The sequence below is a fragment of the Pelomonas cellulosilytica genome, from assembly GCF_021353265.1.
Taxonomy (GTDB): Bacteria; Pseudomonadota; Gammaproteobacteria; order Burkholderiales; family Burkholderiaceae_C; genus Pelomonas; species Pelomonas cellulosilytica.
The window spans coordinates 53239-168581 of the sequence record NZ_JAJTWU010000009.1 but is presented as its reverse complement, the minus strand read 5'-3'; the positions used below and the strand labels follow the sequence as shown (position 1 = coordinate 168581).

The window sequence follows — 115343 nt, the reverse complement described above, 5'->3', positions numbered from 1 at the left end:
CTGGGTCATCCTGCCCGGCAGCAAGGCCACCGCGGCGGACCTGGCCTGGCTGCGCGCGCAGGAGCTGGATGCGGCCATTCACGCCCACCCCGGCCCCGTGCTGGGCATCTGCGGCGGCCTGCAGATGCTGGGCGAAGCGCTGGTAGACACGCATGGCATCGACGGCAACGCGCCGGGTCTGGGCCTGCTGCCGCTGGTGACGGCTTTCGAGCCCGACAAGCTGCTGCGCAACACGGCGCTGCGGTTCGACGCGCTGGACGGTCCCTGGGCCGGGCTGGGCGGCGTAGAGGCCCAGGGCTACGAGATCCGCCACGGCCGCACGCAGCCCCACCCTGCGCTGGCGCCGCCGCGCGTCGCGCTGCGCAATGGTGCGGGCGAGCCCATCGGCTGGCAGGCCGGCCGCGTGCTGGGCGTCTATGCCCACGGCCTGTTCGAGCAGCCGGCCGTGCTGCAAGCGCTGTTCGGTCAGGCTGGCCGGCCGCTGGAGGCCGTGTTCGATGGCCTGGCGGATTTCGTCGACGCGCACTTCCAGCCGGGTGCACTGGCGCGGCTGATCGCATAGGTCCAGGCAACATGGCGGGCTTGACGGCCTCTGGATCGTTCCCGCGGATGCACCGACTCCTCATCACCGCCGCGCTCGCACTCATGTCCACGCTCGCCCAAGCCTGGGGAGCCGACGCGCACCAGACGGTCGCCACCGTTGCGGCCGGGCTGCTGAAGGGCAGCACCACCGAGGCCCGCGTGCGGGAGCTGCTGGACGACATCCCGCTGCCGCTGGCCGCCGTGTGGGCCGACTGCGCCAAGGGCATCGCCCCGCGTCGGGACTTCGAGTACGCGACGGCAGGCCAATATCCCGAGTGTCTGCCGCTGGAAACGCCCGAGCTCATCGCCGAGATGGCCGACTATGTGCGCCGCAACGACAGGCAGTGCACGCTGTACGGTGAAGAGCCCTGCCACAAGCAGACGCACTACACCGACGTGACGCTGCAGCGCAGCCACTACCGGCCGGGCCTCACCGGCACGCGGCCGGACGACGTCGTGGGCGCGCTGCGGCAAGCCATTCGCGTGCTGCAGCGCCGGCCTACGTCCGGCCCGCCGGACTATCGCGGTCCGCGCGAGGCGCTGCTGGTGCTGGTGCACCTGGTGGGCGACGTGCACCAGCCGCTGCATGTCGGCTCCGTCTACCTCGGCGCGGGTGGCGAGCGGCTGGACCCGGATCAGCAGGGTTTCGACCCCGCCAGCAACACCATCGGCGGCAACAGCCTCTACATCGCCGCTGCCACCGCGACGCCGGCGGCCAAGCTGCACGGCCTCTGGGATGCCGTGCCCGAATCGTTGCGGCCCGCCCATGTGGACACCGCATGGCTGGCTGAGGCGCGCCAGGTCCCCGTGGATGCCGGCGACCCGGCCGACTGGCCTGCGCTCTGGGCCACCCAGGCCCTGAGCGCGGCCGGCCCCGCCTTCGACGGGCTCGTGTTCTCGCCCCGCCAGGCTTCGCGCTGGACGGTCGCGCTGCCCGGCGGCTACGACGCCCGAATGGACGCCATCAAGCGCCAGCAGCTGACGATCGCGGGCGCGCGGCTCGCGCAGGTGTTGAGGGCGCTGCTGCGCTGAACACGGCGGCGTCTAGCAGACTAGGGCTTGCCGCCGGCTCGGCGCGGCACTCCACTTGCGAGCCGCAAACTCGCCGCACCGCCGATGCCCGCGTCGCCCATGCCTCTCCAGCCCGCGCGCCGTACGCGAGCTGCCCTGCTAGCCTGCTTGGCGGTGGCCACCACGGGCATCGCCACCGCGCAGCCGGACCGCGCACTCATCCAGGCCGCCATCTTCGTCACGACCTTCGACCGTCTCGACGATGGCTGTGCCGGCCGCTACACCGCCACGCAGCGCGAACAGGTGCAACGCTGGCAGGCCGACAACGGCGTCGACGCGATGCGCTCGCGCACGACGGCGCTGCGCGCCGACCCCAGCTTCGCCGCCCAGGTAGACCGCGCCGCCCAGCTGATCGTGCAGATGGCGCACAGCAAGGGCGCCGACGATTGCCGGGCCGCCGCCTCACTGACGCAGCTGCCGGACGCACGCTTCGGCCGCGAGCTGGCCGCCGCGCCGGCGCCGGTATCACCGCCGCCCGCCCTCGCACCAACGGCCCCACCACTCAAGTCGCCCACCACACCGTCCACCGTGCCGCCCGCGGCTCCGGTGGCTGCTGCGACGCTGGAGCAGATCGACAGCTTCGCCTTCGACACGCGCCCCAAGATGGGCATGGGCGGGTTCATCGCGCTGGACATCTTCCCGGTCGTGCTGTTCAAGTCCGGCGAGGTGCTGAAGGACGTGTCCGGCCTGCGTTATGCCGGCGGCATGAACGCCCACCGCTCCGCCCATGCCGACGACTGGAGCCGCTGGCGCCGCCAGGGCGGCAAGGTGCAGGTGCTGAAGAACGGCCAATGGGAGGACCTGCCCTTCGACAACACCTATGCCCGCCTGCCGGCAGACCTGCGGCTGGCCGGGCGTTTTCGCAGCACGAGCGGCGTCGGCAACATCGCCGTGGGCGGCCAGCAGTCGGTCACGGTGGTGGACGAATACCGCTTCGCCGCCGACGGCGGCGTCGTGCGCAGCGGCGCGGTGGGCAGCACGGCGCAGGCTGGCGACACCTCCGTCGTCACCCGCGGCGGGTCCGGTGAGCGCCGCGGCCGCTACCGCACGGACGGCCTCCTGCTGCGCATCGACTACGAGGACGGCTCGCGCGAGCAGCGCGTGCTGATCACTGACCCCAAGAAGCCAGGGGGCGTGCTGTGGCTGGACGGGGAGAGCTACGTGGAGCGACGCTGAAGCGTCGCAAAGTGCTTTGAACCCAGGTCAACGCAAGTTGATGGCCACGAGCTTGCTGACATTGCCAACGCCGTTCTGATCGCTGGAAATGAAAAGAACTCCGTTGGCGGACACCGCCATCTGACCGGACAGCGGGTACTGCCAGGCCAGTTTGTGCGTGCGCAAATCCACGGCGTAAGTCATCTGGTCAACCCCCATGAAGGCGTAGTCACCGACGACCAGCAGCGGCGCGTCCGGCCCATAACTGCCGGGGACGGACGTCGGCGCGCTGGGGTCGACGGCCGGCTTCGGCACATCCCAACGCCACAACTCCGCCCCAGTCGCAGCATCCACCGCCAAAAGCGTCCGACTATCCAGCGTCACGTACACGACGCCGCGCGCAAGAACGGGATTGGAGCGCACCGTATTCAGGCTGCTCGACCAACGAACGCTGCGCGCATTCAAGTCGAATGCGACGAGCTGCCCGGCACCGTATTGAGAGCCAAACGGGGTGTTGTAAGCCGTCGCATAAGCCAAGCCATTCGGACCGAGTGCTGGCGCGCCGTTCGCCCGCCATACGCCGGATCCAGACAAGGGCTTGGGCCCTTGGATGTCGAAGCTCTGAGTGCCGGTGGCTAAATCCGTCACATGGAGGGAGCCCAAATCGAACACCATCGCCCACCCGCCTCCGACCGTTGGCGTCCAGCGCTCGATACGATTGGAATAGGCGAAATGGAGCCACTCTGGCTTACCGTCGCTCTGGCTGCGCCGGCCGATGGAGATTCCGGTGTCCGCAGCGAAATAGACACTACCTCCATCAGGTACGGGCGCCAGGCGCGGACTTTGGAAGACATCGGAGTCAAGTGGGGCGCGAGTCAATTGCGTCCCAGTAGCCGCGTCAATGGCCCAAAACTCCCAGCCTGCACTGCCGAAGTCCGTGGGCTGCGCCAACACCCATACTTTGCCTCCAGCGCTTGCAGGGCCGCTGATCAATACCTTGGCTGTCGACAGTTGCCACAGGTCGCTTCCGTCATGCTCGCTCAATGCCCTGAGGGGAAGTGATCTGTTCTCTGGGCCACTGACGAAAACGCGACCGGAATCCGTCGACACGGCGCCCGCCATGATGTCCCGCACCCAGCGCCTGTTGAAGTTCGACGCGGAAACGCTGGCATCGACGAAGCCCGTGTGTGCCGCATTGCCCTGATAGGTGGACCACCCAGCGGCGCCTGTCAATGACGTGAGCGGCGTCAGATTGGATACCGGCTGAACAGTGATCTTGTAGGGCACCTGCCAGGGGGAACCGGCGATGGGCTGCGCGCATGTGGTGGGCACATCTCTGCAAAGCCTGACTTCGAAGCGGCCTTCATAGGTTCCCGCAGCCAACGTGGAGGCCACCTTGAGCGACGCGGTATAGGTGAGCGGCGACGGGTTGCGAACATCAAGGTCGGTGCTCACGACGCCACGGCCGTCGATGACGGCCAGGTTGAAAACACCATCAATGACTTTGCTCGACGTCGCTGTGATCGTGAACGATGTCGATTCGCCCGCGTAAGCAGTCACCTCACTGACGGTGGGCGAGAAGCTCAGCCAACTGTTGTCGACGCCACCGCTCGTGCCGCCGCCGCTCCCCCCGCCATTTGCCCCACCGCCTCCTCCGCCACCACATGCGGCAAGAAGAAGTGGACAAACCAGGGATAAGAGGCGACGCATGACGAACGCTGGCAGCAAAAAGGCCGGCAGTCTATCCGGGGGCAGCGCTTCGAGCGCCGCGCGCCGCTAGCGCACGGACGGCCTGCTGCTTTGCATCGACTACGACGCGCGTGCTGCTCACTGACTCAAAAAATGGCGGCGTGCTGTGGCTGAACGGGGAGAACTATGTAGAGCGGCGCTGAGCCGTCAGACCCAGACCGCGCGACGGCCGGCCTCGCCTGCAGCCGTGCCCGACGTCAAGACGCAGGATCGCGGCCCGCCCAGCATGCCGCGGGAGCCAATGAGCCTCGCGGCCCTGCCGAGCGGAAGGCCGAGGTCGATGTCGGTGTGTTCGGACGCGCTGCTGGCGGCCAGCGCTGGAGACAGCGCGCGCACCGGCCCGGCGACCAGACCCGTCGTCTGCAACCGGGCCGGCTCGAAGGCCGGGCGGCGGGCTTCGCCGAGCGGCATGGCGACGGCCATGGCCAGCAGCCCCCGAGCACCGGCTGCATCGATGGCGAAGCGGGCGGGAGCATCGGTCGCGCCGGACCTGACGCTGGCGTCCCACGTGGCGCCGGTGGACCGGGTCGGCGTGACGCCGCGCACGTCGCTGCGCGAGAACAGGTCGAGCAACGGTGGCTGGCCGGCGGCGGCGTTTGCCACCGCAGGTGCGGCCCGGGCGACGCTGCCGCCCTGCGGGAGCAGCGACAGGGAGCTGTCGACCAGGAGGCACCCCGGCGCGCGAACATCACTGCCGATCGTGGCTGTCTGCGCCGTACTGTGCGTCGGCAGCCACGCGCATAGCGCGAGCGCAGCGCCCAGCCGCAACATGAGCCGGTCGAATCTCCGGCACGGCTGGCAAACAAATGGCGATGGCGCAACGGGGAGCCGGCCCGTTTCCGGGCTCGCACCTTCGAGCGGCGTGCTGTGGCGGTCGTTGCTGTTGCGGTCCACGATGCCTCCTGGTCGCTCGCGACTCTAGGGAGGCACGCCGGTTGCCGGCGTTAGCAAAGGTGTGCGCTTGTTAACTCGCCGTGTCGGTCAACCGCTGGTATTTCTGCAGCAGCGTCTGCCGGTTTTCCACGTGTGCGGGGTCGACGGGGATGCAGGCAACTGGGCACAGCGAGACACATTGCGGCTCGTCGAAATGTCCGACGCATTCGGTGCACCTGGCCGGGTCGATCCTGTAGAACTCCTCGCCCATCGAGATCGCCTGGTTGGGGCAGGCGGGCTCGCACACGTCGCAGTTGATGCATTCGTCGGTGATCATCAGCGCCATCGTCAGCCCCCCTTCCGGCAGCGCTCGTTCAGCCGCGCCAGAACGCCGGGCGACACGAACTCCGACACCTCGCCGCCCAGCGTCGCGATCTCTCGGACGAAGGTGCTGGACGTGTACTGGTGATGCTCACCCGGCGTCAGGAAGATGGTCTCGACCTCCGGCATCAGCTTGCGGTTCATACCGGCCATCTGGAACTCGTATTCGAAGTCGCCGCCGGTGCGCAGGCCGCGCACGACGACGCGGCCCTGGTGGGTGCGCACGAAGTCGCGTAGCAGACCCTCGAAGGCGATGACCTCGACATTGCCCTGCGGGCAGCACTGGGCCGCAACCTCCTGTGCCATCGCCAGCCGCTCCTCCGGCGAGAACATCGTCTTCTTGTGATGGCCCACCGCCACAGCCAGCACCAGGCGCTCGAACATGCCGGCGGCTCGGCGCATCAGGTCCTCATGGCCCAACGTGATCGGGTCGAAGGTGCCTGGGTAGACGGCAGTGATCGTAGTGCGGGAGGTCATCTGAGTGCCGCCCGGGCAACGAACGAAGCGGGCGTGGGAGGCGTGATCATGAGGCCGGATTGTCCTCGCGTCGCAGCAGCTGATAGTGCACGGCGCCCGCGCGGCCCTGCCGCCAGACGGTCAATCCGGCGGGCGGCTGCATGCCGTGCGGCGACTCGACGTACAGCAGACCATCGTCGGCCAGAAGCGGCGCCGCGGCGGCAAGGGCGCGATCGAACAGGTCGTCGGCGAACGGCGGGTCCAGCAGGATCAGGTCGAAGCGCGCCGTGCAAGCGCCCATCCAGTTCAGCGCGTTCGCACGATGGATCGTGACGGCGGCCGCCTGCAGGCGCTTCTGGCTGGCCCGCAGGCCATCCACCAACACGGCCTCACGCTCGACCATCACGACGGCCTCCGCGCCACGCGAGGCGGCCTCGAAGCCCAGCGCACCACTGCCCGCGAATGCGTCCAGCACGCGCCAGCCGGCGAGCGTCTGCCCGAGCCAGTTGAACAGGGTCTCCCGCACGCGGTCCGACGTCGGACGCAGGCCGGGAACATCGGGCACCGGCAGCTTGGAGCGCTTCCACTGCCCCCCGATGATGCGCACCTCTCCCACGAACTACTGCCGGACGGGAATACCGCGCGCAGCCATCAGCGCCTTGGCCTCGCCCACCGTGTGCTGGCCGAAGTGGAAGATGCTGGCGGCGAGCACGGCGTCTGCGCCGCCTTTCGTGATGCCGTCGGCCAGATCGTCCAGGCCGCCGACGCCGCCGGATGCGATGACGGGTACGGGCACGGCGTCGGACACCGCGCGGGTGAGTTCCAGGTCGAAGCCGCTCTTCGTGCCGTCGCGGTCCATGCTGGTCAGAAGGATCTCGCCGGCGCCGAAATCGGCCATCTGCTTCGCCCAGGCCACGGCGTCCAGGCCCACGTTCTTGCGCCCGCCGTGCGTGTAGACATCCCAGCCCGGGCCGCGCGCGGCGAGGTCGTCGCCCTGCCGGCGCTTGGCGTCGATGGCGACGACGATGCACTGCGCGCCGTACCGGTCGCTCGCGGCGCGGATCAGCTCGGGGTCGGCCACGGCCGCGGAGTTGAAGCTGACCTTGTCGGCCCCGGCATTCAGCAGCCGGCGCACGTCAGCCACCGAGCGCACACCGCCCCCCACTGTCAGCGGGATGAAGACCTGGCTGGCAACGGCCTCGATGATGTGCAGGATCAGGTCGCGGCCGTCGCTGGTGGCGGTGATGTCGAGGAAGGTGATCTCGTCGGCGCCCTGCTCGTTGTAGCGGGCGGCGATGTCGACAGGGTCGCCCGCGTCGCGCAGGCCGACGAAGTTGACGCCCTTGACGACGCGGCCGGCCGTGACGTCCAGGCAGGGGATGATGCGCTTGGCCAACATCAGCCGGCCGCCGCCAGCAGCTCGTCGGCGCGCTTCTGCGCGGCAGCGAAATCGAGGGCACCGGTATAGATGGACCGGCCGCAGATGACGCCTTCCACGCCCTCGCGCTCGACGGCGCACAGCCGCTCGATGTCGGCGATGTCAGACAGACCGCCCGACGCGATGACGGGGATGGTCAGCGCCTGGGCCAGCTTGACGGTGGCGTCGATGTTGATGCCGGTCAGCATGCCGTCGCGCCCGATGTCGGTGTAGATGACGCCTTCGACGCCGTAGTCCTCGAACTTCTTGGCCAGATCGACGACCTCGTGGCCGGTCAGCTTGCTCCAGCCGTCGGTCGCGACCTTGCCATCCTTGGCGTCCAGCCCCACGATGATGTGGCCGCCGAAGGCCGTGCAGGCGTCCTTCAGGAAGCCGGGGCTCTTCACCGCAGCAGTGCCGATGATGACGAAGCTCAGGCCATCATCGAGGTAGCGCTCGATGGTGTCGAGATCTCGGATGCCGCCGCCGAGCTGGATGGGGATCTCGTCGCCCACGGCCTTGATGATGGCCTTGATGGCGGGCTCATTGACCGGCTTGCCGGCAAAGGCGCCGTTCAGGTCCACCAGATGCAGGCGGCGGGCACCGGCATCCACCCAGCGCCGGGCCATCGCGGCCGGGTCCTCGCCGAAGGTGGTGGAGTCGTTCATGTCGCCTTGCTTGAGGCGGACGCAGCGACCGTCTTTCAGGTCGATGGCAGGGATCAGCAGCATGGCCGAGGGCGGTAGGGCTGGGGGAAGGTCGGGGACGAGAAAGTGCGGATCAGCTCTTGGCGATCAGGGCTTCCAATGAAGGAAGTTGCGGTACAGGGCGAGGCCCAGCGCAGCACTTTTCTCGGGGTGGAATTGGGTCGCAAAAATGTTATCCCGCGCCACTGCACAGGTAAAGCGAAGGCCGTAGTCGGTCTCGCCGACGCTGTGTTCGGGCAACGCGGTCGTCGCGTAGAAGCTGTGCACGAAGTAGAACCAGCTCTGGTCGGGGATGCCATCCCACACCGGATGTGCCCGCGGCTGGTGCACGCGGTTCCAGCCCATCTGCGGCACCTTGAAGCGGCTGCCGTCGTCCTGCAGCCGGCCCTCCAGCCGGAAACGCTGCACGCGCCCGGGGATCAGACCCAGGCCCGGCGTGTCTTGCTCCTCGCTGTGGTCCAGCAGCATCTGCATGCCGACGCACACGCCCAGCAGCGGCTTGGCGGCTGCCGCCTCCAGCACGGCCTCCTTGGCGCCGGAAGCGGCCAGCTCGGCCATGCAGTCGCGCATGGCGCCTTGGCCGGGCAGCACGACGCGCTCGGCAGCGCGGATCACGTCGGGGTCGGCCGTGATATCGACGTCGAACCCCTGACCCGCGGCCGCGTGGATGACGGCCTGCGACACCGAGCGCAGGTTGCCCATGCCGTAGTCGACGACGGCGACGCGCCGGCTCACAGAGAACCCTTGGTAGAGGGAATGACCCCCGCCGAGCGAGGGTCGGCCGTCGTCGCCATGCGCAGCGCGCGGCCGAAGGCCTTGAACATCGTCTCGGCCTGGTGGTGGGCGTTGTGGCCCTTCAGGTTGTCGATGTGCACGGTGGCCAGCGCGTGGTTGACGAAGCCCTGGAAGAACTCGAAGGTCAGCTGCGTGTCGAAGGCGCCGATGCTGCCGGCCGTGAACGTGACGTCCATGTGCAGGCCCGGGCGGCCGGACAGGTCGATGACGACGCGCGACAGCGCCTCGTCCAGAGGCACGTAGCTGTGGCCGTAGCGCGTCAGGCCCGCCTTGTCGCCCACCGCCTGCGCGACCGCCATGCCCAGCGTGATGCCCACGTCTTCCACCGTGTGGTGGCCGTCGATGTGCAGGTCGCCCTCGCAGTGCACGTCCAGGTCGATGAGGCCGTGGCGGGCGATCTGGTCCAGCATGTGGTCGAAGAAGCCGATGCCGGTCTGCAGCTTGGACTGGCCGGTGCCGTCGAGGTTGACGCGCACGGTGATGCGGGTCTCGCGTGTGTTGCGGGTGACTTCGGCGATTCTCATGTTCAGGTCTCAGCGAAGGATGGCGTCGAGGGCGAAGATCAGCGCATCGGTCTCGGCGTCCGTGCCCACGCTGATGCGCAGGAAGGGCGCGATGCGCGTCGGGCGCTTGAAGTGGCGCACCAGCACCTTGTGTTCACGCAACGCGGCCAGCAGCGCGGCGGCGTCGCGGCCCGGGAAGCTGGCGAAGATGAAGTTGGCGGCCGACGGCAGCACCGTGGCGCCCCGCTCGCGCAGCGCCGCGCTCATGCGCTCGCGCGTGGCGATGACACGCTCGCGCGTGCGGGCCAGCCAGTCGGCGTCATCCAGCGCCGCTACGCTGCCGGCGATGGCCAAACGGTCCAGCGGATAGGAGTTGAAGCTGTCCTTGACGCGCGTGAGAGCCTCGATGAGCGCCGGCTGGCCGATGGCATAGCCCACCCGCAGGCCGGCCAGCGCATGCGACTTGGACAGCGTGCGCACGACCAGCAGCTGCTCGTGCTGCGCGACCAGCGGGATCGCACTCTCGGCACCGTACTCAGCATAGGCCTCGTCCACGACGACGACCGACGCCATGTTGGCCCGCAGCAGCCGCTCCACCTCGGCGCGCGGCATGGCGATGCCGGTCGGCGCGTTGGGGTTCGGGAAGATGATGCCGCCGTTGGGTCCGGCGGCCAGCAGGTCGTCCACACGCAGGCTGAAGTCGTCGGCCAGCGGGACCTCGCGGGGCGTGATGCCGTAGAGCTTCGCGTAGACGGGGTAGAAGCTGTAGCTGACGTCGGGGTACAGCAGCGGCGCCGGGTGGCGCAGCAGCGCATGGAAGGTGTGGGCCAGGACCTCGTCGGAACCGTTGCCGACGAAGACGTGGCTCACCGGCACGCCGTGGTGGCGGGCGATAGCCTCCTTCAGCGCACGGGCCTCCGGGTCGGGGTACAGGCGCAGGCCTTCGCCCGTCGCCGCGGCGATGGCGTGCAACGCGGCATCGCTGGGCGGATACGGGCACTCGTTCGTGTTCAGCTTGACGAGGCCCTCGATGCGGGGCTGCTCGCCGGGAACATAGGGCGTGAGGCCGTGGACGACCTCGCTCCAGAAGCGACTCATGGCGTTTCGGTGGTCGGCTCGTCCAGCAACTCAGGGCCGACGAGGAAGGGGTTGAGGACGCGCAGCTTGTCGATGCGCTGGTCATGCGGCAGGTCTTCGGTCAGCAGAAAGCTGCAGCCCATGTGCTGGGCCGCGGCCACCATCAACGCGTCCCAGTAGCTGAGCTGGTAGCGGCTCTCGGCGGCCCAAGCGGTCTCGACGGTAGGCTGGTCGATCTGCCACGGCAGCCAGACCTGGTAGCGGCGCACCTCGGCGCGGGCGTCGCCGGCGGAGATGGCGGTCGCGAAGCGCTTGCGCGCGTTGGCGTAGAACTCGTTGAGCACCGGATTGCTGAGCCGGCCGCAGCGGCGCAGCCAGCATTCGGTCAGCCACTGACGCGAGCGCTGTTGCTTGTCGAGGTCGTTGTCGTCGAACGCGTGCAGCAGCACGTTCGCATCAACGAAGACGGTGGGCGTGGCGGCCATGTCAGGAGCGCCGGCGTTCACTCACGTCGTCGGGCTTCACGCGGGGACCGCTGGACTTGCCCCAGCTGCGCCACTCCAGCGCCTCGCGCATCGCGCGCTCGTAGGCATCGTCATGCCGCATCTTCTCGGCCAACATCTCGCCGATCAGGCGCGATACGCTGGTGTTGCGCCGCGCGGCCTCGAGCCGGGCCCACTCGGCGACGTCGTCTTCCATGGAGACCGTCACGTTCTTCATGACCCGAAGGGTAACACGAAGTTCGTGTTGCACGAACTTCGTGTCTTTCGCGACAACTCAGCGCAGGCGCAATTCCGCCGCGCGTGCGTGGGCCTGCAGACCCTCGCCGTGGGCCAGTTCGCTGGCGATGCGGCCCAGCACCTGGGCACCCTCGGCGCTGACCTCGATGAGGCTGCTGCGCTTCTGGAAGTCGTACACGCCCAGCGGTGACGAAAAGCGAGCCGTGCTGGCCGTGGGCAGCACGTGGTTGGGGCCGGCGCAATAGTCACCGAGGCTCTCGCTGGTGTAGGCCCCCATGAAGATCGCACCGGCATGGCGCAGCAGCGGCTCCCAGCGGCCCGGCTCGGCGGCGCTGATCTCCAGGTGCTCGGGTGCGATGGTGTTGCTGATCTCGCAGGCCTCTTCCATGGAGCGGGTGTGGATCAACGCGCCTCGGCCCTGCAGCGACGCACGGATGGTGGCTTCGCGCGGCAGCGCCGGCAGCAGTTTCTCCATGCTGGCGCGCACGGCTTCCAGATAAGCAGCATCGGGGCTCAGCAGAATGCTCTGCGCCAGCTCGTCGTGCTCGGCCTGGCTGAAGAGGTCCATGGCCACCCAGTCAGGCGGTGTCGTGCCATCGGCAATGATCAGGATCTCGCTGGGGCCCGCAATCATGTCGATGCCGACCTGGCCGAACACATGCTTCTTGGCCGAGGCGACGTAGGCATTGCCCGGCCCGGTGATCTTGTCGACGCGCGGGATGGTCGCCGTGCCATAAGCCAGCGCGGCCACCGCCTGCGCGCCGCCGATGGTGAACGCCCGGTGCACGCCGGCGACGGCTGCAGCGGCCAGCACCAGCGGGTTGCGCACGCCGTCCGGCGTTGGCACGACCATGATGATGTCCTGCACGCCGGCCACATGCGCCGGGATGGCATTCATCAGCACGCTGCTGGGGTAGGCCGCCTTACCGCCGGGCACGTAGAGGCCCACGCGGTCCAGCGGCGTGACCTTCTGGCCCAGCAGCGTGCCGTCCTCGTCGCGGTAGCTCCAGCTCTGACCGCTGGCCTGCAGCTGACGCTCGTGATAGGCCCGCACGCGCTTCGCCGCCGCCTGCAGCGCATCGCGCTGGGCCGGCGTGATGGCGGCCAGCGCGGCCTGCAGCTCGGCCTGCGTGATCTCCAGCGTCGCCATGCCGGGGGCGTTCACGCGGTCGAAGCGTGCGGTGTAGTCCAGCACGGCCGCGTCACCGCGGGCCTGCACGTCGGCCAGGATGTCCTTCACGCGGCCCTCGATGGCCGCATCCGTCTCTGCCGACCAATGGCGCAGGCGCTCGAATTCGGCGGCGAAGTCGGCGGCGACGGTGGAGAGCTGGCGAATGAGGGTCATGCGGAGACTGCGGAGGCGAAGGCGTCGATTAGGGGGCGGAGGGTGTCGCGCTTGAGCTTGAGCGCGGCCTGGTTGACGACGAGACGGGACGAGATATCCATGATCTGCTCGACCTCCACCAGCTTGTTGGCGCGCAACGTGCCGCCGGTGGAGACGAGGTCGACGATGGCATCGGCCAGGCCCGTCAACGGCGCGAGTTCCATGGAGCCGTAGAGCTTGATGAGGTCCACATGCACGCCCTTGTCGGCGAAGTGCTGGCGCGCGATCTCGGTGTACTTGGTAGCGACGCGCAGGCGCGAACCCTGCTTCACGGCGGCGGCGTAGTCGAAGTCCGCGCGCGTTGCGACGCTCATGCGGCAGCGCGCGATATTCAGGTCCAGTGGCTGGTACAGGCCATGCGAGCCACCCTGCGCCAGCGCTTGCTCATGCAGCACGTCGCGGCCGGCCACGCCAAGGTCGGCACCGCCGTACTGCACATAGGTCGGTACGTCGCTGGCGCGGACCATGACGATGCGAACGCCGTCGCGGTTGGTCGGCAGGATCAGCTTGCGCGAGGTCTCCGGGTCCTCCAGCACCTCGATGCCCGCGGCGCGCAGCAGCGGCAGCGTCTCCTCGAAGATGCGACCCTTGGACAGCGCGAGGGTCAGCCCTGTCATGCCTGCCACTCCTCGGGCGCCAGCGTCTTCATCGACAGCGCATGGATCTGCTCGCGCATCCGCTCGCCAAGCGCCGCATAGACGCGCTGGTGCCGCTTGATGCGCGTGAGGCCGGTGAACTCGCTGGACACGATGGTGGCAAAGAAATGCCGACCGTCGCCCTCGACTTCCAGGTGCGCGCAGGGCAGGCCTGCGGCGATGAAGTCGCGCACTTCTTGCGGGGTGGGGTCGGCCATCTCGGGTCCTTCAGGAAAACCCCGGATTTTAAGAACGGATCTTGTAGCCCCTCTTCAGCAGCGACAAAGCGAGCCCCGCGGTCACGACGAAGCTGGTTGCCACGACCGACAGGCTCAGCCACGGCGACACGTCGCTGACGCCGAAGAAGCCGCGCCGGAAGCCGTCGATCATGTAGAAGAACGGATTCAAGTGGCTCAGACCTAGCCAGAAGCCCGGCAGCGAATGCACCGAGTAGAAGACGCCCGACAGGAACGTCATCGGCATGATGATGAAGTTCTGGAAGGCGGCGAGTTGGTCGAACTTCTCGGCCCACAGACCGGCGATCAGCCCGAGCGTGCCCATCAGGCCGGCACCGAGCACGGTGAACGCCAGGATCCAAAACAGGTTGTCCAGCCCCGGCGGCGCAAACCAGGCCGTGACGATCAGCACGCCCGCACCGACCGCAACGCCACGCACGACGGCCGCGCCCACATAGGCAACGAACCAGGCCAGCGGCGACAGCGGCGTCAGCAGCAGGAACACCAGGTTGCCGGTGATCTTGCTCTGGATGAGGCTCGACGAGCTGTTCGCGAACGCGTTCTGCAGCACGCTCATCATCACGAGTCCAGGGATCAGGAACTGCGTGTAGCCCACCGTGTCGTAGACCTTCACGTGGTTCTCCAGCGTGTGGCCAAAGACCAGCAGGTACATGACCGCCGTCAGCACGGGCGCCGCGACGGTCTGGAAGGCCACCTTCCAGAAGCGCAGCACCTCCTTGTAGAACAGGGTGCGGGCGCCGTTCATGGCTGACCTCCCTTCATGATCTCGAGGAAGACGTCCTCCAGGTCGGCGCGGCCGATCTCCAGGTCCTCCACCGGCACGCCCTGCTGCCGCAGCGCGGCCAGCGTGGTCTCCACCTCGGCGGCATCCTGGGCCGTGACCTGCACGATGCGGCCGGTCACTCGCGCCCGCGCGGCGATGTCGGGCGGCAGTGCCGCGTCGGTCTTGAAGCGCAGCATCGTCGAATGCGTGCGCGCCAGCAGTTGCGATGTGCGGTCCAGCGCGACGATGCGGCCGGACTTCAGCATGCCGATGCGATGGCACAGCGCCTCGGCCTCCTCGAGGTAATGCGTCGTCAGCAGCACCGTGTGACCTTCCTTGTTCAGCCTGGCGATGAACTGCCACAGCGTCTGGCGCAGCTCCACGTCGACGCCAGCGGTCGGCTCGTCGAGCACGATGACCGGCGGGCGGTGCACCAGCGCCTGCGCGACGAGCACGCGGCGCTTCATGCCGCCGGACAGCTGACGCATGTTGGCGTGGGCCTTGTCGGCCAGGCCCAGGTTGGTCAGCAACTCGTCGATCCAGACGTCGTTGTTCTTCACGCCGAAGTAGCCGCTCTGGATGCGCAGCGTCTCGCGCACACTGAAGAACGGGTCGAACACGAGCTCCTGCGGCACGACGCCCAGCGCCTTGCGCGCGGCGGCGTAGTCGTCGACGACGTCATGGCCCATGACGCGCACGCGGCCCTCGGTGGCGCGGGCGAGGCCGGCGAGCACGCTGATCAGCGTCGTCTTGCCTGCACCGTTGGGGCCGAGCAGCCCGAAGAACTCGCCACAGGGGATGTCGAACGTGACGCCATCCAGCGCCTTCAGCTGCCCGCCGCGGTAGGTTTTCTTGACATTCTGGAAGGAGATGGCGGGAGGCGCGGCGGTCGAAATCGGCATGGGCCGCGATTCTAGAAGTGGCCCCATGCCTGCTGCTGTTCGCTGCCAGAATGCCCCGAGCATGTCCCAGCCCAAAAAACCCCGCCGCACCGCTGAGCGCATCCTGGAGGTCACGCTGGACCTCTTCAACCGCTTCGGCGAGCCCAACGTCTCGACGACGCTGATCTCGGCGGAACTCAAGATCAGCCCGGGCAACCTCTACTACCACTACCCGGCCAAGGACGAGCTGGTCAATGCGCTGTTCGGCCGCTACGAGGCCGACCTGCGGGAGCTGCTGGCAGCGGCCGACAACGTGCGTCATGTCGAGGACGCGTGGCTGTTCTTCCACATGCTGTTCGAGCTGATCTGGAAGCACCGCTTCCTGTACCGTGACCTGAACGATCTGCTGTTCAAGAACCGCCGGCTCGAGACCCACTTCCAGCGCGTGCTCGCGGACAAGGAGCAGGCCATGCGGCACGTCCTGTCAGGACTGCACCTGGGTGGCGCGCTGAAGATGGACCTGCGCGACGCCGCGCCCACGGCCAACACGATGGTCGTCGTGCTGAGCTACTGGTTGAGCTACGAATTCGTGCGCGACCCGCGCCATGCTCTGGAGCCCGACCGCGCGGGCAGCGCCCTGCTGCGCGGCGCCTTCCACGCACTGAGCCTGCTGCTGCCCTACCTGGAGCCGGCCTCCAAGGATCACCTCTTCAAGCTCGCGGGCAACTACCAACCACAGCCCTGAAGGAGACAACGCGATGGCCACCTGGACCGCCTTTCCCTACGACAACGCCGCTTTCACCTACACGCCGGCCACGCTGAAGAAGCACTGGGCCCGGCTGCATGCCGGCGACGCCGAACCGTTCCCCAAGGACACCGCCGTCCAGCAGGCCTGGATCCACTTCCACGCCGGCGAGTTCCAGGCCGCTTTCGACGCCGGCGTGGCCGCGGGCGGCGCCGGCATCACCGTGGCCAACAAGGCTCAGGGCATCTACGCCAACTACCTCGAGAAGAAGGAGAAGGTGAAGCTGGAGATGTTCCTGGCCATTGCCGAGCGCGCCGAGGCGCAGCAGGCGGAGGCCCCCGGGAACGCCAATGCGTATTACTGGCAGGCCTACGCGCTGGGCCGCTACGGCCAGGGTATCAGCGTGGCCAAGGCGCTGGCCCAGGGTCTGGGCGTCAAGGTGAAGACGGCGCTGGAGACCACGATCAAGCTGGCCCCCAAGCATGCCGATGCCCACATCGCGCTGGGCGCCTTCCATGCAGAGGTCATCGACAAGGTCGGCAAGTTGCTCGGCAAGACGCAGGGCGCCGACACGGCCACAGGCCTGAAGATGTTCGAACAGGCACTCAAGCTGAATCCGACCAGCGCCATCGCGATGATCGAGCGGGCCAACGGCCTCGTCATGCTGGAGGGCGACAAGCGCCTGAAAGAAGCCGAGCAGCTGTACGCCGACGCCGCGGCCTGCGAGGCGATGGACGCGATGGAACAGCTGGACATTGAGTTGGCCCGCGAAGAACTGGAAGAGTGAATCGCCAGGCGGGACATCCGGCACAACCCGATCACTCGCTTTCGGGGGTGCACGCAGCACGACGGCGACGTAAGCTCCACGCCATCGCCTCCTACCCGACCCACGAGACAAGCACCATGAAGTACCTGATCCCCGCCCTCGCCGCCGTCGCTGCCTTCTCCGTGCAGGCTGCCGGCAAGCAGACCCCGGAGCAAGCCGAGCTGCGCGCCGAATGCGCCAAGAGCTACAGCGAGACCAGCAGCCTCACGACCCCGGTCGCCGCCAACGAGTACCAGTTCGTTTACTCCGCCGGCAAGTACAAGGGTGAGGCCCGCCCCGGCAAGCTGCTGCCCTGCACGCAGCAGCAGTACGCCGCCTATCTGGACAACAAGGCGGACCCGGCCAAGGTCATGGCCGCCTACCCCACGGCAGCCGGCCGCCCGACGGCCAAGAAGTAAGCAGCGCCCGCTCGCCCTCCCCTGGGCTGCAGGCCGAAATGAAAGCGCTCAAGGAGCGCTTTTTTTCATGCCCGGGCCAGGTGGCCTGTCACCCCTGATCCTCGCCCCACGGCAGCATCAGTGACAGCAGCAGCAGCTTCTCGAACTCGGGCGCGAAGTTAGCGACGATGGCCTCGGGGTCCGGGCACAGGGCCGCGTCCGTAATGAGGCCGAACTGCACGCGGCCGGCATAGGTCAGGATCGACAGGCCCAGGCCGATGTCGCCCGACTGCGGCACCCAGAACATCACCTTTTCGACCGTCGAGCCGCAGAACTTCAACGCCTCGGTCGGCCCGGGCACGTTGGTCATGACGGCCGTGGCCTTCTTGGCGAAGAGGTTCAGCATCGCGTGCTGAACCGGCTTGATCAGCAGGCCCGCCACTGACAGCAGACCGAAGGCCATCACCGGCTGGAAGCTGCCCTTGAGGTCGCGCATGCGCGTACGCACGGCGTACAGCCGCTCCACCGGGTTGGCGATGCCCACGGGGAGCACCAGCGGCACCAGGCCGAAGCGGTTGCCCAGTTGCCACGCCTGCTCCAGTGGCCGCAGGTTGACCGGCACCATCGCGCGGATCTCCTTGCCCGACGGATCCTCGCCCTTGTCGGCCAGGTAGCGGCCGATGGCGCCAGCCGCGCAGGCCAACAGCACGTCGTTGACCGAGGCGCCAAGCGCCTTGCCCACGGCCTTCACTTCGTCCAGCGCCAGACGGTCGTCCCATGCCACAGTCTTCTTCGGGCCGGGCTTGCCCTTGAGCCGCGTGGGCGAGTCGTCCGGCATCAGCGCAAAGGCCGCGACATCCGACACCGCCTGGTAACCCATGCGAGCCATCTCCAGCGACGAGTCCATAGGCGTCGTGCCGCTCATCGCGCGGTCCAGCCCGAAGGTCATGCCCTTGCCGGTCATGCCGATGGCCTTGACCGTCATGTTGCTCAGCGGCCGCAGGAAGGCATCGAGCAACCAGTCTGGCTCGTGCGTCTCGGCCCGCGGCGCGCGGCGCGGCGGCGCCTGGCCGCCATCGGTGATCGACAGCATCACGGCGATCAGCGCGATGCCATCGGCTATGCAGTGGTGGATGCGGGCGATCATCGCGCTGGAGCCGTCGCCCATGTCCTCGATGAGCTGGAACTGCCAGAGCGGATGCTCTGGATCCAGCGGCTGACTGCACAGCTCCGCCACGCGCTCGCGCAGCACATCGTCCAGACTCTGGCCGCGCAGCGGAAGCGGCTCCTCGCCGACGACATGCCGCGCGATGTCGAACTCACGGTCGATCACCCATTCGGCGCCGACAAAGGCGTCCTGCACGACCTTCTGACGGAAGCGCGGGTACTGCAGCAGGCGCTCGGCCACGCGCTCACGCAAGGCCGCCAGCGTGATGCCGGGGCGGATGGACCAGACCCCGACGATCATCATCAGGTTGGCCTCGGTATCCATGCGCAACCAGGCCGTGTCGACCTTGGACATGCGTTCGCTGGTGGGGCCCACGGCGTCTCCTCGAAAGTCGTTCTTGGCCGGGCCTAAACTCACGCGCCCGTCTTCGTCGGATGGCATTGTGACGAAGACCCAGCCACCGCCAGCCCTGGAGAATCCCGTGAGCCTCAAAGATCAGTTCGAAGCCGCCGTCGCCGACTCAAAGAATCTGCCTGAGCGGCCCGACAACGCCACGCTGCTGAAGATCTATGCGCTCTACAAGCAGGCCAGCAGCGGCGATGTGGACGGCTCGCGCCCCGGCTTCACCGACATGATCGGCCGCGCGAAGTGGGATGCGTGGAATGAACTCAAGGGTACGTCGGCCGACGACGCGATGCAGCAGTACGTCGACCTCATCGAGTCCCTGAAGTAGGGCCAGCTCAGCCGGGCTTCTTCTTGCCCGGCACCTTCTTCTGGGCAGCCAGCAGCGCGTCCAGCTCCTTCTCGATCTCGCTCTCGATGGTCGCCTTGAAGGCGCCCAGCAGGAACCCGAGCTGCGCGACCAGCTCGAAGCGGTTGGCCGCGACGGTCAGCTCGCCCTTCACGCCCGAACGCGTGAACTCGACGGTGTCCTCGTCCGCGCCTTCGTGCACGGTGCAGGCCATATCGAACTTCTGCTCGACCTGCTCGGCCCATTGCCAGGCGAGTTCTCGCGCACGGGCCAGGCCCAGCTCATGGTCACGGTGGATGCGGATCTCGGCCACGGCGGCCCTCCTCGTTGTGTGGCGCACCACTCTAAGTCAGAAGCGCCTCGTTACCGCCTGCAGAAGACTTTCGCCGCATACTGCCGCCCCCAAGAGCCGGACTTGAAAGCCCGCCGCACGAGGGAGGATTCATGCACCCCGACGTTACGGAACCACCACGCCTCGACCCGCTCCGCCAGGGCCTGGCGCTGTTGCGGGCGCCCGAGCCCGATGCCGAGCAGGCCGTCTACTGGTTTCAGCTCGCCGCGGAGGACGGCGATGTCGAAGGCCTGGCGCTTCTGGCCTTCTGCCAGCTCGAAGGGCTGGGCCTGCCGCGAGAGCCGGTGCAGGCCCGTGAACGACTGGAACGCGCCGCCGCCGAAGGCAGCCTGACTGCCAAGTTCAACCTGGGCCGCGCGCTGGTGGCAGGCTGGGGCGGCGAAGCCGACCCGGCGCGTGGCATTGCGCTGTATACGGCCGCCGCCGCAGCAGGCCACGCCGACGCGACCTTCAACCTCGCCGCCTGCCTGGATGCCGGCTGGGGCTGTCTGAGCGATCGGCTGGCCGCCAAGGCCTTGTTCATGCGCGCCCGTGCGCTCGGCAGCCCGTTGAAGGCACCGGGACTGCGCATCCGACAGCGTGAGCTCGATGCCGTGCGCGAGCTGGCACGCCACTTCGAGAACGGTGAGGACCTGCCCCGCCTCGTCAACGACCGACAGCACAAGGCCGCCTTGATGCAGGACCTGGTGCGCCGCCCACGAGGCCCCGGGCTGGGCCTGGCGCCCCGGCAAGGGCGGGCCACGCCGGCGCCGCTGGCGTCGATGCTGACCGGCTTGCGCAGCGCGGTGACCGGGCTGTTCGGCCCACGCAAGGGCCGCTCCCTCGCGAACTGAGCTGCCGCAGCTCAGCGCGGCGCGACCCTCAGCGCCTCGCGGCGCTGCTCGCGTGACAGCGCCCCCAGGCGCTCCACCGCCGAATGGAACCTTGGCCAGTCGCGCCCCTCGCGCTCGAACAGCCGTTCGAAGGCCGGCACGAGATCGCTGTAGGCCGACAGGATGGCGAAGCTCGCGTTATTGGCACGCTGGAACCAGCCCTCGTAACCCGGCGCTTCTCGGACCGCGCGCTCGCGCAACTCCGCCATCACGGCGGCCTTGCCGGCAGCCCGCGCCTCGGCCGCTCCTTCGTAGACCGCCTGCAGCCGATCCCGGCCCTCCCGAGCCAGCTGCAGGAAGGCCGCGCGCCGCGCACGGCCGGCCTCGAAGGCCGCCAGCGCCTCGGGCCGGCCGGCCAGCCACTCGCGCGCGCCCAGCAGCTCCACGGCGCTGGCATAGGCCTCGTTGAAGGCGGTGTCGTCGCTGAGGTAGACGCGCTGGTGGGCCAGCTCATGGAACAGCATGGCGGCCAGCTCGCCCTCGGGATAGCGGACGAAGGTGTTGAGCAGCGGGTCGCCGCCCAGCCACCGGCTCCAGCCGAGCGTTGAGTAGGCCGGGATGGCCTGGACCTGCACCTCCCAGCCCTCGGCCCCCAGCTCCGCAGCATGGGCGTCGGCCTCGGCGCGGTCGAACCAGCCCTGATAGCCCGCGCAGCCCATGATGGGATAGCACCAGGTCTTCAGCGTCAAGCCAAACTCGGGCGCCGCAACGATGTTCCACACGGCCGCCGGCCGGTGCAGATCGGCATAGCGGCGGTAGCTGTTGTTGTCGGGCAGCGCGAGCTGGCGGCTGGCGAAGTCGCGCATCTGCTGCGTGAGCTGCAGGCGCTGGGCCAGGTCAGGCGGCGTGGCGGGGTCGGCCAGCCAGTCCGCCACCGGCCGCGATGCACGCAGGATGCCCAGGTGCCCCCCGGCCGCCTGGCGCCAGTGGCCGACGGCGCTGCAGCCGGCCAGGCCCAGCGCCAGCGCGACGAACAGCAGCCGGCGGATCAAGCGGCCTGCACTTCCACTAGGCAGTCGTAGAACGCCGGCGCCTCGCCCATGTCGGTCAGCCGCTGGTGCGTGACCTCGTTGACGTTGGTGCCCTGCACGCCCAGCTTGCGCCACCAGACGCCCAGTCCATTGACGACACCAGGCCGCGCACGCGGACTGACCTTGAGCCGTGCCACGTAGCGGCCCCGGTCGTTGAACGCGGCCACCAGCGCACCGTCCGCCAGCCCACGGGCGGCGGCGTCCGTCGCGTGCATCTCGATCAGCGGCTCGCCCTCGATGTCGCGCAGGCTTTTCACGTTGACGAAGCTGCTGTTGAGGAAGTTGCGCGCCGGCGGCGAGATCATCGCCAGCGGGTAGCGCGCCGCGAGCGCCGGGTCGGTCAGCGCACACTCGTAATTGGGCACGAAGTCGGCACCGGCCGCATTCGCGCGGCCGCTGGCAGTGCGGAAGCCGCCGTCGGCGAAAGGCGCCTCGGGGATGGGCAGCGGCTGCCAGCCTTGCGTGCGCAGCAGGTCCAGATCGATGTCGGGCGTGAACGCCTGGGCCACCAGCTCCTCGTCGGTCTCGCGGAAGCACGGGTCCGTCAGGCCCAGCGCCGCAGCCAGCTCGCGGAAGATCTGCGTGTTGGGCTTGGCCTCGCCGAGCGGCTGGACCGCGGGCTGGTTCATCAGCACGTCGGTATGGCCGTAGCTGGTGTGCACGTCCAGGTGTTCCAGCTGCGTCGTCGCCGGCAGCACGTAGTCGGCCAGGTCGGCGGTGTCGGTCATGAAGTGCTCCAGCACGACCGTGAACAGGTCCTCGCGCTGGAAGCCCTTCACCACCTTGGGCGATTCCGGCGCCACCGCGACCGGGTTGCTGTTGTAGACGAAGAGCGCCTGGATCGGCGGGTCGGCCTGTAGGAGCGCATCGCCGATGGTGCTCATGTTGACCATGCGCGGCATGCGACCGGCCAGCAGGTCGGGCCGCTCCAGCGCCGGGTTCTTGTACGGCGCGAACCAGCCGGACGCCGATAGCAGCAGGCCGCCGCTCGGATGCCGCCACGCGCCGGTCAGGCAGGGCAGCATCGCGATGAGCCTCACGGCATTGCCGCCGCCGCGCACGCGCTGCAGGCCGTAGTTCATGCGGATGGCGGCCGGCGTCGTCGTGCCGTAGTCGCGCGCCAGGCCGCGCACCTCGTCGGCGCTGATGCCACACACCTCGGCGACGCGCTCCGGCGGCCAGTCCAGCGCCTTGCCGCGCAGCTCGTCCCAGCCATCGACATGGCGGGCGATGTAGTCATGGTCCAGCCAGTCGTTGACGATCAGCTCGCGCATGACACCCAATGCGAGCGCGCCATCGGTGCCAGGCAGCACGGCGATGTGCTGGTGGCATTTGTCGGCGGTCTCGGTCTTGCGCGGGTCGATGCAGATGAGCTTGGCGCCCTCTCGCTTCGCCTGATTGGCATACGTCCAGAAATGCAGGTTGGACGTGATGCTGTTGCTGCCCCAGATGACGATGAGCTTGGCGCCCGCGAAGTGGCGGGTGTGCATGCCGAGCTTGTGGCCGTATGTCATCGCCAGCGCGGCGCCGCCGGCGGAAGCGCAGATCGTGCGGTCCAGGCGCGCCGCGCCGAGCGCGTTCCACAGCCGGCCGGCCATGGCCTCACCTTGGATGAGGCCCATCGTGCCGGCATAGCTGTAGGGCTGGATGCACTGCGGGTCGGAGATGGCCTTCAGCCGCGCGGCGATGTCGGCAAGCGCTTCGGCCCAGCTGACGCGGACGAACTGCGGCGCCTCGGTCTTCTTGCTGATGCGCTTGAGCGGATGCAGCAGCCGCTCGGGGTGGTAGGTGCGTTCCGGGTAGCGCGAGACCTTGGTGCACAGCGCGCCGTGGGTGTTGGGATGGTCGGCGCGGCCCTGGACCTTGATGACGCGTTCGTTCTCGACGGTGACCTGCATGGCGCAGGTATCCGGGCAGTCATGCGGGCAGGCGCCGTGGACGGTGCGGGTGGTCATGGCAGTCGCTTCGGATGCGGAAGCGCCCATTGTCGCTAGCCCGCGCCGACCGCACCGATGCGGGGGCTGGGACGGTCGCGAGCCACAACAAACACGCGCTTGCGCGCGCAGCCTACCCCAGCCAAGGACCCGTCATTGGCGACAAAACCGGAACGATCCGTTCCATTCGTCGCGCCTTTTGATTCGGCACCGCCGCCCAACCTGCCAGACCGTGTGAGGGCGCCAGATTCGCCCCACCGCCAGGCCGCCCGTCGGCGCCTGGTCTTGAATCGAAAGAGGAATCCATGAAGTACAAGACCCTTGCTCTCTCCAGCCTGGCCCTGGCGGCCAGTTCCGCGGCCTTCGCCCAAACCTCGAGCCCGCAGCTGTCGATCTACGGCGTGCTCGACGCCAACGTGCAGGTGCTCGACGGCGCATCCAAGCAGACGCGCGTGCAATCGGGCGGCCTGTCCGGCTCGCGGATCGGGCTGCGCGGCAGCGAAGACCTGGGCGGCGGCCTGCAGGCCTTCTTCACGCTGGAGTCTGGCGTCAATCTGGACGACGGCACCAACGGCCAGAACGCCTTCTGGGGCCGCCAGGCCTACGTGGGCCTCGGCTCGCGTTACGGCAAGGTGTCTCTGGGCCGCCAGTACAGCAGCCTGTACACGTTGACCGACGAATTCAGCCAGTTCTCCAACCTCGGGACCGGCGCGAGCACCGGTGTCATCGGTGGCTTCGGCGGCTACGAGCCCGTGCGGGGCAGCAACAACTCCGCCACCGGCAACGGCGGCCCGAGCCGGGTCAACAACTCGGTGAAGCTGGAATCGGCCAACTACGGCGGCTTCAGCGCTGGCGCGCTGTGGGGCATGGGCGAGGTGGCGGGCAACACCAACGGCACGCGCATCGCCGACGTCTACGGCCGATACACCGGCCACGGGCTGGACGCCATGGTCTCCGTGCTGGAAGACAAGGCGGACGCGCTGGGCCAGAACCTGCGCACGCTGTCGGCCGCCGCGGCCTATGACTGGGGCAGCTTCCGCTTCAATGGCGGCGTCATGAAGGTGGACGACCGCAGCGCCAACAACTTCGACGGCAAGGGCTATTGGCTCGGCGCCAGCTACCGCCTCGGCCAGCACCAGTTCAAGGGCCAGTACGTCGAGAGCAAGAACGACGGCGCGCTCGCTGACGGCAAGACGCAGGCCTTCGGCGTGGGCTACCAGTACGACCTGTCCAAGCGCACGGCCCTCTACAGCTCGGTCACGCGTTTCAAGAACGATGGCGTGGGCTACACCAGCCGCGCGGCTGGCGCCATCCCGGTCGGCCTGGTGGACGCTGACCACCACAACCTGACCGAGGTCGTTGCCGGCATCCGCCACAGCTTCTGAGCCTCATCGGCCCATCCTCCCCGGCGCGCTTGCCTCCCTGGGCGCGCCTTTGGGCCCATCCTCCGGGATGGGCCTTTTTTCATGGAGGCTCCCGTCGGCGGGCTCGCGCGTCTTCCACATCGACACGAGCACGCCGCCAGCGATGAGCCCGAAGGTCACGCCCAGCGAGATCGCCGGCGGCATCTTGCCGATGAAGCCCACCAGGAAGATTTTGCAGCCGATGAACACGAGCACCAGCGCCAGCGCGTACTTCAGGTACTTGAAGCGGTGGATCATCGCGGCAAGCGCGAAGTACAGCGCCCGCAGGCCGAGGATGGCGAAGATGTTGCTCGTGTAGACGATGAACGGGTCGGTCGTTATCGCGAAGATGGCCGGTACCGAATCGACCGCGAACACGAGGTCCACCGCCTCCACCAGCACCAGCGCCATCAGCAGCGGCGTCGCGAAGCGCTCCACGCGGCCGGTGCGCGGGTCGGGCTCGCGCACCCAGAAGGCATTACCGCGCAGGCCGTCTGTCACGCGCATGTGGCGCTTGAGCAGCTTCAGCACCGGGTTGCTGGCGATGTCGGGCGTCTGGTCCGCGATGAGCCACATCTTGACGCCGGTCGCGACGAGGAAGGCGCCAAACACATAGAGCAGCCAGCTGAACTGGCTGACCAGCGTGGCACCCAGCCCGATCATCAGCGCCCGCAGCACGATGACACCCAGGATGCCCCAGAACAGCACGCGGTGCTGGTACTGACGCGGGATCGCGAAGAAGCCGAAGATCAGCGCGATGACGAAGACGTTGTCCATGGACAGCGACTTCTCGATGAGGAAGCCGGTGAAGTAGTCCATGCCGCTCTGCGCGCCGAGCATCCACCACAGCCAGGCCCCGAAGGCCAGGCCCGCGCCGATATAGCCGGCCGACAGCAGCAGGCTCTCGCGCACGCCGATCTCGTGATCGTCCTTGTGCAGCACGCCGAGGTCGAACGTGAGCAACGCGACGACGACGCCGATGAAGGCCAGCCACAGCCAGACGGGCTTGCCCATGAAGTCAGTCGTCAGCAACGGCAGCAGTGCATCCATCATCAGCTCCTCACAGCACGGCGCTCACAGCGGCACCGGCGCCCAGCAGGCCACTGACGCCCCCCAGCAGCGCGATGTCGCGCCGGTCGTTGTTCTCTCGCCAGGCGAGCCAGGTCGCGGTCGCCAGCGCGGCGGCCAGCACGGCCAGAAGCTGTGTATGAGGTTCCATGTCGGTCGTCGGTGATGAAGAAGGGGAAGTAGACGCCGGCGCCCTCAGCCGGCGGCCAGCGGTCGGACGCCCGGAGCACTGCGGCGTCCGTGCGAGATCAACAGATGCAGTCCAAGGCCCAGCAGCAGGAGCAGCACGCCGCCGGCACCCCAGACGCTCCAGGCCAGCACCGTCAATGCGCCGGCGAGCGCGGGTGCCGCCTGCAGCAGCCCCTCCACGACCGGGCCCACGCTGGTCAGCCAGGCGTTGGCGGCGGCCACCAGCTCAGGCCACAGCCAGGCCTCCACGGCCTCGGGCAGCTGCAGCAGGCCCTCGCCATCGACGCTGCCCGCCAGCGCACCGGCGCCGACGACGGCCCAATCGGCCGCGACATACGCGAGCCAGATGGCCAGCGACCACAGCGCCAGCAGCAACAGCACGACGGACCAGCTCAGCAGATGAAACATGGGCGCCACCGTCAGCAGGCGGCGGCCGACTGGGCGGCGGGGCGGCCCCACGGCCGCAGTGGTTCATCGAGCCCCCACTGGCGCGCGGCGGCCGACAGCACCAAGTCCTCGGCCTCGGCCAGGTGGCGATCCGCCTCGGCCGCCGCGGCGGCCAGTTCGAGCACGCTGCGCTGCAGCCCCGGTTCGTCCACCTCGGCCAGCAGCGAGGCCAGCAGGCCCGGGTCGAGCTGGCATATCACCGAGCCGCTGGCGTAGGCGCCCAGCAGCAAGTCCTCGCACAGCGCATGCACCACGCCGCTGAAGCTGCCCGGCGCCAGGCCCAGCTCACGTTCGACGCCGAGGCGCTGCAAGGTCTCGATCTCTGAGCGGCAGACATGGCCGTCGGAGATCAGCACGAGCGCGACGAGGCGCGCGGCGGCTTCGGGGCTGTTGCGGGGATAGCTGCGCATGAAAACCTCCTGGGACATCGCCTGCGGGCGTCGGTGCCCGCCACACCGGGCTGGGCCCCGGCGGCCTGGGCCGTGACACCGGCCCGTCGGATGGCAATGTGCATTGGCCGGTGCTGCGCGAGGAAGCAGCCATCGCATGAGCGCGACGGAGGAAAAAGCTGACGTTCAAAACAAGACGGGCGCGGAAGCGCCCGTCCATGCGGCGGCGCCTGCGCTCAGTTTTCCTTGTAGATCCGCACCCAGTCCACCTGCATGCGCGCGGGGAACACGGTGCCCGCGTCCGGCGGGCCTGGCCAGTCGCCGCCGACGGCCAGGTTCAGCAGCAGGTGCATCGGCTTCTCGAAGACCCACTTCGTACCCGCCGGCAGCGAGGCTGTTGTGATGCGGTGGTACTCGACGCCATCGACCTGCCAGATCACCTCGTGCGGGCGCTTGATCAACGTGTAGGTATGAAAGGCGTCGGCCACCGGCGCCTTCAGCGGATGCGGCTTGCTGAGACCCCCGGCACCAGAATAGCCGGGACCATGGGCTGTGCCGTAGATGGTGTCGGGCGTCTTGCCGATGAACTCCATGATGTCCAGCTCGCCGCTTGCCGGCCAGCCTGCCTCGTCGAGATCGGTGCCCAGCATCCAGAAGGCCGGCCAGATGCCCGCGCCCGCAGGCAGCTTCATGCGCGCCTCGACCTTGCCGTACGTGAAGCTGACCTTGCCATGGGTGTGGATGCGCGCCGACGTGTACGGGCAGGGAGTGCCGTTCCAACACGGGCCGGCGTTGGCGGCCCTTTCGGCCGTGATGACGAGCATGCCTTGGCCGTCGAGCTGCGCGTTGCGCGCATCGGCCGTATAGAACTCCAGCTCGTGGTTGCCCCAGCCGTTCGTGGCCGCATTGCCCAGGTCGTGGCTCCACGACGCGGCGTTGGGCCGGCTGCCGACAACGCCATCGAACTCGTCGCTCCAGACCAGCGTCCAGCGGTCAGAGGCTGGCGCCGCGGCACTGCCCCAGGCGGTCAGCAGGGCTGCAAGGGCGGGGAGCAGATGGCGCCAGCGGGCCGCCCGGCGGGGGGTGTCGTTCATGATTTCTCCAGAGGTGCGTCGTTCGTGACGCTTCGGGAGACATCCTCACCCGGCAGCGCCGACACGGCCATGAGGTATCGCCCGGGGCCGACGGTCCCCGCCCGGGCTTGAAAACCCTGACGGCCACCCGATCTTCCCGGCTGCCCCACAATACGGCCATCATGAAGCAGCACCACACGACCCAAGCCCGCCTCACCCCCTGAGCGCCCTTCGACCGTGTTCGCGGAAGGCGCCACCGCCTTCCGGTTGCAGCAAACCCCGGCAGGCCTGTCCCTTCCGGGGTTTTGTCTTTTCTGAGCTGAGTTCCGCCATGCGTACGCGCACCTTCGACAAGCTGATCGCCACGATTCCCGAGCGCCGGAGCGCGGCTCGGCTGTGCCTGTCGCGTGCGCGCTTCGGCGTCCTGCCTTCGCGCTAGTCCCGTGATTCCACGGGGCTGGCTGTCCACCCCGAATCAGGAATCACCATGAACTCGAACACCGCCTTCCGCGCCCTGCGCAACATCGGCGTCATCGCCCACGTCGACGCTGGCAAGACCACCACCACCGAACGCATCCTGTTCTACACGGGCGAGAACCACCGCATCGGCGAAGTCCACGACGGCGCCACGACGATGGACTTCGACCCGCAGGAACGCGCGCGCGGCATCACCATCCACAGCGCGGCGACCACCGTGCACTGGCAGGGCACGCAGATCAACCTGATCGACACGCCCGGGCACATCGACTTCAATATCGAGGTCAAGCGCTCGCTGCGAGTGCTGGACGGTGCCGTCGTCGTGTTCGACGGAGTGGCCGGCGTGGAGCCTCAGACCGAGACCAACTGGCGTCTAGCCGACGACTACCGCGTGCCGCGTATCGCCTTCGTCAACAAGCTGGACCGCACCGGCGCGGATTTCGGCCGCGTCGTCGCGACCATGCGCGAGCGGCTCGGTGCCCGTGCGGTGCCTGTGCAGTGGCCCATCGGCATGGAAGGCGACTTCCGCGGCGTCGTGGATCTGCTGACGATGCAGGCGATGGTGTGGGACCGTGACGACGCGTCTGCGTCGCCGCGCGTGGCCGACATCCCTGCCGAGCTGCTCGACGCAGCCCGGGATGCCCGCGCTCGCCTGGTGGAAGCCATCGTGGAACGCGACGACGCGCTGCTGGACGCCTGGCTGCGCGGCGAACAGCCGTCCGTGGACGCACTGCGCGCCGGCCTGCGGGCCGCGACGCTGGCGAGCGACCTCGTGCCCGTGCTGGCCGGCTCGGCTTTCCGCAACCGCGGCGTCGAGCCGCTGCTGGATGCCGTCGTCGCCTACCTGCCGGCCCCAGGGGAGGTGCCCGGTGCTGCGTTGACGGACGGTCCGCTGTCGGCGCTGGCCTTCAAGCTGACCGCCGACGATCACGGCGCGATGGTGTTCATCCGCATCTACAGCGGCACGCTGAAGCGCGGCGACACGGTCTGGAACGCCAGCACCGGCAAGAGCGAGCGCGTCTCGCGGCTGTACGAGATCCACGCGGATCGGCGCGTCGAGCGCAACCAGCTGGTGGCGGGCGACATCGCGGGCGTCGTGGGCCTGAAGGACGTGCTGACCGGCCACACGCTGGCGTCTGCCAAGGACGCGCCGGTGCTGGAAAGCATCGCCGTGCCGGAGGCCGTCATAGACGTCGCACTCGAAGCAAGCCGGCAGGACACGACCGCGGCCCTCGCGAAGGGCCTGGCCGTGCTCGTCCGCGAGGACCCGTCGCTGCGCCTGCGGCAGGACCCCGAGTCCGGCCAGACACTGCTCTCCGGCATGGGCGAGCTGCAGCTGGAAGTGGCGGTCGAGAAGCTGCGCTCCCGCTTCGGCGTGGACGTGGCCGTCGGTCGCCCGCAGGTGGCCTACCGCGAGACGATCACGGCACCGGCCGAGGTGCGCCATGTGCACAGGAAGCAGAGCGGTGGCCCTGGCCAGTTCGCCGAGCTGACGCTGCGCGTGGCCCCGCTGCCGCGCGGATCGGGCCTGCGCTTCGAGAGCAGCGTGGTGGGCGGCGCGATCCCGCGCGAGTTCATCCCGGCAGTGGAGGCCGGCATCCGCAAGGCGGCTCAGTCCGGTCCATTCGCGGGCTACCCGCTGGTGGACTTCGAGGCCCTGCTGGTAGATGGCAGCGCCCACGTGCGCGATTCGTCGGCGCTGGCTTTCGAGCTGGCCGCGGCAAACGCGCTGCGCGAGGCCGTGCTGAACGCCCAGCCCGTCGTGCTGGAACCGGTGATGGCCGTCGAGGTCACGACGCCCGCCGAGGCGCTGGGCGACGTCATCGGCGACCTGCTGCGTCGCCGCGGTCAGGTGCAGGGCCAGGACATGCGCGGCACGGCGGTCGTCGTGACGGCCCATGTGCCGCTCGCGCAGATGTTTGGCTACATCGGCCAGCTGCGCGCGCTGAGCGCAGGCCGCGCGCAGTTCACGATGCAGCTGGACCACTACGCGGAAGTGCCGGCCCGCGTGGCGTTGGCTGCATGAGCAGGGGTGGGGCGATCAGCCATCGGCAGGTCGCCCCGCTTCCCTTCACGCACTGAAGCCGATGCCGCGTGAGGCTCGGATGCGCATGAAGCGCGGGAATCAACCGCTCTGCGCTTTTGGACGGTAACGATTGGCGACATGAAGAGACGTTCTGTGACACCAACCTGGGCGATGTAGAGAACCAGGCGACTCGGCAGAATCGCCCCGGCCTGCGGGACCCTATCGCTGTACCGACAGAGCCATTGATAGCACTGAACACTGAATGAACGCAAACAAGTACATCCTGACGGCATTCGCGCTCGCGAGCGCGGTGCATTGCGCAAACGCTTCCACGAACAACCTCGTGGTCAACGGCGGCTTCGAGGACGGCGACAACGGCTGGTCGGTTTCCACCTCGGGCAACGGCTTCACCAGCGTGTCCAGCGTCTACATCTACGAACGCAACGAAGGGACGCTCTATGCGTCGACCTTCGGCTTCCCGGCGGGATCCGGCCTGTCTGACGACTCGCGCAACGCCGCATGGCTTGGCTGCGGCTACTCCACCGGCTGCACCCCCGGCGTCAACGAAGCCGCTTGGAGCCAGACGCTGAATACCGTCGCCGGGCAAAGCTACAGCCTGAGCTTCCTGCTAGGTGCCGCCTACGGATCGACGTCTGCCGGCACCGGCACCGTGGACGTGTTGTGGAACGGCGTGAAGGTCGGTGGTCAGTCCTTCGCTGGTACCGAAGATACGCCTTATGGCTCCAGCTACCAGGTCGGCAACCTGATCGCGCAAGGCCATGACGTGCTGCAGTTCCGCACGGTCAGCGGCACTGTCGTCGGCCTGGATGGCGTCACCGTCGCAGCAGTTCCGGAGCCGACCACGTACGCGATGCTGGCTGCCGGCCTGACCCTGTTCGGGCTCCGTCGCCGCATGGGCAAGACGCGCGACTGAGTCGTCCCGCGGGTCATTTCAGCGCACAGGTCAGGCGATTGGCCGGACGGTCCCAAACGCCTAGACTCGGTGCATGCCCGCCTACTTCAACACCTACGTCGACGAAGAGCAGCTGCTCGCCTACCAGGGGGCGGACTTCGACGAGGTCTGCCTGGCCGACCGCAAGGGTGAGCCCGGTGCGCAGGTGTGGTGCTGGACGCGGCGCGAGGGCGATCGGTCCAAGGCATCGTGGCTGCGGCTGATCGTCGCGGTGGACGACAAGGACTCGGCGACGACGGTGGAGCGCGTGCGCGCAGCGCTTCAGCCGCATCCGTCGCCGGACCCACACCGGCCGGCGTGGATGCATTGACGCGCCACACAGCGACTGCCGTCAATGCACCGTCCAGGCCTTCGCGTCCATGAAGCTCATCGGCCGCCCCAGGTGGTAGCCCTGGGCCCGGCCGATGCCTAGTGCGCGCACGGCGTCCAGCTCGGCCTGCGTCTCCACGCCCTCGGCGACGATGCCGCAACCGGTTTCGAGGGCAAAGCCACATAGCGCAGCCGCCAGCGCGCGGCGCGAGCGGTCCACGTCGATCGCGTGCGTGATGCTGATATCGAGCTTGATGATCTGCGGGTGCAGGTCCAGCACGTGGCGGAAGCTGGCATACCCAGCCCCCGCATCGTCGATGGCGATGCGCAACCCCTCGCGCTGCAGCGGCGCAATAACCTCAGCGATGGCCTCGTAGCGCTTGATGGCCTGATGCTCGGTCACTTCCACGACGATGCGCTCGAGCGGCTGGCCATGCAACGCATCGGCCAGCGCGCCCTGGACGATGACCTCGGGTGACGCGTTCACCGTGACATAGACGTCGGTCGGCAGCTCGTTCAGCCGCGCGAGCGCAAGGCGAATGGCCTTGATCTCCAGCTCGGCGGCGCGGCCGACGAGGGTGGCCTCCGAGAACCAGAGGTCGGGCGTGCGGTAAGGCTCGCCGCTGAAGCGGGCCAGCGACTCGAAGCCGACGACGCGGTTCATGTCGAGGTCGACGATGGGCTGGAACACCATGCGCAGCTGGTCGGACTGCAGGACCGCATCGATGCGCCCCTCGGCCAGGCGGCGCGCCTCGCCCTCGCTCAGGTTCAGCTGGATCTGCTCGGCAGCCAGCTCTGCGAAGACACGCATGACCTGGAGGTCGCGCGCGGTGAGCGTCAGGTCCGGTGCGTGGCTGAAGCAGCAGAACGTACCGTAAATGCGGCCGTCGGACAGGCGGATGGGCACGCTCAGGTGGGCCCCGACCGGCACCGCCCGTGTGACGGGCAGCGTGAGCGCCTCGGCGTTGACGCAGGCATCGGGAATGAGTTCAGGCAACCGACCGTCGACGACGCGGACGCAGTAGCTTTCTTCCAGCGGGTCCGAATCGCCCGGCTGGATGAGCAGCCGCGCATCGCCGATGTCGACATGCCGGAACACGCGCCGGCCATGCTCGAACTCGGAAATGAACGCCACATCCATGCCCATGTGCCGGCGGATCGCCTGGAGCAGGCGGGCAAGTGACGGGCGTTGACCGGGCGCGGAGGCAGCCAGGCCGGCCAGGCCTGCGGCGGCGTTGGCGAGAGGGGTGTTCATCGGCGATGTCTCCCTTGGCTGGACGCTGCCCGATGCGACTGCCGGGCGCGTATCTCGAACGCTAGCGCTGTTTCTACCTGCGATCAACCGGGGGTGTGGCACGCCGGCGGGTGCTGAGAGCCACGACGAGGGCGCCGGCGGCCACCACCAAAGCGTCCTCGATCAGCCCGCTGCGCGTCTGGCCGATGTGGCTCATCGCGCGCTTGCGGGCGGCCAGCGTGGCGTAGGCCAGCGGCACGGCCGTGGTGACCGCCGCCGCCGCACCCGCGCGCTCGCGTCCGGCCGGTGCCAGTGCAGCGCCGGCAATGCCGGCACTCATCACGCGGGCCAGCAGGCCCAGAAAAACTGTCCGATCCGGCGCCGTCTTCATCTTGTCACCGGCCAGTTCGCCGACGCCCATGGCCAGCGCACCGGCTCTGAACAGTGGCCGGTCGAGCAAGGCAAGGTGCCCGGGCGTGTTGCGGCCCGCCAGGCGCGCCACGGTGAGCGTGGCCATGGGCGTCATCGAACGCGAACTAGCGACGGCGCCGATGAGGATGGACGACAGCAGCTGACGCAGGCTCATGGTGAGGGCTCCCGTTGTGGGTCAGAGACCGGATGCGGCCAGGCCGCGCTGGCAGGCCGCGCGCGCCGCAGGTGTTTCTGCCGCCAGGCAGCGGGCCGCACCATCGTCAACGGCGGGACCACTGCGGACCGGTGCGGAGGCGCCCTCGTGACCCGGCGCTGTGCGGTCCTTACGAGTGAGCGGAACGGAGATCTGCGGGATTACGCGCTCCTCGGGTCGTGCCACGCCCGGCTCCTTCGCGTTCTCGGCGGCCTGCACGGCCGCATTGCGGACCGGCGCGATACGGGACGCGGCCGTCGCCGGCACGGGGGCCGACGCGGTAGACGATGCCGACGTTGCCGTCTGCGCCATAACCGGCGCTGCAACGACTATCGCCAGCGCGGCAGCGAACAGGGGAACGGTCACCAATGTCATGAGTCACCTCGCGGGCCAATCCGATGCACAGACTGTCCTGCGCGAGGTCTCGCTGCCGTGTAGGAGGCTGGCTCGCCAGCGCGGGCGACGCCTCCGATTCAGCGGCTGGGCCGAACGACTACTCGATGCGGGCGGCGCCCCAGGTCACGACGACCGGGCCCGTAGCACCGGCGCCTTGCTCGCGCGCCACCAGTTCGACGAGCCGGACGCCGCGCAGGTCGGCCACCAGTTCACGCGCGGGCTCGTTGAACGCCATCGGCGGCGTGGCGGCGAGCCGGCGGCCGTCGCCCCACACCTCGAAGCGCACGCGGCCACGGCCGCGCGTCGAGTCGTCGACACCGACCTGCGCCACAAGACGCTGCGAGCCGGCGGGCAGCTGCACCTGCAACCGCGAGTCGGCCAGTGCGCCGATGCCGTGGCGGAAGACCTGGCGCCGCACACTGAGCGTCTGGTCGTACGGCGTCGCATCGGCACGCGGTGCGCCCCAGCCGGCGTAGGCTGGGCGCGTGCCGCCGCTGTCGGTTCGCGCCCAGGAGGGCAACGAGCGGTAGACGACCGGATCGGCCTCCAGCGCGCGGATACCGTCACGCGCGACGAACACCTGCCCTGGTCGCTCGGAGACGAAGTAGCCGCGCGGCAGCATGTGTGTGCCCGTGGCGGTGAACAGCAGCGTCTCGCGCGGCTGCAGCGTGAATTCCCGGCTGCCGGTGAAGCTGCCCGCATCGGCGCGCGCCCAGGCGTCGCGCAAGACGATCGGCGACTTCACGTCCATCTTCAGGTGCTCGGCCGTCAGCGTCAGCTTGGCCGGCTGCTCGCCGCGGTTGAAAAGCAGCACCGCCTTGCGACCGTCGGCCAGCGTCTTGACGAGGATCTCGCGGTCGCTGTCCGCGTAGGCGATGACGCCCTGGTGGCCGGCCGCGTCCTGGTTGATGGCCAGCACCTCGGGCGCCTTGAGCAGATCGATCAGCGCGGGTGACGCCTTGGCGAGGTCGGTGCCGATCATCAGCGGCGCGGCGACGATGGCCCACAGGCTCAGGTGGGTGCGGGCCTCCAGCAGGTGGTCGCCGTCGAAGTCGCCGTTGCCGATCTCCAGCATGTCGGGGTCGTTCCACCGACCAGGGCCGGCGTAGAGCTCGCGCGTGGCAACGGTGTCGAAGTTATGCAGCATCTGCGAGAAGCGGGGCGCGATGTCGCGGCTGGTCCGCCACATCGTGCCGACCTCAGCGCCCCAGCTGCGCACGTTGGCCGCGCCCCACAGGCAGACCGACAGCACATAGTCGCCCTGTGGCCGAACCGCACGCAGCGACTGCGCGACGCGGGCGTAGAGAGCCCGGGCGCCTTCGACGTCGGACTGGTTGGCATTGCCTTCCACCACCGTCGGGCCGTACTCGCGGAAGCGGCCCGACGTGACCGGCAGCCGGTCCTTGCCATAGGACGACAGGCCACAGCCATCGACCTTCAGGAAATCGAAGTTCCAGTCGCCGAAGAACAGCGCGATGTCGCGCTCGGTGAAGCCCATCAGCCCCACCTCGCGCTCGGCCTGAGTGCCTTCGGGCAGGTTGGGGCTGTCGGTGTTGTAGGCCTGCGAGCAGGCGTTGCGGCCGATGTCGGAGTACAGCCCCGCCTTCAGGCCCATCGCGTGGATCTTGTCGGTGAAAGGCCGCAACGATGTGCCGGCCGCGCCGCCGGTCGCCGCGGTCGGGAACAGCTTTGTGCGCACCTGCAGGCGGCCGTCAGCCAGGCGGCGCTGCAGCCACCAGCCGTCGTCCACATTGATGTTGCGGTAGCCGGCGGCGGCCAGGCCGGAATCGACGATGACCTGCGCCGAGTCGATGACCCGCTGCTCGGTCAGGTCCATGTGGAAGGCATTCCAGCTCGACCATCCCATCGGCGGCGTCGGCGCGCTGCCGACCGGCTGGTGGGCCCAGCGGCCGGTGGGGGCCAGCGGTTGCTGCTGCGCTTGGACAGCAACGGCGGCGAGGGACAGGGTCAAGGCAATCGATAGCTTCATGCGGTGCGGATCAGCAAACGGCCAAACACGGCCGGAACGTGGAAGTCGGGCTCCGGCGTGCGCGTCGGGCTCCAGCTGGAGTAGACACGATCCGGGCCCCGCCCTTCGACGCGAAACAGGTTCAGCCGCCAGCCATCGTCGGCACCGCGCATCGGCACGGCCAGCTCGGCCATCCAGACCTTGTTCGTCACATCCACCTGCACCCGCGCGCGGCTCTCGCCGAGCAAGCGCCGCTTGCCCGACGCCTCGACGGCGACCTCTTGCAGCAGACCATTCGGCGCCACCTCGACCTCGCGATAGCTCCTGAGCCCGGCACGCTCCGGCGCTTGCAGAAAGACTTCGACCACGTCGCGGTCCCACAGCGGCCAGAGGTCGGTGGAAGAGCCCTCGCGGTCGAAGTTATCGATCGTGTCGTACTTGCAGATGAAGCGCACATACAACGTGCCAGCGCCGCGCAGCAGCTGCACCCGCGTTGACTGCGGACCGGTGAGCGAACGGCCCTGCCAGTCATGGCGGAAGAACGTGGTCGGTGCATCGGCCCACTGCGCGGCGGTCGGCAACCCGTCGACGCCGACGGCGGACGCCCGGCCGGCGAAGGCGACCGGCAGCGCGTCCGGCATCTCGGGCCGCGCCTCGACGAGCCGACTGTGTGTGAAGCGCAGCGGCAGCGTCGGGCGCGCCGCCTCGACGCTGCCGAGCGACTCGCCCGTGACCGCATCACGCAGCGTCCAGCGGCCGGAGCCCAGCCCGCGCAGCGTGACAGGCGCATCCCATGCGTCCGCGTAGAACGCGTAGTGCAGCGCCCCGCCTCGCTCGACGACATGGGTCTCAGGCTTGTCGAAGCCCAGGTCGTAAAGCTCGCCGCGGTAACGGCCTTCGGCGAGGCGCTGTCGGTTGTAGACCTGGACCCACTGGCGCCAATGCGCCTCGCGGGCCGGCGTCAGCAGGAACGAGTCCTTGGGCTTGGGGTCGACCGGCCAGGTGAACTTGGTGGCGATGACTGCGCCGATGCCGACGCTGGAAGCAAAGTCCTCGCCTCCGGTGCTCAGCTCCACATGGTCGCCGGCATAGGCGGCCCACGGGCCCATCAAGGCCTTCAGCGTCTTTCCCTTGTGGCGCACCTGCCAGCTGGACAGAGGGTCCGACGCCGGCGCCTGGTCCATGAACGGCATATTGTGGAAGGCATAGGCCGTGCCGCAGGGGCAGACTTCGACGACGGCCTCCGGGTTGACCGAATGGGCGCTGTCGTGCAGCACGCGGTAGAAGTCGGCCAGATGCTCGACCGAGTCCTCCGGGCGCGCATGCTGGTGTACCGGATTGAAGCAGGGCGCCACGCCGTTGAGGTGCTGGCCATCCACCTTCAGCCCATCGAAGCCCCAGTCGCCGATGATCTTCTGCACGGTAGCGGCCAGGCGCGCCTGCGTCTTCGCGTAGCCGGGGCACAGGTAGAAGCAGTTCCACCATGTGACGGCCTGCGGCGCGCCATCGCGGTCCAGCAGCAGCATGTCGGTATGGTCGTGCAGCTCGTCGCTGCCGGGGGCGACGGCCAGCGGTGCGATCCACAGCCGCGCCTTCATGCCGCGGGCATGGATGTCGGCGACGAGCGCCTTCATGTCGTCGTCGCCACGCGGGAACTTGGCGAGGTCGGGCCGCCAGTCACCGGTCTTGACCTGCCAGCCATCGTCCAGCACGGCCCACTTGAAGCCCAACTCTTGCACCTTGGGCAGCGTGGCACGCACGTAGTCCAGCGAGAAGTCACGCTCGTAGCCCCAGGCACACCACTGCGGCTCGTAGGCACTCGCGGGCGGCTCAGGCGCAGCCAGGCCCTGAGCGGCCATCAGGCGGCGGTAGCGATCCAACGGCACGAAGAAGTCGCCGCGGTGCACGGCGATGAAGACGGTCGGCGTGGCAAGCGTGGCGCCGGGCGCCAGCGTCTGTGGCGCATCGCTGCGCAGCGCGATCTCCACCTGATCGCCAACGGCCTTCACCGGCAGCGAGACGAGCTGCGGATGCGGCGCCAGGTGGCCGACGGCCAGGCCGACATCGCGGCGCCACACGTCGACCACCGGCGTCCCGCCGCCGTAGTCGGACGCGTTCATGCCCATGAAGTTGCGCTGCTCAAAGCCGCGCTTGACGGGCTGCACCCAGTCGCGCCGGTCTGCGTGGCTGGCACCAGAGTACGTCCACCAGCCGCCGGCATGGCGCGGCGGCGCAGCAAGGCGGTGGGCGGCATGGGCCCAGGCGTCGAGCACGATCGGTGTCGCACCGATGTTGACGTAGGCCACATCCAGCAGCGCCACGCCAGGGTGATCATCCATCAGCGTGGCGGTGACGCGCTTCTCCAGCCCCGAGGTGGCGCGACCGACCAGGGTAAGCGTCTGGCCGGCGCCGAAGGGCGTGCTCGCACGACCGGGCTCGGCGCGCTGCAGGGCGAAGCGTATGACCGGCTTACCGGCGACGACGACATGCTCGCTTGCGTCGAAACCCGTCAAGGTGACTGGCTGCGGCGCCGCGAGGCTGACGATGCGGCAGCGCATCTCGTCGTCGAACTGCAGCGACAGCGCGGCGTCCTGCACGCGCACACGCCCCTGGCCCGCAACGCGCGCCTGAGCCTGCGCGGCAGGCAGCTGCGTGGCCAGCGGCGCCGCGCCCAGCCACTGGAGGAAGGCGCGACGCGCCGTCATCGCTGTGCGCTCCATGCACCCGCGAAGGTGCGCTCGGCGTTCGTGCGGTAGAGCTTGTCGACCACCGCCTTGGGCAGCGCCAGCCCTTGCACCGGTCGATCCAAGTCGCTGACCTTGAAGGTGTCGGCCGTGTTGAAGTAGCGCCAGTGCATGCGCCACACGGCTTCGGCCTCGCGGCCTAGCGCGGCGCCATCCTGGCCGGGCTCTTGCGACATATCGCTGCCGTAGATCAGCCGATCCTGATACTTGATGAAGAACCGGCGCACGCGTTCCCGGTCGCGCTGACTCTGGTACTGCAGCTGACCGATGCGCGCTGCCACGTCCACCACCGCGTCGGGGAAGCGATCCAGGAAGGCGGCCAGCTCGTCGACATTGCGTTCCATCGACGCGAGGTGCACGCCGATGAAGTGCAGCCCAGGGTGCGCCGCCACCATGCGGTCACGCGCGTCCATCTGCTGCTCCCAGCTCGGCATCTCGGGGTGCAGGGCCATGTGGTACTGCGGGTGGGCCTTGAAGTACTCGCGGTCGTTGTTGACCGTCATCTGCTCCAGCGGCAGCCAGCAGTTGTGCGGCTCACCCTGGTGGCCGAGCAGCCGGATGCCTCGCTTCGTGAAGTCGTCGAACAACGGCGCGAAGCGGGCGTCGTCGATCATCACGAGCTGGCCGCCCGCGTTGCGCAGGCTCATGCCGATGTTCTTCCACACCTTCACGCCGACGGCGCCGGCTTTCAGCGACGCGTCCACCCGCTCCCGCGTGGCGGCCAGCCAGCCGGGCTGGTCGGAGCCGTCGACGGAAAAAGTCGCGGCCCAGGCCACATCCAGCGGGAACTGACGCTGCAGCTCAATGGCGACGCGCTGCTGTTCGTCGATGGGCGGGAAGTCAGGGTAGTCGACGTTGATCGTCAGCACCTTGAACTTCTGGCGCCGCGCGGCCTGCAGGAAGGCGGGTGCAGGGTTGTGCAGGTGCAGGTGCGCGTCGATCTTCACAACGCGGCCGTAGTCGGCCATCGTGTACGACGCGGCATCGGCGAGCGCCGAGGCGCTGAACGGGGCGCTGAACATGGCGAAAGTGGCAAGGGCCACGCCCGCCCACAACCGGCGAGTTTCAAAGTGCATAGGAGAGTCCGAGGGTGAAGCTGCGACCATAAGCCGCGTAGTTGAGCGGCGGGCCAAAGCTGATGTCGAGGTACTGCCGGTCAATGCTGTTCGTCAGGTTGCGCCCCTCCAGCGTCAGCTTGAGATGGCGGGCGATCTCGTACGACACCTGGGCCGTGACCCAATTCGTCGGCCGCGCCACGGCGCGCACGCCCAGGCCCTGCCAGTCGTTGGAGACAGTGAAGCTGCCGGTGTGGTCCCACGACAGGTTGCCACTGAAGCCGTCACGCTCGTAGAGCACGCCGAACGACGTGGTGGCTGGCGCCACGTTTTCCAGCGGGCCGGCGAAGACGCCACCCACGTAGGCCCGAGACGTGTTGTGCGTGGCCTGGCCACGCAGGCCGAAGCCATTGTCGAAAAGATGCTGCCAGCCCAACTCGAAGCCCTGCACGGAGCCACGGTCGCCGTTGACCGGGTGGGTGACGGTGAGCAGCACGGGCTGGCCGTTCTGGTCCTTCGTGCCAAGGTCCACGTCGGCCTGCGAGACGGTGGTGATGAAGCCGTTGATCTGCTTGCGGAAGGCCGCCAGCGTCAGGCCCGAGCGCGGCCGGTAGTACCACTCCAGCGACAGGTCGAACTGCCGCGCGCTGTAAGGCTTGAGCTTGGGGTCGCCGCCGATAGTCACCTGCTTGATGCCGCCGGCCAGGCCGTCGCTCTGCGTCGGCGCGAGCTGGTCCACGCCAGGGCGGGCCAGCGTCTTGGCCGCGCCGGCGCGCAGCTGCCAGTTCGGCGCAAAGCGCCACGACACGTTCAGCGACGGCAGCGCCTTCGTGTAAGACCCGCTCTCGTTCACCGACGCAAGATCGCCGTATGTGGTCAGGAAGGCGCTGGTGGGCACCGTGGGGTCGACCTGGTAGGTCTGAAGGATGCTGGCGGTGGCGCTCTCGCTGACCGTGCGCGTGCGCACGAGCCGCAGGCCCAGATCGGCACTCCAGTCGTCGGCCGAGGCGTCTAGTTGAAGGTAGGCGGCGGAGACGCGCTCCTGCACCCGGTAGCTGCGCGTGGGGTTCACCTGCGGCAGCGTGGCCTTCAGGTCGAACACGCCACCGTTCGGGTTAGGCTTGCCGTCGAGCGCCTTCAACGCGTCGAGGTAGGCCTGGTTGTCGAACGCGAGGAAGGTGCGGGGCACGTTGCCACCCGCGCCGGGCATGAAGTTCGAAAGCGTGAAGCTGTGCTGGAAGACGTTGGCGCCCATGGACGCGAACGTCAAAGCCTCGCTGCCCGAGTACTGCACGGAACCGCCAGTGAAATCGTTCTCGTACGTCACGCGAGACTTCGCGCGTTGGGTCTGGCTCAGGCCGAACGACACGCGGTCCAGGCTCAGGCCGCCCCACTGCAGGTCCGGTGCGTAGCGGCCGGCCAGCGTCACGCCGCGGATCCGGTCGCGCAGGTTGTCGCCGGACAGGCCGATGTAGTGCGGCCCGAAGGTGGCGTTGCCTTCGTGGCCCTGCGCCAGGGAGTCGGCGTAGCTGGTCCCGTCGGGCAGCGTGATCGCAAGGTCAGGCAGACTGGCCGAAGTCGTCTTCCACGTCGACGCGAGCGGGTTGACTGAGCGGTCGGCCACAACATAGCTGTCGTTGCCGCCGCTGTTGCGCCGCGAGCGGGACTCGTAAGCATCCAGCTCGAATGCCAGCCGCGTGCTGGGCTTCCACTCGGCGTTCCAGCCGAGCAGGCTGGTGATGACGCGGCGGTCCACCGTGATGTTGGCGAGCTCGGGCACCAACGGAAAGTCGGACGTGACGGTCATGCCTGTCACCAAGCCGGCGGCGTCCACCTTCACGTCCGACCAGCGGCCCGGGCCCAACTGCGGGTAGTAGGCCTGCCGGTAGCCGACCTGCGGCGAGTTCAGCCGCGTGTACAGACCGTCCACCGTCATCTTCAGTTCGGCGCTCGGCCGCCACTCGAATGTGGCGTTCGCGGCGCTGCGCTTCTTCTGCTCAAGTGTGGCGCCGAAGGTCATGCAGCAGGTGCCCAGCACGCCTTCGCCGGGGGAGACCTGGGTGCCGCTGGCGAGGTCGTTGTAGAAGTAGGTGTACTCGGCGGTATCTGTGCGCACCCTGCGATGCTGCACCACCGCGCCAACGAGAAGGCCCATCGTCCCGCCGGCAAAGGTGTTGCTCCACACGCCGCTGGCCTTGGCGCCGTCCAGGCCCGACATGGTGTTGTGGTCCGCCTCCACCTTGCCGAAGGCGTGCAGGCCCTTCTGGTCGAAAGGCCGCGCAGTGTGCAGCGCCACGAGCCCCCCGATGGCGCCATCGGTGTAGATCGCCTGCGCCGACTTGACGACGTCCGCGCCGCTGATGACCTCGGCCGGCAGCGCGTCGAAGGCGAAGTCGCGGCCGATGCCGTCGGTGGCGAGGATGCGGCCGTTGAGCGTCGTCAGCGAGTAGCCGGGCCCGAGGCCGCGCACGCTGACCGACAGGCCTTCACCGCCCGGCGCGCGCTGAATGGCCACGCCGGTGATGTGGCTCAGCGAGTCGGCCACGTTGTCGTCGGGGAAGCGGCCCAGCTCGGTGGCGCTGATGCTGTCCTGCACACCGGCGGCGTTGCGTTTCATCGTCAGCGAGCGTTGCAGGCTGGCGCGCGTGCCCACGACCTCAACACGTTGCAGCATGTCGGACTCCGGCGCCGGCGCGTCCTGCGCGTGGGCGCCGAGACACAGTGCAGAGAGCACGGACGTGGTCAGCGGAAAGGGAGGGCGTGGAATTCGACGAAGCAGGCGTGGCATCGGAGCAGGCACCGGGCGAGTGGCGTGGGGGTGGCGGGTCAATCGCAGCCGAAACGCAGGCTGTCGTCGAGCTCAGGCGGCAACACCAGCGTGCGCTGATTGACCGCCTTCAAGTCGGTGCACAGCTTGGTACGCGCGCTGCTCTGGTTCTTCACGTACTTGCTCGCGTTGACGGCCCAGCGGACCCATGACCTCTTCAACATCAGGAAATCTTTCAGGCGAACGAGAGGCGAGAGCCTCGAACCATCCCTTGGCCGCGGCCACACAGGGCACCTGCGGCCTCGGGCGCTCAGAACTTCAGGCTTGCCCCAACGGTGAACGCGCGGCCGAAGCGGTTGTAGCCCTGCGGTAGCGAGATCGCGCCGTTGCCCAGCGTGTACTGCTGGACGGCATCGGTGAGGTTGCGACCTTCGATGCTGATGCGCAGCATCTTGTTGACCTCGTAGGCCGCCTGCGCCGTCAGCCAGGTCATGGCCTTGGCGCGCTCGTTGAAGCCGGCGCCCAGCACATTGGTGGCGGTGACGAAGGTGTCCGTGTGGTCGGCCGTGGCACTCAGGCTCCAGGGACCCTTCTCGTACAGCAGGCCCAGCGACGACGTGGCCGGGGCAATGCCTTCCAGCGGGCGCTCCTCACCACCCACCCAGCTGCGCGAGTTGTTGCGCGTGTACTGCGCCCGGACACCGAAGCCGTTCTGCCACAGCTGCTGCAGGCCGATCTCGAAGCCGCGCACGCGGGCTTTGTCGCCGTTGATGGGCTTGCTGACGTTGAACGGGCGGCCGCCAGGCGCGCCAATATCCTGACCCGTCAGATAGATGCTGGTGATCTGGTTCTTAATGTTCTTTTGGAACACCGCGACGGTCAGCGCCGAGTCCTTCGCGTAGTACCACTCCAGCGACAGGTCGGCCTGCCGAGCGCTATAGGGCTTGAGCTCGGCATTGCCGCCGAATACCTGCGTGAAGTCACCCCAGGAGATGCTCTGCGTAGTGCTGGTGGGCGCAAGCTTGTCGACCGACGGGCGCGCCATCGTCTTGGCGGCGCCGATGCGCAGCTGCAGGTCGGGGCGCAGCTCGAATGTCACGTTGGCCGAGGGCAGCGCGAAGCTGTAGCTCGCGTCCTGCTGGATGTTGGACGGCGCTGCGTAGACGGCCGTGTAGTTGAACGCGCCGTTCTCGATGATGTCGAGGATCTTGGCGTCCCAGGCCTGGGCGGTCGTCTTGGTCCTCACGAAACGCAGGCCGGCGTCGGCGCTCCAGCCGTCGCCCGACAGGTCGGCCTGCACATAGGCGACCGTCGTTTTCTCGGTCACGCGGTAGCTCTGCAGCGGGTCCCACGCCGGCGCGGCAGCCGTGGAGCTGTAGACGCCGCCGCCCGGGCGCGGCTTGCCGTCGTAGGCCTTGAGCGCCTGCACGTAGCTGTCCACGTCGAACCCGAGGAAAGTGCGCGGGAAGTTACCGCTGACACCGCTGAGGAAGTCAGACGGGCTGAGCGTCTGGTTGATGACGTTGCCGCCCAGCGTGCCGACGTTGATCGCGTTGACGCCGGAGTAGTGGTCGGCGCCGGCATTGAAAGCGTTATCGACCAGGTCGCGCGACTTCTTGCGGTCAGTCTGGCTGATGCCGAACTTCAGCGCATCGACATGCCAGCTGCCGCCCAGCGTCCAGGTCGCATCGAGGTTGGCGCCGGTGATGCGGTCGTCGACGTTGTCGCCCGACAGGCTGAAGTAATGCGTGTTGAAGTCGCTCGCCTTGAACAGGCCCTGCGCCAGGCCCGTCTGCAGGTCGCGGCCATCTGCGAAGGTCGTCTTGACGTCAGGCACGGCCGAGCCCGTCAGTTGAATACGTGTGACGTTGGGCTGGTTCATCCGCAGCACGACGTAGCTGTCGTGACCGCCGGAGTGGCGCTTGGAGGTCGACTGATAGATGTCCCCCGTCAGTTTGAGGTCGGCGCTAGCCTTCCACTCGACGTTGGCGCCGTACAGCGCCGTGTCGACAACCCGGTACTCGGTCTTGTTGAGCAGTTCCGGGTTGAGGCGCAGCTCGGGATCGGCGTTGTCCAGTGTCAGGTCGGTGACGACGCCGTTGTTGATCTTCATGTTGGACCAGCGGCCAGGCGCGTAGAGCGGGTAGAACGACTGCTGGTAGCCCACCTGCGGCGAGTTCAGCCGCGTCTTGATGCCGTCGACGACGACCTTCACACCGTCGGCTGGCCGCCACTCCACCTTGCCAGACAGCGCCGTGCGCTTCTTGTCCTCGAAGATGCTGCCGAATCGGAACTGGCCCGGGCCGATGAGGCCTTCCTCGTTCTTGTCCAGCGTGCCGTTGCCGTTGGGGTCGATGGCCCCGCCCCAGGTATTGCCCCAGGGCCAGAACGCGCCCGGGTCGCTGGGCACGGCATTGCGCGACCAGCCGCCGTCGTTGCCGGCCGTGTCGGTGCGCTCCTTGCGCTTGGCGTACACGACACCCAGCAGCACGCCGACGTCGCTGCCAAAGGTGTTGCTGTAGGTGGCCGACAGCTTGCCGCCGTTCAAGCGCGTCATGGCGTTGCGGTCCGCTTCGAAGCGCACGAGCCCGTGCTGGCCGCGCTGGTCGAAGGGACTGGCCGAGCGCAGGTTGACGAGGCCACCGATGGAGCCTTCGGTCAGCGAGGCCTGCGTGCCCTTCACGACGTCGGCGCCGCTGATGACGTCGGCCGGCAGCACGTCAAACGCGAAATCACGGCCCGCGCCATCGGTGCCGAGGATGCGGTTGTTGAATGTCGTGATCGTGTATTCGGGGCCCAGGCCGCGGATGCTGACCTTCTGACCCTCGCCGCCGGCCGTGCGAGAGATGGCCACGCCGGTGATGTGGCTCAGCGAGTCGGCCACGTTGTCGTCAGGGAAGCGGCCCAGCTCGATCGCGCTGATGCTGTCTTGCACGACGGCTGCATTGCGCTTGAGCGTCAGCGAGCGTTGCAGACTGGCGCGGGTGCCGACGACCTCGACGCGCTCCAGCGTCTGATCGGCGTCTTTGGCATCGGGTGCGGTGGCATCCTGCGCTGTTGCGGCAGGCGCAGCCAGCGCGCCCAGTGCCACGAGGCCGGCCGCGGCCAACGGATGCAGCGCGAAGCGAAGAGTGGCTTGCGGCAGAGGGTGCAGTCGAGAACTCATCCAACGGTTCCTTTGTGTTTGTCGAGGCCGCAGCAGCGCGGCCCCACGCGATCGGCGGCGGCGCCCGGGCCGAATGCCCGGCAGTTGCCGCTCCACGAATCGCCCCGGAAGCGGCTTGGCGCAAGTCTACGAATTCTTTCGTTTAATTTCGTATAGCGTTTCCACCAATGAAAATTGCTTTCGATAAACGCCTCATCGAAAAGCGCCACATTCATGGTGCATAGAGCGGGATTGCCGCACCTCATAGGGGATACGCTCACAGAATCGGTTCATGGGTAACGAAAGTGGCTTTCGGCGTTGCGTTTTCGTTTTTGTTCGCTTATGCTTTCGCTCGAAAGTTTTCCGACGATAACCCACCGCACGAAAGTCGACCGATGCCGAGCACCTGGCTCACCTATGCACTGACCACCACGCTGCTCTGGGGCGTGTGGGGCGCCTTTACGGGCCTGCCGTCGGAACATGGCTTCCCGGACACCCTGGTCTACGTCGTCTGGGCGCTGACGATGATCCCGCCGGCTGTCGCCGTGCTGGCACGCAGTGGCTGGCGCATCCAGCGCGACCGCCGCGCCATCGTGCTGGGCCTGGCCGTGGGGCTGCTCGGCGCCGGGGGCCAGATGCTGCTGTTCCGCGCCGTGCAGCTTGGCCCGGCCTACCTGATCTTCCCCATCGTCTCGCTGTCGCCAGGGCTGACCATCGCACTGTCTTACGGACTGCTCGGCGAGCGCACCGGGCGGCTGGGCGTGGCCGGCATCGTGCTGGCGCTGTGCGCGCTGCCGCTGTTCGACCTGCAGCTCGGTGCCGGCGGGTCGGGCATGGGGCTGTGGTTCGTGCTCGCACTCGTCGTGCTGGCGGCCTGGGGGCTGCAGGCCTACTTCATCAAGCTGGCGAGCGCGGGCACCAGCACCGAGAGCATCTTTTTCTACATGACTGTCGGCGCGCTGGTGTGCGTGCCGGCCGCGCTGGCGATGACCGACTTCTCGCAGCCCATCGAGTGGGGCTGGAACGGGCCGGGCCTCGCCGCCGTCATCCAGGTGCTCAATGCCATTGGCGCGCTGACGCTGGTCTACGCCTTTCGCCATGGCAAGGCGCTCGTCGTGTCGCCGCTCGTCAACGCCGGCGCGCCGCTGCTGACGGCCGTGCTGTCGATGGCGCTCAGCGGCACGGCTCCCAGCGGATCGAAGCTGGCCGGCGTGGCGCTGGCGCTGCTGGCCGCGCTGTTGCTGGCGCTGCAGCCGGAAACGCCCTCTTCCTCCCAACCCGTTCAAGGAGACGCCGCATGAAGCTCATGCTCGAACTCGTGCGCCGCCACAAGCAAACCGCCCCGGGGCATGCCGCCGTGGGCATCCCGTCCGTCTGCTCCGCGCATCCCGTCGTCATCGCCGCCACGTTGCGTGAATGCGCGACCCACGGCCGGCCGGCGCTCATCGAAGCCACGTCCAACCAGGTCAACCAGGACGGCGGCTACACCGGCATGACACCGGTCGACTTCCGCCGGTACGTGCAGCAAATGGCTGCCGAAGAGGGGCTGCCGCCCGAGTTGCTGGTGCTCGGTGGCGATCACCTCGGGCCCAATGCCTGGCGCAAACTGCCGGCCGAGGCCGCCATGGCCAAGGCCGAGGTGATGGTGGCGCAGTACGTGGCCGCGGGCTTCCGCAAGATCCACTTGGACTGCTCTATGAGCTGCGCCGGTGACCCGGTCCCGCTGCCGGAAGAAGTCATCGCCGCCCGCGCCGTGCGCCTTTGCCACGCCGCCGAAGCCGCCTGGCGCGACGCGACCGACCGCGGCGAGCCGCCCGTCTACGTCATCGGCACCGAAGTACCAGTGCCCGGCGGCGCGCATGAAGACCTCGGCGAGCTCGCCGTGACGTCTCCCGACGCGGCCTCGTCAACGCTGGCGCTGCATCGCCATGCGTTCGAGCGCGCCGGGCTGGAACTGGCCTGGCAGCGTGTCATCGCGATGGTCGTGCAGCCTGGCGTGGAGTTCGACCACCACAAGGTCATCGACTACCGCCCCGAGAAGGCCCGCGAGTTGAGCGCCTTCATCGAGACCCAGCCTGGCCTCGTCTACGAGGCCCATTCCACCGACTACCAGACGCCGGAGCACCTCGCTCAGCTGGCGCGCGACCATTTCGCCATCCTGAAGGTGGGCCCGGGCGTGACCTTCGCGCTGCGCGAGACGCTGTGGGGCCTGGCCGCCGTGGAGCGCGAGTGGGTGGGCGAAGGCGATGGGCTGGTGGATACGGTGCTCGGCGTCATGCGCGCGGAGCCCGAGCACTGGCGCGGCTACTACCAGGACGCCTCGCGCCTGGACGTGGACCTGGCCTACTCCCTGAGCGACCGCATCCGCTACTACTGGGCCCACCCCGCCGTGCGCCGGGCCTGCGACACGATGCTCGCCCGCCTCGACGCCGCACCGCCACCGCTGACGCTGCTGAGCCAGTACCTGCCGCGCCAGTACGAGGCCGTGCGCGAAGGCCGCTTGCCGACGCACACCGACGCCCTGCTGCGCGACGGCACCGTGCAAGCGCTGCGTCCCTACCTCGCGGCCTGCACCGCTTGACTGTTCAAAACGACAACAAGATGACCCTGCTCCAACTCGACCCTGCCGACCTCGACCACCGCGGCGGCCACCACACCGCCCGTGAGATCGCCCATCAGCCGGCGGTCTGGCAGACCGTGCACGACCAGCTGCAGGCCGGCCGGGCGGCACTCGATGCCTTCTTGCAGCCGCTGCTCGCGCTGCCGGACCTGCGCATCGTGCTGACCGGCGCCGGCAGCTCGGCCTTCATCGGCCAGTGCCTGGCACCGGGCCTGCTGCGCATGCTGGGCCAGCGGCCTGGCATCCGCGTCGAGGCCGTGGCCACGACGGACATCGTCTCCAGCCCCGCCGAATGTTTGCAGCCCGCCGTGCCGACGCTGCTCGTCTCATTCGCGCGCTCAGGCAACAGCCCGGAGAGCCTGGCCGCCGTCGAGCTGGCCGACCAGCTCGTGCAGCACTGCCACCACCTCGTCGTCACCTGCGCCGCGGAGGGCCAGCTCAACCGCCGCATGGCCAGCCAGGCGAACGCCCATGTGCTGCTGCTGCCCGACGAGACACATGACCGCGCCTTTGCGATGACGTCCAGCTTCAGCGGCATGCTGCTGGCCGCGGGTTGGGCGTTCGGGCTGCCACTTGCGCCGGCGACCGCGCTGGCATCCGCCGCGCAACAGCTGCTGGCCACCGAGGCCGACCGGCTCCACGCGTTGGCCGATCAGCCGTTCGAGCGCGTCGTCTACCTGGGCAGCAACGCGCTGCAGGGTCTTGCCCGCGAGGCGGCGCTGAAGCTGTTGGAGCTGACCGATGGTCAGCTGATTGCACTGGCCGACTCGCCGCTGGGCTTCCGTCATGGGCCGAAGACCATCCTCAACGACCGCACGCTGGTCGTCATCTTCCTGTCCAACGATGCCTATACCCGCCGCTACGACCTGGACCTGCTGCGCGAGCTGCGCCGGGAAGGCCGCGCCCGGGTGGTGTCGCTCAGCAGCGCAGGGCCGGACGGCATGACGCCGCTACATGCAGACGACGTGCGGGTCGCCCTGCCCCCCAACTCGCCCGACGTGGCGCTGGCGCCGATCGCACTCGTCTTCGCCCAATGCCTGGCGCTGCTGGCCTCGCTTTCGCGCGGCATCACGCCGGACAACCCCAGCGCCTCGGGCACCGTGACCCGCGTCGTCAGCGGTGTCACCATCCACCCCCTGGTTCAGCAGCAGCAATCGCACGCATGAGCGCCATGTTCCTGGGCATAGACGGTGGCGGCACCAAGACTGCCTTCGTTCTGGTGGACGCCGCCGGCCGCCTGCTCGCACGACACGAATCGACGACCAGCTACTACCTGGAGATCGGCTTCGACGCGCTGCGGGCGCTGCTGCACGACGGTGTGAAGGCCACGCTCGACCTGGCCGGCGCCCAGTCATCGGACGTGACACATGCCTTCGCCGGCCTGCCTGCGCATGGCGAAGACAGCGCGCTGCTCGCCGACTTCAGCAGCCTGCTGGAAGGAGCGCTGCCGCGGCATACCGTCGGCAACGACATGGTGTGCAGCTGGGCCGGCTCGCTGGCCGGCGCGGACGGCATCAGCCTCGTCGCCGGCACCGGCTCCATCGCCTACGGCGAATGGCAGGGCCGAAGCGCTCGCTGCGGTGGCTGGGGCGAGGTATTCGGTGATGAAGGCTCAGCGTACTGGCTGGCGCGAGAGGTGCTGGCGCTGTTCTCCCGCATGGCCGATGGCCGCACCGAACCGGGCCCGCTGCTGGCTCTGGTGCGGGAGCACTTCCAGCTGGCGCACGATCTGGACCTGTGCGCCGCCATCAACGGCAGCGCCGCGCGCAGCCGCTTCGCGCAGGCTGCGCGCCTTGCCACCACCGCAGCCCAGGCGGGTGACGCACAGGCCCGACAGTTGCTCGTGCGCGCGGGTGACGAGCTGGCGCTGCTGGCCGCCGGCACTGCCCGCTCGCTCGGACTGCCCGCCGGCGCGCCGCTCGACGTGTCGTACTCCGGCGGCGTGTTCACGGCAGGCGAGCTGGTGCTGGGGCCGTTGCAGGCCGCGCTGTCGCGCCGACAGCCCGGCGCGGTGCTGAAGCGCCCGCGCTTCGGCCCGGAAATGGGCGCCGCGCTGTACGCCGCTCGCCTGGCCGGCCAGCCGCTGCGCGGCGCGGCGCTGGGCCTGCTGCAGGGCTGACCGTGGCTGGCGCGCGACCTTCGCTCGATATCATCCGAAAGTCATCACGCCTTTCGAGTGCCATGCCAGCCGCCGTTGCCAAAGCGACAGAAAAGAAGACCGAAAGCCCTCTGCTCATCGACGAACGCCGACGCGTCATTCGCGAGCTGGTACAGACGCAGGGTCGCGTGACCGTGGACGAGCTGGCCGAGCGCTTCCACACCTCGGTCGTGACGATCCGCAGCGACCTCAACGCGCTGGCCGCCACCGGCGCCGTGCTGCGCACGCACGGCGGCGCGCTCGCGCAGCGCGACACCGAGGAAGTGCCGATCGGCGTGAAGCAGAAGCTGCGGCACGAACAGAAGGCGCGCATCGCCGCCGAGGCCGCGAAGCTGATCCGCGACGGCGAGACCATCCTGCTGGACAGCGGCTCCACGACGGAGGAGATCGCCAAGCAGATCCGCGGCCTGCGGCTCACGTCGCTGAACGTCATCACCAACGCGCTCAACATCGCCGCACTGCTGGCGACGGTGCCGCACGTCAACCTCATCATGCCGGGCGGCCAGCTGAGGCCGAACTCGTACTCGCTGTCGGGGCCCCAGGCGGTGGCGGCGCTTCAGGGGCTCTACGCCGATCGGTTGTTCCTCGGCGTGGACAGCCTGGACCCCGACATCGGCCTGATGACACCGCATCTGCTGGAAGCGCAGCTCAACGCCCAGATGATGAAGATCTCGCGGCAGGTGATCGCGGTGGCCGATGCGTCGAAGCTGATGAAGCGCAACCTGTCCGTCATTGCGCCGGTGGAGCAGCTGGACATGCTGATCACGGACAGTGGGGCGGATCAGGCAATCGTGGATCAGTTGAGGGGGCGGGGGATTGAGGTGGTGCTGGCGTAGGTCTTACTGCCCGGGCCGACCACACAGTGGGTTCGACCGAGCTGAGATCCACGCCGACCCCGACGTCGAGCGAGAAGGCCTTTTCTGTTGCACATTTTGCTCGGCGCCTTCCGGGAGTTCGGCCCGCCGTGGTGGGCTCGCAGCACCCTCAGCAACGAGCAAACGACGTTGCGGCAAACCGCAGCTGACCGCCAGAAGGGTCGCCAACGCGCTCACTCCCAGCGCAGCTGCACCACGCGGTAGCCACCACCCTTCAATGCAGACAGCAGGAACGGCAACGCCCTCGCCGTCTGATCCTGCGCATCGTGCAGCAACACGATCCCGCCGCCACTCTTGGCGAGCTGGCCCAGCAGCTTGTCGGCCAGCATCTGCGGCGTCTGGTTGGGCAGCCAGTCCTCGGCGCCGGCATCCACGGACATCACCGTCAGGCCGCGGTCCTTCAGCGCCGCGAGCAAGGCCGGAGCCTCGGCCAGGAATGGGAAGCGGTACGCCGCTGGTTCGTCACCCAGTACCTCGCGGTAGGCCGCCACCATCGCGTCCAGGTCGGCCAGTTGCGCTGCCGCGGGCATTTGGCTGAAGTTGTCGTGGCGGAAGCCGTGCATGCCGACCGAGTGCCCGGCGTCGCGCACCTGGCGCGCCGTCTCAGGATGCTGGCGCAGCGGCTCGCCGTTCATGAAGAACGTCGCCTTCACGCACTGATCCGCCAGCGCCTTCAGCACGAGCGGCGTGGACTCTGGCCGAGGGCCATCGTCGAAGGTCAGCACCACCTCCCTGGGCGCCAGGCCCGGCAGCGCAGCGTGCTGCGCCGTGCCCCAGGCGGCGGCTTCGCGCCTGAGCGTCAGCGTGCGCGAGGTACCGAGCGCGTCGGACCCGCAGGCGGGCGGTGCGGCGAAGGCCGCGGTGGTCAGGGTGGCCATGATCAGCGTCAACAGCGGTTTCATCGTCAGTGTCCTCCGGCAGGTGCGGCCTGGCCGTCGACTGCGGCCGTGTGGTCCTGCTCGTGCGGGAACGGCGCGAGCCACGCGAGGATGACCGGCGGGATGGAGAACACAAGCACCCAGCCGAAGAAGCTGACGTAGTGATGGTCCACCGCGTTCCACAGCGCGCCGCTGACGGTGCCGGTGCCCCATTTCGTCAACGCCATGACGCCGGTGGCCATCGCGTAGTGGGCCATGCGGAAGGGCCCCGGGGCGATCTGCTGCATCATGTAGAGCATGTGCCCGGTCGAGCCCATGCCGAAGCCGAACTTCTCGATCGCGACGACCAGCGCAATCGTCGTCGTGTCGGTCGGCAGCGTCTGCGCCAGGTAGAAGTAGGTCAGGTGAGGCACGTTGAGCACCAGCGCCAGCGTGAAGAAGCTGCGCGGCAGCGTGCGGCGGGCGACGAAGAAGCCGCCGACGAAGGCGCCGGCGATGAAGGTCAGCGTGCCGACCGTGCCATTGATGTGGCCCAACGCCTCGTTGTCCAGACCCAGGCCGCCGGCGGCGCGGCCGTCCAGCAGGAACAGCGGGCCGAACTTCTCGATGAAGCCCTCGCCGAAGCGGTAGAAGAAGATGACGGCCAGCATCATCCAGATCTGCGGCTTCTGGAAGAACGTGACCCAGGCCTCCGCCGTGGCCTTCAGGCCCACGGCGAGTCCCTGGCCGTGCAGCGACGACGGCGCGCCGGGCGGCAGCACACGAAGGTGGTAGGTGCCGAACAGCGCCATCGCCGCCGCGGCCAGCGACACGACGACCACCCAGCACTGCGTCCAGCTCATGCCGACGTGGTTGTGCAGGTAGCCCGTCAGCGACACGAGCAGGCCCGATGCGATGACTGCGCCCATGTTCCAGCACATGCCCTGCAGGCCGGAATAGCGGGCCTGGTCGGTCTTGTTGACCGTAGTCATGAAGACGCCGTCGGCGCAGGTGTCCTGCGTAGCCGACGCGAAGCCGACAAGCCAGAAGAACGCCAGCGACAGCTTGAAGAACCCGTCCAGTGGCAGGCACAGCGCCACGAGGCCCAGGCCCGCGGCCATCGTGAACTCCATGCTGATGACCCAGAAGCGCTTGCTGCGATAGGCCTCCAGCAGCGGCGCCCACAGCGGCTTCAACACCCAGGGCAGGTACATCTGCGACGTGTAGAGCGCGATGTCCTCGTTGGCCACGCCCAGGTTCTTGTAGATGATGGCCGCAACGACGCCCACCATCACGTTGGGCAGGCCCATGGCCAGGTAAAGCGAGGGCACCCAAGTCAGCGGGTGGCGGTGGGTCGTGGACATCGGGTCTCCGTAGGTTCTAGTGGGGTCGCGGCGTGAGCGCCTGCAGTGCCGCCGACACGTACACCAGCGGCGCATTCCAGTTGATGGCCACCTCGTTGCTTGCGTAGCTGCAGAAGTTGTCAAGGTAGCTCAGCGCTGCCTGCTTCGCCGGATAGGCCGGGCACTGCTTGGCGTCCTGCTGGCCGGGGTTGGGGCCGCCGACGAGGAAGCCAGGCACGGGGTCGTCCACGCCATCGGCCTCAGAGGGGCGGTGATGCGGGTGCATCGGCGGCCGGGCACCGAAGCCGGTCACCATGGACTGGCCCAACGGGTTGCGGCCCAGCACGTGGTCGAACAGGGCCTGCGCGGCGGCCAGCGTGTCGGGCTGCGGCTGCAGCCGGTAGCCCTGAATCAGCATCAAGGCGCGGTTGAGCACGACGGCATTGCTGCCCCACTCGTAGTCCTTGAGTCCCAGGCCCACGCCGTAGGCCGACGCCTTCCAGCCGGCCCTGAGGTCGTCGGCCAGACCGGCGACACGCTGATGCACGCGGCTGCGGTCGGCCGGAGCGAGCTTGTCGCGGTGCTGCGCGAGCGTCACCCAGGCCAACCCTTTCACGTCGCTCCAGCCGGGCACGCCGATGGCGAGCCGGTCCAGGTCGGGCCGGTAGCTGGCCTCGCCGGTGGTGACCCACAACTCGGCCCCCGCCCAGGCGAACTCGTCGGCCAGCTCGTTGTCGCCGTAGGCGCCGGTGTGGATGTCGGGCGGCTGGCGGTAGACCTCGCCGGGATGGGCGCGCGCCCAGTCCCACGAGCGGCGCGATGCGGCCAACATGCGGGCCGAGAGCCCCGGGCGCTGCTTGTCGAACGCGGCGAACACGCGGCTGGCCTGGGCCATGACAGCGGCGAAATCCAGCGCCGCCGCGGTGCTCTTCTGCACGACATAGCGCTCGGCCTTGGCGTCGGCGGGCATGACGATGCCGTCGAAGCCCGAGTTGGTGAGCTTGTGATAAACGCCGCCATCGGCCGGATCCTGCATGGCGAGCATCCATTCGAGGTTCCACAACACCTCGTCGAGCAGGTCGGGCAGGCCGTTGCCGCTCTCGGGGATGTTCAACGCACCGTCCTTGAACAGGGATGGGTAGTGCTCGTAAGCGGCCAGCAGCGTGTAGACCGTGACGCCGGAATTGACGACGTACTTGTTGTAGTCGCCCGCGTCATACCAGCCCTTGGGCGCGGCGATGACCGCCCCTTCCGGCCGTTCTGCACTGGCGGCGGAGGCATGGACGAGGACATGGTCGTCCGGGTGGCCGGCCGGCCGCGCCCAGCGACCGGCATGCTGCGGCAGCAGCGGCGAGCTGGCCCGGTTGTAGTAGTAGGCCTTGATTGCACCGGCATTCACGTCGGCATAGACGCGCTCGCCGATGTCGAAGGGCAGCGAATCGGCGAGGCCGTCCACCTGCAGCCGGTAGCGGCCTGGTGCGTGGAGCGCGGAGAAATCCGCCAGCTGCACGGCCTGGCCCGATGGCGCCCAGGTCGCCGCCGGCGTGAGGCGGCCGCGTAGCGCGACACCGCCGCCTCGCATGTCGATGACACGGAACTCGCCGGCGGCACCGGCCGGAACGGCCGCCACCTTGGCGGCCCCCGGCAGGAAGCCCAGCTGGTTCAGGGCGATGTCGGCCGCCGCCGCCGCGCCGGCGGACAGCAGCGCCGCGGCGAGCATCAAGCGGCGCATGCCGGTCACCCCCGCTGCCAGGTCAGCGAGGCGCCCTCGGCGAGCACCGGGCTGCGCTGGCCATCGACCTCCAGCGCCCAATCCCGTAGCGCGCCTTCGCCGACCTGCGCGGTGAAGCGGCTGCCTTCGCGCTTGACCGTGCCACGCGCGGCGATGCCGCCGCCCACCGCGGCCACGACGAAGCTGGCGTTGGCACCGTCCGCCAGCTCGAAGATGCGCAGCACGGTGCCACGGGCGTAGTCGTAATCGGGCCGCTCGGTCTCGACACCCCAGGCGATGACGCTGCCCGGGGCGGCGTACAGCGGCATGCTCAGGAAGTCATGCGTCTCGCGGTACCAGCGCCCGCCGGCCTTCTTCTGGCCAGACAGCAGGTGCGTCCACGCGCCGCCGCCTGCTCCGGATTCAGGCAGGTAGACCTCCACGTCGCCGGTCTCGGTGAAGACGGGCGCCACCAGCAGGCTTTCGCCCAGCTGGTATTGCCGGTCCAGCGTCGCGCAGGCCGGGTCGTCGGGGTGCTCCAGCAGCATGGCGCGCATCAGCGGCACGCCGGTCTCGGTCGCCTCATAGGCCTTGGCGAAGAGATACGGCATGAGCTGGTGCTTGAGCCGCGTGAAGACGCGCAGCACGTCGCAGCTTTCCTCGTCGACGAGCCATGGCACCCGGTAGCTGCTGCTGCCGTGCAGACGGCTGTGCGAGGACATCAGGCCGAACTGGATCCAGCGCTTGTAGACGGCCGGCGGCGGGTTGCCTTCGAAGCCACCGATGTCATGGCTCCAGAAGGCGAAGCCGCTCGTGGTCAGCGACAGGCCGCCTCGCAGACTCTCGGCCATGCTCTCGAAGGTGCTCCAGCAGTCGCCGCCCCAGTGCACGGGGAAGCGCTGGCCCGAGGCGTACGTGGAGCGGGCGAACACGATGGCGTCGCTGCCCTGCACTTCCTTGAGCAGCTCGAAGACGGCTTCGTTGTAGTGCAGCGCATAGAGGTTGTGCATCTCGACGGGGTCAGAGCCGTCGAAGTAGGTCACGCCCTCACTGGGGATGCGTTCGCCGAAGTCGGTCTTGAAGCAGTCGGCGCCGGTGGCCAGAAGCCGGCGCAGGTGGCCCTGGTACCAGGCCTTGGCCGTCGGGTTCGTGAAGTCGACGATGGCCATGCCGGGCTGCCACTGGTCGGTCTGGAAGGTGCGTCCGTCGGTGCGCTTGATGAAGTAGCCCTCACGGACGCCTTCGGCGAACAGCGGCGACTTCTGCGCCACGTACGGATTGATCCAGAGGCTGATCTTCAGGCCCTTGGCATGCAGGCGCTTGAGCATCGCCTCGGGCTCGGGGAAGCCGCGACGGTCCCATTCGAAGTCGCACCACTGGAACTCGCGCATCCAGAAGCAGTCGAAATGGAAGACCGACAGCGGCAGCTCGCGCCGGGCCATCTCGTCGATGAAGTGGGTGGCGGTGGCCTCGTCGTACTTGGTGGTGAACGACGTGGTCATCCACAGGCCGAAGCTCCACGCCGGCGGCAGCGGCGCGCGGCCGGTGAGCGCGGTCAGGCGGCTGACGACAGCCTTGGGTGTCGGGCCGGCGATGACGCAGTAGTCCAGGCTCTCGCCTTCGCGGCTGAACTGCACGCGCGCGACCTTCTCGGAGCCGACCTCGAAGGACACCGGGCCGGCTTCGTTGACAAGCACGCCGTAGCCGCGGTTGGTCAGGTAGAACGGAACGTTCTTGTAGGCCTGTTCGCAGGCGGTGCCGCCATCCTTGTTGGTGTTCTCGACGACCTGGCCGTTCTTGACCCAGGGAGTGAAGCGCTCGCCAAGGCCGTAGACGTTTTCGCCGACGGCCAGCGCGAGCTGCTCGTGGACGTGGTTGCCCTTGGCGCCCCACTGGATGTAGCCGAGGCCGCGCCAGTCGCTCCTGGTCAGCACGCGGTCACCCTCGCGGAAGACGAGGCCCCAGCCTTCGCCCTTCTTGACCTCTACGGAGATGGCGCCCGAGGTCAGGCGCGCGTGGGTGTCGGTCTGGGTGATCTGCACGGCGGGCTGCGTGGCGCCGACCATGGGGATGTGCAGGCGCGGCGCGCTGCACGCCGTGTAGTGCTCGATGCTGACGCGGATGACGCCGGGCAGCGGGGAGCTGAGCGTCACGGTCAGCGTGGGACCTTGCAGCGTGTCGCCACGGTGCTTGATGGGCCGCGTCGTGGCCAGCACGACCAGCCGGTCTTCGTGGGCTTCAACCTCGTAAGCCTCGGCCGCGTAGTGCGCGGCCACGCCGGGTTGCAGCATCCACTGTCCGTCAGTGAATTTCATGAGTTGTTTTCCTTGTGTCTCCGTGAAGGGCGTCTTGCCAGTTTGTCTTTTATGGAACGAGCAGTCAGGCCGGCGCGGGCGCCTTGACATGCCGTTGAATGTCGTTTGCGTGGTCTGGGATGCCGTCCGCGGTCTGCGCGATGGTCTGGCGCAGCCGCACGAAGCGCTGCAGCGGGGCCGCATCGTCGATCAGGATGTCCGATCTCGCGTGACTCGATGAGGAGACGCTCGCGCCGAGGCTCGCCCAAGCAGCGCGCCAGCCGCGCAGCCGCATCCAGCCGGCGGCGCCGCCGCCGTTGACGATGTTGCTAGGAGACGGGTCTGACATGGGGTATTTTGCGATTTGGCCTGACCACATCGCGGGACCCGGCGCACGCAGTCATCTTCGACTGGACCCCGTCGATTGCGCTAGGGGCTTTCACCCAATTTACTTCGTGCGACGGTCGAACTAATATGATTTAACGCTAGCCCTAGCGATCAATCAACAGGAGACACCGCTTGCAACCGGAAGCCACCGGGAGCCAGCAGCTGCTGAAGGTCATCAACCGAATGGCCCTGGTCAGGCACGTTTGTGCCCATCCGGGACTGTCGCGAGCCGACCTTGCCAGCGCTGTTGGCCTGACCAAGTCCACCGTCAGCCTGCTCGTGCGCGAGCTGGTGAACGAGGGCTGGCTGGTGGAGCGCGAGGTGATTGCAACGGGCGACCTGGGCCGCCGACCGACGCCGCTGTTCATCGACCCGGCGCGGCTCGTCCTGCTCGGCGCCGAGGTGGGCATCGAGTCGGTGCGCGTCGTCGCCACGTCGCTGACGGGCGAAGTCCGGGCGAGCGACATCGCGAGTTACGGCCGCCACCGCACCGCGGAGGCCTGTCTTGCCAGCCTGGCGGCGACGCTCGTCAAGGTCACGCAGCAACTGGAGGCCCGCCAGCAGGTGCTGGGCATCGGCGTGGGCCTGCCCGGCGGCGTGAACGAGGCGCGCGGCGTGCTGCATTTCGCGCCGAACCTCGGCTGGCGCGACCTGCCCTTCGCCGCATGGCTCGGCGAGCACCTGCGCGGTACCGCGCTCGAGGGTGTGCCGCTCTTCATTCAGAACGAGGCGGACGTCGCGGCGCTCGGCGAGCGGGAGTTCAATCCCTCACCCGCCGCCGACCCGCTGCTCTACGTCTCCATCAACCAGGGTCTGGGCGCCGGCGTCATCGTCGGCGACCGGCTGCTGACCGGCAACCGCGGTTTCGCCGGCGAGGTGGGTCACATGGTGCTACAGCTGGGCGGCCCGCGCTGCTCCTGCGGACGCCGTGGCTGTGCGGAAGCCTTGATCACGACACGCGCCATGCTGGGCACCGGCGACGGCGGAGTGACCGCGCTGCGGTCGCTGTCCGAGGTCCGAGCCCACCTACTCGACGAAGACCCCGAAACGCTGCGCACCGTGGCCTCCGCCGGCCGCTACCTCGGTGTGCTGCTGCAGAACCTGGCCACCGCCTACGACCCCGGCTGCATCGTGCTGGGAGGCGCTGCCCTGGAACTGGGCGACCCCTTCGTGGCGCCCGCCCTCGACACGCTGGCCGACTACGCCGCCGCCGCCCACCTGCCAGCCCCCACGGTGCGCACGTCCCGCTTCGGCGTGAACGCCGTGGCGGTGGGCGCCGCGGCGCTGGCCCGCTACCGGCTGACGCGCCCCGCGGTACCGCTGGCCGACAGCGGCGCCTCGCTGAACACCCCGTTCCAGGAGGCCGCCTGACGAGGCGCCTGGCCCGCCCCACCCCGCTCCCCCTCATGACACCAGGGCGCCCATCGCGCCCGCCACTGCCGAACTGACCGATGAGCTACTTCCAACACATCCCCGCGATCCGCTACGAAGGCCCCGACAGCACCAACGAGCTGGCCTTCAAGCACTACGACAAGGACCGCCTGGTGCTCGGCAAGCGCATGGAAGACCACCTGCGCTTCGCCGCCTGCTACTGGCACAACTTCGTCTGGACCGGCCTGGACCCGTTCGGCGGCGCCACCTTCGAGCGCCCCTGGTTCCAGGGCGGCAGCCCGATGGAGCTGGCCAGGCTGAAAGCCGATGCCGCCTTCGAGTTCTTCGCAAAGCTGGGCGTGCCCTACTACTGCTTCCACGACCGTGACGTCGCTCCAGAAGGCGTCACGCCGCGCGAGAGCCAGGACAACTTCAAGCGCATCGTCGATGTGCTGGCCGACAAGCAGCAGGCCACCGGGCTGAAGCTGCTGTGGGGTACGGCCAACCTGTTCAGCCACCGACGCTTCATGTCCGGTGCGGCCAGCAACCCCGACCCCGAGATCTTCAAGATGGCCGCGCTGCAGGTGCGCGACGCCATGGACGCGACGCTGGCCCTGGGCGGCGAGAACTACGTGCTGTGGGGCGGCCGTGAGGGCTACGAGACGCTGCTGAACACGCGCCTGGGCCAGGAGCTGGACCAGCTGGGCCGCTTCCTGAACCTGGTCGTCGACTACAAGCACAAGATCGGTTTCAAGGGCGCCATCCTCATCGAACCCAAGCCGCGCGAGCCGTCCAAGCACCAGTACGACTTCGACACTGCCACGGTCTACGGCTTCCTCGTGCGCTACGGCCTGGAGAAGGAAGTCAAGGTCAACATCGAGGCCAACCACGCGACGCTGTCGGGCCACAGCTTCGAGCACGAGATCGCCACGGCCGGCGCCCTGGGCATCCTCGGCAGCCTGGACATGAACCGCGGCGACCCGCAGCTGGGCTGGGACACCGACCAGTTCCCCAACAACGTGCCTGAGACGGCCATGGCGCTGTACCACGTGCTGCAGGCCGGCGGCCTGGGCTCGGGCGGGCTGAACTTCGATGCCAAGGTGCGCCGCCAGAGCATCGACGCGGCCGACCTCTTCCACGGCCACATCGGCGGCATGGACATCTGCGCCGAGGCGCTGCTCATCGCCGAAAAGATGATCGTGGACGGCCGGCTCAAGGCCGCCGTCGACACCCGCTACGCCGGGTGGGACACGCCCGCCGGCCAGGACATCCTGAATGGCCGTCGCGGCCTGGCCGAGCTGGCCGACGACGTACTGACCCGCAACACCGACGTGGCCCCGGTCTCCGGCCGCCAGGAGGTGCTGGAGAACCTGTTCAACCGGCTTTGCCGCTGACGCGCCATCACCGCGCCGTGAGGAACACCGCCGCCTCACGGGCCAACGCCTCAAGGCGATGTTGAGCCCTTCGTTGCCGAGAACGCAGCAGTCCCCATAAACCAGACCCGTCCCGCGAGGACACCTAGAGGAGACACCGTGAGAAAGCACCAGAAAACCATCATTTCCCTGGCGGCAGCCCAGGCCGCGCTGCTCAGCAGCGGCTTGGCGCTGGCGCAGTCCGCCCCCGCGCCGGACGCCAAGTCGCAACAGCTCGAGACCGTTGTCGTCTCCGGCCGCCGCGCGGCGCTGCAATCCGCGCAGAAGATCAAGCAGAACGCGGACGAAGTTGTCGACTCCGTCAACGCCGACGACATCGGCAAGCTGCCCGACCGCTCCGTCACGGAAGTGCTGCAGCGCATCGTCGGTGTGACCATCGACCGCACGATGGCCAAGGGCGACCCCGAGCACTACTCGGTCGAAGGCTCCAGCGTGAACATCCGCGGCCTCTCCTATGTCCGCTCCGAGGTGAACGGCCGCGACACCTTTTCGGCCAACGGTGGCCGCGCGCTGAACTTCGAAGACGTGCCCCCCGAGCTGATGGCCGGCGTGGACGTCTACAAGAACCCCTCGGCGGCACAGGTGGAAGGCGCCGTCGGCGGCTTGGTCAACCTGCGCACCGCCATGCCGTTCGACTACGCCGGTCTGAAGGGCGCGATCTCGGTCAGCGGAAACTACAACGACCTGCAGGGCAAGTGGAGCCCCGCGACATCCGGCCTGCTGTCCAACCGCTGGAAGACCGACATCGGTGAGTTCGGCGCGCTGCTGAGCCTGGCGCGCAGCAAGACGACAACGCGCACCGACCTGTGGCAGGTCGAGCCCTACTACAACATCGACGGCTCGCACTGGGTGCCGAAGGGCGCGCAGTGGCGCGACTCGAACTTCGACCGCACCCGCGAGGGCACCTATGGTGCACTGCAGTGGCGCAAGGATGACATCAGCAGCTCGCTGACCTACTTCGAGTCCAAGTACCGCATGCACTGGGACGAGAACGCGCTGTTCGCCCAGTCCACGCCTGCCAACATCAAGATCTCCAGCGACGCCACGTACGGCAACAACGGCCAGCTGCTCACCGGCACGCTGACCGACCCGACCGACGGCGGCATCAACTTCGGCGCCGACACGCGCTACATGACACGTAACTCCCGCACCCGCGACCTGGGCTGGAACCTGAAATGGAAGGCCAGCGACCGCTGGAGCTTCAGCACCGACCTGCAGATCGTCAAGTCCAAGACCAATGCCTTCGACTCCACCGTCGCGACGGGGCTGCAGATGCCCAAGGAGACGCTGGACCTGACCGGCTCGACGCCGCGCGTCGTCTTCGACGCCTCGGACCTCGCCGCGCTGCAAGACAAGGGGAACTACTACTGGGCATTCACCATGGAGCACCTGGACCGCAGCAAAGCGGACTCCAAGGTTTGGCGCGCCGATGCCAAGTTCGACTTCGACCACCCGGTGCTGCAGGACCTGCAGTTCGGCGTGCGCCTGACCGACAACAGCGCGACGACCGTCAAGTCTTCGCCCGACTACAACTGGGCCGCCATCACCCAGACCTGGCAGCAGGGCTGGGACATCAACCACGTCGCTCGCCTCAACGACCCCCGCTTCAACGCGCCGGTGACGCTGCACCAGTTCAAGAACTTCTTCGGCGGCCAGAGCGTTCCGCCAGTCTACGTGCCCGACGTGTCGCTGGCCCAGGGCTACCCGGACAGCTACGCCACGCTACACAAGTACCACGACGTGCTGTGCGCCGAGCAGCACAACGGTGACGCGTCATCCTGCAGCGCCTGGACGCCGGCCACCTTCGGCACCGACCCGCAAGGCACGAACGAACAGCACGAGAAGACCCAGGCCGTTTACGGGCAGCTCCGTTTCGGCTGGGAGGACCAGCCGCTTCCGGTGGACGGCAACATCGGCCTGCGCGTCGTCCGCACGGACATGAAGGCCAACGGCTACATGGTCTTCAAGACCAACAAGCCCACCGTCGAATCCGGCTACACGCTGGGCGGCGTGCCCATCCCCACGGTCTCTCCGTTCTCGAACCCGGTCATCGCAAGCCGGACGTACACCAACGTCCTGCCAAGCCTGAACCTGCGCATGAAGGCCAGCGACCAGCTGCAATTCCGCCTGGCTGCCGCGCAGGCGATCTCGCGGCCTGACTTCTCGCAGCTGCAGGCCTACACCTCGCTGTCGCTGGACACCACCCAGCACACGGACACCGTCAACAAGACGGTGATCGTCGACAGTGTGGCCCTCACGGGCTCCGCCACCGGCAACCCGATGCTCAAGCCCGTGCGGTCCAACCAGCTGGACCTGACCGGCGAGTGGTACTTCTCCAAGACGGGCTCCCTGACGGTTGCGGTGTTCGACAAGGAACTCAAGGACATCATCGTGGGCCAGTCGGCCAACGTGCAGCTGAAGGACGGCAGCGGCAACCCGGTGACCTTCACGATCACCTCGCCGGTCAACGGCGCCAAGGGTCATGCCCGTGGCCTGGAGATCGCCTTCCAGCGCTACCTCGACATGCTGCCCGGCTGGTTGTCCGGCATCGGCGTGCAGGCCAACTACACCTACGTTGACAGCAAGACCAAGCCTTACGCTCCCGTCTACAGCGCCTACTGCTCCGGCACCAGCACCGGCGCGTCCAACTTCAACCTGAACACCAACGGTTGCGACACCGACGGCCGCACCTTCGGCAACCTGCCGCTGCAGAACCTGTCCAAGAACGCGTACAACCTGGCGCTGCTGTATGACTACGGCCCGATCTCGGCGCGAGTGGCCTACAGCTGGCGCTCCAGGTACCTGCAGGGCGTCAACGTCAACGGCACCAACGGCGGCGACGGCCAACTGCCCAACAACGGCGGTGGCGTGGCCTGGGCGCTGCCGACCTGGAGCGACGCGTACGGGCAAGTCGATGCCGGCGTCACCTACCGCTTCAACGACAACTTCAGCCTCAGCCTGGAAGGGCAGAACCTGAACAACTCGCTGGCCCGGCAGCTGATGCAGCAACACATCGGCTTCATGACCCGCGCAGTCAACTACACCGGCCGCCGCTACTCGGTGCAAGCCAGCTACTCCTTCTGACCTGGCGCTGGCATCCTCCGGCGGCCTATTCAGCCGCCGGAGTTCCCTTTGCACCACCGACACCCCATGCAAACCCGACCCTTCCATGCCCTGGCCGGGCTGGCACTCGCCGGCCTGCTGCTCTCGCAGTCTGCGCTCGCTGCCGAACTGCCCCGCCTCGCCTCGCGTGACGGCCACCACGCGCTGCTTGTCGATGGCAAGCCCTTCCTGATCCTTGGCGCCCAGGCGCACAACTCCAGCAACTACCCCGGCGCGCTCAAGCCCGTCTGGGCCGCTGCCAACGATCTGAAGGCCAACACAGTGCTGATGCCGGTGGCCTGGGAGCAGGTCGAGCCGGTGGAGGGAACGTTCGACTTCAGCTTCGTCGACACGCTGGTGAACGAAGCGCGCCAGCAGAAGAAGCACCTTGTCATTCTGTGGTTCGGCACGTGGAAGAACACCAGCGCCCAGTACACGCCGGCCTGGGTCAAGCTCGACCCGCAGCGCTTCCCCTTCAACGTGGACGCGGACGGCAAAGCGAACTACAGCCTCAGCCCCTTCGGTGCCGAGACGCTGAAGGCCGACAAGCGCGCCTTCGTCGCGCTGATGACGCACCTGAAGAAGATCGACGGCGACAAGCACACCGTGCTGATGGTGCAGGTCGAAAACGAGGTCGGCACCTACGGGCTGGTGCGGGACTTCGGCCCGGCCGCGCAGGCCGCATTCGAGCAGCCCGTGCCAGCCACCGTGCTGGCACGCAAGAAGCCGGTGGCCAAGGCCTCGGGCAGCTGGCGCGAGGTCTACGGCGACTACGCCGACGAGTACTTCCACGCCTGGGCCATCGCGCGCTACATCAACGAGATCGCCACGGCTGGCCGCGCTGTCTACAACCTGCCGATGTACGTCAACAACGCACTGCGCGATCCGCTGGAGCAGCCACCCAAGCCCTGGAACAAGAACTTCGCCAGCGGCGGCCCGACGTGGGACGTCATTGACATCTACAAGGCCGCGGCGCCGGCAATCGACATTGCCAGCCCCGACATCTATGCGCCAGAGTCTGAGCAGGTGAACGCCAACCTGCGCTTGTTCGGCCGCTCTGACAACCCGCTGTGGGTCCCGGAGATCGGCACCAAGCCGGCCTACGGCCGCTACCTGTGGGCGATGCTGGGCCGCGGCGCCATCGGTGTATCGCCCTTCGGCATCGACTACTTCGACTACAGCAACCACCCGCTCGGCTCCACCGAGACCGACAAGCGCATCGTCGAGCCGTTCGAGCCCGTCTACCGCATGTTCGCGCCCATGCAGCGGCTGTGGGCGCAATGGGCCTTCGAGGGCCGCACGCAGGGTGTGGCCGAAGCCGACGACCGCAAGCCGCAGCAGCTGGACTTCCCCGGCTGGACGGCCAAGATGACCTACCGGCTCGGGCGCTTCGGCGAATCGAGCTGGGGAGGCGAATTCGCCAAACCTGCAGCCGGCACGGAAGAGCCACGCGGCGGCGCTGCCCTCGCTCAGATCGGCCCCGACGAGTTTGTCATCATCGGCCAGCGCGTGCGCGTGCGCATGGAGCCGGCCGAAGGCACTCGCGGCATGCTGCTGCGCGCGGAACAGGGCCGGTTCGACGACCAGGGCCGCTGGGTCATGGAGCGGGTGTGGAACGGCGACCAGGTGGACTACGGCCTGAACCTGCCGGCCGAGCCTGTAATGCTGAAGGTCCGGATGGGGCGGCCGAAGTAAGTCGGCTGCCGGCGGCAGCGGGTCGACACCCGCTGCGCGCCGATCCGCTGACACGCCACCGACCACGTCTTCCGCTTTCGCCGTTCCCGGCCCGAGCCCTTCGCCCCTTCAGGCCCTGCCGACGCCACCTCGCAACGACCCATGACCTCCCTGACCTACGCCAGCCCCTTCCCCACCGACTTCGTCTTCGGCGTCGCCGCCGCCTCTGCCCAGATTGAGGGCGCCGCCTTCGAGGACGGTAAGGGCGAGTCCATTTGGGACCGCTTCTCGCGCACTCCCGGCAAGGTGCACGGTGGCGACACGCTCGACGTGGCCTGCGACCACTACCACCGCTTCGACGAGGACTTCGCGCTGATGGCGTCGCTCGGCGTCAAGCACTACCGGTTGTCCATCGCCTGGCCGCGCCTGTACCCGAACGGTGACGGCGAGCTGAACCCCGCGGGCATCGCCTTCTACCGCCGGCTCTTCGCCAGCATGAAGAAGCACAGCATCCAGCCCTGGGTGACGCTGTTTCACTGGGACCTGCCGCAGAGCCTCGAAGACCGCGGCGGCTGGACCTCACGCGTCACGGTCGACGCCTTCGCGCGCTATGCCGACACGGTCGTCAAGACCTTTGCCAATGACGTGAAGCACTGGATCACGATGAACGAGATCCGCTGCTTCACGCAACTGGCCTACGGGGTCGGCACGAAGGCGCCGGGCCGCAAGGAGAGCGCCAAGATCGTCAACCAGACCTTCCACCACGCGCTGCTGTGCCACGGCCACGGCGTACGGGCGGTGCGCGAGTTCGGTGGCGGGGACGCCGTCGTGGGCCTGACGGACAACTGCGACGTCTGCGTGCCCGTCACCGAGACGCCCGAGGACATCGCCGCGGCCAGGGCCTGGTTCCTGGAGAAAAACGCGCATGTGCTGGGCGCGATGCACGCCGGGCGTTATCCCGACGACTACCTCGCCCGCGTCGGCGCCGATGCGCCGGACGTGCAGCCCGGGGACTTCGACCTCATCAGCCTGCCCACCGACCACCTGGGCCTGAACGTCTATACCGGCACCTATGTGCGCGCCGGCCGCGACGGCGCGGCCTACGAGGTGCTGGACAACCCGGTCAGCTACCCGCGCGCCGACAGCGTGTGGCTGCGCCTGGTGCCACAGTCCATCTACTGGGCCACCCGCTTCGCGGCCGAGTGCTACGGCCACCAGACGCTCTACATCACCGAGAACGGCTGCGGCTACGACGACGAGCCGGTTGTACGTGGCGAGGTCTTCGACCTGCACCGCCGCGACTTCCTGCGCAACCACCTGCGCGAAGCCCACCGCGCGATTGCCGACGGTGTGCCACTGAAGGGCTACTTCCTGTGGAGCTTCATCGACAACTACGAGTGGGAGGACGGCTACCAGCGCCGCTTCGGCATCGTCCACTGCGACTACGAGACGCTGGTGCGCACGCCCAAGCTCTCGGCGCGGTACTACGCCCGGGTCATGCAGGAGCGCAAGATTCTGTGAGCCCCGCGCCTGCCCGCGCCCCGCTGGACGTGCGCGACGTCAGTCGGTTTGCCTCGGGCCCGGCTTGGGGGCGGCCCGGCGCTCGGCTCGCACATGCACGCACGGGACAGCGCAACCCGCCTATATTCCTCGCGCCGCCGCGGGCCTGTCGCTCGCCTAGCAGCCTAACGAGGAAACCAAGATGACTTCGCCCCGCTCCCCTCGCCGTCGCCAGCTCTTCGCCGCCGCCGCGCTGCCCGCCCTGGCTCCCGCAGCATTCGCCGCCACGCCGCCCAAGCGCCCCGCGCCGGGGGCCGCGCCGCTGGGCTATGCCAGCGCCTTTCCGGCCGACTTCGTCTTCGGAGTCGCTGCGGCGTCGGCACAACTGGAAGGCGCGGCCTTCGAGGATGGCAAGGGCGAGTCCGTCTGGGACCGCTTCAGCCGCATCCCCGGCAAGGTGCACAACGGCGATACGCCGGATGTCGCCTGCGACCACTACCACCGCTTCGACGAGGACTTCGCGCTGATGGCCTCGCTGGGGATCAAGACCTACCGGCTGTCCATCGCCTGGCCACGCATCTACCCGAACGGGGACGGCGAGGTGAACCCCAAGGGGCTGGACTTCTACCGGCGCCTGTTCGCCAGCATGAAGAAGCACGGCATCGAGCCCTGGGTGACGATGTTTCATTGGGACCTGCCCCAGGCCTTGGAGGACCGCGGAGGCTGGACCTCGCGGGTGACCGTCGACGCGTTCGGCCGCTACGCCGACACCATCGTCAAGGCCTTTGCGCAAGACGTGAAGCACTGGATCACGCTCAACGAGATCCTGTGCTTCACGTTGCTGGGCTACGGCACAGGCACCAAGGCGCCGGGCCGCAAGGAGTCGCCCAAGGTTGTCAACCAGACCTACCACCATGCGCTGCTGTGCCATGGCCATGGCGTGCGGGCGGTGCGGCAGTTTGGCGGCAAGGGCGCCATCGTGGGTTTGACCGACAACTGCGCCGTGGCCGTGCCGGTAACGGAGACGCCGGCCAACATCGCCGCAGCCAAGGCCTGGTTCGAGGACCGGAATGCGCAGGTGCTCGGCGCCATCCATGCCGGCAAGTACACGGCGAACTTCCTCGCCCGCGTCGGCGCCGATGCACCCGACGTGCAGCCCGGCGACTTCGGGTTGATCAGCCTGCCCACCGACTTCCTTGGTCTCAACATCTACAGCGCCACCTACGTGCGCGCCGGCAGGAACGGCGCAGCCTACGAGTCACTGCCCCATCCAACGAACTACCCGCGTGCCGACAGCGTGTGGCTGCGTCTGGTACCGCAGTGCATCTACTGGGGCACGCGCCTGGCGGCCGAGTGCTACGGCCACAAGGCCGTCTACATCACCGAGAACGGCTGCGGCTACGACGACGAGCCGGTCGTGAACGGTGAAGTGCTGGACCTGCACCGCCGCGACTACCTGCGCGGCCACCTGCGCGAGGCCCACCGTGCGATTGGCGACGGCGTGCCGCTGAAGGGCTACTTCCTGTGGTCCTTCATCGACAACTACGAGTGGGAAGACGGCTACCAGCGCCGCTTCGGCATCGTCCACTGCGACTACCAGACGCAGGTGCGCACACCCAAGTTGTCGGCCCACTACTACTCCGACGTCATCCGAGAGCGACGAATCCTGTGAACACCAGCACCCTCCATGCCGCTGCGGCGGCGCCTGCGGCCAGCGCCCGTCTGCCCCTGCGGCAGAAGATCGGCTTCGGCCTCGGCTCCATCCTCGACATGTGGGGGCACTGGCTCTATGCCTCGCTCGCGTTCCAGGTGTTCAACATCTACCTGGGCGTGGCGCCCGGGCTGATCTCCACCGTCCAGGCGATCAAGATCGTCATCGACGCTGGCTCGGACGCCGTCTTCGGCTGGCTGTCCGACAACACCCGCACCCGCTACGGCCGCCGCCGGCCCTTCATCCTGGTCGGCGGCGTGCTGGCCGGGATCGGACTGCCGCTGATGTTCGCGGTGGGCAAGGGCTGGACCGACACGCAGTACTTCATGTTCATGCTGATCAGCATGATCATCTACGTGCCGGTGATGAGCTGCTTCAACATGCCGTGGGTCAGCCTCGGCGCGGAGATGACGCCCGACTATCACGAGCGCACCTCCGTGATGGCGGTGCGCAACGCGATCCAGAAGGCGCCGGAACTGGCGATGTTCTTCGCCGCGCAGTTCACGACGCTGTCCATCTTCAACGACGTAGACGGCAAGCCCGACATCCTGCGTGGAGCGCAGACCTACACCGCCATCCTCGGGGCCATCATGGTGGCGGTGTCCATCGCCATCTTCCTGCTGGTGCGCGAGCGCTACTACGAGAAGCTCGTGGCCCGCACGCAGACGCACATCCCGCTGGCCGACACGCTGTGGCGCACGCTGCGCTGCCGGCCCTTCCGCACGGTGCTGACTATGTCGCTGGCCTACAGCATCGGCACGGCGATGGTGGGCGCCCTGGGCTACTACGCGACCGTCTACTACGTCTGCAAGGGCGACGTCGTGCTCGCCACCAAATGGAACACCGCGATGGGCCTGGCCGGCATGGCCTTCGGCTTCGCGGGCATCCCGTTCTTCTCGTGGATCGCGCGGCGCTTCGGCAAGCGCACGGGCCTGGCCTGCGTGCTGACGCTGGCCATCTGCGCCTTCATCGGCGACTGGTGGCTGTACGACCCGGAGCGCCCGGCCCTGCAGTTGCTGGCCTGCGGCTTCGTTGCCTTCACCGGCGCCGGCTTCTGGACGCTGTATGCCGCCACCATCGGCGATGTCGTGGACTACGACGAGGCCGAGACCGGCCAACGCCGAGAGGGTTCGTTCTCGGCATGCCAGTCGTGGATCTCCAAGGTGGGCATCGCGCTGGGCGTGGGCGCCTCGGGCTGGATTCTGCAGTTCACGGGCTTCGATGCGAAGCAGGCCGTGCAGACACCCGAGTCGCTGTTCTGGATCCGCATCCTGCTGTCGGGCATCCCGGTCATCGGCCTCGTACTCGCACTGATCGCCATCCTGCGCTTCCCTCTTACCGAAGGCCGCATGCTGCAGATTCGCGAGCAGCTAGAAGCGACCCGGGGGAAAGTATGAACGTCAACCGCCGCATGGCGGTGCAGGCCGCCCTCGCTGGCGCATCGCTGCCCGCCATGGCCGCGCCGCGCTTCGGCTTCGGCATCGAGGGCCAGCGCACGGCCGACCTGGGCGACGGCACCTTCATGAACCCGATCGTCGCAGGCGACCACGCCGACCCCACCATCCTGAAGGACGGGGCCGACTACTACATGACGTTCTCGTCCTTCCAGTCCTACCCGGGCGCCGTCATCTGGCACTCGATGGACCTGGTGAACTGGACGCCCATCACCGCAGCGTTGACCCAGCCGATCGGCACTGTCTGGGCCATGGACCTGATCAGGCATAAAGGCCGCTACTACCTCTACATCCCGGTGTTGCAGGATGCGGGCACCGGCATCTACGTCATCCACGCCGACGACATCCGCGGGCCGTGGAGCGCCCCGATCGACCTGAACGTGCCGGGCTGCATCGACCCCGGCCATGTGGTCGGCGAGGATGGCCGGCGCTACCTGTTCGTCAACGGCGGCCGGCGCATCCGGCTCAAGGACGACGGCCTCACCACCGATGGCCCGCTGGAGAACAACGCCTGGAGGCCTTGGCAGTACCCCAAGGACTGGGTCGTCGAGATGTTCGCGCCCGAGGGGCCCAAGCTGTTCCGCCGCGGCGAGTGGTTCTACTTGATCAGCGCCGTCGGCGGCACCGCCGGGCCGCCCACCAGCCACATGGTCACCGTGGCCCGCTCGCGCTCCGTGCACGGACCGTGGGAAGACGCCCCGAACAACCCCATCGTGCGCACGCAAAGCATCAACGAGCCCTGGTGGTCGCGTGGCCACGCCAGCGTCGTCGAAGGACCGGCGGGCGACTGGTGGATGGTCTACCACGGCTACGAAAACGGCATGCGCACGCTGGGCCGCCAGGCGCTGCTGGAGCCGGTCGAGTGGACGAGGGACGGCTGGCTACGCGCCAAGGGCGGCACGCTGGACAGGCCGCTGCCCAAGCCGCGCGGCGGCAAGGCCAGCCCGGCCGGCTTCGCGCTGTCCGACGATTTCTCATCGGGCAAGCTGGGCCTGCAATGGGCCTTCCACGCGCCCGGGCCCGAAGAAGCGAAGCGCCTGCGCTTCGAGGACAAGTCACTCGTCATCCGCGGCAAGGGCAAGGCGCTGCCCGATTCCTCGCCGCTGACCTGCGCGACGGGCGACCGCAGCTACGAGGTCACCGTCGACCTGGAGATCACGGGCGACGGCCACGGCGGCCTGGCGCTGTTCTACGAGGAGCGCGGCCATGTCGGCATCGGCTTCAGCACGACGCAGATGCTGACCTACGGCTACGGCCAGGAGCACCGGTGGATGCGCCAGGACGTGGCCACACACCGTGTGCTCATCCGCATGGCCAACCGCGAGAACGTCGTCACCTGGCACACCTCGCACGACGGTGGCAAGACCTGGACCCAGCACTCCTGGCAGATGGAGGTCTCGGGCCTGCATCACAACGTGTTCGGCGGCTTCGTGAGCCTGCGACCCGCGCTGTTCAGCGCCGGCCAGGGCGAAGTCCGCGCCCGCAACTTTGTCTATCGAGGACTCACCGCATGACTTCCCACCGTCGCCGCCAACTGCTCGCCGCCGCCGCTTCGCTGCCTCTCGTGCCCACCGCCATGGCCGCCACGCAACCCCGGCGCATCGTGCTCGACGTCGCTGAGGCCAAGGAGCCGCTGGACCGCTTCTTCGACCACTGCGTGGGCGCCGACTATCCTGGGACGACCTACCGCCACGATGCACTCGCACAGCTGAAGACGACGGTGGACGAACTGGGCTTTCGCTACCTGCGCTTCCACGCCATCTTCCACGACGTCTTCAAGACGGTCACGCGCGACGCCGCCGGCAAGCTGGTCTTCGACTTCACCGGCATCGACAAGCTCTACGACGCAATGCTGGCGCGCCGCATCAAGCCCTTCGTCGAGCTGGGCTTCACGCCGCTGGCGCTGAAGACCTCGGACAACAAGATCTTCTACTGGGAGGGCAACACCTCCCACCCGCAGCCGGACGGCTGGGTGCAGCTGATCGACGCCTTCATCCGCCACCTGCTGGACCGCTACGGCGCGCCCGAGGTGCACGACTGGTACTTCGAGGTCTGGAACGAACCCAACCTCGACGGCTTCTGGGAGAAGGCCGATCAAAAGGCCTACTTCGACCTCTACACCCGCACCGCCAAGACCATTAAGGCCATCAGCCCGCTGTTGCGCGTGGGTGGCCCGTCCACGGCCGGTGCAGCCTGGGTGCCGGAATTCCTGGCGCACGCCAAGGCCACCGCCACCCCGGTGGACTTCATCACGACACACACCTATGGCGTCGACGAAGGCTTCCTCGACGAGTTCGGCAAGGAAGACCGCAAACTATCCAAGTCGCCGGATGCCATCGTGGGCGACGTGCGCCGGGTGCGCAAGGAAATTGAGGCCTCCCACCTGCCGGGCCTGCCGCTGTTCTTCACCGAGTGGAGCACCAGCTACAACCCGCGCGACTTGGTGCACGACTCCTACATGAGCGCGCCTTACGTGCTGACCAAGCTGAAGCAGACCCAGGGCCTGGCCCAACACATGAGCTACTGGGTCTACAGCGACCTGTTCGAGGAGCCAGGCCCGCCGGACGCCCCCTTCCACGGCGGCTTCGGCCTGATGACGCGCGAGGGCATCCGCAAGCCGGTGTGGTTCGCCTACCGCTACCTGGCGCAGTTGCAGGGCAGGGAGGTGCCGACGAGCGACGGCTTCACCTGGGCCGCCACCGATGGCCAGCAACTGCAGGCCATCGTCTGGGACTGGCGCAACCCGGAGCAGAAGGTCAGCAACCGCAGCTTCTTCGGCAAGGTACGGCCGGCGCGAGACGTCGGCAGCACCACGGTGGAGCTGCGCCACCTGCCGCCAGGCACCTACCGGCTCACGCAACGCCGTACCGGCTTCGAGGCGAACGACGCGCACACCGCCTACCTGAAGATGGGCTCACCGAAGGATCTCGACGCCCGCCAGCTCGCCCAGCTGCAAGGCCTCACGACCGACCAGCCCGAGGTGCAACGCGAGATCCGCGTCGGCGCGAACGGCGCCGCCACAGTCACACTGAAGATGCGCAGCCACGACGTGGTGCTGCTGAGCCTGCGGAAGCTGCCGGCCTGAAGCGGCACACCGACACGACGGCCCGCCCGCTGACGATCAGTCAGCCGTGGGCCGGCCGCCGTCTCGCGCCGCCCAACGCGCCGCCAGCAGGCTGGCGCCCCAATGGGTCGGTGCGAGCTCGTACCACAACGGATACTCGCCCGTGAAGAGGCCACTGAACCCGCCCATCTCGAACAGGTAGAACGCCCAACCGAGCGCGCCCACGGCGAAGCAGGCCCAATAGGGCTTGCTGCGGACGATGGCATGGCTGAGCCGGGCCCCTAGGACAAAGGCGAGGAACGACAACGCCACGTCGGCCAGCAACAGCGAATCGGTCGCGCTGCCGGGTCCTTCGTAGCCATGGCCCAACACCAGCACGCTGGCAATCTCCGGCGCGACAAGCCACGACAGGATCAGCGCCACCGTCGCACCGACGGTGGCACCCAGCCACAACCGCGCCCACGAAAACGCCGGCGCGGCCACGCCCGGGACTCAGCGGGAAATCAGCAGATCCTCGGGCTGCTTGCCCGCAGCGATTGCGTCCTTGAACCAGTTGGGCCGCTTGCCCACGCCGGACCAGGTGCGCCCGGCGCCATCGGTGTACTTGGCCACGCCGCCCTGCTTCTTGGCCGCCGGCTTGCGCACCTTGCCGGCCGACTTCGGCGTGGCAGCACGGGCGCGGCGTGCACGCGGCGCCGACTCGCCGAACAACTCGTCGGCCGTGATGTCGTAATGGGTAATCGCTTCCTTGATGCGATCGACGACTTCCGCCTTTTCACGCGAGCGCAAAGCATCCGCCTGTTTCTGCAATTGATCGATTTGCTTCAGTAGCGATTGCAGTGTCTTTGCCATACCGGACTCCAGCGTCTGTAATTGTTCGGGTGCTGCATTCAATCACAGTTGTCGCGACCGGCCGGCTGGCGGAAACCTTTCATTGCCTGTGCAATGGCAGGCGAATGACACCGCGTATGACGGCATCAATGGCGCGGCATTGCACAAACGACATTCGCCACAATGAGACCGAGACCCCGGCGGGTATGCACCGGCAGCGCTGAATGTGTCAATCCAGCCGGCGACGGGACCCCAATGCACCCGCTGCGCCCAACAGCCCCAGCAGCCACACACCGGATGCCGCACCGCCACCGCCACCCGACGTGGCCGCCGGAGCAGGCGTGGGCGCTGGAGTGGGTGCCGGCGTCGGCGCAGGTGTGGGGGCTGGCGTGGGTGCCGGTGTCGGCGCTGGGGTGGGCGCCGGCGTCGGTGCTGGGGTCGGCGCTGGGGTGGGCGCCGGCGTCGGTGCAGGCGTCGGCACCGGAATCGCCGTGCTGCCCTGCTGCGCGCCACAGCGGGTCAGTGCCGCGCTCTGCAGGCCCAGCGACGCGCGCACCGGCGGCGTGTAGCTGGCCGGCGTCAAAGCGAACTTCACCGCCTCTGCCGCATCCAGCAGGCCGGCGCCACCGGTTGTGTCATTGAACGTGCAGCGGCGCTTGTTCAGCGTCGTGCAATAGCCCAGCGCGTAGGCAGTGACGTGTGGACGGGCGCTCGCCTTCAGGCCCGCCTCCACCTGCGCGAGTGTCAAAGCGGGATTGGTCGCCCACATCAGCGCGGCCGCGCCGGCAACCTGAGGCGCCGCGAAGCTGGTTCCGGCGACGGCGCCGTAGCCGGCCTTGTCCGGCGCCGTCGTGCCCGTGTTCGTCGTCGACACGATGCCGGTGTCGGCCAGGTCGTTGTCGCATGTGGCGCCATTCGCTGAATCGCCGCCAGGTACGGCCAGCTTCACCTCGGTGCCGAAGTTGGAATAGATGGACTTGAAGCCCTGTCGGTTCGCCGCCGCGACGGCGAAGACGCCGGCGCAGTTCGCCGGCCGACCCACGGAGCCGCTCTGATTGCCTGCCGCCGCCACAACCAGCACACCCTGGCTGCGCAACTCGGTCACAGCGTCGCTGTACAGCCGCGCGGCGGCCGCCACGTTGGGATCCGTGTCGTTGACGTTGCACGACGGCGGGCGCCCGGTGGTCTTGTCCGGCACGCCGGCAAACCCGATAACGAGGACCTTGGCGGGGCTCGGATTGGCCGGCACACCGGCCACCGTCAAGCCTGCCGCCCAGCGCATGCCGTCCACCATGTCGGCCACCGACGCGCCGCATTTGCCCGAAACGCGGACGGGCAGGATGCGCACGTTCCAGTTGATGCCGGCCACGCCGTTGGCATTGTTCGTGACGGCCCCCAGCTGGCCGGCAACCACCGTGCCGTGCCAGCTGCTGACCGGGTTGACGACGCAGCCGTCCCACAGAGCGGTGTTGGCGTCGTATTCGACCTGCGTCAGCGCATCGCCCGGATCATTCGCGTTGGCACTGCGGCCCACGCCGCCATTGTTGGCGTACTCCGGCTTACTGACGAAGTTGTAGCCCGCCAGCAGGTTGGCGTTCAGGTCGGCATGCGACGTGATGCCCGAGTCCAGTACAGCGATGACCGGCGAGGCCGCATTCTTGGTCGTGTCCCAGGCCTTTGTGAAGTTGGCGACGCCCGCGTTGGTCGTGTCGCTCTGGTCGTCAAGCCACCACTGCGCATTGGCCGGGTCTGCGGGGCGGAACAGTGAGTCCGTCGGCACGGCGGCACGGCGCTCGTGCAGGTCCGGCATCGCATGCGCCAGGCGTCCGTCGGCTCGCAGCCGGGTCAGCCAGACGGCGGAGTTGCCGGCGGCGTCGGCCAGCGGCTGCAGCCGCCACCAGCCTGAGCCCAGCGGGCGGTCGGCGGCCATCGGCACGCCAGCGTCGGCCAGCACACGGCCGAGCAAGGCCTGCTGCTCGCGCGGGTCGGCCGGCGCGTCCGCCAGCTTGACGATCAACGGGGCCGAAGCGCGCGACGCCACGACTCGCACCGGCAGCCGCGCGGCCAGCACGGCGGCGGAGACCGCCACACCGGCCACCGTCGCAGCCGCGACGAACTGGTTGAAGCGAAAGGCCCGCGACGTCGGGCGGGGCGGCGGGGTCAGGGCAGGCAGCGTCTTCATCGGGCCGGCACGGTAGGCGCCTGCAGTGAAGGGGCCATGACATGGCTCCAACGGACCACGGCCGTCGTCACGAATCTGTATTTCATGCCGTGGTCACTGCGCCTTCCTAAGCTGCGCCGCCCTGACCCGTTCGGACCATGACCACCACCACCCGCCCCCTTCACCAACGCGGCTTCACGCTGCTGGAACTGCTTGTCGTCATGGTCATCATCGGCCTGCTGGCCGGCTATGTCGGCCCCAAATTCTTCGGCCAGATCGGCAAGAGCGAGGTGAAGGCGGCGCGCGCGCAGATCGATGCGTTGCAGAAGGCCCTGGACCAATACCGCCTCGACATTGGCCACTATCCTGCGACCGAGCAGGGCCTCTCCGCGCTGAACGCGAAGCCTGCCGACGAGCCCAAATGGGCCGGCCCCTACCTGGCCAAGGCCGTGCCCAAGGACCCCTGGGGACACGACTACCAATACCGTGCGCCGGGTGAGCACGGCGAGTACGACCTGCAGTCCTACGGCAAGGACGGCCGCCCCGGCGGCGAGGGCGAAGACGCCGACCTCACGTCCTGGTAAGCCACGCATGGCCGAGTTCGTCGTCCGCTATCTCGATGCCCAGCGCCGGCCGGCGCAGGCGCGGGTGCGCGCGACGGATGCCGGTGGCGTCGCGGCGGCGCTGGGCCTGCCGCCAGCCTCGCTTCTGGCCATCGAACCGGCCGAGGCCCAGCCGCTGCAAACGCGCGGCGGCCGCTTTCCGCGCCGGCAGTTCGCGCAGCAACTGGCCGTGCTACTGCGCGCCGGCATCCCGCTGCTGGAAGCGCTGCAGACGCTGCAGTCGCAGGACAACCCACCCTCGGTCAGCGCCGCACTCGCCGGCGTCGTGGAGCGCATCCAGCAGGGCGAGTCGTTCTCCGTCGCACTCGCGTCGCAGCCCCAGGCCTTCGACAGTCTGTTTATCGCCGTCGTGGAGGCCAGCGAGCGCAGTGGACAGGTCGAACAGGCGCTGTTCGAACAGGCGAGCTATCTGGCTTGGGTGGAGCAGCTGCGCGGCAAGCTGGTCGCCGCGGCCATCTATCCGGCGATGCTGATCACGGCGGGCACGTCCGTCGTGCTGTTCCTGCTGGTATTCGTCGTGCCGCGCTTCGCCGGGCTGCTGGACGGCGTGGGCGGCGACATGCCGCTGGCCTCCCGCGCGCTGATTGCCGTGGGCCGCTTCAGCGGCGCGCATCCGGTGGCGCTGCTGCTGATCGCCGCTGTGCTGGTGGCGACGCCAGTGCTGGCCTGGCAGCGTGGCCTGCGCGAAGCAGTGCAGTCGCGGCTGTGGCGACTGCCGCTGGTGGGGCCGAAGCTGCATCTGCTCGCGCTCGCACAGCTGTACCGCTGCCTGGCCATGCTGCTGTTGGCGGGCGTGCCCATCGTGCCGGCGTTGGTGAACGCGCGAGGCGTCGTGGCCGCCCACCTGCGGGACGCGCTTGACCGCGCGACTGAGTCGGTGAAGCTGGGCGAGCGGCTGTCGGTGTGCCTGCAGCGCGAGGGGCTGGCCACGCCGGTGTCGCTGCGCATGTTGCGGGTGGGCGAGCACAGCGGCGAGCTGGGGGCGATGCTGGCGCAGGCGGCGGGCTTCTACGACGAGGAGCTGTCGCGGCTGTCGGACCTGGTGACACGGCTCGTGAATCCGGTATTGATGCTGATCATGGGGTTGGTGATCGGCACGGTGGTGGTACTGATGTATCTGCCGATTTTTCAGTTGGTGGATCAGGTGCAGTGATGGAGAAAGCGTCGCTGCTCGCAGCTTTGTCCTCGTGCCGCCTGCCGTGCCGGGAATCCTCCACCGCGGACTTCGGCAGAACACCGATGAGGGTCCAAGCATGAACGCACTGCTCAGGCCCGACCGCGACGTGCTCGCTCAGCTCCCGGCGACCGACGCCCCCTGGGCCCTCACCTTCACCCCCTGGCCTCACGCCGAAGCCCAGCGCTGGCGCGCCGTCATGGCCACGTCCGCCAAGGGCCGTCTGGCGCTGCTCGCCGACCGCCCGCTCGAGCCACTGCTACGCCTGCGCATCGAATCGCGCCTGCAGAAGCCCATCCTCTGGTGGCCCTGCGAGCCCACCGACGTCGACGCGCTGCTCGAAGCTGGCGAAGCCGACTACCGCGCGCTAGGCGACCTCGCGGCATCCTTCGAGACGGCCACCCATGACACGCAGGCCGCGCAAGAGCTGTCGGCGCTGCACCTGGCCGAGCAGGCCAGCCCCGTCGTGCGGCTGCTGGACGCCACGCTCTACGACGCGCTGCAGGACGGCGCCAGCGACATCCACTTCGAGTGCCAGCTGCGCGGCATGAAGATCCGCAGCCGCATCGACGGCGTCATGCTCGACGTGAAGACCATCGACGGCGTGCAGGCGGCCGAACAGCTCGTCTCGCGGCTGAAAGTCATGGCCGAGCTGGACATCGGCGAACGCCGGCTGCCGCAGGACGGGCGCTTCAAGCTGCGCGTACAGGGCCGCGAGGTCGATTTCCGGCTTTCAATCATGCCCAGCGTGTTCGGCGAGGATGCCGTCGTCCGCGTGCTGGACCGCGCGCAGGTCGAGGCCCAGGGCACCCTGACGCTAGACGCCCTCGGCTTCGAACCCGAGGCCCGCGCGCAGATCCGCGCGCTGGCCCGCCAGCCGCACGGCATGCTGCTGGTCACCGGTCCCACTGGCTCGGGCAAGACGACGACGCTCTACGCCGCGATCAGCGAGGTCAACACCGGCCGCGACAAGATCATCACGATCGAAGACCCGGTCGAATACCAGCTGCCGGGCGTCGTGCAGATCCCCGTCAATGAAAAGAAGGGCCTGACCTTCGCGCGCGGGCTGCGCTCGGTGCTGCGGCACGACCCGGACCGCGTCATGGTCGGCGAGATCCGCGACGCCGAGACTGCGCAGATCGCCGTGCAGGCGGCGCTGACCGGCCACCTCGTGTTCAGCACGGTGCATGCAAACAACGCGTTTGACGTCGTCGGCCGCTTTATGCACATGGGGCTGGACCTCTACAACGTCGTCTCCGCGTTGAACGGCGTGCTGGCCCAGCGGCTGATGCGCATCAACTGCCGGCACTGCCTGCAGCCGCTACCGGCCACGGCCGCGGTGCTGCGCGACCACGGCCTGCCCGAAGACGCCGCACTGGTGCACGGCGCCGGCTGCTCGCACTGCCGCGGCACCGGCTACAAGGGCCGCCGCGCCGTCAGCGAGCTGCTTTGGCTGGACGACGAATTGCGCGACCTCATCGCCGGCCGCGCGCCGCTGTCGCGCATCAAGGAGGCCGCACGCAGCCGCGGCATGCGCTCGCTTCGGGACGCCGCCGTGGCACTCGTGCTGCGCGGCGAATCGACCCTCGAGGAACTGGAACGTGTCACGCTCGCGGACTGAACGACTGCTGCTGACGGCCGATGGCGTCGTCGACGCGCAGGGCCAGGCCTGGCCCGACTTCGCGGCCTGGTGCGCGGCGCATGCCGGCGGCCGTGTGGCGCTCTTCACCCCGCCGCAGCAGGTGCACAGCCTGCTGGTGCCCGAAGACCTGCCGCTGGCCGATGACGACGCGCTGCTGGGCTATGCACGGCTGCAGTTCAGCCACTACTTCGGCCCCGCGGCGCAGGCCTGGCCGCTCGCCGCGGCGGCGCGCGTGGCCTGCGCGCTGACCGGTGTGGACCTGGCTGCACTGCAGTCTGTGGCCGCCGCGCACCGCGTGCGCCTCGTGTCACTGCAGCCCAGCTGGACGCTGGCAGTAGCGGCCGAGGGTGATGTCACCGTTCGCGACGGCACGATGCTGACGGTGCTGCGTTTCGACGGTGACCGGCTCGCCGACCTCCAGCAGCAGCTGGTGGACGACGAGCTGCTGCACACGCTGCACGGCCCGCGCATCGTCGATGCGCAGATGCTGCTGACCCGGCCGGGTCACGCCACGGGGCCGGACTTCATCAAGCGCCCCTCACGGGTGCGTACGCTCGTCTGGGCGTGGACCGCTACCGCCGCCGCGGCCTGCGGGCTGGTGGCCTGGCAGGTTCAGGGCCAGCAGCAGGAGGCCCAGCGCCTGGCCGAACAGGCCGCGGTGCTGGATCGCCTCGCCCGCCCCGCAGCCGCAAGGCCCGCAGCAGCCAACACGGCGGCCACCACCGCGGCGCGCGCGCGCACCGGCGCCGCAGCGCGGCAGCTCGACACCGACTGGGCTGCGCTGTGGACCGACGTCGAGCGTGCGCTGCCGCCCAGCCTGCAGCTCACCGCGCTGGATCTGGAACGCCAGTCGCTGCGACTGGAGGGCCAGGCGGGCGACACCGAGGCCGTGACGCGGCTCGTCGACCGGCTGGCCATGCAGGCGGGCGCGGGCGAGGAAGTCGTGCTGACCCGCCTGCAGAAGCAAGACACGCCGGCCGATGCCGGCGGTTCACTGCGCTTCGAGCTCGTGCGTCGGGCGGGAGCGGCGCGATGAGGCGCTGGTGGTTCGCTGCACGGCGCGCCGGCTGGCCGGCGCTGCTGGCCCTGGCCCTCACGCTGGCTGCGGTAGCCGGGGCCGTGTGGCTGCCGGCGCAGCAGTCGCGGCTGGATGCCGAGCGGCAGTCTCTGGCCCAGCGCCGCGCTGCACTGGCCGGTCGCCCGGCATTGGCCTCGAATGGCGATGCCTTCACAGCAAGCCTGCCGCCCGACAACGAACGCCAGGCGCGCACAGCAGCACTGCTGGCACTGGCGACCGAGCTTGGCCTGCCGCTGCCGCGCAGCGAGTTCCGCTACCAGGCCGACCGCGAGGCCGGCATCGCGCAGTACCGCATCGCGATGCAGCTCAACGGCCGCTACGCCACGCTTCGTGACTTCATCGCCGAGGGGCTGAAGCGCGACCCCGGGCTGGCACTCGACGGCGTGCGGCTGCGCCGCGACGCGGGAAGGCCCGGCGAGGTGAAGGCCGAGCTCGCGTGGGTGCTGCACATGCAGGTGGCCCGGTGAAGCCGCACCACCTCGCGCCGCGCCAGTGGGCACTGGCCGGTGCGCTGGCGCTGAGCCTGGCGGCCACGGCCTGGGTGTCGGGCAACGACGAGCCTGCCGAACAGGTCGCGACGGCGCCGCGGCGCGCCCCACTCGCAGCCGTGTATGCCATCGAGCCGGCGTCTGCAACCGGCGCCCACGGCACCCGCAACGCCCGCGGAGACTGGCCGACGCTGGATCCGCTGGCCCAGGCCGCCTGGGGCGACGCCGCGCCCGCCACGGTGGCCGCCACGCCGCCACCGGCCGCCGCTGCGCCCGACGAGCCACCGCCACCGCCCAGCGCACCGCCCTTCCCGTACCAGCTGGTCGGCCGCCTGACCGATGGGGCGTCGCGCGCCGTGCTGAACAACGCGCAGCGCAGCGCCGTCGTCGGCGCGGGCGAGGTGGTGGACGGCGCCTGGCGCGTGGACGCCGTCGAGCCCGGTGGCCTGCGCCTGACCTACCTGCCGCTGGGCCAGGCCCAGTTCGTTCCCTTCGCCAGCCCGCCTGCATGAGCCGCCTGCCTGCCCTCGCCCTCGCATCCCTCACCGCCGCGCTGCTGACGGCCTGCATCAGCAACCCCGCGCTGCGCGAGGCCGACACGCTGGCCCGCCGCGGCGAGCATGAAGGCGCCTGGCGGCTGCTGCGCGACGCCGCCGCGTCGGAGCCGCAAGACAACGAGCTGCGCACCGCCGCGCAACGCGAGCGCGAATTGGGCCTGCTGGCACTGGCCACGCAGGCCGAGAGCGCCCGCGCCGGTGGCCAGCTCGACATCGCCGGCGAACTGCTGCAGCGCATGCAGGACGTTGATGCGCAGGCCCCTCGTACGCGGGCGCTGCAGGCGGCGCTGCGTCGCGCCCGCGCGCACGAGGCCAGGCTGGCGCAAGCCGCGCGGCAGCTGAAGGACGGCCAGGTCGACGCGGCGCGCGAGGCCGTCACGCAGGTGCTGGCCGAAGACCCCGGGCACCCGCAGGCGCTCGCGCTGCAGCAGAAGCTGCGACAGCGCTTCGCGCCGCCACCGGTGCCGTCCACGCTGGCCGCGGCGTACCAGAAGCCGGTGAGCCTGGAGTTCCGCGATGCGCCGCTGCGCACCGTCTTCGAGGCGCTGGGGCGCGGCGCCGGCGTCAACTTCGTGTTCGACAAAGACGTGAAGGCGGACGCGCGCGTCAGCATCTACCTGAAGGAGGTCAGCGTCGATGAGGCGATGCGCGTCATCCTCAGCACGCAGCAGCTGGAGCGCAAGCTGCTGAACGACAACTCGGTGCTGATCTACCCCAACACGCAGCAGAAGCAGCGTGAGCACCAGGAGCTGGTCACGCGCAGCTTCTACCTGAATAACGCCGACGTGAAACAGGCCCAGGCCCTCGTTCGCATGATGGCCAAGACGCGCGACCTGTTCATCGACGAGCGGCTGAACCTGCTCGTCGCGCGCGACACGCCCGAGGTCATCGCAATGATCGAGCAGCTCGTGGCCGGGCTGGACCTGCCTGAGCCCGAGGTCATGCTGGACGTAGAGGTGCTGGAGATCGCCAACGACCGCAGCGCCGAGGCTGGCCTCAACTGGGCCACCGACGCCACCTACGGCAGCCTGGACAGCAGCGCCAGCCTGGTGCCGTGGGCCACGCGCGGCAGCTTCCGCACGCTGGTGGCCAATCCGGTCGTCGCCGCGCGGCTGAAAGGCTCGTCGGGCACGAGCAACCTGCTGGCCAACCCCAAGCTGCGCGCGCGCAACAAGGAGAAGGCCAAGATCCAGATCGGCGACAAGGTGCCCGTGTTCACGAGCACGTCGACAGCGAACGTCGGTGTGTCCACCGCGGTGACCTACATCGACGTGGGCATCAAGCTGGAAGTGGAGCCCACCGTGCAGCTGGACAACGAGGTCGTCATGAAGGTGGCGCTGGAGGTCAGCAGCCTGGGCGTGAAGGAAAGCTCTGGCGGCCCGCAGCCCACCAGCGCCTATCGCATCGGCACGCGCAACGCGTCCACATCGCTGCGGCTGCGCGACGGCGAGACCCAGGTGCTGGCCGGCCTCATCAACGACGAGGACCGCAAGAACATCAGCGGCGTGCCCTATGTGTCTGAGACGCCGTTGCTGGGTCGACTGTTCGGCGTGCACAGCGACAGTCGCAAGAAGAGCGAGATCGTGCTGCTGATCACGCCGCATGTGCTGCGCAACGTCAGCCTGCCCGAGGCCAGCCAGACCATCCTGCCGTCGGGCTTTGATGCGAACCCGGGTGCCGAGGGCGTGCGGCTGCGTTCGCGCGGCACGGTGGCCGCGCCGCTCGCCGGCACCACACTTGCGCCCAACGTCGCGCCGCCCGCGCCGGCCGCAGCGCCCGCCCGCACGGGCGAGGCCGTCGTCGAGCTGCAGACCACGGCGAACGCCGCCGTTGGCGAGACGCTGTCGGTGGGGCTTACCAACACCGCCGCGGTGCCGGTGTCGGGCACGCTGACCTACGACGTATCGCTGTTCACGCTGGCCGACGCCACCGGGGCCGAGGCCAGCAGCGGCAGCGTGCCGGTGGAGCTGGCACCGCAAGGCCAGAAGGTCGTCGTGCTGCGTGCGCGGCCCGGCGCAGCCGGGCAGTCTGGCGTCGTCGAGTTCGTCAACACGAAGGCGACGGGCCCCAAAGGCGAGGTGCTGAACGTGCGCGTGGAAGGCGAATCCAGTGTCGAGATCCGCGCGCAGTAGCCGGCGTAGCCGCGGCTTCACGCTCGTGGAGATTCTGGCCGTCGTCACCATCGTCGGCATCCTCGCCGCCGCGGCCCAGCCGCTGGCCGTGTGGGTGCACAAGCGACAGCGCGAGGCCGAGCTGCGCCAGGCGCTGCGCGCGCTGCGCGGCGGGCTGGACGCCTACTTCCAGGCCGCGCGCGAAGGCCGCATCACGCTGAAGGCCGACGACAGCGGGTACCCGCCGACGCTCGACGCGCTGGTGCAGGGCGTGCCCGACGCCAGGGACCCACAGCGCCAGAAGCGCCTGTACTTCCTGCGTCGATTGCCACGCGACCCTTTTGCCGACGCGACGCTGCCCCCAGCGCAGACCTGGGGTCTGCGCAGCTACGACAGCCCACCCGAGTCGCCCGCGCCGGGCCGCGACGTGTTTGACGTGCATTCGCTCGCCGAGGGCATCGCCCTCGACGGCAGCCGCTACCGGGACTGGTGAGGCCACATGCGACGCCACCGCGGCTTCACGCTCATCGAGCTCATCGTCGTCATGGCCATCGTGGCGCTGCTGGCCGGCATCGCCGCGCCGCGCTACTTCGCCTCGGTGGACCGGGCCAAGGTAAACGCTCTGCGCTCCTCGCTAGCCGTCATGCGCGACGCACTCGACAAGTACGCCGCGGACAAGGGCCGCTATCCCGACTCGCTGGAGCAGCTGGTGCAGGACCGCTACCTGCGCCAGGTGCCGGAGGACCCGCTGACCGGCAGCACGCAGAGCTGGATCACGCTGCCGCCGCCCGACAACGCCGACCTGGTCGGCCAGGTCGGCGACGTGCGCAGCGGCGCGGCCGGCCGCGCGCCGGACGGGAGTCTCTATGCGGAATGGTGAACGCCGGCGCGGCGGCCCTGCCGCGCGCGGCTTCACCTATCTTTGGCTGCTGTTCGTGCTGGCGCTTGGCGGCGTGGCGCTGGCCGCGCTGGGCGAGCTGGAGAGCACGCGCCAACAGCGTGAACGCGAGGCGGAGCTGCGCTTTCGCGGCGAGGCCATCGCAGCGGCACTGGGCCGTTACACCGAGACCACGCCCGTTGGCCAGCCGCCGCTCGCGCAGTCGCTGGGGGACCTGTTGGCCGACAGGCGTTTCACGAGGCCTCGCCGCCACCTGAGGCAGCTCTACGCCGACCCCTTCACCGGCCAGCCCGACTGGGAACTCATCGTCGGCCAGTCCGTCGCCGGCATCGACACCGAAGGCGCGGCCGGTGCGCCGGTGTCCACCGGCATCATCGGCGTGCGGTCGCGCTCGACTCGGCGGCTGCTGGCCACAGCCGGCGGGCGCACGACGGCCCGCGATTGGGTGTTCATGTCGCCCACAACAGTTCCTTCAGCCCCGGGGTCATGAGCCGAACGGCTCATCCTTTCCGCAAGCCTTCAACGGCGAGTCACGGGCCGTTTCTAGAGTTTGCGTTGTGTGAGTCCGTTGCGAAGTTCTGTGACGCTCCCGCAAAGCTCCTGCAACCCGATGCGACGAAGAAACGCAGTGCCCATGCCAATGACGGAAGCTCCGACCACACCCCCCACCAGCACGCCGATCGGCGACCCGGTCGAAGCCATCGTGCGCGCAGCCGAGTCGGCGCTGACCGTGCGGCGCCGCTATCAGTTCTTCGTCTGGACGCAGAGCTATCTGAGCCGCCTCATCCCGCACCAACTGGCCGTCTGCGGTAGCTATGACCGCGCCTCGCGCGAGCTGCTGTTCGACGTCTTCAACAGCGTGAGCCTGGACCCGGCGCTGATGGACGCGCTGGGCGATGCGCGCAGCCTGCTGATGCAGCACTGGCAGGCCCGCTGGCTGGAGGCCCGCGGCCGTCCGGCCGTCATCGAGACCGCCGACCTTGCCTTCACGTCGCTTGCGCCGGTGCGCGACGCGCTCCAGGCGGCCCATTTCCATACCGTGCTGGTCCATGGCGTGTCGCGCCCGCAGCGCCCACAAGAGATCGAGAGCTTCTTTGTCTTCGCCTCGCAGGACGGTCCGACGCTCGCCGCGCTCAGCAGCCGGCTGGAGCTGCTCATCCCCCACATCCACGGCGCGTGGCAGCGCGTGCAGGCGGTGGAGCGCGACGTGGGCCTGCCCGGCGCGCCGCAGGCGCCAGTCGTGCGCGCGGCAGGCGTCACGCTGCGCGAGCGCGAGATCCTCGGCTGGCTGCGCGAGGGCAAGAGCAACCAGCAGATCGCCGAGGAGCTGGGCATCAGCGCGCTGACCGTGAAGAACCACGTGCAGAAGATCCTGCGCAAGCTGGGCGCCGCCAACCGCGCCCAGGCCGTGGCGCAGGCCATGTCGCTGCAACTGCTGGACCGCCCAGCGACGCCACCACCGCGCCCCCGGCTGCTGCCCTGAGCCGAAAGGCGAGCCAGGCATGGGCTGAACGGCCTACGACCGAACGGCTCATGGGTTTGCCCCTAGTCCCTTCGGACTGCGAACGAAATCACAACCCGGTGCGCATGTCACGTCGCTCCACAAGAATGCCGGCGGAACCGATCTTCCGGATCACTGCTCTTTGAACGCGGGTCACCCGACCCAGGCGCCCAAGGTCTCTCCCGATTGCCACCAGCGATCCAGGGGCGGCAGCCAGGCGTGACGGCACGCGGCCACGGTTGGCCGCGCGTCCCTTCACCACTGACTACGGAGAAATCCCATGAAGTTCAAGACCATTGCCCTGGCCGCCCTGATGGCCGCCGCCGCTCCCGCTTTCGCCACCATCAACACCAGTGGCAACCTCGGCGAGGGCGAGTACGTCTTCATCGCCACCAACAGCGCCGGCTCCTACGCACAGGATCTGGGCATCACGACCGACGCTATCGCCGCCCTCACGAGCGGCCAGTCGTTCTCCCAGTCGGTCGCAGGCACGGAATGGAACAAGTTCCTGTCTTTCGGCGGCGCCAACACCCAATGGGCCATCATCGCCGTGCAGCCGCTGGACGCTGGCCTGAACCCCGGCGAAATCAACGCCTGGACCACCCGCAACATCAACCAGGCCCTGGGCACCATCCAGAACACCCAGTCGAACGATGGCTCCAGCAATCTGGCTGTGCACTTTGCCGACATCGACAGCCTGTCCACCCCCAAGGTCGACAACAACCGCAAGGCGTCCGCCTTCGGCACGCTGACCTACTCCGACAAGGGCGTCACGTCGTTCAACGGCTTCTTCAATGCCCGCAACGACATCGGCACCCAGTCCGAACTGGTGTACCTGACCGCCTCCAGCGACGTCACTGACGCGCCGTCGCAGTACTCCGTGCTGAAGACCGTTGCCAACTTCGATGGCACCACGGTGTCCTTCGCCTCTACCGCCGCTCCGGTGCCGGAGCCGAGCACCTACGCCATGCTGGCCGCCGGCCTGGCAGCCGTCGGTTTCCTCGCCCGCCGTCGCAAGGCCTAAGGCCTTCGCCCAGCCGGGCACGCGCCCGGCCACCTCCCTCGATTCCGCCAGCCGCCCTCGAAGGGCGAGCCTGGCGGAGCCCTGCCCGAACGTTTGACGCGAAAGCTTCATCATGAAACTCCGTTCCTCCCTGATCGCCCTGGCCTGCCTGGCTTCCTTCGGTGCCGCTCATGCCCTGACGCCTGCCGAAGTCGTCGCTGCGCGTGCTGATGGTTCCCTGAAAGAAGTTCGCCTGGCCGGCGCTTCCGCGTTGCGCCTGCTGATCGGTGCGTACATCCAAGCCGACCTGGCTCAGCCTTCGACCTTCGATGTCTTCTATGACTCGGCGGCTGGTTCCAACCACCGCGCCTACTCGTTCCGCACCAAGGTCGCCATCGGCTCCTGGCCCGTTGGCACGCCGGTCGTCATCTACAAGCGCGACCAAGGCGGCTCCGCTCAGGGCGTGACGCCGCTGCTCAACGGCGGCGACGCCACCCAGGCTCACATGCTGATCGACGCCAGCTGCGCGGCCGGCTCCGGTCCTTCGCCGGCGACGGACATCCAAAAGCCCGGCTTCATCTGCGGCGCCACGACCACGGCGCTGGCCCATGCCGGCTTCTCCGATGTGGAGCCGGCGCTGCTGCAGGCTTCTATCAACGGCGGCACGAACCTCGATGTCTCCGGCCTGGACGCTGCCGGCTTCGTGCAGAACATCTTCGCCGTCGCCGTCAACAAGAAGCTGTACCTTGCGCTGCAGAAGGCCCAAGGGCTGGTCGATGCGAGCGCGACCGAGATCAATGAATCGGCCGCGGCTCAGCCGAGCATCCCCAAGACCTTCATCGCCGGCGCTCTGACCGGCCAGCTCAATGGCAGCTCGACGTCGAAGAAGGGCTGGAACCTGCTGATTCCCGCTTCTGTCGACAGCAACATCAACAACAAGCGCATCAACGTCTGCCGTCGCACCCCGGGCTCGGGCACGCAAGCCGCGTCGAACATGTACTTCGCCAACAACCCCTGCGGTGGTACGGCCAACCAGTACACGCCGGTGGCAGGCACGACGAGCGCGACGCCGTCGGTCCTCGGCTCCCTGACCGTTCAGCAAGGCAGCAGCACGGGTGTCGTCGAAGGCTGCCTGGCCAGCGTCGAAGCCCTGTCCGACAGCACCGGTGGCGGCTACGCCTTTGGCGTCCTGGGTCGTGAAAACAACCCGCAGGCCATCGTCAACGGCACGCCCTCTGAGAAAGGCTACCGCTACGTCAAGCTCAGCGGCGCAACGCCCGCCCGCGCGGCCCTCATCGCCGGCGACTATGACTTCGCTGTTGAAGCGTCGATGCAATGGGCCAAGGCCGGTGCTGCCAACGCTCCCGCCACCGACGTGCTGAACCTGCTGGCCAAGATGCGCAGCGAAATGGGCAAGGCCTCCATCCTGCAAGGGCTCGACGCCGATCTGCAGAACGGCCTGGCTGCTCTGCCGTCGACCGCCACCGGCGCCTGGTCCGATCTTGATCCCGTGACCAAGAGCTACACCTCGCACACCAACCGCACGAGCGCCAACAGCTGCTCGCCGGTTCGCATGTCTAAGTAAAGCGTGAACCGCCAAAGGGTTGCCCGCAGCGCGGGCAACCCTTTTCACTCGTCGCGAATCACCCATCACGTGTGCTGCTTCATGGCGCCATCGACGCCATCAACTAGCACTCACGGCCACCCGCCGAAGTGCCCGCCCTGCATCAGGCCAACGCCAGACTCTCCATCGAGCCCGCCATGTACGCCATCCACCGAAAGACCATCGCCGCCGCATTCGGCATGCTGAGTCTTGTGCACGCAAACGCAACCATCACGATCGGTGACGGGCTGCAGGACAGCGCAGAGAAAGGCACCAACTTGCCCGAGCTGGTGCTGATCATCTGGGACCGAAGTGCCAAGGTGTCCTACACCAAAGACCTGGGCATCAACGCCTACACATCGAACTACGAATCCGGTGACACAAGCACGAATCTCTACGTCTACGGGCAGCAGGAATCGGGCTTCCAGCATCTCTATCCTGCGCTGAACAGCGACCCGAACTTCATCGCCTTCCAGGCCGCCTCGAGCGGCATCGCGAGCCAGAGCTGGGCCATTCTGGGCGCAGAGATCAATGCTGACGTCATCGTCGGCGCAGGCAGCAACACGTTGTTCATGACGCTGACGAACGGCGATTTCGGCAGCGGCACGAACGACAAGTACATCGACCTCACCGGCACCGACAAGAACGGCAACGTCGTTGCCGGTGATCACTTCAACAACTCGGAGCTGCAGAATTCCGCTGGCAATTTCGCCACCTGGTCGAACGATGTCGCGACCAGCGCCAGCGCCTTCAACACGCACAAAACGCAGGCCAACGGTTCCAGCTTCGACACTGAAGCCTCCATCGGGTATGTCGGCAAACTCCTGCCGGGAAACGGCGGAACACTGATCTCCAACGGTCACGGGTCCGTGTTGAACCCGGTAGGCAGTTCCTCCTGGTTTTACCGCGCCGTCACCAGCAGCGATATCAACGACGCCTCGCTCACGGTTGACGAATTCGACAACCACCAACATGACGCCTACTGGGGCCTGGGTGTCGACGGCAGCGGCAACTACATCCTGAGCTACACGATGGAAGCCGCGCTGACGCAGCCGCAATCATTCGCCGGCTCACTGCTGCGACTGCGCACCGAGTTCGCGGCCAGCTATGGCAAGACGCGACTGATCGGCGCGCCCGTGGGCGACACGCTCAACCTTGGCAACGTCAGCGCCGTACCTGAGCCCGCCACGTGGGGCCTGATGGGTCTAGGCCTGGCCGCCCTCGCCGCGCGCGCACGCCGCCGCGGCCAGGCCTGAGCCCTCCGTCGAAAGCAGCGGACGGCGCCTTCGCGCCCCGCCGTTTTCATGACCGCTTCACCCGCTCTCGGGACACTGTTTTCATGGACGCCGGCTCGACGCGCGCCCCGTGCGGGGCGCGCTGGTTTTTCCTGTTTGCGATGGCCCTGGCGCTCGGCGTCAGTGGGCTGCCGGCCTTCGCGCAAGCCACGCTGCGCTTCGACATCCTCGAGTTCGAGATCGAAGGCAACACCCGGCTGACGCCACTGCAGGTCGAGGCGGCCGTCATGCCCTTCATGGGCGAGGGCCGCGACATGGCCGCCATCGAGGGGGCCCGCGCGGCACTGGAGAAGGCGTACCAGGGCGCTGGCTACCTGACCGTGTTCGTCGACGTGCCGGAGCAGCGCATCGATGGCGGCGTTGTGCGCCTGGCGGTGCTGGAGGGGCGCGTCGAGAAGCTCTACGTGACGGGCTCGCGCTATTACGACCAAGGGCAGATACGCGCCGTCGCGGCTGAGCTGGCCGAGGGCAAGGTGCCCAACTTCAACGTCGTGCAGCAGCAGATCGCCGCACTCAGCCAGGCGCCCGAACGGCGTGTCCAGCCGGTGCTGCGCCCGGGGCGCGAGCCCGGCACGGTGGAGGCCGAGCTGAAGGTCACCGACAAGCTGCCGCTAGGCGGCAGCTTGGAGATCAGCAATGCCGCTGCAGACGGCACCGAGCCCCTGCGCACGGCCGCCAACCTGCACTACGACAACCTCTTCCAGCGCGGCCATTCGCTGTCGCTGACTGCACTCACCGCACCGATGCGCCCCAGCCAGTCGCGCGTCGTCGTGCTGGGATACCTGGTGCCGCTCGACGGTGGCGATTCGCTGAGCTTCAGTGCCATCAACTCCAGCAGCGACATCGACAGCCTGGGCGGTACCCGCGTGCTGGGTAAGGGCACGACGCTGGGTCTGCGCTACGGCATGAACCGCTTGGGTGACAACGCCGCGCACGGCCTGTCGGTGGGCGTCGATGTGAAGGACCTGAAGGAGGACGTGCTGACCAGCGCCGGCACTATCGGCGCACCGCTGCGTTATGCGCCGCTGCAGCTGGGCTACAACGGCAGCTGGTGGGGTGAGTCCGGCGGCAGCCAGCAGCTGGCCGTCAACGCGGCCTTCGGCCTGCGGCCGGTGTGGCGGCAAACGCGCAGCGACTGCCAGCTCGCGGACGGCAGCTTCGGCGTGGCAGACCAGTTCGCCTGCAAGCGGCGCGGCGCGGATGGCGGCTTCACGACCGTCAAGCTCGACTGGCGCGCCAGCCGCCGCGTCGGACCGACCGAATGGGCGCTGCACCTGGCCGGCCAGCTCGCCAGCGAGCCGCTGGTCAGCGCCGAGCAATTCGCGGTCGGCGGTGCCGACTCCGTACGCGGCTACCCCGAGGCGGCGGTGTCGGCCGACTACGGCGTACTGGCATCGCTGGAGCTGCGCAGCCGCAACCTGGCGCCGGCGCTGCTGGCGGCCTTCGACGGCGCCAACCTGCCGCCGTTCACGGAGATCGTCGTCTTCGGCTTCGGTGACATGGCCCGCGTTGCGCTGCTGGAGCCCGAACCCGGCCAGCCCCACCGCAGCACGTTGATGGGCACGGGCCTCGGACTGCGGCTGGGACTGCAGCCAGGCCTGAGCCTGTCGGTCGATTGGGCGCGACGCCACCGCGACGTCGTCGGCCGCAGTCTGCCTTCGGAGCGCGTGCACATCCGCGCCGCCCTGCGTTTCTGAGAGCCGCTCCATGCCCAAGACGGTCCCGCCCACCTCCAGCCTGCTGCTCAAGCCGCTCGTGGCCGCACTGGCCGCGAGCCTGCCGCTGGTGACGCTCGCGCAGTCGCGCGTCACCGCGCCACCTCCACCGCCGCCGAAGACGCTGCCCGTGCCGGCCGCAGGCTGGCGCGTCTACGGCAACAAGCCCGAGACACAGGCGCTGCCGGCCATCAGCCTCGATGGCCGCGCCATGGTCATCCAGCAGAACAGCCAGCGTGCGATCTACGCCTGGCAGAGCTTCGACATCAGCGCCGACGCCTCGGTCACCTTCGACATGGCGCAGCCGGGCTCCAGCGCGCTGAACCGCATCGGCAGCGTCAGCCCCAGCCTCATCTTCGGCCAGCTCAAGGCCACCAACGGCGGCGAGATCCTGCTCTACAACCGCAACGGCATCCTGTTCGGCAAGGACTCACGCGTGGACGTGGGCGCTCTGATGGCCACCACGCTGGCCCCGAGCAACACCGACTACGCCAACGGCTTCGTCGCCAACATCACCGGCGGCAATCCGGCGCTGCGCTATGACGGCGCAGCCGCCGAATACGTCGACGCCAGGAACTTCATCCGCGTCGAGCCCGGCGCCCAGATCCGCACCGGCGAAGGCGGCCGCATCCAGCTCTACGCCAAGCGCGTGGAGAACGACGGCACTCTGGCCAGCCCGGGCGGCCAGGTGGTGCTCGGCGCGGGTGCCGAGGTGTTCTACAAGCTGCCGACGGCCGAGCCGCTGTACGCGTCGGAGACCAACCCCAACGTGCCTGCGCTGCGCGGCCTGCTCGTGGAAGTCGGGCGTGCCGACATGGCTACCGGCGCGGGGTCCGTCGACCACCACGGCACGATCGACGTGCCACGCGGCAACGCCACGCTGGTGGGCCTGGCCGTCAACCAGGCTGGTCGCATCAGTGCGACCACCAGCGTCTCGCAGAACGGCTCCATCCTGCTGCTGGCACAGGGCGATGCCGAAGCCGGCAAGGCGACCAGCGACCCCTCCTTCAAGCGCGCCACGGCCAGCGGCACGCTGACGCTCGCCGCCGGCAGCGTCACGACGATCACGCCCGACGACAAGGGCGCCGACGGCAAGCCGCTGACCAGCGACGACAACGCCAGCTTCACCCGCTCACGCCTGCAGTTCGCCGGCGCACTCATCGACGTGCAGGGCCAGGTGACGGCGCCCGGCGCGCAGGCCGAGTTCCGCGCGCTCGACACGCCCGACTTCCGCGACGGCCTGCTGACCGCCCAGCCCCTCAGCGCCATATCCGGCCGCGTCGTCATCGGCGGCAACGCGCGCATCGACCTGGCCGGCACGACCGACACCACCGTCAGCGCCGCGCGCAACTTCGTGACGACCGAACTGCTCGGCAGCAACGATCTGAAAGATGCGCCGCTCCAGAAGGACGGCCTGCTGTACCGCAACAAGGTCACGCTGGACATCCGCCAGGCGTCGCCCATCCTCGGCGACCTGGCCAACTACCGCACCGGCCTGCAGCGCAGCGCCAGCGAACGGCTGGCCAGCGGCGGCAACCTGCGCGTCATCGCTGGTGAGGCAGTGCTGGCCGCGGCCGGCTCGCGCATCAGCGTCGACGGCGGCAAGGTGACCTACACCGACGCCCTCGTCTCGCCGACGCAGCTGTTCAGCAGCACCGGCACCGCTTACACGCTGAACAACGCGCCCAAGGACCTGCTCTACACGGCCATCAGCAACGCCGGCACGAGCAAGGCGCGCTACGACCGCTGGGGGCCGATGGTCACCTACGGCAGCGTCGCGCCCGCGCGGCTGGAGAGCGGCTACGTGGACGGTCAGGCCGGCGGCAGCCTCACGCTCGTCGCGCCCACCGTCGTGCTGGACGGCGCCTTGAGCGGCGCCGTCGTGCAAGGCCAGCGCCAGCGGCTGGGGCAGGACGCGCTCGCCGCGGCGAGCCGGCTCGTCGTCGGCGCGCTGGTGCACGCCGGCGACTTCGGCAGCAGCAACTACCAGGGCCCGGTGCTGGGCCGCTTCGGGCTCGCCAGCGACGCCGCGCCGCGCCTCGGCGCCGACGCCAATCCCGCCTCGCTCGACGGCATCGCCTCGGGCCTGTCGCTCGCCACGCTGCGGTCGTCGGGCTTTGGCGCCGTCAGCATCACGGCAGTGGGCGACGTGACGCTCGGCGGCGACCTCGAACTGCCGGCACTCGGCACGCTGCGCCTGCAATCGGAGCGCGGCACCGTCGACGTGGCCGGCTCGGTGCACCTGGCCGGTGGTAACGTCACGCTGCGCAGCCTGCGGGGCGACGTGACGGTGGCGGAACAGGCGCATCTCGACGTGGCCGGCGCCTGGGTCAATGCGGCGCTCGACCCGCTGCTCGCGCAGTCGTCGCCCAGCGCAGCCATCACGGGCGGCCAGCTCAGCCTACAGGCGGGCGGCGACCTGACCATCGGCCGCGGCGGTGTCCTGGATGTGTCCGGTGGTGGCCTCGTGGCGCCCGGCGCGGCTTCCATCACGGGCGGCGCGGCGGGCAGCCTGACCTTGTCCGCCGGCCCGGATGCCGTCATTCCCGGCCCGGCCAGCACGTTGAAGCTCGCTGCGGAACTTCGCGGCTACTCGCTGACGCAGGGCGGCAGCCTCAGCGTCACGGCGCCGGCGCTGCGCTTCGGCAACGCCGACGGTGCCGCCGACGCGCCGGGCACGCTGCACTTGGCCGCCGACTTCCTGGACCGCGGCGGCTTCCAGAGCTTCGCGTTCAACGGCCGCGAGAGCCTCGTCGTCGACGCCGGCACCACGCTGGCGCCGCGGCTGCAGCTCTGGCAGCCCAACGCAGCCAGCCGCCTCGCGCCCAGCGCCACCAGCGCGGCCGGCCTGTTCACGCCGGGCCTGCAGACGCTGACACTGCCCAAGCCGGTCAACCTGAGCCTGGCCTCCGGTGGCTATGCGGCCGACTCGCCGCGCGGCGAGCTGACCGTTGCCGCCGGCGCCAGCATCTCGCTGGACCCCACGGCCAGCCTGAGCCTGTCCGCACGCCACCGGCTGCGCGTGGACGGCAGCCTCACGGCCCCCGGCGGCAAGGTGTCGCTGGCGCTGAGCGGCTCGGGCACGGCCGACATCGCCCGCTGGCTGTGGGTCAGCAGCACCGCCAGCATCGACGTGGCCGGCCTGCGGCAGCTCCAGCTCACAACCGACGGCCGGCTGACAGGCCGCGTGCTGGGCGGCGGCAGCATCAGCCTCACGTCGGCCGGCGCTGACCTGTCCTTCGCCACCAGCCTCGTCGTGCAGCAAGGCGCAAGGCTGGACATCAGCGGCGCCACCGGCCTGCTCGACGTGCGCGAACGCGCGGACAGCGGTGATCTCGTCACGCGCCAGCAGGTCGGCAGCGGCGCCGGCAGCCTGAATGTGCAGGGCAACGGCCAACTGCTGCTGGAAGGCACGCTGAACGCGCACGGCGGCCAAGGCCAGTCCGGCGGCAAGGTGCAGGTCACGCTGGGCGCCGGCCAGGCCGAGGACGGCCCCGCACCGCCTGTGATGGACCTGGCCCTCGCGGCTCGCGACGGCGCACTGACCGCCCAGCTGAAGGCCGGCGACCTCGGCAACGCCCGCAACACGCCGGTCCTGGCGCGCGTCGATGCGCCATGGCTGGCACGCTCCGGTGCCAGCGAACTCAAGCTCAGCGCGCGGGAGCGGCTCGCCATCGAGTCGGGTGTAGACCTGCAGCTGGACCGCGCGCTGGTGCTCGACGGCGAAGCACTGACGGTCAAACCCTCGACTACCGGCGAGACAGGCGCGCGGCTGTCGGCGCCTCTGCTGAGCTGGGCCAACACCAAGCCCGCACTGAACTACGGCCAGGGCCTGCAGCGCGCCGCGGCCGTGCCAACGGCCGGCACCGGCAGCCTGACGCTGCAGGCGAGCGAGCGGCTGGACCTCAGCGGCCAGCTGGCCACGCAAGGCATCGCGCGCCTGGACCTGGCCAGCGGCGGCGACCTGCTGCTGCAGCGCCCCAGCGCCGACCTCGGCACCGGCGCAGGCTTGGCGACGGCCGGCGACGTGACCCTGAGCGCGCGCCAGGTGTTCCCCGCCACCGACACCGCCTTCACAATCGACGCGACCGGCCAGCGCATCACCATCGCCCAGCCCGGCGGTGCCGCGCCGGACCTGCCCTGGAGCGCCGGAGGCCGGCTGACGCTGCGGGCCACCAGCATCGTGCAGGGCGGTCGGCTGCGCGCGCCTGAGGGCAGCCTCACGCTTCAGGCCAGCCAGAGCGTGCAGCTGCTGGACGGCAGCGAGACGTCGGTCAATGCCGACGGCCGCAGCTTCCTGTTCGGCAGCTGGAACGGCGAGCGCTGGTTCAGCCCGGGCAGCAAGTCGGGCCAGACGGCCAGCGCCGCGCCGGCCAAGGCCGTCTTGCTGGACGCCCCGACCGTCAGCATCGCGCCCGGCGCCAAGGTGGACCTCAGCGGCGGCGGGCGGCTGCTCGGCTGGCAATTCGTGGCCGGCCCGGGTGGCTCGACCGACATCTTCAGCGCCGCCGACGGCAGCTACGCCATCGTGCCCGGCGTGCAGAGCACCGGCGCGGCGGACAACTCGCTGCCCGGCCTGCCGGCACTGGGACGACAGATCCATTTCGGCACAGGCCTGACGCTGCCCGACGGCACCGTGCTTCAGGGCAGCTACACGCTGCTGCCCGCCCGCTTCGCGCTGCTGCCCGGTGCGCTGCTCGTGCGCCCAGCCGGCGGTGCCGCGCTGAGCCTGGGCCGCGCCATCCCCCGCGACGACGGCACGCTGACCGTGGGAGCCAGGCTCGGTCAGGCCGGCACCGCGGTGCTGGATGCGCTGACCAGCAACTGGCAAGTCCTGACCCCGGCGCAGGCGCGCCGCTATAGCGAGATCCGACTGACCGGCGCGGACGCGTTCTTCGGCGCGCTTGCGCAGCGCAACGACGCTGCCACGCCGGCATTCAACCGCGATGCCGGCGCCCTCGTCGTCACAGCCCAACAGGCCGACATCCGTGGCGCGCTGCGCCTGGCGGCCGGCACCTCGGCCGGCGGCGAGCCGGGCCGCGGCGGCAGCGCCTACTTCGGTGCGGCGGACATCCACGTCGGCGCCGGCACTGGCGGCACGCCTGGCGCGCTGCAGCTGGACCTGCGGCAGCTCGGCAACCTGGGTGTCGACAACCTGGTACTGGGCGCCGTCCCGCGTGACCTGCAGCAGCCCGGCTCGCTCGACGTGCGGGCGCAGACGCTGGCCGTCGACGCCGAGCCCGGCCAGGTGCTGGCAGCGCCCAACCTCGTGCTGGCCGCACGCCGGATGCTGGACATCGGAACCGGGGCCCAGCTGCAGGCCAAGCCCGGCAAGACCACCGCCACCGACTGGCGCGTCAACGGCGATGGCGCCGCGCTGCTGCTCAGCGCCACGACCGACAGCCAGTTGCTGCGCCAGGGCGCGACGCTCGCGGCCGGCAGCCTCGTGTTGCATGACGGCGCCGCGCTGCAGGCCACGGGTGGTCGCGTGCAGCTCGACGCCACAGCCAGCGCCATGCTCGCCGACTCGGCCCGCCTGAACGCCACGGCACTGGGCCTGGGCGTGCCACGCCTGCAGCTCGGCGGCACGCAGCCGTTGGCGGGCAACAGCCTGCTGCTCGGGCCGCAACTGCTCGCCCAGGCCGGCCAGGCGCAGGACCTGCTGCTGCGCAGCTACGACGGCATCGACCTCGTCGGTGGCGTGGACGTGGGCCAGCCCGATCTCGCCCGCCTGACGCTGGACACGCCGGCCCTGCGCGCCGCGGCAGCCGACGACCAGGCACACATCCAGGCCCAGCGCCTGGTGCTGACGAACACAACCGGCCGCACGGTGGCGAACGCGGGCGGCGCGGGCGGCATCACGCTCGCCGGCGCCGGCACGCTGCAGATCGGCCCTGGCGGCCAGGCCTGGCAGGCCGCTCAGACCACGCTCGCCGCACCCGGCGGCGTGCTGCTGGCTGGCGACAGCCAGATCACGGCCACGGGCGGCGTGACGGCGGCCACACGCGCCGTCACCGCCAGCGCCGAGGGCACGGCGCCGGCAAGCAGCCAGTGGAACGTGCAGGGTGCCCTGCAGCTGGCGAGCGCCATGAGCGACAGCCCCACGCCGACGCGCGGTACCGCGGCCCAGCTCGCGCTGACGGCGCAGACGATCGCCATCGCGACGGACATTGACTTGCCCGCCGGCCAGTTGACGCTGGCGGCCGATGGCGACCTGCGTATCGACGCGGGCCGGCTCAGCGTGGCCGGCCGCAGCGACACCATCGCCAGTGGCAGCCAGAGTGTGCGTGCCGATGTCACCGCCGGCAGCCTGACGGCCACCAGCCACAGCGGCAGCCTCGTGCTCGGCCGCGCGGCGCAGCTGGACGTTTCCGCCGCCGGCGACGGCGACGCCGGCCGGCTGAGCCTGAACGCCCCGGGTGGCGCACTGACACTGGACGGCCAGCTGCGCGCGGCGGCCTCCGCCACGGCCGTCACACCGGCCAGCCTGACGCTCGACAGCCAGGCGGCCGTCGACCTCGGCGCGCTGTCCTCCGCCATCGCAAATGCCGGCAACCGGGCGTTTGAGCAGCAGATCGCCGTGCGCAACCGCGCTGGCCACCAGCTGCTGCCCGCCACCGCCAGCCTGGCGGCACGCTCGCTGGAACTCGACAGCGACCAAGGCAGCCTGACCGTTGCCGGCCGTCTCGTCGCGCTGGCGTCACCGACCGGAGGCGGCCAGATCCAGCTCAACGCGGGCCAGGACGTGGTCATCGCCTATGGCGCCCAGCTCGTAGCCCGAGGCGCCAGCGGCAGCGCCGTTGATCCCAGCCGCATCGCGCTGAACAGCAGCGCCGGTGTGCTGCGGCTGCAAGGCGGCAGCATGGACCTCGACGGTGGCGCGCTGTCGCTGCGTGCGCTGCGCGACGGCCAGGCCGTGAAGATCGAGGCGCTGCAGACGCGCCTGGAACAGGTGGGCAGCGTCGACATCGAGGCCGTCAAGGTCTACGGCGACGTGACGCAGTTGCTGGACGAGTACAGCGCTCCAACGCCGACAACCGCACCGACAGCCGCGCCCACCGTGGCGCCGACGCCGGCGCCCACCACCGGCCCCGCACCAACGCCTGGCCCGGGCCCTGCCCCGGTACCCACGGACCCCGACCCGTCGGCCGGCAACGGCGCCACCACGGGCGGAACCAAGCCTCCGCCACCGCCGCTGACGCAGCCGCCCTCGCCCACGGCGGCGGCGGCCGCGCCGACCCGCCAGGCGCTGGACGCCACCGGCACGGGGTCCGCCCCCACCGACCCCTCGTCGGGCAACGGCCCCAGCACCGGCGGCGTGCAACCGCCCCCCGCACCGGTTACGCCGTCTTCGGCCCCAACCGCCGCACCGACGGCTGCACCCACGGCAGCGCCAACGTCGGCGCCCACCGCTGCGCCCACACCTGCACCCACGACGGCCCCGTCACCCGCCCAGCCCTCGACCGGCAATGGCCCCAGCACCGGCGGCGTGCAGCCACCGCCTCCACCGCTGACCCCGTCCTCCGCGCCCACCGCCGCGCCGACGCAGGCGCCGACGGTCGCCCCAACACCCGCGCCGACGGTTGTGCCCACGCCCGCACCGACCACCGCACCGACCACCGCACCCACGCCGGCGCCCACAACCGCACCGACACCGTCCCAGCCGTCGACCGGCAACGGCCCGAGCACCGGCGGCGTCTTGCCACCGCCTCCGCCGATGACGCCGTCCTCGGCACCCACAGCTGCTCCGACGGCTGGCCCGACCACGGCGCCCACGCCCGCCCCCACTGCGGCGCCAACACCGGCCCCGACGCCTGCGCCCACACCCGCACCGACCACCGCACCCACGCCTGCGCCCACAAGCGCACCGACACCGTCCCAGCCGTCGACCGGCAACGGCCCGAGCACCGGCGGCGTCTTGCCACCGCCTCCGCCGATGACGCCGTCCTCGGCACCCACAGCTGCTCCGACGGCCGGCCCGACCACGGCGCCCACGCCCGCCCCCACTGCGGCGCCAACGCCTGCACCGACACCCGCACCGACGCCGGCTCCCACGCCGGCGCCGACCACCGGGCCGGCACCATCGCAGCCGTCGACCGGCAATGGCCCGAGCACCGGCGGCACCAAGCCGCCGCCGCCGCCGTTGTCGCCATCGCCAGCGCCAACGCCAACGCCCCGGCCCAGTGAGCCGTCCAACGGCAATGGCAACACCACCGGCGGTGTCAAGCCGCCGCCCCCGCCGACGACGCCGTCGTCTGCTCCGACCGCCGGGCCGACATCCGCGCCCACCGCGGCGCCCACGGCCGCACCTACGCCGGCCCCCACGCCAGCCCCCACGGAGCCACCGACGCCAGCGCCAACGGCCCCACCAACGGCCGCACCGACCCCGGCACCAACACCGGCGCCGACGCCGGCGGGGCAGCTCACGCTGGCCACCGTCGCGGCGGACAACCAGGCCTTCATGGGCGACGCCCAACAGACGGCTGAGGTCATCGCCGCGCGCCTGGTCGCTGCCCAGCCCGGGCTGTCGTCGGTCGTGCAGGTGCGGCCGGGCGTCGAGATCCAGGCCGCTGGGGACCTGCTGCTGTCCGCCGACTGGCGGCTGCCGACGCTCAGCGCCGCGCAACGCAGCGCCGCCCCTCACGCCGCCGAGGCCGCACTGACCCTGCGCGCCGCCGGCGACGTGAAACTGCAGGCCAGCCTCAGCACTGGCCTGCGTGAATCGCCCACCAACGCCGGCGAGTGGGTCGCCACATCGACCCGCGCCGGCGCCTTGCGAATAGCCGCGGGTGCTGACCTCGGCGCCGCCAACCCGCTCGCCACGCGAGGCGCCGTGAGCGCCGGTTCGGTATTGCTAGGCAACGGCGACGCCGGCGCCCCCGCGGTGCAGCTGCGCAGCAGCACGGGTCGCATTGAGCTGGCCGCCGCCCAGGACATCCGCTGGCTCGACGACCGCGCGACGGTCGCCACGCTGGGGGTGCCGGTCAGCGTGACCGCCGAGCCGGCGACGCCCGCGGCCAACGACGCGCCGCGGGCCCGAGCCACCGCGGCCGATGGCACCGACGTGCCCGCCGCCAATCTGCCGTCTGACGGCAACGGTCCAACGACCGGCGGCGTGCGGCCGCCGCCTCCGCCGGGCAGCAGCGGCGCCCCGGCGCCCAGCCCCGCACCATCGCCGGCCCCCACGCCGAGCCCGACGCCGGCACCCGACACGCCGGACCCGCTGCCCACGACTCCCTACACCTCGCTGCTGGAGAGTCTCGGTACGGCGCTGGACGCCTCCGGCTTGCTGCCGTTCAGCCAACGCGGTGCGGCCATCCGGCTGACGGCCGGCCGCGACGTCGTGGGTCGCGCCAGCACGAGCCAGCAGCTCTATGCCACCGGCTGGTTGTGGCGGGCCCGCGGCGCGCTGGACGAGACGACTGCCTGGTTCGCCCGCACCGACCTGTTCTCGCAGGGTGTGGCCACGTTCGGCGGCGGCTCGGTGCAGGTGCAGGCCGGCCGCGACGCGGTGCAGGTGCACGCGGCTGCCGCGAGCTCGGGCTTCCTGGCTGACGCGAGCAGCACGGCCAGCAGCGACCTGCCGCGTGGCCTGCAGCAGTTCGGCGGCGGCAGCGTCGCGGTACGGGCCGGACGCGACGTCGTCAGCGGCCAGTTGCTGGCCTCGCGCGGCATCGACGTGTCCGCCGGCGGCAGCGTACGTCAGCAGACAGATGCCGACACGAAAACCGATCCGGGCCTGCAGCTGATTTACCAGGACGGCGCGCTGCGCGTGCAGGCCGGCGGCGACGCCACGCTGGCCAGCGCCCGCAACTTCGCGCTGACGCTGCCATCACGCGCCAACACCGGCGCGCTCGGCGAGGGGCTGGCCCTACCGCTGCTGGATGCGCACGCGCAGCTCTTTGTGCAGAGCGCCGCCGGCACGGCAAGCTACCTCGGCAGCGGCCAGCCACTGGAGGTGGGCGGAGGTGGCGAGACGCGTCCGGGCCAGGTCGTGCCGGTGGACGTGCGCCTGCTCGCGCCGCAGGGGTCGGTGAACGCCGACAACCTATGGCAATGGAGCACGGCCGCCGACCCGCTACAGGCGCGCACCTGGATCGCCGGGCGCGACGCGGTCAGCGTCGGCCACTTGCAGGTGCTGGCGCTGGGCGAGCCCCAGGCACCGGCCGCCACCACACTGAATAGCCTGGTGGACACGACGCAAGCCAACGGTGCCGTGCTGACCGATGCGCAGCGCGCCACACGCAATGCGCTCGGCCAGGCCACGCTGGACACCAGCAAGCGCGGCCCGGCACTGCTGCTGTCGTCGGGCGACGACGTGACGTTGTCGGACAGCGTGTCGGCCCGACCGGTGTCAGCTGCAGCCGGCCGCGACGTGCGCCTGGCCAACGTGCAGGTGCAGCACCAGCCAGCCGCCGACAACGCCCCCAGCGAGCTGACGCTGCTGCAGGCGGCGCGCGACGTGCGCTTCACGTCGGGCGTGGGCCTGGAGTTAGCCGGGCCGGGCGACGTGATGGTGCTCTCCGGCCGGGACATCGATCTCGGAACCAGCACGGGCATCGTGGCGCGCGGCAACCTGTCCAACAGCACACTGCTGCCGCAGCAAGGCGCGCGCATCACCGTCGTCGCGGGCATGAGCGCCGACGGCGATGACTACGCCCGTGCGAGCGCCGCGGGATTCCAGGTACTGGGCGCCTCGGGCCTGACCGGCAAGCTGGGCCAGGCCTGGGTGCTGCTCGGCGGCAGCGGCTCCGCCGCGGCATTCGATCTGGCCTCGCCGGACCAGCAGCTGGACCTGCTACGACAGCGCTTCGGCGCAGCGACCGTGGACCGGTGGGCGGCCGAGCAGGTGCGTGCGCAGCCGGCGCGCGCCGAAGCCGGCGACCAGCGAGCCCGCATCGCCGCGCTGCTGGGCAAGCCGGTAGACGACCCGGCCGTGGCCGCGGAGGCCGCGAAGCAGACGAACCTGCTGCAGCCGGCCTGGGCGGCCCTGAGCGACGAGGCGGCGCTGGGGCAGGCCGCAACGCTGAGTGCGGCACAGCAGTCGCTGTTGGTCAGCCGCGTACTGATGAACGGCCTGGCGCAGCAGACGCTGGCGGCGCGCAGCACAGCGCTGGCGCAGCTGGCCGCGTCGGCCGACGTTGCCAAGCTGGCCGACTACGTGACACTGATGGGCGGCCAACGACCGACGGACGCAGCCGACACGCTGCGCCGCTTCGAGGCCCTGCCGCTGGAGCGGCGCATCCCGTGGCTCAACCGTGTATTGATGGGTGAGCTGCGCAGCGCCGGCCGCGCCGCGGCCGTGCTGGACGGCGACGAGCGCTGGGCGGCCTATGCGCGTGGCTACCAGGCGGTCAACCTGCTGTTCCCGCTGGGCGGCGCCGCGGCACGGCCGGTCGCACAGGTGCGCATGCCTACCAGCCAAATCAAGACGCTACAGAGCGCCGACATCACGCTGCTCAACCCGGGCGGCGGCGTCAATGCCGGCGAGGTGACAGCCGGCAACAAGGCACCGACGGAGCTGGGCATCGTGACCGTCAACGGTGGCGACGTGTCCGCCGTCGTCGCCGGCAACTTCGACGTGAACCAGTCGCGCGTCTTCACGATCGGCCAGGGCAACCTGCTGATGTGGTCGTCGGCCGGCAACATCGACGCCGGCCGCGGCGCGAAGACAGTGACCGGCGCGCCGGCGCCCGTGCTGCGGCTGGACAGCGCCGGCAACCTGGTGTTCGACACGTCAGGCTCGTTCAGCGGCTCGGGCATCGCCGTGCTGTCGGCCGGCAACGACCTGGACCTGTACGCGCCGACCGGCGAGATCAATGCCGGCGAGGCGGGCATCCGCTCCAAGGGCAATGCGTTCCTCGGCGCGGAGCGGCTGGTCAATGCGAACGACATCCAGGTGTCAGGCGCGCGAGCGGGGGCGACGTCGGAGGTCGCGCTGTCGGTGCCGATCACCGTGCCGTCCACGCCCACGGGCGCGGCCCAGGCCGCTGCGGCGGCAGACACCGACAAGGACAAGGACGAGCGCCGTCGCCGGCGCCGCAACCTGCTACTGGAGTTCCTCGGCTTCGGCAGCTCGTGATTGAAGAAAGACAACCATGCGCAAAGCACTCATCGCCCTCTCGCTCGCCGCCCTGCTGCCCGCCACCGCCAACGCGTGGTGGAACGCCGACTGGACCGAGCGCGCCAAGATCACGTTGAACACCTCCGCCCAGGGGCTGGAGACGAAGGAAGCGGCCAGCGGCGTAGCAGTGGCCGTGCGCCTGCACAGCGGCAACTTCGACTTCACCGCCGCCAAGGAGGACGGCAGCGACCTGCGCGTGGTGGCTGGCGACGACAAGACGCCGCTGAAGTTCAGCATCGAGCGCTTCGACAGCGTCAACGAGCTGGCCGTGCTGTGGGTGCAGCTGCCCAGCGTGCTGCCGGGCAGCGACAAGAACGTCTTCTACGTCTACGGCGGCAATGCGAAGGCGCCGGCCGAGGGCAATGACAGCGGCTTCGACCCGGCGACGGTCATCGCGCTGCACTTCAGCGACAAGCCCGCCGGCGCGGACCAGCTGGGCGCCGTCAAGCCGCAGGGGCCGCTCGTGACCGAGCCCAACGGTCTGCTCGCGGCGAGCGCCCGGCTGAGCGGCGAAGCGATCACGTACGCGCTGTCCGACAAGCCGGTGGTAGACGCCGGCAACCAGCTGACGGTGAGCCTGTGGGTCAAGCTCGACGACGTGCAGCACGCCACGCTGGTGAGCTGGGGCGGCCTGACGCTGAGTGTGAACGACGGCAAGCTCGTCGCCCGCGCCGACAAGGCCGCGGTGAGTGGCGGCGACGTGCCCGTGGCGCGCTGGACGCAGGTCGCGCTGCGCCTGGGCCTGGGCAAGGCGACGCTGTTCGTCAACGGCGCGCAGGTGGCGCAGGGCGATGCGGCCACGCCGGCGCTGGGCAGCACGCTGCGCCTGGGTGAAGGCACCAAAGGGCTGATGGACGAGGTGCAGGTGGCGGCCGCGCTGCGCAGCGCCGACTGGATGGCCATCGCCGCCGGTGCGCAGGGCGCGGAGAGCAAGCTCGTTGCCTCGGCCCGCGAGGCCAAGGACGGCGCCAGCGCCGAGGGCGGCGAGAGCCACGGCTACATGGGCATCCTCGTCAAGAACCTGACGGTGGACGCGTGGGTCGTCATCGTCATCCTGGGCGTGATGTTCGCGATCGCGGCGTGGGTCATGGTCAGCAAGGGCGTGCTGGTCAGCAAGGTGGCGCGGGCGAACCGCAGCTTCGTGCTGCGCTTCCGCGAGGCGAATGAGGAACTGCTGAAGCTGGAGACACACGCACCGCACCCGGAGTCGCCGATCTACCGCCTCTACCAGGCCGGCGTCCGCGAGCTGGCCAAGCGCAAGGTGGGCGAGGCGGGGGCCAAGCCGCTGTCCGGCGCGTCGCTAGACGCCGTGAAGGCCTCGGTCGATGCCGACTACGTGCGCGAGAACGCGCAGCTCAACTCGGGCATGGTGCTGCTGACCATCGCCATCTCGGGCGGCCCGTTCTTGGGCCTGCTGGGCACGGTCGTGGGCGTGATGATCACATTCGCCGCGATTGCCGCCGCGGGCGACGTGAACGTCAACGCCATCGCCCCGGGCATCGCCGCAGCGCTGCTGGCGACGGTGGCGGGCCTGGGCGTCGCGATTCCGGCGCTGTTTGGCTACAACTACCTGGCGGCGCAGATTAAGAACGCGACGTCGGACATGCAGATCTTCATCGACGAGTTCATCACTCGCGTGGCCGAGCTGTACGGCTCGCACTGAACCCAGGATGACCTCGGGAGACCGCTATGGCCGGTGACGTCAAGAGCGACAACCAGCCCTACGACGACATCAACGTCACGCCGATGCTGGACCTGGCATACGTGCTGCTGGTCGTCTTCATCATCCTGACGACGGCGTCGGTCCAGGGCGTCAAGGTGAAGTCGCCCGAGACGCTGGCGGCCAACAACCTCGCCAAGCCTCAGACGCGCGCGATCACGATCACCGCGGACGGCGGCGTCTACCTGGACGCCTATCCGGTGGACATGACGCAGCTGCAGTCGACGCTGGCCCAGTACAAGTCGGCGAACCCGTCGCTGCCGGTGGTGCTGAAGGCGGATGCGGCGGCGCAGTACGAGAAGGTAATGCAGGTGCTGGAGGTGGCCAAGAAATTGGACATCACCGAAATCGGGTTGGTGACGAAGCGGGTGGTGGCGGAATGAACACGTGTTCCGCTGTTGCTAGTTGCTTTGTCTTGATGGCGAAGCCCATGCCCGGAGTTCGCCCCGGCACCCCCGTGTCGCGTCAAGCCGCAGCAGCGCACAACCAAACAAATCGGAGCGTCTGACCAATGCAAGTCAACCAAGACGCCAAACCCTACGACAGCATCAACGTCACCCCGATGCTCGACCTGGCCTACGTCCTGCTCGTCGTGTTCATCCTGATGACCACCGCCAGCGTGCAAGGCCTGAGCATCACCATGCCCAAGCCCAGCAACAAACCCAGCACCGAGAAGCACGACTTGAAGATCGTGCAGGTCATGCCCGACGGCGCCGTGCTGCTCAACGGTGTGGGTGTTTCACTGCCCGAGCTGGAAACCCAACTCCAGGCCGCCAAGCAGCGCGACGCGCAGATGTCCGTCGCGATCAAGGGCGATGCACGTACGCAGTACGCCAGCGTCGTGGCCGTCATCGACCTGTGCAACAAGCTTGGCGTGAACATGGGCCTCGTCACGTCGCGCATCGGGACCTGACATGAAGCCGATGCACGCCAAGCTCCTCACCGCCGTCGCCTTCGTGCTGCTGGGCATTGCCGTGTGGTGGGGCGTCACGCACATGAAGGCCGAGGCGCCCAAGCGGCAGGTGGCCAAGATCGCCATCCTGCCGGACACGCCCCCCCCGCCGCCCCCACCGCCCAAGGACGAGAAGAAGCCCGAGCCGCCGAAGGAAGAGCCCAAGCAGGTCATCCGTGAGGAGCAGATCAAGCAGGCCGAGGCGCCCAAGCCCGCCGAGTCGATCAAGATGGAAGGCGCGGCCGGCGACGGGCCCAGCGCGTTTGCGGCGGGCAGCGTGTCCAAGGAATACGCCGGCGGCACGCCCACCACCGGCCCCGGGGGCGGCCCGGCCGGCACGGCTGCCGACCGCGCCGCCGAGCGCTTCTACGCCAACACGGCCCGCCAGCTGCTGCAGAGCGAGATCGAGCGGCACCTGAAGGCCGACGCCGAGCCACTGACCGCCACCTTTGCGATCTGGCTGGACAAAGACGGCGCCATCCAGCGCTTCGAACTCAGCCCCAGCGGCAACGATGGCAACGACAGCGCGCTGCGTGCCGCGCTCGACGAAACCCGCCGCCAGTTCAAGTTGCCACCGCCCCCGGCGCTGGCCCTGTCACAGCCGATGCGCTTTCGCCTGAGCGTGCGGCCCCAGGCCTAACTCAACGCCCCCATGAAACCCATCCTCCCGATGCTGACTGCCGCCCTGCTCGCGGCCTCGCTGCCCGCCCACGCCGACACGGCCGACAAGGAAGAGATCGCCCGCCTGCGCGCCACGACGCAGGCGCTGATCGACGTGCTCGTCGCTCAGGGCCTCATCACGCGTGACAAGGCCGAGGCCATCCTGAAGCAGGCCCAGGCCAGCGCCGCCGCGCCCGCCCCGCAGCCTCAGGCCGACGCGAGCAAGCCCCATGTGCTGCGCATCCCCTATGTGCCCGAGACCGTGCGCCAGCAGATGCGCGACGAGATCAAGGCGGAGGTGCTGGCGCAGGCCAAGGGCGAGCGCTGGGGCCAGTCCGATGCGATGCCGGAATGGACGGGCCGCATCAAGGTCAGCGGCGACCTGCGCGTCCGTGCGCAAGGCGAGTTCTTCGACAAGGACGCCAACGTGCCGGCCGAGGTCTACCGCGCGCAGACCGCCTCGCCGGCCTGGGCGCCCGACCTGACCAACACCACGACCGACCGCCAGCGCCTGACGCTGCGCGGCCGGCTGGAGGTGGATGCCCGCTTGAGCGACCAGGTGCTGGCCAGCGTGCGCATCGCCACGGGCGGCACGGGCAACAGCGCCACGTCCACGTCACAGACGCTGGGCAATGACTTCAACCGCTACACGCTGGGACTGGACCGCGCCTACATCCGCTGGCAGCCGCCGCTGTTCTTCAACGGCGTGTCCGCGGACTTCGGTCGCATGCCAAACCCCTTCTTCAGCACCGACCTCGCCTGGCCGGACGACCTCGCCTTCGACGGCGTGGCCGCCAAGCTGAGCCAGGCCTTCACGCCGCAGCGAGGCCTGTTCGCCACCTTCGGCGTGTTCCCGCTGGAGGAGCTGAACCTGTCCACACAGGACAAGTGGCTGCTGGGCGGACAGGTGGGCGGCGAGGTGGACCTGGCGCGCGGCGTGCAGTTCAAGCTCGGCCTTGCGGCCTACGACTTCCGCCACATGGAAGGCCAGCGCGAGAGCAACCCGCCGCCCGGCGGCCCGAAGAACGGCGCGACGAACTACTTCGCGTCGCAATACGCGGCCGGCCTGCGGCTCAAGGGCAACACGCTGATCAACCTGAACGACCCCACCAGCACAGCCTCGCCGACTTGGGGGCTGGCGAGCAAGTTCCGCCCGGTCAACCTGACGGCCAGCCTGCAGCTCGACGGCGTGCTGCCCGTGCCGGTGGGCCTGACGCTGGACTGGATCAAGAACACCGGCTTCGACCGCAAGGACATCGAGGCCCGAGCCGGCGTGCCGCTGACGGACCTGCGCGAGAAAACGATGGCTGCGCAGGCGCGCATCCAGATCGGCTCGCCCAAGCTCACCCGCCGCGGCGACTGGCAGGCCTTCACCGCTTACCGGATGGTGCAGCGCGATGCGTGGATCGACGGCTTTACCGACACGACCTGGCATCTGGGCGGCACAAACTACAAGGGCTGGAGCCTGGGCGGCAACGTCGGCCTGGACCGGAACTTCTGGCTCAGCGGTCGCTGGACCAGCACACGCAACCTCGACGACGGCGTGCGCTTCCTGGCCGTGCCGGGCGATCCGACCTCACTCAGCGGCAACCTCAGCAGCGCACCGCTGCGCATCGAGGTCTTCCAGCTCGACTTGAACGCGAGGTTCTGACGATGAAGCTCATTGCCATCGCGCTGCTGACCGCCAGTCTTGTCGTCGGCGCTCAGGCGCAGGACACCGGCAAGGTGTCCAAGGAGCGCGAGGCATTGCGCCGCGCCCAGGCCGCGCTGCGCGCCGCGCAGGAGCAGCAGTCCGCGCTGCAGGCCGACAAGGCCAGGGCCGAGGCCGATGCCGCCGCGGCACAGAAGGACGCCGCCGGCGCCAAGGCCCAGATCGCCGGTACGGCCTCGCGCCTGAGGGCTCGCGAGTCGGAGCTGGAAGAGCTGAAGGCGCAGTTGCGGGCCGCCCAGGATGCCCGTCAGCAGGCCGAAGCCCAGGCTGCCGAGAGCACTCAGGCGTTGCAGCGGCAGCTGCTCGCAGCGGGTCAGGAAGCCGCCGCGCGTCAGCAGGCCAACCAGGCCCTGGTACAGCTTCTGGAGCGCAGCACGACGGCGCTGGCCGATGCCGAGGTCAAGAACCGCAAGCTCCATGCGCTGGGTCAAGACCTGGTGCAGCGCTGGACCGGCCGCTCCCCGCTGGACACGGCGCTGCAACAAGACCCGGTGCTGGGGCTGACGGCGGTGCGCTTCGAGGACGACGCAGAGAAGCTGCGCGCCGAACTGGCGGCGCTGCGAATCGTGGCGCGCTGACGAGACGGTCGAGCGGCACGGTAGCGCGTCGGCCACGGCCTACAAGCAGATTGCCCACACCCCGACCCTGGCGGGCCAGCGCGGCGCGCACATTGAGGACTGGCGAGCCGCCTTCGCCGCACCGTGCAAGCCGGCTCCCGAAGTCAAGCGCAACTTCCCAGGAGTCCCTCATGAACTACCCCACCATCTCTTCATCCAAGGTCGAAGGCACGACCGTCTACAACCTGCAGGGCGACAAGCTCGGCTCCATCGACGACCTCGTCATCGACAAGCGCAGTGGCCAGGTGCGCTACGCAGCGCTGGAGTTCGGCGGCTTCCTTGGCATGGGCACGGACCGCTACCCGCTGCCGTGGAACATGCTGAAGTACGACACGGACAAGGACGGCTACGTCGTCAACATCGACAAGCGCCAGCTGGAGGGTGCACCGCGCTATACCGAGGACGAAGCGCCCACCTACTCGGACGACTACGGGCGCAAGGTGTACGACTACTACGGCTTTCCGTGGTTGTAATGGCTCCTCGCCTGGTTGCGCCCCGCTGAACGCGGGCGCAACCAGTTGGTCCGCCGAGGGGACGTTGATGCAAGCGGCATCGAGCCGCTTGCACTTCGCCATCGCGCGCCGGCTTGGGAGCGGCCCGGCGCTCGGTCCGCAGATGGGAGTCCGTCCATGCCTACATCCGCCCGTTCGATTGCATCCCTGTCACTGAGCTTCGGCCTCGTCAACGTGCCGGTGAAGCTGTACTCAGCCACCGAGCCGGGCTCCGACATTCGCTTCAATCTGCTCGACAAGGACGGCTCGCGGCTGAAGCAGCAGTACGTCAACGAACGGACGCAGCAGGTCGTCGAGCGCAAGGACATGGTCAAGGGCTATGAGGTGGAGGACAACCTCTTCGTGCTCTTCCAGCCGGAGGAGCTGAAAGCGCTGGAAGAGGGAAGCAGCCACGTTATTCAGATCGTGAGCTTCGTGCCGCTGGCGTCCATCGACCCGCTTTACTACGACAAGAGCTATCTGCTGGCCCCCGACAGACGCGGCGAAAAGCCCTACGCGCTGCTCGCCCAGGCGCTGCGCCAGTCGGGCCGGTGCGCGCTCGCCAAATGGGCCTGGAAGGCGAAGCAATACGTCGCGCAGGTTCGCGCGAACGACAACGGTCTGATCCTGCAGCAGCTGCGGTATGCCGAGGAAGTGCGGTCGCTGAACGACCTGGACATCCCGAAGGCCGAGGTATCGCGGCCCGAGTTGCAGCTGGCCTTGCAGCTGGTCGAGCAGATCGCTGCCGACGAGTTCGATCCGACGGAGTTCCACGACGAGGAGAAGGCCCGCGTGCTGGCTGCCATCGACGAGAAGGTCAAGGGCAAGCAGATCGTCGCGTCGTCGCACGATGAGGAGGTCGCTGCGACCAGCGGTCAGGTCATCGACCTGATGGAGGCCCTGCGCGCGAGCCTCGGCGGGGGCGCGAAGAAGTCGGTCGGCAAGGACAGCAAACCGGCGTCCAACGTCTCGCAGCTCAAGCCCGCGCCGGCTCGCAAAGCCGCCAAGCGCGTGGCCGCCGAGCCCGAGGCCACTCCTGCGCGCAAGCGGGCCACCAAGTAGGCCGATGGGTGGCGAGGCGACCTACCCGCTGCGGCAGGCGCTGCGGCTGACCGGCCTGACTCCGCGCTTCCTGGCGCGGCTCGTCGAGCAGGGGTTGCTCGGCTCGGCGGGTGGCCAGCGCTTCAGTCACCAGGATGTGGTGGTGGGCCGCACGGCGCACGCGCTGCATGCGGCCGGCGTGCCACCGCGCAAGGTGCTGCAGGCGTTGCGGCAGGTCAAGGCATCGCTCACCGAGGCGCCTCTGTCAGGCGTGCGGCTGCGCCCGCATGCCGGCGGCGTGGCGCTGCACCTCGCCGACCGCCGGCTGGACGCGTACACCGGCCAGGCGCTGCTGCTCTTCGACGACGAGCCCGACGCTGCAGCCGTGGAGCCGTTGCGAGCTGCAACCGAGCGCGATGCCGCCGACTGGCTGCACGAGGCCGTGCGCCTCGAGGCCAGCGACACCGCCGCGGCCGAAGCGGCCTACCGCCGCGTGCTGGCGATGGAGGTGTGCTGCGCGGCCGCCTACATCAACCTGGGCGCGCTGCTGTGCGAGGCGCAGCGCTGTGAAGAGGCGGTGGCGCTGTACGAGCAGGCGCTGGACCACTGCGAGCCGTCGGCATTGATCCATTTCAATCGGGCGACGGCGTTGGAAGACGTGGGGCGGCCCCATCAGGCGGTCGCCGCCTATGAGCGGGCATTGGCGCTGGACCCGGCGCTTGCGGATGCGCACTTCAACCTGGGGGTGTTGCTGGACAAGCTGGGCGACCACCCGGGTTCGCTGCGGCACTTGAATGCCTATCGGCGGGCGGGGGCGTAGTGAACGTGCGTGCTGCCCTTGCTCGTTGCTTTGGCTTGGTGGCGAGGCCCAGTCGCAGATTCGCGCGGACACCATACTCTGCCGTGGCAGCCCCCGCAGTGCATCACCACCAAACGGAGAGCGCACGATGAAGGCTGAGCGGCCTCTGTCCAGCTACAACGCCAAGCGCGACTTCACGGCCACGCCCGAACCCGCCGGCCAGCCGTCACGCAAGAAAACCAAAGGCCGCACCTTCGTCATTCAGAAGCACTGGGCTTCCCGACTGCACTACGACTTCCGCCTGGAATTCGACGGCGTCATGCTCAGCTGGGCCGTGCCCAAGGGCCCCAGCTTCGACCCCGCTGTCAAGGCGATGGCCATCCACGTGGAAGACCATCCGGTCAGCTACAACGACTTCGAGGGCAGCATCCCCAAGGGCCATTACGGCGCCGGTACCGTCATCCTCTGGGACCGGGGCACCTGGGAGCCCGTGGGTGACGCGCGCGAGGGGCTGGCGAAGGGCAAGCTGGTCTTCCAGCTGCACGGCCAGAAGCTCGCCGGACTGTGGGAACTGGTGCGTATCTCCAAACCCGGGCAGTTCAAGCAGGACCACTGGCTGCTGCTGAAGAAGCGCGGCGACGCCTGGGCGCGGCCGAGCGCCGAATACGACGTCATCACCGCACTGCCGGACAGCATCACCGAGAAGCCGCTGGGCCTCGCCGAAGACCGTGACGAGCATGCGGCATCGCCGGCAGACGACTCCGCACCCGACCTGTCTCGCGCCGTCAGAGCGGCGCTGCCCGAAGCGCTATCGCCCCAGCTCGCAACACTGACGTCCACTGCACCGGCCGACGGTGACTGGATCGTCGAGAACAAGTTCGACGGCTACCGCATGCTGGCGCGAGTGTCAGGGGGCAAGGCGCGCCTCGTCACACGCGCAGGCCATGACTGGACCGCGCGGCTGCAACCCATCGCGGACGCCCTCCAGGCCCTCAAGCCCGGCGCCGGTTGGTATGACGGAGAGATCGTCATGCTCAATGATGAGGGCGTGCCGGACTTCAACCGCCTGCAGAACGCGATCGACAACGCGCGGACGCAGGACGTCGTCTACTTCCTGTTCGACCTGCCCTTCCACGGCGGGCGCGACCTGCGGGCCGCGCCGCTGCGCAGCCGTCGCGCCTTGCTGCAAGGCGTGCTGGCGGACCACGGCAACGCACATATCCGCTTCAGCGAGGCGCTCCCCGCGCCGCCGTCTCAAGTGCTCGCGGCGGCCTGCCGCCTCGGCATGGAGGGCGTCATTCTCAAGCGCGCCGACAGCGCCTACGTCACGCGCCGCAGCGACACGTGGGTGAAGCTCAAGTGCCAGCGGCGTCAGGAGTTCGTCGTCATCGGCTTCACTGACCGCGCCAATTCGCCCGGCGAGGTCGGCGCGCTGATGTTGGGCTACCACGAGAACGGCCGCCTGCGCTCAGCCGGCTCGGTCGGCACCGGCTGGGCGACGGCGCAGGGGCGTGAGCTGCACCGGCAGCTGACGGCGCTGCAGACGAAGACACCCCCGCTCGACCCCGAGGAACTGGCGCCGGGCCGCTGGAGCAAGCGCCAGCGCGGCAGCGAACACTGGGTGAAGCCGGTGACGGTGGTCGAAGTGGCCTTCGGCGAGTGGACGCCGGATGGGCACATCCGCCATGCCAGCTTCCGCGGCGTGCGCAGCGACAAGCCCGCCAGCGCCATCGTGCGCGAGCAGGCCGCCGCGCCATCCGCGGCCCGCGCCACGGCCACAGGCGTCACGCATCCCGACCGCGTCATCGACCGCACCACCGGCCTGCGCAAGATCGACCTCGTCCATTACTACGAGAGCGTCGCCGAGTGGATGCTGCCGCACCTGCGCCAGCGGCCGGTGTCGCTCGTCCGCGCGCCGCAGGGCATCGAGGGACAGCTGTTCTTCCAGAAGCATTCTGAGACCCGCATGCCGGGCGTTGTCGAACTGGCGGCCGAGCTTTGGCCCGACCATGCGCCACTGCTGGCCATCGACACGGTCGAAGGGCTGTTGGGCGCGACGCAGATGAACGTCGTGGAGTTCCACACCTGGAACTCCACGGTGAAGCACATCGACCGGCCGGACCGAGTCGTTTTCGACCTGGACCCTGGCGAAGGTGTGGCCTGGGCCCAGTTGCAGGAAGCCGCGTTGCTGATGCGCACGCTGCTGGAAGAGCTGGGCCTGAAGAGCTGGCTGAAGACCAGCGGCGGCAAGGGGCTGCACGTCGTCGTCCCGCTGGCACCGCGGCTCGGCAGCGAGGCAGTGAAGGCTTTCTCGCATGGTGCGGCAGAGCACATGGCAAGAACAATTCCTCAGCGCTTCGTCGCCAAAAGCGGAGCCGGCCGCCGCGAAGGGCGCATCTTTATCGACTACCTGCGCAACGGCCATGCACAGACGACCGCTGCCGCCTTCACGGCCCGCGCGCGGCCGGGACTGGGCGTGTCGATGCCGGTGGACTGGGAGCAGCTACCGACATTGAAGGGCGGCGCCCACTGGACCGTGCGCACCGCGCGCGAGTACCTGTCGTTCGCGTCCGGCAGCGACCCCTGGGCCGCGTATTGGAAAACACGCCAGACGCTGACGACGGCGACCAAAAGGCTGATGCGCTGACGGCTTTGTCCGACGGCGTTCAGGAAGCGCCGCCGACAGGCCACACAGTCGCTTCTTCCTAACCTTCGATTCAGGCAACCGGCACGCCCGGTGCCATGACTTCCACCAACTCGAAGGAGAACCCATGACGACCCGAAACACGTCCCCCCGCCTGCTGCTCGCCGTCATCCTCGCCGGCATGGCGGGTGCCGCGTCGGCCAACCTGACCAAGCCGGTCTACTCGGCCGCCAAAGATGAAGTCAAGGCGATGTTCAAGACCGAACGCGACGGCTGCGACAAGCTGTCGGGCAATGCCAAGGATGTCTGCGTCGAGCGTGCGAAGGGCCAGGAGAAGGTGGCGCTGGCCCACCTCGAGTACCAGTACACCGGCACGACGAAGGACCGCAACGACTACCTCGAGGCCCGCTACGAGGCGAAGTACAAGCTCGCCAAGGAGATGTGCGACGACAAATCGGGCAACGGCAAGGACGTCTGCATGGCCGATGCCAAGGCCGCGCATGACAAAGCCAAGGCCGACCTGAAGGCCAACAAGGCCATTGCCGAGGCCCAGAACGACCAGATGGAAGCCAAGCTGAA

Annotated in this window: 97 protein-coding genes (2 of these 97 only partly in view); 53 read left to right on the top strand and 44 right to left on the bottom strand. The window is 69.0% G+C overall.

Going from position 1 to position 115343, the window contains the following annotated elements; all coding sequences use genetic code 11:
- The 3 genes from LXT13_RS21740 to LXT13_RS21730 form a co-directional block, all read left to right on the top strand.
- Window positions 1-562: the end of a cobyric acid synthase gene (locus tag LXT13_RS21740; protein ID WP_233374411.1), read on the top strand. 884 nt of this gene lie to the left of the window's left edge; the window shows 562 of its 1446 coding nt (coding positions 885-1446); its start codon lies beyond the left edge, outside the window; it ends in the stop codon at window positions 560-562.
- 47 nt (window positions 563-609) lie between these two features.
- Complete coding sequence (locus LXT13_RS21735; protein ID WP_233374410.1) at window positions 610-1614, top strand: S1/P1 nuclease; 1005 nt, start codon at window positions 610-612, stop codon at window positions 1612-1614.
- Between the two features lie 99 nt (window positions 1615-1713).
- Window positions 1714-2829 carry a hypothetical protein gene (locus tag LXT13_RS21730; RefSeq protein ID WP_233374409.1) on the top strand — a complete coding sequence of 372 codons (1116 nt, stop codon included), beginning with the start codon at window positions 1714-1716 and terminating at the stop codon, window positions 2827-2829.
- Between the two features lie 27 nt (window positions 2830-2856).
- Here the strand turns inward: LXT13_RS21730 and LXT13_RS21725 are convergent, their stop codons facing one another.
- The 17 genes from LXT13_RS21725 to LXT13_RS21645 form a co-directional block, all read right to left on the bottom strand.
- A complete protein-coding gene (locus tag LXT13_RS21725) occupies window positions 2857-4518 on the bottom strand; it encodes an outer membrane protein assembly factor BamB family protein (protein WP_233374408.1) in 1662 nt (553 codons plus the stop codon).
- 186 nt (window positions 4519-4704) lie between these two features.
- Window positions 4705-5451, bottom strand: a complete 747-nt coding sequence (locus tag LXT13_RS21720; protein WP_233374407.1) for a hypothetical protein — start codon at window positions 5449-5451, stop codon at window positions 4705-4707.
- Window positions 5452-5521: 70 nt separating this feature from the next.
- Window positions 5522-5776 carry a YfhL family 4Fe-4S dicluster ferredoxin gene (locus tag LXT13_RS21715; RefSeq protein ID WP_233374406.1) on the bottom strand — a complete coding sequence of 85 codons (255 nt, stop codon included), beginning with the start codon at window positions 5774-5776 and terminating at the stop codon, window positions 5522-5524.
- Window positions 5777-5778: 2 nt separating this feature from the next.
- Window positions 5779-6288 carry a pantetheine-phosphate adenylyltransferase gene (coaD, locus tag LXT13_RS21710; protein ID WP_233374405.1) on the bottom strand — a complete coding sequence of 170 codons (510 nt, stop codon included), beginning with the start codon at window positions 6286-6288 and terminating at the stop codon, window positions 5779-5781.
- Between the two features lie 46 nt (window positions 6289-6334).
- On the bottom strand, window positions 6335-6874 hold the full coding sequence (rsmD, locus tag LXT13_RS21705; protein ID WP_233374404.1) for a 16S rRNA (guanine(966)-N(2))-methyltransferase RsmD: 540 nt from the start codon (window positions 6872-6874) through the stop codon (window positions 6335-6337).
- Window positions 6875-6886: 12 nt separating this feature from the next.
- A complete protein-coding gene (gene hisF, locus LXT13_RS21700) occupies window positions 6887-7666 on the bottom strand; it encodes an imidazole glycerol phosphate synthase subunit HisF (protein ID WP_233374403.1) in 780 nt (259 codons plus the stop codon).
- Entirely contained in the window at window positions 7666-8415 is a 750-nt protein-coding gene (hisA, locus tag LXT13_RS21695) for a 1-(5-phosphoribosyl)-5-[(5-phosphoribosylamino)methylideneamino]imidazole-4-carboxamide isomerase (RefSeq protein WP_233374402.1), read from the bottom strand. The genes hisF and hisA overlap by 1 nt, the downstream gene beginning before the upstream one ends.
- Before the next feature lie 63 nt (window positions 8416-8478).
- On the bottom strand, window positions 8479-9126 hold the full coding sequence (hisH, locus tag LXT13_RS21690; RefSeq protein ID WP_349254854.1) for an imidazole glycerol phosphate synthase subunit HisH: 648 nt from the start codon (window positions 9124-9126) through the stop codon (window positions 8479-8481).
- Entirely contained in the window at window positions 9123-9710 is a 588-nt protein-coding gene (hisB, locus tag LXT13_RS21685) for an imidazoleglycerol-phosphate dehydratase HisB (protein ID WP_233374401.1), read from the bottom strand. The genes hisH and hisB overlap by 4 nt, the downstream gene beginning before the upstream one ends.
- Before the next feature lie 9 nt (window positions 9711-9719).
- Window positions 9720-10787: a histidinol-phosphate transaminase gene (gene hisC, locus LXT13_RS21680; protein ID WP_233374400.1), complete on the bottom strand. Its 1068-nt coding sequence runs from the start codon at window positions 10785-10787 to the stop codon at window positions 9720-9722.
- Complete coding sequence (locus tag LXT13_RS21675; RefSeq protein ID WP_233374399.1) at window positions 10784-11251, bottom strand: PIN domain-containing protein; 468 nt, start codon at window positions 11249-11251, stop codon at window positions 10784-10786. The genes hisC and LXT13_RS21675 overlap by 4 nt, the downstream gene beginning before the upstream one ends.
- A gap of 1 nt (window position 11252) precedes the next feature.
- Window positions 11253-11486, bottom strand: a complete 234-nt coding sequence (locus LXT13_RS21670; RefSeq protein WP_233374398.1) for a CopG family transcriptional regulator — start codon at window positions 11484-11486, stop codon at window positions 11253-11255.
- A 57-nt stretch (window positions 11487-11543) separates the two neighbouring features.
- Window positions 11544-12851, bottom strand: coding sequence for a histidinol dehydrogenase (gene hisD, locus LXT13_RS21665; protein WP_233374397.1), 1308 nt, complete (start codon window positions 12849-12851; stop codon window positions 11544-11546).
- Window positions 12848-13507: an ATP phosphoribosyltransferase gene (gene hisG / locus LXT13_RS21660; RefSeq protein WP_233374396.1), complete on the bottom strand. Its 660-nt coding sequence runs from the start codon at window positions 13505-13507 to the stop codon at window positions 12848-12850. Before hisG ends, hisD begins: the two co-directional genes overlap by 4 nt.
- Window positions 13504-13743: a BolA family protein gene (locus LXT13_RS21655; protein WP_233374395.1), complete on the bottom strand. Its 240-nt coding sequence runs from the start codon at window positions 13741-13743 to the stop codon at window positions 13504-13506. The genes hisG and LXT13_RS21655 overlap by 4 nt, the downstream gene beginning before the upstream one ends.
- Before the next feature lie 28 nt (window positions 13744-13771).
- Entirely contained in the window at window positions 13772-14527 is a 756-nt protein-coding gene (locus tag LXT13_RS21650; protein WP_233374394.1) for an ABC transporter permease, read from the bottom strand.
- Entirely contained in the window at window positions 14524-15447 is a 924-nt protein-coding gene (locus LXT13_RS21645; protein ID WP_233374393.1) for an ABC transporter ATP-binding protein, read from the bottom strand. The genes LXT13_RS21650 and LXT13_RS21645 overlap by 4 nt, the downstream gene beginning before the upstream one ends.
- A 61-nt stretch (window positions 15448-15508) precedes the next feature.
- On the opposite strand from LXT13_RS21645, the gene LXT13_RS21640 reads away from it, so the two are divergent.
- The 3 genes from LXT13_RS21640 (at window position 15509) to LXT13_RS21630 (ending at window position 17395) form a co-directional block, all read left to right on the top strand.
- Window positions 15509-16171 (top strand): TetR/AcrR family transcriptional regulator, encoded by a 663-nt coding sequence (locus LXT13_RS21640; protein ID WP_233374392.1) that lies wholly within the window; start codon window positions 15509-15511, stop codon window positions 16169-16171.
- Window positions 16172-16184: 13 nt separating this feature from the next.
- Window positions 16185-16958 (top strand): tetratricopeptide repeat protein, encoded by a 774-nt coding sequence (locus LXT13_RS21635; protein WP_233374391.1) that lies wholly within the window; start codon window positions 16185-16187, stop codon window positions 16956-16958.
- A 116-nt stretch (window positions 16959-17074) separates the two neighbouring features.
- Complete coding sequence (locus tag LXT13_RS21630; RefSeq protein WP_233374390.1) at window positions 17075-17395, top strand: hypothetical protein; 321 nt, start codon at window positions 17075-17077, stop codon at window positions 17393-17395.
- An 88-nt stretch (window positions 17396-17483) separates the two neighbouring features.
- On the opposite strand, the gene LXT13_RS21625 is transcribed toward LXT13_RS21630, so the two are convergent.
- The gene (locus tag LXT13_RS21625) at window positions 17484-18896 is read right to left on the bottom strand and encodes a wax ester/triacylglycerol synthase family O-acyltransferase (RefSeq protein ID WP_233374579.1); all 1413 of its coding nucleotides are present in this window, start codon (window positions 18894-18896) and stop codon (window positions 17484-17486) included.
- Between the two features lie 127 nt (window positions 18897-19023).
- Between LXT13_RS21625 and LXT13_RS21620 the strand changes: the two genes are divergently transcribed.
- Window positions 19024-19275 carry an acyl-CoA-binding protein gene (locus LXT13_RS21620; protein ID WP_233374389.1) on the top strand — a complete coding sequence of 84 codons (252 nt, stop codon included), beginning with the start codon at window positions 19024-19026 and terminating at the stop codon, window positions 19273-19275.
- Between the two features lie 7 nt (window positions 19276-19282).
- On the opposite strand, the gene LXT13_RS21615 is transcribed toward LXT13_RS21620, so the two are convergent.
- A complete protein-coding gene (locus tag LXT13_RS21615) occupies window positions 19283-19606 on the bottom strand; it encodes a polyhydroxyalkanoic acid system family protein (protein WP_233374388.1) in 324 nt (107 codons plus the stop codon).
- A gap of 131 nt (window positions 19607-19737) precedes the next feature.
- Between LXT13_RS21615 and LXT13_RS21610 the strand changes: the two genes are divergently transcribed.
- A complete protein-coding gene (locus tag LXT13_RS21610; RefSeq protein ID WP_233374387.1) occupies window positions 19738-20478 on the top strand; it encodes a tetratricopeptide repeat protein in 741 nt (246 codons plus the stop codon).
- Window positions 20479-20489: 11 nt separating this feature from the next.
- Here LXT13_RS21610 and LXT13_RS21605 read toward each other — a convergent pair whose 3' ends face one another.
- Window positions 20490-21509 (bottom strand): aminopeptidase, encoded by a 1020-nt coding sequence (locus LXT13_RS21605; protein ID WP_255719646.1) that lies wholly within the window; start codon window positions 21507-21509, stop codon window positions 20490-20492.
- Window positions 21506-23503 carry a molybdopterin-containing oxidoreductase family protein gene (locus LXT13_RS21600; RefSeq protein WP_233374386.1) on the bottom strand — a complete coding sequence of 666 codons (1998 nt, stop codon included), beginning with the start codon at window positions 23501-23503 and terminating at the stop codon, window positions 21506-21508. The genes LXT13_RS21605 and LXT13_RS21600 overlap by 4 nt, the downstream gene beginning before the upstream one ends.
- Window positions 23504-23787: 284 nt before the next feature.
- On the opposite strand from LXT13_RS21600, the gene LXT13_RS21595 reads away from it, so the two are divergent.
- On the top strand, window positions 23788-24867 hold the full coding sequence (locus LXT13_RS21595) for a porin (protein WP_233374385.1): 1080 nt from the start codon (window positions 23788-23790) through the stop codon (window positions 24865-24867).
- Window positions 24868-24870: 3 nt separating this feature from the next.
- On the opposite strand, the gene LXT13_RS21590 is transcribed toward LXT13_RS21595, so the two are convergent.
- The 5 genes from LXT13_RS21590 to LXT13_RS21570 form a co-directional block, all read right to left on the bottom strand.
- Window positions 24871-25935: a TerC family protein gene (locus tag LXT13_RS21590; protein ID WP_233374384.1), complete on the bottom strand. Its 1065-nt coding sequence runs from the start codon at window positions 25933-25935 to the stop codon at window positions 24871-24873.
- Between the two features lie 10 nt (window positions 25936-25945).
- Window positions 25946-26104: a hypothetical protein gene (locus LXT13_RS21585; RefSeq protein ID WP_233374383.1), complete on the bottom strand. Its 159-nt coding sequence runs from the start codon at window positions 26102-26104 to the stop codon at window positions 25946-25948.
- Window positions 26105-26148: 44 nt separating this feature from the next.
- Complete coding sequence (locus LXT13_RS21580; protein ID WP_233374382.1) at window positions 26149-26550, bottom strand: hypothetical protein; 402 nt, start codon at window positions 26548-26550, stop codon at window positions 26149-26151.
- An 11-nt stretch (window positions 26551-26561) separates the two neighbouring features.
- Window positions 26562-26999, bottom strand: a complete 438-nt coding sequence (locus LXT13_RS21575; protein ID WP_233374381.1) for a TerB family tellurite resistance protein — start codon at window positions 26997-26999, stop codon at window positions 26562-26564.
- Window positions 27000-27214: 215 nt separating this feature from the next.
- Window positions 27215-28072 carry a glycoside hydrolase family 16 protein gene (locus tag LXT13_RS21570; protein WP_233374380.1) on the bottom strand — a complete coding sequence of 286 codons (858 nt, stop codon included), beginning with the start codon at window positions 28070-28072 and terminating at the stop codon, window positions 27215-27217.
- 466 nt (window positions 28073-28538) lie between these two features.
- Between LXT13_RS21570 and fusA the strand changes: the two genes are divergently transcribed.
- The 3 genes from fusA to LXT13_RS21555 all read left to right on the top strand — a co-directional run bounded on the left by fusA (window position 28539) and on the right by LXT13_RS21555 (window position 31837).
- A complete protein-coding gene (gene fusA / locus LXT13_RS21565) occupies window positions 28539-30554 on the top strand; it encodes an elongation factor G (RefSeq protein ID WP_233374379.1) in 2016 nt (671 codons plus the stop codon).
- A 262-nt stretch (window positions 30555-30816) separates the two neighbouring features.
- Window positions 30817-31488 (top strand): PEP-CTERM sorting domain-containing protein, encoded by a 672-nt coding sequence (locus tag LXT13_RS21560; protein WP_233374378.1) that lies wholly within the window; start codon window positions 30817-30819, stop codon window positions 31486-31488.
- Between the two features lie 73 nt (window positions 31489-31561).
- Complete coding sequence (locus LXT13_RS21555; protein ID WP_233374377.1) at window positions 31562-31837, top strand: hypothetical protein; 276 nt, start codon at window positions 31562-31564, stop codon at window positions 31835-31837.
- Between the two features lie 21 nt (window positions 31838-31858).
- Here LXT13_RS21555 and LXT13_RS21550 read toward each other — a convergent pair whose 3' ends face one another.
- The 10 genes from LXT13_RS21550 to LXT13_RS21505 form a co-directional block, all read right to left on the bottom strand.
- Window positions 31859-33091 (bottom strand): sensor domain-containing phosphodiesterase, encoded by a 1233-nt coding sequence (locus LXT13_RS21550; RefSeq protein WP_233374376.1) that lies wholly within the window; start codon window positions 33089-33091, stop codon window positions 31859-31861.
- A 73-nt stretch (window positions 33092-33164) separates the two neighbouring features.
- On the bottom strand, window positions 33165-33656 hold the full coding sequence (locus LXT13_RS21545) for a hypothetical protein (protein WP_233374375.1): 492 nt from the start codon (window positions 33654-33656) through the stop codon (window positions 33165-33167).
- 21 nt (window positions 33657-33677) lie between these two features.
- A complete protein-coding gene (locus LXT13_RS21540; RefSeq protein ID WP_233374374.1) occupies window positions 33678-34070 on the bottom strand; it encodes a hypothetical protein in 393 nt (130 codons plus the stop codon).
- A gap of 118 nt (window positions 34071-34188) precedes the next feature.
- Complete coding sequence (locus LXT13_RS21535; protein WP_233374373.1) at window positions 34189-36063, bottom strand: NPCBM/NEW2 domain-containing protein; 1875 nt, start codon at window positions 36061-36063, stop codon at window positions 34189-34191.
- A gap of 14 nt (window positions 36064-36077) precedes the next feature.
- On the bottom strand, window positions 36078-38765 hold the full coding sequence (locus tag LXT13_RS21530) for an alpha-galactosidase (RefSeq protein WP_233374372.1): 2688 nt from the start codon (window positions 38763-38765) through the stop codon (window positions 36078-36080).
- Window positions 38762-39880, bottom strand: coding sequence for an amidohydrolase family protein (locus LXT13_RS21525; RefSeq protein ID WP_233374371.1), 1119 nt, complete (start codon window positions 39878-39880; stop codon window positions 38762-38764). The genes LXT13_RS21530 and LXT13_RS21525 overlap by 4 nt, the downstream gene beginning before the upstream one ends.
- Complete coding sequence (locus LXT13_RS21520; RefSeq protein WP_233374370.1) at window positions 39870-42533, bottom strand: TonB-dependent receptor; 2664 nt, start codon at window positions 42531-42533, stop codon at window positions 39870-39872. The genes LXT13_RS21525 and LXT13_RS21520 overlap by 11 nt, the downstream gene beginning before the upstream one ends.
- Before the next feature lie 152 nt (window positions 42534-42685).
- Window positions 42686-42850, bottom strand: a complete 165-nt coding sequence (locus tag LXT13_RS21515; protein WP_233374369.1) for a hypothetical protein — start codon at window positions 42848-42850, stop codon at window positions 42686-42688.
- Between the two features lie 86 nt (window positions 42851-42936).
- Complete coding sequence (locus tag LXT13_RS21510; protein WP_233374368.1) at window positions 42937-45792, bottom strand: TonB-dependent receptor; 2856 nt, start codon at window positions 45790-45792, stop codon at window positions 42937-42939.
- Window positions 45789-46007, bottom strand: coding sequence for a hypothetical protein (locus LXT13_RS21505; protein ID WP_233374367.1), 219 nt, complete (start codon window positions 46005-46007; stop codon window positions 45789-45791). Before LXT13_RS21505 ends, LXT13_RS21510 begins: the two co-directional genes overlap by 4 nt.
- Window positions 46008-46166: 159 nt before the next feature.
- Here LXT13_RS21505 and LXT13_RS21500 point away from each other — a divergent pair, with 159 nt between their 5' ends.
- From LXT13_RS21500 to LXT13_RS21480, 5 genes are all read left to right on the top strand, one after another.
- Window positions 46167-47072: a DMT family transporter gene (locus LXT13_RS21500; protein ID WP_233374366.1), complete on the top strand. Its 906-nt coding sequence runs from the start codon at window positions 46167-46169 to the stop codon at window positions 47070-47072.
- Complete coding sequence (locus tag LXT13_RS21495) at window positions 47069-48352, top strand: D-tagatose-bisphosphate aldolase, class II, non-catalytic subunit (protein ID WP_233374365.1); 1284 nt, start codon at window positions 47069-47071, stop codon at window positions 48350-48352. The genes LXT13_RS21500 and LXT13_RS21495 overlap by 4 nt, the downstream gene beginning before the upstream one ends.
- 20 nt (window positions 48353-48372) lie before the next feature.
- Complete coding sequence (locus LXT13_RS21490; protein ID WP_233374364.1) at window positions 48373-49557, top strand: SIS domain-containing protein; 1185 nt, start codon at window positions 48373-48375, stop codon at window positions 49555-49557.
- Window positions 49554-50510 carry a BadF/BadG/BcrA/BcrD ATPase family protein gene (locus LXT13_RS21485; protein WP_233374363.1) on the top strand — a complete coding sequence of 319 codons (957 nt, stop codon included), beginning with the start codon at window positions 49554-49556 and terminating at the stop codon, window positions 50508-50510. The genes LXT13_RS21490 and LXT13_RS21485 overlap by 4 nt, the downstream gene beginning before the upstream one ends.
- Window positions 50511-50572: 62 nt before the next feature.
- Window positions 50573-51385, top strand: coding sequence for a DeoR/GlpR family DNA-binding transcription regulator (locus LXT13_RS21480; RefSeq protein ID WP_233374362.1), 813 nt, complete (start codon window positions 50573-50575; stop codon window positions 51383-51385).
- A 212-nt stretch (window positions 51386-51597) separates the two neighbouring features.
- On the opposite strand, the gene LXT13_RS21475 is transcribed toward LXT13_RS21480, so the two are convergent.
- The 5 genes from LXT13_RS21475 to LXT13_RS21455 all read right to left on the bottom strand — a co-directional run bounded on the left by LXT13_RS21475 (window position 51598) and on the right by LXT13_RS21455 (window position 57978).
- On the bottom strand, window positions 51598-52326 hold the full coding sequence (locus LXT13_RS21475) for a polysaccharide deacetylase family protein (RefSeq protein WP_233374361.1): 729 nt from the start codon (window positions 52324-52326) through the stop codon (window positions 51598-51600).
- 2 nt (window positions 52327-52328) lie between these two features.
- A complete protein-coding gene (locus tag LXT13_RS21470) occupies window positions 52329-53645 on the bottom strand; it encodes an MFS transporter (RefSeq protein WP_233374360.1) in 1317 nt (438 codons plus the stop codon).
- A gap of 16 nt (window positions 53646-53661) precedes the next feature.
- Window positions 53662-55356 carry a glycoside hydrolase family 9 protein gene (locus LXT13_RS21465; RefSeq protein WP_233374359.1) on the bottom strand — a complete coding sequence of 565 codons (1695 nt, stop codon included), beginning with the start codon at window positions 55354-55356 and terminating at the stop codon, window positions 53662-53664.
- A gap of 5 nt (window positions 55357-55361) precedes the next feature.
- On the bottom strand, window positions 55362-57650 hold the full coding sequence (gene yicI / locus LXT13_RS21460) for an alpha-xylosidase (RefSeq protein WP_233374358.1): 2289 nt from the start codon (window positions 57648-57650) through the stop codon (window positions 55362-55364).
- Between the two features lie 64 nt (window positions 57651-57714).
- Window positions 57715-57978 (bottom strand): hypothetical protein, encoded by a 264-nt coding sequence (locus LXT13_RS21455; RefSeq protein ID WP_233374357.1) that lies wholly within the window; start codon window positions 57976-57978, stop codon window positions 57715-57717.
- Between the two features lie 170 nt (window positions 57979-58148).
- On the opposite strand from LXT13_RS21455, the gene LXT13_RS21450 reads away from it, so the two are divergent.
- The 9 genes from LXT13_RS21450 to LXT13_RS21410 all read left to right on the top strand — a co-directional run bounded on the left by LXT13_RS21450 (window position 58149) and on the right by LXT13_RS21410 (window position 73346).
- Window positions 58149-59387, top strand: a complete 1239-nt coding sequence (locus LXT13_RS21450) for an ROK family transcriptional regulator (protein ID WP_233374356.1) — start codon at window positions 58149-58151, stop codon at window positions 59385-59387.
- 80 nt (window positions 59388-59467) lie between these two features.
- Window positions 59468-60781, top strand: coding sequence for a xylose isomerase (gene xylA / locus LXT13_RS21445; RefSeq protein WP_233374355.1), 1314 nt, complete (start codon window positions 59468-59470; stop codon window positions 60779-60781).
- A gap of 138 nt (window positions 60782-60919) precedes the next feature.
- A complete protein-coding gene (locus LXT13_RS21440) occupies window positions 60920-63904 on the top strand; it encodes a TonB-dependent receptor (protein WP_233374354.1) in 2985 nt (994 codons plus the stop codon).
- Between the two features lie 66 nt (window positions 63905-63970).
- The gene (locus tag LXT13_RS21435; RefSeq protein ID WP_233374353.1) at window positions 63971-65617 is read left to right on the top strand and encodes a DUF5597 domain-containing protein; all 1647 of its coding nucleotides are present in this window, start codon (window positions 63971-63973) and stop codon (window positions 65615-65617) included.
- A 141-nt stretch (window positions 65618-65758) separates the two neighbouring features.
- Window positions 65759-67117, top strand: a complete 1359-nt coding sequence (locus LXT13_RS21430) for a GH1 family beta-glucosidase (RefSeq protein ID WP_233374352.1) — start codon at window positions 65759-65761, stop codon at window positions 67115-67117.
- A gap of 181 nt (window positions 67118-67298) precedes the next feature.
- Window positions 67299-68768: a GH1 family beta-glucosidase gene (locus LXT13_RS21425; RefSeq protein ID WP_233374351.1), complete on the top strand. Its 1470-nt coding sequence runs from the start codon at window positions 67299-67301 to the stop codon at window positions 68766-68768.
- Complete coding sequence (locus LXT13_RS21420) at window positions 68765-70204, top strand: MFS transporter (RefSeq protein ID WP_233374350.1); 1440 nt, start codon at window positions 68765-68767, stop codon at window positions 70202-70204. Before LXT13_RS21425 ends, LXT13_RS21420 begins: the two co-directional genes overlap by 4 nt.
- On the top strand, window positions 70201-71775 hold the full coding sequence (locus LXT13_RS21415; RefSeq protein WP_233374349.1) for a family 43 glycosylhydrolase: 1575 nt from the start codon (window positions 70201-70203) through the stop codon (window positions 71773-71775). Before LXT13_RS21420 ends, LXT13_RS21415 begins: the two co-directional genes overlap by 4 nt.
- Window positions 71772-73346, top strand: coding sequence for a GH39 family glycosyl hydrolase (locus LXT13_RS21410; protein ID WP_233374348.1), 1575 nt, complete (start codon window positions 71772-71774; stop codon window positions 73344-73346). The genes LXT13_RS21415 and LXT13_RS21410 overlap by 4 nt, the downstream gene beginning before the upstream one ends.
- A 36-nt stretch (window positions 73347-73382) precedes the next feature.
- On the opposite strand, the gene LXT13_RS21405 is transcribed toward LXT13_RS21410, so the two are convergent.
- The 3 genes from LXT13_RS21405 to LXT13_RS21395 form a co-directional block, all read right to left on the bottom strand.
- Entirely contained in the window at window positions 73383-73808 is a 426-nt protein-coding gene (locus LXT13_RS21405; RefSeq protein ID WP_233374347.1) for a hypothetical protein, read from the bottom strand.
- A gap of 9 nt (window positions 73809-73817) precedes the next feature.
- The gene (locus tag LXT13_RS21400) at window positions 73818-74177 is read right to left on the bottom strand and encodes an H-NS histone family protein (RefSeq protein ID WP_233374346.1); all 360 of its coding nucleotides are present in this window, start codon (window positions 74175-74177) and stop codon (window positions 73818-73820) included.
- 208 nt (window positions 74178-74385) lie between these two features.
- Window positions 74386-76338 (bottom strand): S8 family serine peptidase, encoded by a 1953-nt coding sequence (locus LXT13_RS21395; protein ID WP_233374345.1) that lies wholly within the window; start codon window positions 76336-76338, stop codon window positions 74386-74388.
- A 137-nt stretch (window positions 76339-76475) separates the two neighbouring features.
- Here LXT13_RS21395 and gspG point away from each other — a divergent pair, with 137 nt between their 5' ends.
- The 27 genes from gspG to LXT13_RS21260 all read left to right on the top strand — a co-directional run.
- Window positions 76476-76901 carry a type II secretion system major pseudopilin GspG gene (gene gspG, locus LXT13_RS21390; RefSeq protein ID WP_233374344.1) on the top strand — a complete coding sequence of 142 codons (426 nt, stop codon included), beginning with the start codon at window positions 76476-76478 and terminating at the stop codon, window positions 76899-76901.
- 7 nt (window positions 76902-76908) lie between these two features.
- The gene (locus LXT13_RS21385; protein ID WP_233374343.1) at window positions 76909-78093 is read left to right on the top strand and encodes a type II secretion system F family protein; all 1185 of its coding nucleotides are present in this window, start codon (window positions 76909-76911) and stop codon (window positions 78091-78093) included.
- Between the two features lie 100 nt (window positions 78094-78193).
- Window positions 78194-79735: a GspE/PulE family protein gene (locus tag LXT13_RS21380; RefSeq protein ID WP_233374342.1), complete on the top strand. Its 1542-nt coding sequence runs from the start codon at window positions 78194-78196 to the stop codon at window positions 79733-79735.
- The gene (locus tag LXT13_RS28840) at window positions 79716-80792 is read left to right on the top strand and encodes a PilN domain-containing protein (RefSeq protein ID WP_233374341.1); all 1077 of its coding nucleotides are present in this window, start codon (window positions 79716-79718) and stop codon (window positions 80790-80792) included. Before LXT13_RS21380 ends, LXT13_RS28840 begins: the two co-directional genes overlap by 20 nt.
- On the top strand, window positions 80789-81301 hold the full coding sequence (locus LXT13_RS21370) for a hypothetical protein (protein ID WP_233374340.1): 513 nt from the start codon (window positions 80789-80791) through the stop codon (window positions 81299-81301). Before LXT13_RS28840 ends, LXT13_RS21370 begins: the two co-directional genes overlap by 4 nt.
- The gene (locus LXT13_RS21365; protein ID WP_233374339.1) at window positions 81298-81834 is read left to right on the top strand and encodes a hypothetical protein; all 537 of its coding nucleotides are present in this window, start codon (window positions 81298-81300) and stop codon (window positions 81832-81834) included. Before LXT13_RS21370 ends, LXT13_RS21365 begins: the two co-directional genes overlap by 4 nt.
- A complete protein-coding gene (locus LXT13_RS21360; RefSeq protein ID WP_233374338.1) occupies window positions 81831-84011 on the top strand; it encodes a secretin N-terminal domain-containing protein in 2181 nt (726 codons plus the stop codon). The genes LXT13_RS21365 and LXT13_RS21360 overlap by 4 nt, the downstream gene beginning before the upstream one ends.
- Complete coding sequence (locus tag LXT13_RS21355; protein WP_349254853.1) at window positions 83989-84483, top strand: type II secretion system protein; 495 nt, start codon at window positions 83989-83991, stop codon at window positions 84481-84483. Before LXT13_RS21360 ends, LXT13_RS21355 begins: the two co-directional genes overlap by 23 nt.
- A 6-nt stretch (window positions 84484-84489) precedes the next feature.
- Entirely contained in the window at window positions 84490-84870 is a 381-nt protein-coding gene (locus tag LXT13_RS21350; RefSeq protein WP_233374336.1) for a type II secretion system protein, read from the top strand.
- Window positions 84857-85378, top strand: coding sequence for a type II secretion system protein (locus LXT13_RS21345; RefSeq protein ID WP_233374335.1), 522 nt, complete (start codon window positions 84857-84859; stop codon window positions 85376-85378). The genes LXT13_RS21350 and LXT13_RS21345 overlap by 14 nt, the downstream gene beginning before the upstream one ends.
- Before the next feature lie 150 nt (window positions 85379-85528).
- Window positions 85529-86371 (top strand): helix-turn-helix transcriptional regulator, encoded by an 843-nt coding sequence (locus LXT13_RS21340; protein ID WP_233374334.1) that lies wholly within the window; start codon window positions 85529-85531, stop codon window positions 86369-86371.
- 298 nt (window positions 86372-86669) lie between these two features.
- Window positions 86670-87413 (top strand): PEP-CTERM sorting domain-containing protein, encoded by a 744-nt coding sequence (locus LXT13_RS21335; protein WP_233374333.1) that lies wholly within the window; start codon window positions 86670-86672, stop codon window positions 87411-87413.
- 112 nt (window positions 87414-87525) lie between these two features.
- Entirely contained in the window at window positions 87526-88977 is a 1452-nt protein-coding gene (locus LXT13_RS21330) for a hypothetical protein (protein WP_233374332.1), read from the top strand.
- Window positions 88978-89105: 128 nt separating this feature from the next.
- Window positions 89106-90251, top strand: a complete 1146-nt coding sequence (locus LXT13_RS21325) for a PEP-CTERM sorting domain-containing protein (protein WP_233374331.1) — start codon at window positions 89106-89108, stop codon at window positions 90249-90251.
- A gap of 140 nt (window positions 90252-90391) precedes the next feature.
- The gene (locus tag LXT13_RS21320) at window positions 90392-91987 is read left to right on the top strand and encodes a ShlB/FhaC/HecB family hemolysin secretion/activation protein (RefSeq protein ID WP_233374330.1); all 1596 of its coding nucleotides are present in this window, start codon (window positions 90392-90394) and stop codon (window positions 91985-91987) included.
- A 10-nt stretch (window positions 91988-91997) separates the two neighbouring features.
- On the top strand, window positions 91998-104087 hold the full coding sequence (locus LXT13_RS21315) for a filamentous haemagglutinin family protein (RefSeq protein ID WP_233374329.1): 12090 nt from the start codon (window positions 91998-92000) through the stop codon (window positions 104085-104087).
- A 16-nt stretch (window positions 104088-104103) separates the two neighbouring features.
- Window positions 104104-105792, top strand: coding sequence for a DUF2341 domain-containing protein (locus LXT13_RS21310; RefSeq protein ID WP_233374328.1), 1689 nt, complete (start codon window positions 104104-104106; stop codon window positions 105790-105792).
- A gap of 26 nt (window positions 105793-105818) precedes the next feature.
- Window positions 105819-106232, top strand: coding sequence for an ExbD/TolR family protein (locus LXT13_RS21305; protein WP_233374327.1), 414 nt, complete (start codon window positions 105819-105821; stop codon window positions 106230-106232).
- A 128-nt stretch (window positions 106233-106360) separates the two neighbouring features.
- The gene (locus LXT13_RS21300; RefSeq protein ID WP_233374326.1) at window positions 106361-106762 is read left to right on the top strand and encodes an ExbD/TolR family protein; all 402 of its coding nucleotides are present in this window, start codon (window positions 106361-106363) and stop codon (window positions 106760-106762) included.
- Between the two features lies 1 nt (window position 106763).
- Window positions 106764-107441 (top strand): TonB C-terminal domain-containing protein, encoded by a 678-nt coding sequence (locus LXT13_RS21295; RefSeq protein ID WP_233374325.1) that lies wholly within the window; start codon window positions 106764-106766, stop codon window positions 107439-107441.
- A gap of 12 nt (window positions 107442-107453) precedes the next feature.
- On the top strand, window positions 107454-109112 hold the full coding sequence (locus LXT13_RS21290; RefSeq protein ID WP_233374324.1) for a putative porin: 1659 nt from the start codon (window positions 107454-107456) through the stop codon (window positions 109110-109112).
- Window positions 109113-109114: 2 nt separating this feature from the next.
- Window positions 109115-109750, top strand: a complete 636-nt coding sequence (locus tag LXT13_RS21285) for a hypothetical protein (RefSeq protein WP_233374323.1) — start codon at window positions 109115-109117, stop codon at window positions 109748-109750.
- Between the two features lie 170 nt (window positions 109751-109920).
- Entirely contained in the window at window positions 109921-110262 is a 342-nt protein-coding gene (locus LXT13_RS21280) for a PRC-barrel domain-containing protein (RefSeq protein ID WP_233374322.1), read from the top strand.
- 156 nt (window positions 110263-110418) lie between these two features.
- Window positions 110419-111342 carry a non-homologous end joining protein Ku gene (gene ku, locus LXT13_RS21275; RefSeq protein ID WP_233374321.1) on the top strand — a complete coding sequence of 308 codons (924 nt, stop codon included), beginning with the start codon at window positions 110419-110421 and terminating at the stop codon, window positions 111340-111342.
- Between the two features lie 4 nt (window positions 111343-111346).
- Window positions 111347-112141: a tetratricopeptide repeat protein gene (locus LXT13_RS21270; protein ID WP_233374320.1), complete on the top strand. Its 795-nt coding sequence runs from the start codon at window positions 111347-111349 to the stop codon at window positions 112139-112141.
- Between the two features lie 127 nt (window positions 112142-112268).
- Window positions 112269-114767 (top strand): DNA ligase D, encoded by a 2499-nt coding sequence (gene ligD / locus LXT13_RS21265; RefSeq protein ID WP_233374319.1) that lies wholly within the window; start codon window positions 112269-112271, stop codon window positions 114765-114767.
- A 124-nt stretch (window positions 114768-114891) separates the two neighbouring features.
- Window positions 114892-115343: the 5' portion of a hypothetical protein gene (locus tag LXT13_RS21260; RefSeq protein WP_233374318.1), read on the top strand. Its footprint extends 97 nt past the window's final position; the window shows 452 of its 549 coding nt (coding positions 1-452); its start codon is at window positions 114892-114894; the stop codon falls past the right edge of the window.

What these genes read in the sequence shown, in the direction of transcription:
- LXT13_RS21735 (WP_233374410.1), top strand. Translation starts at nt 610, where the DNA reads ATGCACCGACTCCTCATCACCGCCGCGCTCGCACTCATGTCCACGCTC.
- LXT13_RS21730 (WP_233374409.1), top strand. Translation starts at nt 1,714, where the DNA reads ATGCCTCTCCAGCCCGCGCGCCGTACGCGAGCTGCCCTGCTAGCCTGC.
- LXT13_RS21725 (WP_233374408.1), bottom strand. Translation starts at nt 4,518, where the DNA reads ATGCGTCGCCTCTTATCCCTGGTTTGTCCACTTCTTCTTGCCGCATGT.
- LXT13_RS21715 (WP_233374406.1), bottom strand. Translation starts at nt 5,776, where the DNA reads ATGGCGCTGATGATCACCGACGAATGCATCAACTGCGACGTGTGCGAG.
- coaD (WP_233374405.1), bottom strand. Translation starts at nt 6,288, where the DNA reads ATGACCTCCCGCACTACGATCACTGCCGTCTACCCAGGCACCTTCGAC.
- hisF (WP_233374403.1), bottom strand. Translation starts at nt 7,666, where the DNA reads ATGTTGGCCAAGCGCATCATCCCCTGCCTGGACGTCACGGCCGGCCGC.
- hisA (WP_233374402.1), bottom strand. Translation starts at nt 8,415, where the DNA reads ATGCTGCTGATCCCTGCCATCGACCTGAAAGACGGTCGCTGCGTCCGC.
- hisB (WP_233374401.1), bottom strand. Translation starts at nt 9,710, where the DNA reads ATGAGAATCGCCGAAGTCACCCGCAACACACGCGAGACCCGCATCACC.
- hisC (WP_233374400.1), bottom strand. Translation starts at nt 10,787, where the DNA reads ATGAGTCGCTTCTGGAGCGAGGTCGTCCACGGCCTCACGCCCTATGTT.
- LXT13_RS21675 (WP_233374399.1), bottom strand. Translation starts at nt 11,251, where the DNA reads ATGGCCGCCACGCCCACCGTCTTCGTTGATGCGAACGTGCTGCTGCAC.
- LXT13_RS21670 (WP_233374398.1), bottom strand. Translation starts at nt 11,486, where the DNA reads ATGAAGAACGTGACGGTCTCCATGGAAGACGACGTCGCCGAGTGGGCC.
- hisD (WP_233374397.1), bottom strand. Translation starts at nt 12,851, where the DNA reads ATGACCCTCATTCGCCAGCTCTCCACCGTCGCCGCCGACTTCGCCGCC.
- hisG (WP_233374396.1), bottom strand. Translation starts at nt 13,507, where the DNA reads ATGACAGGGCTGACCCTCGCGCTGTCCAAGGGTCGCATCTTCGAGGAG.
- LXT13_RS21655 (WP_233374395.1), bottom strand. Translation starts at nt 13,743, where the DNA reads ATGGCCGACCCCACCCCGCAAGAAGTGCGCGACTTCATCGCCGCAGGC.
- LXT13_RS21650 (WP_233374394.1), bottom strand. Translation starts at nt 14,527, where the DNA reads ATGAACGGCGCCCGCACCCTGTTCTACAAGGAGGTGCTGCGCTTCTGG.
- LXT13_RS21645 (WP_233374393.1), bottom strand. Translation starts at nt 15,447, where the DNA reads ATGCCGATTTCGACCGCCGCGCCTCCCGCCATCTCCTTCCAGAATGTC.
- LXT13_RS21640 (WP_233374392.1), top strand. Translation starts at nt 15,509, where the DNA reads ATGTCCCAGCCCAAAAAACCCCGCCGCACCGCTGAGCGCATCCTGGAG.
- LXT13_RS21635 (WP_233374391.1), top strand. Translation starts at nt 16,185, where the DNA reads ATGGCCACCTGGACCGCCTTTCCCTACGACAACGCCGCTTTCACCTAC.
- LXT13_RS21630 (WP_233374390.1), top strand. Translation starts at nt 17,075, where the DNA reads ATGAAGTACCTGATCCCCGCCCTCGCCGCCGTCGCTGCCTTCTCCGTG.
- LXT13_RS21625 (WP_233374579.1), bottom strand. Translation starts at nt 18,896, where the DNA reads ATGTCCAAGGTCGACACGGCCTGGTTGCGCATGGATACCGAGGCCAAC.
- LXT13_RS21610 (WP_233374387.1), top strand. Translation starts at nt 19,738, where the DNA reads ATGCACCCCGACGTTACGGAACCACCACGCCTCGACCCGCTCCGCCAG.
- LXT13_RS21600 (WP_233374386.1), bottom strand. Translation starts at nt 23,503, where the DNA reads ATGACCACCCGCACCGTCCACGGCGCCTGCCCGCATGACTGCCCGGAT.
- LXT13_RS21595 (WP_233374385.1), top strand. Translation starts at nt 23,788, where the DNA reads ATGAAGTACAAGACCCTTGCTCTCTCCAGCCTGGCCCTGGCGGCCAGT.
- LXT13_RS21590 (WP_233374384.1), bottom strand. Translation starts at nt 25,935, where the DNA reads ATGGATGCACTGCTGCCGTTGCTGACGACTGACTTCATGGGCAAGCCC.
- LXT13_RS21585 (WP_233374383.1), bottom strand. Translation starts at nt 26,104, where the DNA reads ATGGAACCTCATACACAGCTTCTGGCCGTGCTGGCCGCCGCGCTGGCG.
- LXT13_RS21580 (WP_233374382.1), bottom strand. Translation starts at nt 26,550, where the DNA reads ATGTTTCATCTGCTGAGCTGGTCCGTCGTGCTGTTGCTGCTGGCGCTG.
- LXT13_RS21575 (WP_233374381.1), bottom strand. Translation starts at nt 26,999, where the DNA reads ATGCGCAGCTATCCCCGCAACAGCCCCGAAGCCGCCGCGCGCCTCGTC.
- LXT13_RS21570 (WP_233374380.1), bottom strand. Translation starts at nt 28,072, where the DNA reads ATGAACGACACCCCCCGCCGGGCGGCCCGCTGGCGCCATCTGCTCCCC.
- fusA (WP_233374379.1), top strand. Translation starts at nt 28,539, where the DNA reads ATGAACTCGAACACCGCCTTCCGCGCCCTGCGCAACATCGGCGTCATC.
- LXT13_RS21560 (WP_233374378.1), top strand. Translation starts at nt 30,817, where the DNA reads ATGAACGCAAACAAGTACATCCTGACGGCATTCGCGCTCGCGAGCGCG.
- LXT13_RS21555 (WP_233374377.1), top strand. Translation starts at nt 31,562, where the DNA reads ATGCCCGCCTACTTCAACACCTACGTCGACGAAGAGCAGCTGCTCGCC.
- LXT13_RS21550 (WP_233374376.1), bottom strand. Translation starts at nt 33,091, where the DNA reads ATGAACACCCCTCTCGCCAACGCCGCCGCAGGCCTGGCCGGCCTGGCT.
- LXT13_RS21545 (WP_233374375.1), bottom strand. Translation starts at nt 33,656, where the DNA reads ATGAGCCTGCGTCAGCTGCTGTCGTCCATCCTCATCGGCGCCGTCGCT.
- LXT13_RS21540 (WP_233374374.1), bottom strand. Translation starts at nt 34,070, where the DNA reads ATGACATTGGTGACCGTTCCCCTGTTCGCTGCCGCGCTGGCGATAGTC.
- LXT13_RS21530 (WP_233374372.1), bottom strand. Translation starts at nt 38,765, where the DNA reads ATGACGGCGCGTCGCGCCTTCCTCCAGTGGCTGGGCGCGGCGCCGCTG.
- LXT13_RS21525 (WP_233374371.1), bottom strand. Translation starts at nt 39,880, where the DNA reads ATGCACTTTGAAACTCGCCGGTTGTGGGCGGGCGTGGCCCTTGCCACT.
- LXT13_RS21520 (WP_233374370.1), bottom strand. Translation starts at nt 42,533, where the DNA reads ATGCTGCAACGTGTTGAGGTCGTGGGCACGCGCGCCAGCCTGCAACGC.
- LXT13_RS21515 (WP_233374369.1), bottom strand. Translation starts at nt 42,850, where the DNA reads ATGTTGAAGAGGTCATGGGTCCGCTGGGCCGTCAACGCGAGCAAGTAC.
- LXT13_RS21510 (WP_233374368.1), bottom strand. Translation starts at nt 45,792, where the DNA reads ATGAGTTCTCGACTGCACCCTCTGCCGCAAGCCACTCTTCGCTTCGCG.
- LXT13_RS21505 (WP_233374367.1), bottom strand. Translation starts at nt 46,007, where the DNA reads ATGAATGTGGCGCTTTTCGATGAGGCGTTTATCGAAAGCAATTTTCAT.
- LXT13_RS21500 (WP_233374366.1), top strand. Translation starts at nt 46,167, where the DNA reads ATGCCGAGCACCTGGCTCACCTATGCACTGACCACCACGCTGCTCTGG.
- LXT13_RS21495 (WP_233374365.1), top strand. Translation starts at nt 47,069, where the DNA reads ATGAAGCTCATGCTCGAACTCGTGCGCCGCCACAAGCAAACCGCCCCG.
- LXT13_RS21490 (WP_233374364.1), top strand. Translation starts at nt 48,373, where the DNA reads ATGACCCTGCTCCAACTCGACCCTGCCGACCTCGACCACCGCGGCGGC.
- LXT13_RS21485 (WP_233374363.1), top strand. Translation starts at nt 49,554, where the DNA reads ATGAGCGCCATGTTCCTGGGCATAGACGGTGGCGGCACCAAGACTGCC.
- LXT13_RS21480 (WP_233374362.1), top strand. Translation starts at nt 50,573, where the DNA reads ATGCCAGCCGCCGTTGCCAAAGCGACAGAAAAGAAGACCGAAAGCCCT.
- LXT13_RS21475 (WP_233374361.1), bottom strand. Translation starts at nt 52,326, where the DNA reads ATGAAACCGCTGTTGACGCTGATCATGGCCACCCTGACCACCGCGGCC.
- LXT13_RS21470 (WP_233374360.1), bottom strand. Translation starts at nt 53,645, where the DNA reads ATGTCCACGACCCACCGCCACCCGCTGACTTGGGTGCCCTCGCTTTAC.
- LXT13_RS21465 (WP_233374359.1), bottom strand. Translation starts at nt 55,356, where the DNA reads ATGCGCCGCTTGATGCTCGCCGCGGCGCTGCTGTCCGCCGGCGCGGCG.
- yicI (WP_233374358.1), bottom strand. Translation starts at nt 57,650, where the DNA reads ATGAAATTCACTGACGGACAGTGGATGCTGCAACCCGGCGTGGCCGCG.
- LXT13_RS21455 (WP_233374357.1), bottom strand. Translation starts at nt 57,978, where the DNA reads ATGTCAGACCCGTCTCCTAGCAACATCGTCAACGGCGGCGGCGCCGCC.
- xylA (WP_233374355.1), top strand. Translation starts at nt 59,468, where the DNA reads ATGAGCTACTTCCAACACATCCCCGCGATCCGCTACGAAGGCCCCGAC.
- LXT13_RS21435 (WP_233374353.1), top strand. Translation starts at nt 63,971, where the DNA reads ATGCAAACCCGACCCTTCCATGCCCTGGCCGGGCTGGCACTCGCCGGC.
- LXT13_RS21430 (WP_233374352.1), top strand. Translation starts at nt 65,759, where the DNA reads ATGACCTCCCTGACCTACGCCAGCCCCTTCCCCACCGACTTCGTCTTC.
- LXT13_RS21425 (WP_233374351.1), top strand. Translation starts at nt 67,299, where the DNA reads ATGACTTCGCCCCGCTCCCCTCGCCGTCGCCAGCTCTTCGCCGCCGCC.
- LXT13_RS21415 (WP_233374349.1), top strand. Translation starts at nt 70,201, where the DNA reads ATGAACGTCAACCGCCGCATGGCGGTGCAGGCCGCCCTCGCTGGCGCA.
- LXT13_RS21410 (WP_233374348.1), top strand. Translation starts at nt 71,772, where the DNA reads ATGACTTCCCACCGTCGCCGCCAACTGCTCGCCGCCGCCGCTTCGCTG.
- LXT13_RS21400 (WP_233374346.1), bottom strand. Translation starts at nt 74,177, where the DNA reads ATGGCAAAGACACTGCAATCGCTACTGAAGCAAATCGATCAATTGCAG.
- LXT13_RS21395 (WP_233374345.1), bottom strand. Translation starts at nt 76,338, where the DNA reads ATGAAGACGCTGCCTGCCCTGACCCCGCCGCCCCGCCCGACGTCGCGG.
- gspG (WP_233374344.1), top strand. Translation starts at nt 76,476, where the DNA reads ATGACCACCACCACCCGCCCCCTTCACCAACGCGGCTTCACGCTGCTG.
- LXT13_RS21385 (WP_233374343.1), top strand. Translation starts at nt 76,909, where the DNA reads ATGGCCGAGTTCGTCGTCCGCTATCTCGATGCCCAGCGCCGGCCGGCG.
- LXT13_RS21380 (WP_233374342.1), top strand. Translation starts at nt 78,194, where the DNA reads ATGAACGCACTGCTCAGGCCCGACCGCGACGTGCTCGCTCAGCTCCCG.
- LXT13_RS21370 (WP_233374340.1), top strand. Translation starts at nt 80,789, where the DNA reads ATGAGGCGCTGGTGGTTCGCTGCACGGCGCGCCGGCTGGCCGGCGCTG.
- LXT13_RS21360 (WP_233374338.1), top strand. Translation starts at nt 81,831, where the DNA reads ATGAGCCGCCTGCCTGCCCTCGCCCTCGCATCCCTCACCGCCGCGCTG.
- LXT13_RS21350 (WP_233374336.1), top strand. Translation starts at nt 84,490, where the DNA reads ATGCGACGCCACCGCGGCTTCACGCTCATCGAGCTCATCGTCGTCATG.
- LXT13_RS21345 (WP_233374335.1), top strand. Translation starts at nt 84,857, where the DNA reads ATGCGGAATGGTGAACGCCGGCGCGGCGGCCCTGCCGCGCGCGGCTTC.
- LXT13_RS21340 (WP_233374334.1), top strand. Translation starts at nt 85,529, where the DNA reads ATGACGGAAGCTCCGACCACACCCCCCACCAGCACGCCGATCGGCGAC.
- LXT13_RS21335 (WP_233374333.1), top strand. Translation starts at nt 86,670, where the DNA reads ATGAAGTTCAAGACCATTGCCCTGGCCGCCCTGATGGCCGCCGCCGCT.
- LXT13_RS21330 (WP_233374332.1), top strand. Translation starts at nt 87,526, where the DNA reads ATGAAACTCCGTTCCTCCCTGATCGCCCTGGCCTGCCTGGCTTCCTTC.
- LXT13_RS21320 (WP_233374330.1), top strand. Translation starts at nt 90,392, where the DNA reads ATGGCCCTGGCGCTCGGCGTCAGTGGGCTGCCGGCCTTCGCGCAAGCC.
- LXT13_RS21315 (WP_233374329.1), top strand. Translation starts at nt 91,998, where the DNA reads ATGCCCAAGACGGTCCCGCCCACCTCCAGCCTGCTGCTCAAGCCGCTC.
- LXT13_RS21310 (WP_233374328.1), top strand. Translation starts at nt 104,104, where the DNA reads ATGCGCAAAGCACTCATCGCCCTCTCGCTCGCCGCCCTGCTGCCCGCC.
- LXT13_RS21305 (WP_233374327.1), top strand. Translation starts at nt 105,819, where the DNA reads ATGGCCGGTGACGTCAAGAGCGACAACCAGCCCTACGACGACATCAAC.
- LXT13_RS21300 (WP_233374326.1), top strand. Translation starts at nt 106,361, where the DNA reads ATGCAAGTCAACCAAGACGCCAAACCCTACGACAGCATCAACGTCACC.
- LXT13_RS21295 (WP_233374325.1), top strand. Translation starts at nt 106,764, where the DNA reads ATGAAGCCGATGCACGCCAAGCTCCTCACCGCCGTCGCCTTCGTGCTG.
- LXT13_RS21290 (WP_233374324.1), top strand. Translation starts at nt 107,454, where the DNA reads ATGAAACCCATCCTCCCGATGCTGACTGCCGCCCTGCTCGCGGCCTCG.
- LXT13_RS21285 (WP_233374323.1), top strand. Translation starts at nt 109,115, where the DNA reads ATGAAGCTCATTGCCATCGCGCTGCTGACCGCCAGTCTTGTCGTCGGC.
- LXT13_RS21280 (WP_233374322.1), top strand. Translation starts at nt 109,921, where the DNA reads ATGAACTACCCCACCATCTCTTCATCCAAGGTCGAAGGCACGACCGTC.
- ku (WP_233374321.1), top strand. Translation starts at nt 110,419, where the DNA reads ATGCCTACATCCGCCCGTTCGATTGCATCCCTGTCACTGAGCTTCGGC.
- LXT13_RS21270 (WP_233374320.1), top strand. Translation starts at nt 111,347, where the DNA reads ATGGGTGGCGAGGCGACCTACCCGCTGCGGCAGGCGCTGCGGCTGACC.
- ligD (WP_233374319.1), top strand. Translation starts at nt 112,269, where the DNA reads ATGAAGGCTGAGCGGCCTCTGTCCAGCTACAACGCCAAGCGCGACTTC.